The sequence below is a fragment of the Mesorhizobium sp. Root102 genome (genome assembly GCF_001425625.1).
Lineage (GTDB): Bacteria > Pseudomonadota > Alphaproteobacteria > Rhizobiales > Rhizobiaceae > Mesorhizobium.
On record NZ_LMCP01000012.1, the window covers coordinates 556287 to 646848 of the forward strand.

General features: G+C 63.2%; 96 protein-coding genes, 1 tRNA gene and 3 pseudogenes (1 of these 100 running past the window's edge). 42 read left to right on the forward strand and 58 right to left on the reverse strand.

The window, feature by feature from the left end:
* Nucleotides 1–860, reverse strand: partial view of an RNA polymerase factor sigma-32 gene (locus ASD12_RS13875; RefSeq protein WP_056586546.1) — the 5' portion only. The gene continues 4 nt to the left of window position 1, outside the view; the window shows 860 of its 864 coding nt (coding positions 1–860); it begins with the start codon at nucleotides 858–860; its stop codon lies beyond the left edge, outside the window.
* A gap of 327 nt (nucleotides 861–1187) precedes the next feature.
* On the opposite strand from ASD12_RS13875, the gene ASD12_RS13880 reads away from it, so the two are divergent.
* The 3 genes from ASD12_RS13880 (at nucleotide 1188) to ASD12_RS13890 (ending at nucleotide 3549) form a co-directional block, all read left to right on the forward strand.
* Nucleotides 1188–1961, forward strand: a complete 774-nt coding sequence (locus ASD12_RS13880) for an amino acid ABC transporter substrate-binding protein (protein ID WP_056586549.1) — start codon at nucleotides 1188–1190, stop codon at nucleotides 1959–1961.
* Between the two features lie 137 nt (nucleotides 1962–2098).
* Nucleotides 2099–2779, forward strand: a complete 681-nt coding sequence (locus ASD12_RS13885; RefSeq protein WP_056586552.1) for an amino acid ABC transporter permease — start codon at nucleotides 2099–2101, stop codon at nucleotides 2777–2779.
* A complete protein-coding gene (locus ASD12_RS13890; protein ID WP_056586555.1) occupies nucleotides 2776–3549 on the forward strand; it encodes an amino acid ABC transporter ATP-binding protein in 774 nt (257 codons plus the stop codon). The genes ASD12_RS13885 and ASD12_RS13890 overlap by 4 nt, the downstream gene beginning before the upstream one ends.
* Before the next feature lie 86 nt (nucleotides 3550–3635).
* Here ASD12_RS13890 and ASD12_RS13895 read toward each other — a convergent pair whose 3' ends face one another.
* From ASD12_RS13895 to ASD12_RS13920, 6 genes are all read right to left on the reverse strand, one after another.
* The gene (locus ASD12_RS13895; protein WP_013529179.1) at nucleotides 3636–4217 is read right to left on the reverse strand and encodes a CarD family transcriptional regulator; all 582 of its coding nucleotides are present in this window, start codon (nucleotides 4215–4217) and stop codon (nucleotides 3636–3638) included.
* Between the two features lie 367 nt (nucleotides 4218–4584).
* Nucleotides 4585–4923: a ferredoxin FdxA gene (gene fdxA, locus ASD12_RS13900; RefSeq protein ID WP_023699302.1), complete on the reverse strand. Its 339-nt coding sequence runs from the start codon at nucleotides 4921–4923 to the stop codon at nucleotides 4585–4587.
* Between the two features lie 234 nt (nucleotides 4924–5157).
* Nucleotides 5158–5544 (reverse strand): RNA-binding S4 domain-containing protein, encoded by a 387-nt coding sequence (locus ASD12_RS13905; protein ID WP_056586558.1) that lies wholly within the window; start codon nucleotides 5542–5544, stop codon nucleotides 5158–5160.
* A 126-nt stretch (nucleotides 5545–5670) separates the two neighbouring features.
* Nucleotides 5671–9087, reverse strand: coding sequence for a helicase-related protein (locus ASD12_RS13910; protein WP_056586563.1), 3417 nt, complete (start codon nucleotides 9085–9087; stop codon nucleotides 5671–5673).
* Between the two features lie 714 nt (nucleotides 9088–9801).
* On the reverse strand, nucleotides 9802–10527 hold the full coding sequence (phbB, locus tag ASD12_RS13915) for an acetoacetyl-CoA reductase (protein WP_056586565.1): 726 nt from the start codon (nucleotides 10525–10527) through the stop codon (nucleotides 9802–9804).
* 120 nt (nucleotides 10528–10647) lie between these two features.
* On the reverse strand, nucleotides 10648–11826 hold the full coding sequence (locus tag ASD12_RS13920) for an acetyl-CoA C-acetyltransferase (RefSeq protein WP_056586568.1): 1179 nt from the start codon (nucleotides 11824–11826) through the stop codon (nucleotides 10648–10650).
* 299 nt (nucleotides 11827–12125) lie between these two features.
* Here ASD12_RS13920 and phaR point away from each other — a divergent pair, with 299 nt between their 5' ends.
* Nucleotides 12126–12737: a polyhydroxyalkanoate synthesis repressor PhaR gene (gene phaR, locus ASD12_RS13925; protein ID WP_056586571.1), complete on the forward strand. Its 612-nt coding sequence runs from the start codon at nucleotides 12126–12128 to the stop codon at nucleotides 12735–12737.
* Between the two features lie 21 nt (nucleotides 12738–12758).
* On the opposite strand, the gene ASD12_RS13930 is transcribed toward phaR, so the two are convergent.
* Nucleotides 12759–13898: a citrate synthase gene (locus ASD12_RS13930; RefSeq protein ID WP_056586575.1), complete on the reverse strand. Its 1140-nt coding sequence runs from the start codon at nucleotides 13896–13898 to the stop codon at nucleotides 12759–12761.
* Between the two features lie 93 nt (nucleotides 13899–13991).
* Between ASD12_RS13930 and ASD12_RS13935 the strand changes: the two genes are divergently transcribed.
* From ASD12_RS13935 to ASD12_RS13945, 3 genes are all read left to right on the forward strand, one after another.
* Nucleotides 13992–15080: a citrate synthase/methylcitrate synthase gene (locus ASD12_RS13935; RefSeq protein ID WP_056586578.1), complete on the forward strand. Its 1089-nt coding sequence runs from the start codon at nucleotides 13992–13994 to the stop codon at nucleotides 15078–15080.
* A gap of 153 nt (nucleotides 15081–15233) precedes the next feature.
* Entirely contained in the window at nucleotides 15234–16025 is a 792-nt protein-coding gene (locus ASD12_RS13940; protein WP_162252250.1) for a 3-hydroxybutyrate dehydrogenase, read from the forward strand.
* Nucleotides 16026–16074: 49 nt separating this feature from the next.
* The gene (locus ASD12_RS13945) at nucleotides 16075–17205 is read left to right on the forward strand and encodes a patatin-like phospholipase family protein (protein WP_056586886.1); all 1131 of its coding nucleotides are present in this window, start codon (nucleotides 16075–16077) and stop codon (nucleotides 17203–17205) included.
* Between the two features lie 23 nt (nucleotides 17206–17228).
* Here the strand turns inward: ASD12_RS13945 and ASD12_RS13950 are convergent, their stop codons facing one another.
* The gene (locus ASD12_RS13950; protein WP_056586584.1) at nucleotides 17229–17828 is read right to left on the reverse strand and encodes a TetR/AcrR family transcriptional regulator; all 600 of its coding nucleotides are present in this window, start codon (nucleotides 17826–17828) and stop codon (nucleotides 17229–17231) included.
* Between the two features lie 126 nt (nucleotides 17829–17954).
* Between ASD12_RS13950 and ASD12_RS13955 the strand changes: the two genes are divergently transcribed.
* From ASD12_RS13955 to ASD12_RS33120, 6 genes are all read left to right on the forward strand, one after another.
* On the forward strand, nucleotides 17955–18416 hold the full coding sequence (locus ASD12_RS13955) for a (2Fe-2S)-binding protein (protein ID WP_056586586.1): 462 nt from the start codon (nucleotides 17955–17957) through the stop codon (nucleotides 18414–18416).
* A 2-nt stretch (nucleotides 18417–18418) separates the two neighbouring features.
* Entirely contained in the window at nucleotides 18419–20692 is a 2274-nt protein-coding gene (locus ASD12_RS13960) for a xanthine dehydrogenase family protein molybdopterin-binding subunit (protein ID WP_056586589.1), read from the forward strand.
* Nucleotides 20689–21297 carry a hypothetical protein gene (locus ASD12_RS13965; protein WP_056586592.1) on the forward strand — a complete coding sequence of 203 codons (609 nt, stop codon included), beginning with the start codon at nucleotides 20689–20691 and terminating at the stop codon, nucleotides 21295–21297. The genes ASD12_RS13960 and ASD12_RS13965 overlap by 4 nt, the downstream gene beginning before the upstream one ends.
* A gap of 154 nt (nucleotides 21298–21451) precedes the next feature.
* Entirely contained in the window at nucleotides 21452–22627 is a 1176-nt protein-coding gene (locus ASD12_RS13970) for an efflux RND transporter periplasmic adaptor subunit (protein WP_082525417.1), read from the forward strand.
* An 81-nt stretch (nucleotides 22628–22708) separates the two neighbouring features.
* Complete coding sequence (locus ASD12_RS13975) at nucleotides 22709–25888, forward strand: efflux RND transporter permease subunit (protein ID WP_056586595.1); 3180 nt, start codon at nucleotides 22709–22711, stop codon at nucleotides 25886–25888.
* A gap of 118 nt (nucleotides 25889–26006) precedes the next feature.
* Nucleotides 26007–26165, forward strand: coding sequence for a DUF3309 family protein (locus ASD12_RS33120; protein WP_082525418.1), 159 nt, complete (start codon nucleotides 26007–26009; stop codon nucleotides 26163–26165).
* Between the two features lie 83 nt (nucleotides 26166–26248).
* On the opposite strand, the gene ASD12_RS13980 is transcribed toward ASD12_RS33120, so the two are convergent.
* Together ASD12_RS13980 and ASD12_RS33125 are read right to left on the reverse strand one after the other, a co-directional pair.
* Nucleotides 26249–27208, reverse strand: a complete 960-nt coding sequence (locus ASD12_RS13980; protein ID WP_056586598.1) for an SDR family oxidoreductase — start codon at nucleotides 27206–27208, stop codon at nucleotides 26249–26251.
* 69 nt (nucleotides 27209–27277) lie between these two features.
* The gene (locus ASD12_RS33125) at nucleotides 27278–27553 is read right to left on the reverse strand and encodes a DUF680 domain-containing protein (protein ID WP_348271717.1); all 276 of its coding nucleotides are present in this window, start codon (nucleotides 27551–27553) and stop codon (nucleotides 27278–27280) included.
* A 34-nt stretch (nucleotides 27554–27587) separates the two neighbouring features.
* Here ASD12_RS33125 and ASD12_RS13985 point away from each other — a divergent pair, with 34 nt between their 5' ends.
* Nucleotides 27588–28496 carry a LysR family transcriptional regulator gene (locus tag ASD12_RS13985; RefSeq protein WP_056586600.1) on the forward strand — a complete coding sequence of 303 codons (909 nt, stop codon included), beginning with the start codon at nucleotides 27588–27590 and terminating at the stop codon, nucleotides 28494–28496.
* Here ASD12_RS13985 and ASD12_RS13990 read toward each other — a convergent pair.
* The 3 genes from ASD12_RS13990 to ASD12_RS14000 form a co-directional block, all read right to left on the reverse strand.
* Nucleotides 28460–29635: an MFS transporter gene (locus ASD12_RS13990; protein WP_056586603.1), complete on the reverse strand. Its 1176-nt coding sequence runs from the start codon at nucleotides 29633–29635 to the stop codon at nucleotides 28460–28462. The genes ASD12_RS13985 and ASD12_RS13990 overlap by 37 nt on opposite strands.
* 122 nt (nucleotides 29636–29757) lie before the next feature.
* The gene (locus ASD12_RS13995; protein ID WP_056586606.1) at nucleotides 29758–30066 is read right to left on the reverse strand and encodes a DUF1244 domain-containing protein; all 309 of its coding nucleotides are present in this window, start codon (nucleotides 30064–30066) and stop codon (nucleotides 29758–29760) included.
* A gap of 14 nt (nucleotides 30067–30080) precedes the next feature.
* Nucleotides 30081–30878, reverse strand: a complete 798-nt coding sequence (locus ASD12_RS14000; RefSeq protein WP_056586609.1) for an N-formylglutamate amidohydrolase — start codon at nucleotides 30876–30878, stop codon at nucleotides 30081–30083.
* Nucleotides 30879–31147: 269 nt separating this feature from the next.
* On the opposite strand from ASD12_RS14000, the gene ASD12_RS14005 reads away from it, so the two are divergent.
* Nucleotides 31148–31612 (forward strand): DUF1036 domain-containing protein, encoded by a 465-nt coding sequence (locus tag ASD12_RS14005; protein ID WP_200951047.1) that lies wholly within the window; start codon nucleotides 31148–31150, stop codon nucleotides 31610–31612.
* The gene (gene pyk / locus ASD12_RS14010) at nucleotides 31609–33045 is read left to right on the forward strand and encodes a pyruvate kinase (protein WP_056586612.1); all 1437 of its coding nucleotides are present in this window, start codon (nucleotides 31609–31611) and stop codon (nucleotides 33043–33045) included. Before ASD12_RS14005 ends, pyk begins: the two co-directional genes overlap by 4 nt.
* 3 nt (nucleotides 33046–33048) lie before the next feature.
* Here pyk and ASD12_RS14015 read toward each other — a convergent pair whose 3' ends face one another.
* The 3 genes from ASD12_RS14015 to ykgO form a co-directional block, all read right to left on the reverse strand.
* Nucleotides 33049–34116, reverse strand: coding sequence for an alpha/beta hydrolase (locus ASD12_RS14015; RefSeq protein WP_056586614.1), 1068 nt, complete (start codon nucleotides 34114–34116; stop codon nucleotides 33049–33051).
* 98 nt (nucleotides 34117–34214) lie between these two features.
* Entirely contained in the window at nucleotides 34215–34820 is a 606-nt protein-coding gene (locus tag ASD12_RS14020; protein ID WP_056586616.1) for a hypothetical protein, read from the reverse strand.
* Nucleotides 34821–34934: 114 nt separating this feature from the next.
* On the reverse strand, nucleotides 34935–35060 hold the full coding sequence (gene ykgO / locus ASD12_RS14025; protein WP_006327841.1) for a type B 50S ribosomal protein L36: 126 nt from the start codon (nucleotides 35058–35060) through the stop codon (nucleotides 34935–34937).
* Nucleotides 35061–35299: 239 nt separating this feature from the next.
* Here ykgO and ASD12_RS14030 point away from each other — a divergent pair, with 239 nt between their 5' ends.
* Nucleotides 35300–35722: a lysozyme inhibitor LprI family protein gene (locus ASD12_RS14030; RefSeq protein WP_056586894.1), complete on the forward strand. Its 423-nt coding sequence runs from the start codon at nucleotides 35300–35302 to the stop codon at nucleotides 35720–35722.
* Between the two features lie 131 nt (nucleotides 35723–35853).
* Here the strand turns inward: ASD12_RS14030 and ASD12_RS14035 are convergent, their stop codons facing one another.
* From ASD12_RS14035 to ASD12_RS14105, 15 genes are all read right to left on the reverse strand, one after another.
* Nucleotides 35854–36939, reverse strand: coding sequence for a 5-(carboxyamino)imidazole ribonucleotide synthase (locus ASD12_RS14035; RefSeq protein ID WP_056586619.1), 1086 nt, complete (start codon nucleotides 36937–36939; stop codon nucleotides 35854–35856).
* The gene (gene purE / locus ASD12_RS14040) at nucleotides 36936–37433 is read right to left on the reverse strand and encodes a 5-(carboxyamino)imidazole ribonucleotide mutase (protein WP_056586623.1); all 498 of its coding nucleotides are present in this window, start codon (nucleotides 37431–37433) and stop codon (nucleotides 36936–36938) included. The genes ASD12_RS14035 and purE overlap by 4 nt, the downstream gene beginning before the upstream one ends.
* A 102-nt stretch (nucleotides 37434–37535) precedes the next feature.
* Entirely contained in the window at nucleotides 37536–38429 is an 894-nt protein-coding gene (locus tag ASD12_RS14045) for a ribokinase (RefSeq protein ID WP_056586626.1), read from the reverse strand.
* A complete protein-coding gene (locus ASD12_RS14050; protein WP_056586629.1) occupies nucleotides 38426–39301 on the reverse strand; it encodes a MurR/RpiR family transcriptional regulator in 876 nt (291 codons plus the stop codon). Before ASD12_RS14050 ends, ASD12_RS14045 begins: the two co-directional genes overlap by 4 nt.
* A 13-nt stretch (nucleotides 39302–39314) precedes the next feature.
* On the reverse strand, nucleotides 39315–40304 hold the full coding sequence (locus ASD12_RS14055) for a sugar phosphate isomerase/epimerase family protein (RefSeq protein ID WP_056586632.1): 990 nt from the start codon (nucleotides 40302–40304) through the stop codon (nucleotides 39315–39317).
* A gap of 204 nt (nucleotides 40305–40508) precedes the next feature.
* Complete coding sequence (locus tag ASD12_RS14060) at nucleotides 40509–41441, reverse strand: anti-sigma factor (RefSeq protein ID WP_056586635.1); 933 nt, start codon at nucleotides 41439–41441, stop codon at nucleotides 40509–40511.
* Nucleotides 41438–41977: a sigma-70 family RNA polymerase sigma factor gene (locus ASD12_RS14065; protein WP_056586638.1), complete on the reverse strand. Its 540-nt coding sequence runs from the start codon at nucleotides 41975–41977 to the stop codon at nucleotides 41438–41440. The genes ASD12_RS14060 and ASD12_RS14065 overlap by 4 nt, the downstream gene beginning before the upstream one ends.
* A 46-nt stretch (nucleotides 41978–42023) precedes the next feature.
* Entirely contained in the window at nucleotides 42024–42338 is a 315-nt protein-coding gene (locus ASD12_RS14070) for a cupredoxin family copper-binding protein (protein WP_056586897.1), read from the reverse strand.
* Nucleotides 42339–42392: 54 nt separating this feature from the next.
* Nucleotides 42393–43340 carry a metallophosphoesterase gene (locus tag ASD12_RS14075; RefSeq protein ID WP_056586640.1) on the reverse strand — a complete coding sequence of 316 codons (948 nt, stop codon included), beginning with the start codon at nucleotides 43338–43340 and terminating at the stop codon, nucleotides 42393–42395.
* 149 nt (nucleotides 43341–43489) lie between these two features.
* Nucleotides 43490–44695: an aminotransferase class V-fold PLP-dependent enzyme gene (locus ASD12_RS14080; protein WP_056586643.1), complete on the reverse strand. Its 1206-nt coding sequence runs from the start codon at nucleotides 44693–44695 to the stop codon at nucleotides 43490–43492.
* A 27-nt stretch (nucleotides 44696–44722) separates the two neighbouring features.
* Nucleotides 44723–45184 carry a RidA family protein gene (locus ASD12_RS14085; RefSeq protein ID WP_056586649.1) on the reverse strand — a complete coding sequence of 154 codons (462 nt, stop codon included), beginning with the start codon at nucleotides 45182–45184 and terminating at the stop codon, nucleotides 44723–44725.
* A gap of 38 nt (nucleotides 45185–45222) precedes the next feature.
* Entirely contained in the window at nucleotides 45223–46017 is a 795-nt protein-coding gene (locus tag ASD12_RS14090; protein WP_056586652.1) for an amino acid ABC transporter ATP-binding protein, read from the reverse strand.
* 4 nt (nucleotides 46018–46021) lie between these two features.
* Entirely contained in the window at nucleotides 46022–46672 is a 651-nt protein-coding gene (locus ASD12_RS14095; RefSeq protein ID WP_056586654.1) for an amino acid ABC transporter permease, read from the reverse strand.
* Nucleotide 46673: 1 nt separating this feature from the next.
* The gene (locus tag ASD12_RS14100) at nucleotides 46674–47339 is read right to left on the reverse strand and encodes an amino acid ABC transporter permease (RefSeq protein ID WP_056586659.1); all 666 of its coding nucleotides are present in this window, start codon (nucleotides 47337–47339) and stop codon (nucleotides 46674–46676) included.
* Nucleotides 47340–47512: 173 nt separating this feature from the next.
* Nucleotides 47513–48385, reverse strand: a complete 873-nt coding sequence (locus ASD12_RS14105; protein ID WP_056586661.1) for a transporter substrate-binding domain-containing protein — start codon at nucleotides 48383–48385, stop codon at nucleotides 47513–47515.
* A gap of 121 nt (nucleotides 48386–48506) precedes the next feature.
* Here ASD12_RS14105 and ASD12_RS14110 point away from each other — a divergent pair, with 121 nt between their 5' ends.
* Nucleotides 48507–49295: an IclR family transcriptional regulator gene (locus ASD12_RS14110; protein ID WP_056586664.1), complete on the forward strand. Its 789-nt coding sequence runs from the start codon at nucleotides 48507–48509 to the stop codon at nucleotides 49293–49295.
* A 24-nt stretch (nucleotides 49296–49319) separates the two neighbouring features.
* Here ASD12_RS14110 and ASD12_RS14115 read toward each other — a convergent pair whose 3' ends face one another.
* Entirely contained in the window at nucleotides 49320–49523 is a 204-nt protein-coding gene (locus tag ASD12_RS14115) for a YdcH family protein (protein ID WP_056586665.1), read from the reverse strand.
* A 241-nt stretch (nucleotides 49524–49764) separates the two neighbouring features.
* Here ASD12_RS14115 and ASD12_RS14120 point away from each other — a divergent pair, with 241 nt between their 5' ends.
* From ASD12_RS14120 to ASD12_RS14140, 5 genes are all read left to right on the forward strand, one after another.
* Nucleotides 49765–49944 carry a YdcH family protein gene (locus ASD12_RS14120; protein WP_056586668.1) on the forward strand — a complete coding sequence of 60 codons (180 nt, stop codon included), beginning with the start codon at nucleotides 49765–49767 and terminating at the stop codon, nucleotides 49942–49944.
* A gap of 332 nt (nucleotides 49945–50276) precedes the next feature.
* Nucleotides 50277–51527 (forward strand): flavodoxin-dependent (E)-4-hydroxy-3-methylbut-2-enyl-diphosphate synthase, encoded by a 1251-nt coding sequence (ispG, locus tag ASD12_RS14125; RefSeq protein ID WP_056586899.1) that lies wholly within the window; start codon nucleotides 50277–50279, stop codon nucleotides 51525–51527.
* Between the two features lie 5 nt (nucleotides 51528–51532).
* Nucleotides 51533–52387, forward strand: coding sequence for a lytic transglycosylase domain-containing protein (locus tag ASD12_RS14130; protein ID WP_056586671.1), 855 nt, complete (start codon nucleotides 51533–51535; stop codon nucleotides 52385–52387).
* A gap of 47 nt (nucleotides 52388–52434) precedes the next feature.
* Nucleotides 52435–52986: a chloramphenicol phosphotransferase gene (locus ASD12_RS14135; RefSeq protein WP_056586673.1), complete on the forward strand. Its 552-nt coding sequence runs from the start codon at nucleotides 52435–52437 to the stop codon at nucleotides 52984–52986.
* A 48-nt stretch (nucleotides 52987–53034) separates the two neighbouring features.
* A complete protein-coding gene (locus ASD12_RS14140; RefSeq protein ID WP_082525420.1) occupies nucleotides 53035–53799 on the forward strand; it encodes a Stf0 family sulfotransferase in 765 nt (254 codons plus the stop codon).
* Between the two features lie 18 nt (nucleotides 53800–53817).
* Here ASD12_RS14140 and ASD12_RS14145 read toward each other — a convergent pair whose 3' ends face one another.
* The 3 genes from ASD12_RS14145 to ASD12_RS14155 all read right to left on the reverse strand — a co-directional run bounded on the left by ASD12_RS14145 (nucleotide 53818) and on the right by ASD12_RS14155 (nucleotide 58276).
* Complete coding sequence (locus ASD12_RS14145) at nucleotides 53818–56157, reverse strand: response regulator (protein ID WP_056586905.1); 2340 nt, start codon at nucleotides 56155–56157, stop codon at nucleotides 53818–53820.
* A gap of 234 nt (nucleotides 56158–56391) precedes the next feature.
* On the reverse strand, nucleotides 56392–57198 hold the full coding sequence (locus ASD12_RS14150) for a class I SAM-dependent methyltransferase (protein ID WP_056586676.1): 807 nt from the start codon (nucleotides 57196–57198) through the stop codon (nucleotides 56392–56394).
* 160 nt (nucleotides 57199–57358) lie between these two features.
* Nucleotides 57359–58276 carry a polyprenyl synthetase family protein gene (locus tag ASD12_RS14155; protein WP_056586678.1) on the reverse strand — a complete coding sequence of 306 codons (918 nt, stop codon included), beginning with the start codon at nucleotides 58274–58276 and terminating at the stop codon, nucleotides 57359–57361.
* A gap of 222 nt (nucleotides 58277–58498) precedes the next feature.
* Between ASD12_RS14155 and ASD12_RS14160 the strand changes: the two genes are divergently transcribed.
* The 3 genes from ASD12_RS14160 (at nucleotide 58499) to ASD12_RS14170 (ending at nucleotide 60231) form a co-directional block, all read left to right on the forward strand.
* Nucleotides 58499–59260 (forward strand): transglycosylase domain-containing protein, encoded by a 762-nt coding sequence (locus ASD12_RS14160; protein ID WP_056586680.1) that lies wholly within the window; start codon nucleotides 58499–58501, stop codon nucleotides 59258–59260.
* 141 nt (nucleotides 59261–59401) lie between these two features.
* Complete coding sequence (rpmF, locus tag ASD12_RS14165; RefSeq protein ID WP_008834724.1) at nucleotides 59402–59584, forward strand: 50S ribosomal protein L32; 183 nt, start codon at nucleotides 59402–59404, stop codon at nucleotides 59582–59584.
* A 245-nt stretch (nucleotides 59585–59829) separates the two neighbouring features.
* Nucleotides 59830–60231 carry a hypothetical protein gene (locus ASD12_RS14170; RefSeq protein WP_013529226.1) on the forward strand — a complete coding sequence of 134 codons (402 nt, stop codon included), beginning with the start codon at nucleotides 59830–59832 and terminating at the stop codon, nucleotides 60229–60231.
* Nucleotides 60232–60396: 165 nt separating this feature from the next.
* On the opposite strand, the gene ASD12_RS14175 is transcribed toward ASD12_RS14170, so the two are convergent.
* The 3 genes from ASD12_RS14175 to ASD12_RS14185 form a co-directional block, all read right to left on the reverse strand.
* A complete protein-coding gene (locus tag ASD12_RS14175) occupies nucleotides 60397–60828 on the reverse strand; it encodes a heme-binding protein (RefSeq protein WP_056586908.1) in 432 nt (143 codons plus the stop codon).
* A gap of 173 nt (nucleotides 60829–61001) precedes the next feature.
* Entirely contained in the window at nucleotides 61002–61235 is a 234-nt protein-coding gene (locus ASD12_RS14180; protein WP_023810948.1) for a hypothetical protein, read from the reverse strand.
* A 77-nt stretch (nucleotides 61236–61312) separates the two neighbouring features.
* Nucleotides 61313–61834 carry a helix-turn-helix domain-containing protein gene (locus tag ASD12_RS14185; RefSeq protein ID WP_056586683.1) on the reverse strand — a complete coding sequence of 174 codons (522 nt, stop codon included), beginning with the start codon at nucleotides 61832–61834 and terminating at the stop codon, nucleotides 61313–61315.
* A gap of 98 nt (nucleotides 61835–61932) precedes the next feature.
* Between ASD12_RS14185 and ASD12_RS14190 the strand changes: the two genes are divergently transcribed.
* Both ASD12_RS14190 and ASD12_RS14195 read left to right on the forward strand, forming a co-directional pair.
* A complete protein-coding gene (locus tag ASD12_RS14190) occupies nucleotides 61933–62769 on the forward strand; it encodes an alpha/beta hydrolase (RefSeq protein WP_056586685.1) in 837 nt (278 codons plus the stop codon).
* Between the two features lie 94 nt (nucleotides 62770–62863).
* Nucleotides 62864–63520: a glutathione S-transferase family protein gene (locus ASD12_RS14195; protein ID WP_056586688.1), complete on the forward strand. Its 657-nt coding sequence runs from the start codon at nucleotides 62864–62866 to the stop codon at nucleotides 63518–63520.
* 6 nt (nucleotides 63521–63526) lie between these two features.
* On the opposite strand, the gene ASD12_RS14200 is transcribed toward ASD12_RS14195, so the two are convergent.
* The 3 genes and pseudogenes from ASD12_RS14200 to ASD12_RS14210 form a co-directional block, all read right to left on the reverse strand.
* Nucleotides 63527–63790, reverse strand: coding sequence for a metalloregulator ArsR/SmtB family transcription factor (locus ASD12_RS14200; RefSeq protein ID WP_056586690.1), 264 nt, complete (start codon nucleotides 63788–63790; stop codon nucleotides 63527–63529).
* Between the two features lie 32 nt (nucleotides 63791–63822).
* Nucleotides 63823–65088, reverse strand: a pseudogene (locus tag ASD12_RS14205) (MFS transporter); the annotation flags it as partial.
* A 73-nt stretch (nucleotides 65089–65161) separates the two neighbouring features.
* Entirely contained in the window at nucleotides 65162–65356 is a 195-nt protein-coding gene (locus tag ASD12_RS14210; protein ID WP_032932003.1) for a DUF1192 domain-containing protein, read from the reverse strand.
* Between the two features lie 123 nt (nucleotides 65357–65479).
* Between ASD12_RS14210 and ASD12_RS14215 the strand changes: the two genes are divergently transcribed.
* The 3 genes from ASD12_RS14215 (at nucleotide 65480) to ASD12_RS14220 (ending at nucleotide 68019) form a co-directional block, all read left to right on the forward strand.
* Nucleotides 65480–66490 carry an NAD(P)H-quinone oxidoreductase gene (locus ASD12_RS14215; protein WP_056586698.1) on the forward strand — a complete coding sequence of 337 codons (1011 nt, stop codon included), beginning with the start codon at nucleotides 65480–65482 and terminating at the stop codon, nucleotides 66488–66490.
* A 193-nt stretch (nucleotides 66491–66683) separates the two neighbouring features.
* Nucleotides 66684–66824 (forward strand): DUF1127 domain-containing protein, encoded by a 141-nt coding sequence (locus tag ASD12_RS33130; protein WP_082525421.1) that lies wholly within the window; start codon nucleotides 66684–66686, stop codon nucleotides 66822–66824.
* 499 nt (nucleotides 66825–67323) lie between these two features.
* Nucleotides 67324–68019, forward strand: coding sequence for a DUF1013 domain-containing protein (locus ASD12_RS14220; protein ID WP_056586700.1), 696 nt, complete (start codon nucleotides 67324–67326; stop codon nucleotides 68017–68019).
* 65 nt (nucleotides 68020–68084) lie between these two features.
* On the opposite strand, the gene ASD12_RS14225 is transcribed toward ASD12_RS14220, so the two are convergent.
* The 4 genes from ASD12_RS14225 to ASD12_RS34850 form a co-directional block, all read right to left on the reverse strand.
* Nucleotides 68085–68804 carry a YafY family protein gene (locus ASD12_RS14225; protein WP_027166621.1) on the reverse strand — a complete coding sequence of 240 codons (720 nt, stop codon included), beginning with the start codon at nucleotides 68802–68804 and terminating at the stop codon, nucleotides 68085–68087.
* 128 nt (nucleotides 68805–68932) lie between these two features.
* A complete protein-coding gene (locus tag ASD12_RS14230) occupies nucleotides 68933–69340 on the reverse strand; it encodes a hypothetical protein (protein WP_056586703.1) in 408 nt (135 codons plus the stop codon).
* Nucleotides 69341–69414: 74 nt separating this feature from the next.
* Nucleotides 69415–70005 (reverse strand): DJ-1/PfpI family protein, encoded by a 591-nt coding sequence (locus tag ASD12_RS14235; protein ID WP_056586707.1) that lies wholly within the window; start codon nucleotides 70003–70005, stop codon nucleotides 69415–69417.
* Nucleotides 70006–70089: 84 nt separating this feature from the next.
* Nucleotides 70090–70257 carry a hypothetical protein gene (locus ASD12_RS34850; RefSeq protein ID WP_082525422.1) on the reverse strand — a complete coding sequence of 56 codons (168 nt, stop codon included), beginning with the start codon at nucleotides 70255–70257 and terminating at the stop codon, nucleotides 70090–70092.
* Nucleotides 70258–70564: 307 nt separating this feature from the next.
* On the opposite strand from ASD12_RS34850, the gene ASD12_RS14240 reads away from it, so the two are divergent.
* Nucleotides 70565–71512: a ring-cleaving dioxygenase gene (locus tag ASD12_RS14240; protein ID WP_056586710.1), complete on the forward strand. Its 948-nt coding sequence runs from the start codon at nucleotides 70565–70567 to the stop codon at nucleotides 71510–71512.
* Nucleotides 71513–71644: 132 nt separating this feature from the next.
* On the forward strand, nucleotides 71645–71806 hold the full coding sequence (locus ASD12_RS34855; RefSeq protein ID WP_082525434.1) for a hypothetical protein: 162 nt from the start codon (nucleotides 71645–71647) through the stop codon (nucleotides 71804–71806).
* Nucleotides 71807–71840: 34 nt separating this feature from the next.
* On the opposite strand, the gene ASD12_RS14250 is transcribed toward ASD12_RS34855, so the two are convergent.
* The 7 genes from ASD12_RS14250 to tkt all read right to left on the reverse strand — a co-directional run bounded on the left by ASD12_RS14250 (nucleotide 71841) and on the right by tkt (nucleotide 81370).
* Entirely contained in the window at nucleotides 71841–72557 is a 717-nt protein-coding gene (locus tag ASD12_RS14250) for an SGNH/GDSL hydrolase family protein (RefSeq protein WP_056586715.1), read from the reverse strand.
* Nucleotides 72558–72694: 137 nt separating this feature from the next.
* Nucleotides 72695–73435 carry a thioredoxin family protein gene (locus ASD12_RS14255; RefSeq protein ID WP_056586718.1) on the reverse strand — a complete coding sequence of 247 codons (741 nt, stop codon included), beginning with the start codon at nucleotides 73433–73435 and terminating at the stop codon, nucleotides 72695–72697.
* A gap of 176 nt (nucleotides 73436–73611) precedes the next feature.
* Nucleotides 73612–74637 (reverse strand): class I fructose-bisphosphate aldolase, encoded by a 1026-nt coding sequence (locus ASD12_RS14260; RefSeq protein ID WP_056586720.1) that lies wholly within the window; start codon nucleotides 74635–74637, stop codon nucleotides 73612–73614.
* 124 nt (nucleotides 74638–74761) lie between these two features.
* A complete protein-coding gene (locus tag ASD12_RS14265; RefSeq protein WP_056586910.1) occupies nucleotides 74762–75958 on the reverse strand; it encodes a phosphoglycerate kinase in 1197 nt (398 codons plus the stop codon).
* A gap of 147 nt (nucleotides 75959–76105) precedes the next feature.
* Nucleotides 76106–77995 carry a potassium/proton antiporter gene (locus ASD12_RS14270; protein WP_056586723.1) on the reverse strand — a complete coding sequence of 630 codons (1890 nt, stop codon included), beginning with the start codon at nucleotides 77993–77995 and terminating at the stop codon, nucleotides 76106–76108.
* 218 nt (nucleotides 77996–78213) lie between these two features.
* On the reverse strand, nucleotides 78214–79224 hold the full coding sequence (gene gap / locus ASD12_RS14275) for a type I glyceraldehyde-3-phosphate dehydrogenase (RefSeq protein ID WP_056586726.1): 1011 nt from the start codon (nucleotides 79222–79224) through the stop codon (nucleotides 78214–78216).
* Nucleotides 79225–79378: 154 nt separating this feature from the next.
* Complete coding sequence (gene tkt / locus ASD12_RS14280) at nucleotides 79379–81370, reverse strand: transketolase (RefSeq protein WP_056586729.1); 1992 nt, start codon at nucleotides 81368–81370, stop codon at nucleotides 79379–79381.
* Between the two features lie 262 nt (nucleotides 81371–81632).
* Between tkt and ASD12_RS14285 the strand changes: the two genes are divergently transcribed.
* The 4 genes from ASD12_RS14285 (at nucleotide 81633) to ASD12_RS14300 (ending at nucleotide 84172) form a co-directional block, all read left to right on the forward strand.
* Nucleotides 81633–81905, forward strand: a complete 273-nt coding sequence (locus ASD12_RS14285; RefSeq protein WP_013529251.1) for a DUF4164 domain-containing protein — start codon at nucleotides 81633–81635, stop codon at nucleotides 81903–81905.
* A gap of 4 nt (nucleotides 81906–81909) precedes the next feature.
* Nucleotides 81910–82275, forward strand: a complete 366-nt coding sequence (locus ASD12_RS14290; protein WP_056586732.1) for a cell division protein ZapA — start codon at nucleotides 81910–81912, stop codon at nucleotides 82273–82275.
* A gap of 214 nt (nucleotides 82276–82489) precedes the next feature.
* Nucleotides 82490–83149, forward strand: a complete 660-nt coding sequence (locus tag ASD12_RS14295) for a peroxiredoxin (RefSeq protein WP_056586735.1) — start codon at nucleotides 82490–82492, stop codon at nucleotides 83147–83149.
* A 150-nt stretch (nucleotides 83150–83299) separates the two neighbouring features.
* Nucleotides 83300–84172 carry an MBL fold metallo-hydrolase gene (locus ASD12_RS14300; protein WP_056586738.1) on the forward strand — a complete coding sequence of 291 codons (873 nt, stop codon included), beginning with the start codon at nucleotides 83300–83302 and terminating at the stop codon, nucleotides 84170–84172.
* Between the two features lie 148 nt (nucleotides 84173–84320).
* Here the strand turns inward: ASD12_RS14300 and rpoH are convergent, their stop codons facing one another.
* Nucleotides 84321–85232, reverse strand: coding sequence for an RNA polymerase sigma factor RpoH (gene rpoH / locus ASD12_RS14305; RefSeq protein WP_013529255.1), 912 nt, complete (start codon nucleotides 85230–85232; stop codon nucleotides 84321–84323).
* Nucleotides 85233–85422: 190 nt separating this feature from the next.
* Nucleotides 85423–86472, reverse strand: coding sequence for an RluA family pseudouridine synthase (locus ASD12_RS14310; protein ID WP_056586742.1), 1050 nt, complete (start codon nucleotides 86470–86472; stop codon nucleotides 85423–85425).
* Nucleotides 86473–86498: 26 nt separating this feature from the next.
* Between ASD12_RS14310 and ASD12_RS14315 the strand changes: the two genes are divergently transcribed.
* The 3 genes from ASD12_RS14315 (at nucleotide 86499) to ASD12_RS14325 (ending at nucleotide 87511) form a co-directional block, all read left to right on the forward strand.
* Nucleotides 86499–86882, forward strand: coding sequence for a hypothetical protein (locus tag ASD12_RS14315; protein WP_056586745.1), 384 nt, complete (start codon nucleotides 86499–86501; stop codon nucleotides 86880–86882).
* 56 nt (nucleotides 86883–86938) lie between these two features.
* Nucleotides 86939–87346 carry a VOC family protein gene (locus ASD12_RS14320; RefSeq protein ID WP_056586749.1) on the forward strand — a complete coding sequence of 136 codons (408 nt, stop codon included), beginning with the start codon at nucleotides 86939–86941 and terminating at the stop codon, nucleotides 87344–87346.
* A gap of 90 nt (nucleotides 87347–87436) precedes the next feature.
* A tRNA-Glu gene (locus ASD12_RS14325) sits at nucleotides 87437–87511 on the forward strand.
* 233 nt (nucleotides 87512–87744) lie between these two features.
* On the opposite strand, the pseudogene ASD12_RS35295 reads toward ASD12_RS14325, so the two are convergent.
* Both ASD12_RS35295 and ASD12_RS14335 read right to left on the reverse strand, forming a co-directional pair.
* Nucleotides 87745–87957 (reverse strand): annotated as a pseudogene (locus ASD12_RS35295) (CatB-related O-acetyltransferase); the annotation flags it as partial.
* Nucleotides 87958–88311: 354 nt separating this feature from the next.
* Nucleotides 88312–89082 carry a glycosyltransferase family 25 protein gene (locus ASD12_RS14335; RefSeq protein WP_244482840.1) on the reverse strand — a complete coding sequence of 257 codons (771 nt, stop codon included), beginning with the start codon at nucleotides 89080–89082 and terminating at the stop codon, nucleotides 88312–88314.
* Between the two features lie 76 nt (nucleotides 89083–89158).
* On the opposite strand from ASD12_RS14335, the gene ASD12_RS14340 reads away from it, so the two are divergent.
* Nucleotides 89159–89491 (forward strand): hypothetical protein, encoded by a 333-nt coding sequence (locus ASD12_RS14340; protein ID WP_244482841.1) that lies wholly within the window; start codon nucleotides 89159–89161, stop codon nucleotides 89489–89491.
* Nucleotides 89492–89585: 94 nt separating this feature from the next.
* Here the strand turns inward: ASD12_RS14340 and ASD12_RS33140 are convergent.
* Nucleotides 89586–89690 (reverse strand): annotated as a pseudogene (locus ASD12_RS33140) (ATP-binding protein); the annotation flags it as partial.
* A gap of 118 nt (nucleotides 89691–89808) precedes the next feature.
* Between ASD12_RS33140 and ASD12_RS35300 the strand changes: the two are divergent.
* On the forward strand, nucleotides 89809–90562 hold a 754-nt coding region (locus ASD12_RS35300), incomplete at its 3' end, for a hypothetical protein (protein ID WP_244482842.1).

The following is a 90562-nucleotide window of genomic DNA, read 5'->3' on the forward strand; positions in this document are numbered from 1 at the left end:
GCGGCGGTCGCCATGAACTCCGGGTTCTGCTTCAACAACGCGACCTTTAGCTTTTCCATGGCGCGGGCTTCGATCTGGCGGACACGTTCCTTGGAAATGCCGAGCGTCTCGCCGAGCGCTTCGAGTGTCGCGCCCTCGTCGTTCAACCGGCGTTCCTCGATGATCCTCAGCTCACGCGCGTTGAGCGCGCGAAGCGCCTCCCTCAGCCAGAGCGAGCGGCGCGCGACATCGATCTTGTCGCCGACGATCTCGTCGGGCAGCGGATCATCCGAGACCAGGAAATCCATGCGCTCGGTCGAACCCGCATCGTCGGCTATCGGCATGTTGAGGGAGGAGTCGGGCGCCGACAGCCGCGAATCCATCATCGCCACATCGGCTTCGGAGACGCCGAGCGCCTCCGACACTTCGCGATAGAGCGTTGCGTTGGACAGCGGCTCGGCGCCATTCGCCAGCCGCGCGCGAAGGCGTCGCAGGTTGAAGAACAGCGCCTTCTGCGCCGAGCTGGTGCCGCCGCGCACGATCGACCAGTTGCGCAGGATGTAGTCCTGCATCGAGGCGCGAATCCACCACGTCGCATAGGTAGAGAACCGCACCTCGCGCTCCGGCTCGAAGCGGGCGGCGGCCTCAAGCAGGCCGACATGACCCTCCTGGATCAGATCGCCGAGCGGCAGGCCGTAGTGGCGGAATTTCGAAGCCATGGAAATGACCAGCCGCATATGGGCGACGGTGATGCTGTGCAGAGCGTTCTGGTCGTTGTCCTCTTTCCAGAGCAATGCCAGCCTATGCTCCTCGTCACGTTCGAGGTAAGGGGCCCTCATTGCCGCGCGGACCATGATCCGTCCTGCCGTGTCTTCCATCATGAGGCGCTCCCTGGTTCAGGCGATGCGGATGACGTTGCAAACATGGCTGGCGCCCGGGTTGAAATGGCGGCGTCGTGCCCTAGAACAGCCAGAACGTGCCATGCACGGGAATGGTTCCCTGGCCGGCGTCGCGCCTGACACGCTGTCCAGACGGCTTCCGGGATAGTCTGGAATAGCGCCGACTCTCGTTGAAAACGGAATTTTGAGCATCTGATTTCAAGAACGGATTGTCTTTGAAATTTCATTCCTTATTTTCCTGCCTCGCATCTGCCAGTTTCCAGCGCTCAAACATGCCGGATATCCGGCCAAGGACGGGATCACAGAAAAATGAAATGGCTCAAGTCGCTCATCATCGCCGGAACGCTGCAGGCTCTGGCTGTCACCGCAGGCCATGCCGGCGCCAATCTCGACCAGATCAAGCAGGCCGGGATCATCAAGGTCGGCACGGAAGGCACCTATGCGCCATTCACCTATCATGACACTTCCGGCGCGCTGGTCGGCTTCGACGTCGAAATAGCCAAGGCGATCGCCGACAAGCTCGGCGTCAAGGCCGAGTTCCTCGAAGGCAAGTGGGATGGGCTGATCGCCGGTCTCGACGCCAATCGCTATGACGCCGTCATCAACGAAGTCGGCATCACTGACGCCCGCAAGGCCAAGTACGATTTCTCCGATCCTTACATTGCCTCCAAGGCAGTGCTGATCGTGCGCGGCGACAACACCGACATCAAGAGTTTCGCCGATCTCAAGGGCAAGAAGTCGGCACAGTCGCTGACCTCGAATTTCGGCAAGCTGGCCGAGACGAATGGCGCCGAGCTGGTCGGCACCGATGGCTTCGACCAGTCGATCCAGCTGCTTTTGACAGGCCGCGCCGACGCCACCATCAATGACAGCCTGTCATTCCTCGACTTCAAGAAGCACAAGCCCGACGCCAATGTGAAGATCGCCGCGCAAGAGGAAAACGCCGACTATTCCGGCGTCATCGTGCGCAAGGGCGATCCGGAACTGGTCGCGGCGATCAACAAGGCGCTGGCCGACATCAAGGCCGACGGCACCTACAAGAAGATCGCCGACACCTATTTCGGGCAGGACGTTTCGAAGTAATCTGGTGAGTGGGCCGGTCTCCGGCCCATGAGACTATCGAGCGGCGAGCCGTCTTTGACGGCCCGCCGCTCTTACCGTGATATGGCTGACGCATTCGCGCCTTGACGAAGCCACCTCGACCACTTGGAGGGTCTTACGTGCCGCACTGGCTGCAACTGATGCTGGAGTCGCTGCCTTCGCTCCTGTGGGCGGCGCTGATCTTCACCGTGCCGCTGACGCTGTTGTCCTTTGTTCTTGGCTTGTCGGTCGGCCTGGGTGCCGCGCTCGCCCGGCTGTTCGGGGCGAAGCCGCTGGTTGCGTTTGTGCGCTTCTACGTCTGGATCTTCCGCGGCACGCCGCTCCTAGTGCAGTTGTTCCTGATCTTCTACGGCCTGCCGTCGGTCGGCATCCTGCTAGACGCCTTCACGGCGGCGTTGATCGGCTTCACGCTCAACATCGGCGCCTACACCTCGGAAATCATCCGCGCCGCCATAGGTTCGGTGCCGAAAGGCCAGTGGGAAGCCGCCTATTCGATCGGCATGACCTGGAGCCAGGCGATGCGGCGCACGATCCTGCCGCAGGCCGGCCGGGTCGCGGTGCCGCCGCTCTCCAACACCTTCATCTCGCTGGTCAAGGACACCTCGCTGGCCGCCGCCATCACCGTGCCGGAGATGTTCCAGGCGGCGCAGCGCATCGTCGCCACCACTTACGAGCCGCTGATCCTCTATGTCGAGGCAGCGATCCTCTATCTGGCGCTGAGTTCGGTGCTGTCGGCCTTGCAGAGGCGGCTGGAAACCCGCCTCAACCGCTATGGCGGCTTCCTGGAGGCACGCTCATGATCGGCCTCGGCAACATCGAAAAGCGCTTCGGCGACAATCTCGTGCTGAAGGGCGTGACAGTCGCCATTGCCAAAGGCAGCGTCACGGCGCTGGTCGGCCCGTCAGGCGGGGGAAAAAGCACCCTTCTGCGCTGCATCAACCTCTTGGAGATCCCGACCTCGGGCACGGTGCGGATCGGCGATGAGACGCTCGAATTCCACCCGGGCGGCCGGGTTCCGGCCAGGGATATCCAGCGCTTGCGGCTGCAGACCGGCATGGTGTTCCAGAACTTCCAGCTGTTTCCGCATCGCACTGCGATCGAGAATGTCATGGAGGGGCTGGTGACGGTGCTGAAATGGCCGCCTGAGCGGGCGCGGGAGCGGGCGCTGGCTTTGCTGGAGAAGGTGGGCATGGCGCACAAGGCCGATGCCTGGCCGGCGACGCTGTCCGGCGGCCAGCAGCAGCGCGTGGCGATCGCCCGCGCCCTGGCGCCGTCGCCGAAAGTGCTGCTTTGCGACGAACCGACCTCGGCGCTCGACCCGGAACTGGCGCAAGAGGTGGTCGACGTGCTCGGCAAGCTCGCCAGCGAAGGCACGACCATGGTGATGGCGACGCATGATCTGCGCCTCGCCTCCAAGATCGCCCAGGAAGTGGTGTTCCTCGATGCCGGCGTTATCGTCGAGAAGGGGCCGGCCGCAGTGCTGTTCGGCAATCCTGAGCAGCAGCGGACCAAGCGCTTCATTGCGACGCTGAAGCAGGAGGCGATGAAGGAAGGCGGCGGCGAGGTGTAAGCGCTGCCTTCGGTTCAGCGCCACTTCCAGAAAGCAAAAAACCCGGCGCAAGGCCGGGTTTTCCATGAATTCAGAGGTGACGAAGGTCAGGCAGCTTCTTCCTGCTCGGCTTCTTCATTGTCGGCCTTGGCGCCACGCTTAGGGCCCTTGTTGAGGTTGACCTCGATCAGGCGCACGGCTTCGGTTTCCGACATGCGGTTGACGGCAGCGATCTCGCGGGCCATGCGATCGAGCGCCGCCTCGTAGAGCTGACGCTCGGAATAGGACTGCTCCGGCTGGTTGTCGGCGCGGTAGAGATCGCGCACAACTTCCGAAATCGAGATCAGGTCGCCGGAATTGATCTTCGCATCATATTCCTGGGCGCGGCGCGACCACATGGTGCGCTTGACGCGGGCGCGGCCCTGCACGACCTTCAGCGCGCGCTCGACATAATCCTCTTCCGACAGCTTGCGCATGCCGATGGAGGTCGCCTTGGCGACCGGCACCTTCAGGCGCATCTTGTCCTTCGAGAAGTCGATCACGAACAGTTCCAGCTTGTGTCCAGCAACTTCCTGCTCGTCGATCGAGACGATCTGGCCGACGCCATGCGCCGGATAGACGATGTATTCGCCGGTCTTGAAACCGTGACGCGCAGCGGTGGACTTCTTCTGCGGGGTGATCGTTGCCATTACGCCCTGAACTCCTTGTTGTGGTACCGGCGTCCTGCCGGCCCGAACTCGCTCGATCGGGGAAACCGATCGTTAGCCGCACAACAGATGACCCATCGGAAAAGCCGGGCCGGCAAACGCAACATTGCGGCCGCCTGGCCCCAGATCGCTCTGGTCCGGAATGGGATTTTCACCTTTCAGTGATTTTGGGCGTCTGCGCCATAAATCGACGTTGTGTCACCGGCATGTTTTGTTAATGTAACACAAAAAGTCGGAAGAATCAAGGTTTTGCTGCATACGCGAAGGCCACAACCCGGCGCCGGCTGTCAAGCCGGTTAATGTGACATGCCTCTTACCTAGCGTAATACCGGCCTTTGCGGCCGTGTTGTCAATCGCCTTCGCCGGGCTCTGCCGAGAAGTACTTCTCGAACTTGCCAGCCTCGCCGTCGAAGGATTTGGCGTCTGCCGGAGGCTCCTTCTTGGCGGTGATGTTGGGCCATTTATCGGCGTATTCGGTATTGACCTGCAGCCATTTGTCGAGGCCGGGCTCGGTGTCGGGCTTGATCGCGTCGGCCGGGCATTCCGGCTCGCAGACGCCGCAGTCGATGCACTCGTCGGGATGGATGACGAGCATGTTCTCGCCTTCGTAGAAACAGTCGACCGGACAGACCTCGATGCAGTCCATGTATTTGCATTTGATGCAATTGTCGGTCACGACATAGGTCATCGGTCGGCTCCGGGACGTCCCATTTTTGTTGGGCTTTTTCCGTCAGGTAACGCCTTTATCGGCCGCTTGCAAGGGTAGCCATTGCGGGAGGTGCCGGTGTTTCCGGAATGGAATTCCAGACGACAGGCCCGGCGGAAGTCAGTCATGTTCCGCGCGGCGTCTTTTGCGGGGGTCAGTCTTTGCCTCAGGCGTGTCGCTATCCCAGAACCGCTGCGTGATTTTGGACGCCAGGCATCAATCTTCGCCGAGCAATCGGTCGGTCTGGCGGCGTTCCTTCTTGGTCGGGCGGCCGCTGCCGGCCTCGCGCAGCCCCGGAATTGCATCGGGAGGGGCTTCGCCCTTCGGCGCGGGCGGTGGCGACATATCCTCGTAGAGCGTGCGGGCCTCCTCGGCCGGACCGCGTCGCGTACCGGCGCCGAGTACCTTCCAGATGAAGATGCGCCGCTCAAGCGTGATGGTCAGCACGTCGCCTGACTTGACCTGATCGGAGGCCTGCGCTGCTTTGTCGCGATTGATGCGAACCCGGCCGGACACGACCAGCTTTGCCGCCAGCGAGCGCGATTTCACGGCGCGCGAGAAGAACAGCCATTTGTCGATACGCTGGCGGCCTTCAGCAACCATCGAAGCGCCTAGAGCATGATGCCGAAAAGTGCGAAGCGGCTTTCGGACGACATCATGCTCTATCTCTTAAGTTTAGAGCGGATTCAGATTTCAGGTCGATTCGACCCGAAATCATCCGGCTCTGGCCTACTTCTTCAGCTGGTCGCGCAGAGCAGCGAGCTTGGCGAAGGGCGAGTCCGGATCGAAGCGCACCGGGCGCTCCTCGCGCGGCTTCGGCTGGAAGGCGGGCTTGCCGCCTTGCGGACCACCCTTGCCATCCGGCCTGCCGCCCTTCCAGTCGGGACGGCCTTCGCGGCGGTCGGGACGCTCGCCTTGCGGCCGGCCGTCACGCCGCTGTTCGCCTTCGGTCTGCGGCTTGGGTTTGAACTTCGAGCGGTCGAAGCGCGCCTTGCCGGCTCCATCGCGCCGTCCTTCCTGGGCCGGACGCTCTCCGGATGCAGTTGCGGCCGCTGCGCCGGCGGCATCCGCAGGCGCATCGCTTCGGCCGCGCGCTTGTCCGTTGCGTGCACGATTGTTCTTGCGATTGTCGTCGCGGTTGCGCGGGCGCTGTTCGAAACGACCCTGGCGCCACAACAGGATGGGTTTTGGCGTTTCGGCTTCCGGAGCGGGTTCGCCGGCAGCTGCTTCAGCCACCGCTGCAGGCTCTTCCGGCGCGGCGTCCGTTGCGGGCGCGGCATCCGACACCAGCTCGGCCGGTGCGGCTTCCTCTGCCGCCGCGGCTTCAGCCTCTGCCTGCGGTTCAACCAGTGCCGGTTCTGCGGCTTCGGCCGCAGCCTCGGCTACCGGCGCTTCGTCCTGAGCGGTTTCGATCGGAGCGTCCGCCTGTTCGACTGCAGGCACAGCAGGTTCCGCCGCGGCGTCCGCGATGATTTCGGCGGGGATTTCGGCGACGGTTTCCGAAAGGGCCACTGTGTCCGACGCCGGCTCCGCCCCTTCGATTGCTGCCTCTGCCGCGGCATCCGTTGCCGCGGCTTCGGCCGCCTTGGCCTGCTCGGCTCGTGCAGCCTCTTCCGCCGCAAACTTCGCCATCGCCGCTTCGCGCGCGGCATTGTCCTGCGCTTCGAGCCGCGCCTTGACCTCGACGGCCGGCTTCGGCTCGGCACGATAGCCCAAGCCTTTCAGGATTTCTTCCATGTCGTCGGCGGTGGCGCCGAGGATCGACATCATCGGCGGCGTCACCATGAAGGATTGGCCGTCATAGGCGCCGTCCGGGCGCTGGCCGAGGCCGGGCTTCCAGTTGGTCGCCGGACGGATCAGATCGGCCAGCCGTTCCAGAATGTCGATGCGCACGGCGCGACGGCCGAGATTGCGGTAGCCGGCAAGCTTGTAGAAGGTCTTGTCGAAAGCCGGATCGATGACCACAGAGGTGCGTCCGGAGGCGAGAGCATGGACCACGTCGCCAAAGCCGGGCTTGTCCTTGCCATCGTTCTTCAGCGCCCACAGCAGCGTCACCAGTCCGGCAGGCGCCGGCTTGATCAGCGCCGGCACGAAGACATGGTAAGCGCCGAAGCGCACGCCAAGCCGGCGAAGAGCGGCGCGGCCTTCCTGGTCGAGCGACTTCATCTCCTCGGCGATGTCGCGTCGGTTGATGAGGCCGAAATTCTCGACCAGCTGGAAGGCGATGCCACGGCCGATGCCGGAAATCTGATCGGCGTTCTTCAGGTCGATCAGCGGCTTCAGCAGCGACTCGATCTGGAAATTGACGAAACGTTCGGCACGCGCGGCGACCTTGTCGCGCGCTGGGCCGGTCAGCTGTTCGTCGGCCAGCAGCACCAGGCGCGGCTTCAGCGCGTCTTCGCCTGATACCAGCGTGCCGATCGGCGCGCCGATCCAGCGCAGCGTGCCGTCCGAGCCAAGCGCGATGTCGCCATTGGCCGAGGCACCGAAGCGTTCGGCGCGCGCCTCGAACTCGGCGGCCAGCGCCTTCTGCGCGGCGGTGCGCACAGCCTTGGCGTCTTCGCCGCCGGCGGTCTGGTCTGCGGTGAAGCGGAACCCTTGCAACTCGCCGACATGGTGGCCTTCGACAAGGACGGTTCCGGTAGGACTAATTTCGGCTTCAGGCATGGTATTTTCTCTAAGGCGCCGCATGAGGACGGAAGTCCTGCGGTCTACGAAGCGTTTCGTCAACCGCTCATGCAGCGCATCCGACAATCTGTCTTCGATTTCGCGCGTCTTTTCCTGCCAGTGTGCCTGATCGGCCAGCCAGCCGGGCCGGTTCGACACGAATGTCCAGGTGCGGATCTGGGCAATGCGATGCGACAGCGTGTCGATATCGCCCTCGGTGGTGTCGGCGCGGCGCACCTGCTCGGCCATGTAATTCTCGTCGACATGGCCGTGGCGTGCGAGGTCCGTGTAGATCGAGGCAATGAGGTCGGCATGCTGGGCCGGCGCGATCTTGCGGTAGTCGGGCAGCGCGCAGGCTTCCCACAACAGCGCCACGCGCTTGGCATTGGTGGCGAGTGCACGGATGTCCTCGTCGCGCGACAGATGCTCGAGCGCCTGTGCGTCGACGGCAGGCAATGCCCGCGTCAGTCCCTCGACCGGGGCGTTGGTCTCGATCGAGCGCTTCAGCGCGTCGAGGCTGGCAAAGTCGAAATGCGCGGTGCGCCACTGCAGCACCTTCACCGGATCGAAATCATGGCCTTCGATCTTCTTGATCAGCTCCTCGTCCAGCGGGTCGACCTGGCCGGTGACGCCAAAGGTGCCGTCGCGCAGATGCCGGCCGGCGCGGCCGGCGATCTGGCCAAGCTCGGCCGCCGTCAGGTTGCGGTACTGGAAGCCATCGAACTTGCGGTTCTGGGCGAAGGCGACGTGGTCGAGATCGAGGTTGAGGCCCATGCCGATGGCGTCGGTGGCGATGAGATAGTCGACATCGCCGGACTGGAACAGTGCCACCTGGGCGTTGCGGGTGCGCGGCGAGAGCGCGCCGAGCACGACGGCGGCACCGCCTTGCTGGCGGCGGATGAGCTCGGCGATGGCGTAGACCTCGTCGGCGGAGAAGGCGACGATTGCCGTGCGCCGCGGCAGGCGGGTCAGCTTCTTGGAGCCGGCATAGGCAAGATGCGACAGCCTCGGCCGCGTCACCACCGAGACCCCCCTCAGCAGGCGCTGCAGGATGCCGTGCATGGTGGCCGCACCCAGCAGCAACGTTTCCTGGCGGCCGCGCAGATGCAGGATGCGGTCGGTGAAGATGTGGCCGCGCTCGAGGTCGCCGGCGAGCTGCACCTCGTCGATGGCGACGAAGGCGGCGTCGGTCTCGCGCGGCATGGCCTCGACCGTGCAGACCGAATATTTGGCGCCCGGTGGCTGGATCTTTTCTTCGCCGGTGATCAGCGCGACCTTGTGGGCGCCGACCTTTTCGCAGACACGGGCGTAGACCTCACGTGCCAGCAGCCTGAGCGGCAGGCCGATGATGCCGCTCTCATGCGCCACCATGCGTTCGATGGCGAGATGGGTCTTGCCGGTGTTGGTCGGCCCAAGCACGGCGGTCACGTCGCGGCCCGACAGGATCAGCGGCTCGGTGTGTTTGGGCTGGATGTTCATTGACCTAGAATAAGGCTTCTGGGACCTGGAAATAAGGCTTCTGGCCTCTGGTTGTCGGGAGCGTGCCTCAAAGTGGCGCGTATGACAGGCGACACATAGGGATTTCGGGCGCGAAGCGAAAGCGGAATGTTCCGCTGACGGCCAGAAGGTGGTTTTGTCAAGCTCTCAACCGGCTGCGAATTAACAGATAGAACGAGTCTGGAACGAATCAGCGACGAATCAGTGACTCCTGCAGATTCAGCTTTTGTTCACGGCTACATGTGGATTTTGCGACCGCGGTTCTCACCACATGCTGAATCGCTGAACTGGCCCGTTTCATGCTAAGAGGGCCTTGCCGTTAATCTTTGCCGATGAACGATCACAGTGGCTTGGCGTGCCTCAGCCAAGATTATGAAATTGTTGACCTTTCTTAACCCGCGTTAAGGAATTGGCAGGCGATTCCGGCTGTCGCCGTTAACGTTCCGCTCAAAGCCGGAACGAATCGGCGACGAATCAGCGATGTCAGAATTTTCTTGGTTTGTTCACCCAATATCTTGTGTTGTGAACAGCTTATCCACCGAGAATCCACAGGTTACGAAGTAGCTTTCGCACAGGGCAGCGGGTGGCTGTTAACCTCTGCGTGCCGGATTGGGTCACGTCGAAAAGACTGACCGGCAACGAAAGACGGGCCGGGTGTGCCGGCCCGTCGATCTCTCCGCCTACGCCGCCGCGTCGTCAGGCGAAGTATTGGCCGCCATTGGCTGTGATGGTCGAGCCGGTGATGAAGCCGGCATCTTCGGATGCGAGGAAGACGACGCAGCGCGCGATTTCTTCGGGTTCGCCGAGCCGGCCGACAGGGATCTGCGGAATGATGCGCTCGTTGAGCACCTTCTCGTCGATTGCCTTGACCATCTCGGTGGCGATGTAGCCGGGGCAGATGACGTTGACGGTGATGCCGGCGCGAGCCCCCTCCTGAGCGAGAGCTTTGCTGAAACCGATGTCGCCGGCCTTGGCGGCGGAATAGTTGACCTGGCCGGCCTGGCCTTTCTGGCCGTTGATCGAGGAGATGGTGATGACGCGGCCGAACTTGCGGTCGCGCATGCCGCTCCACAGCGGATGCGTCATGTTGAAGACGCCGGACAGGTTGGTGTCGATGACCTCTTTCCACTGCTCGCGGGTGATCTTGTGGAACATGGCGTCACGGGTGATGCCGGCATTGTTGACCAGCACCGAGACCGGGCCGAGATCGGCCTCGACTTGGCTGATGCCGGCGGCGCAGGCATCATAGTCGGCCACCGACCATTTGTAGACCGGAATGCCGGTCTCGGCGTTGAATTTCGCCGCCGCTTCGTCATTGCCGGCATAGTTCGCGGCAACCGAATAGCCGACGGTCTTCAATGCGATCGAGATCGCCGCGCCGATACCGCGCGATCCGCCTGTGACGATTGCTACCTTGGTCATATGCGCTCCTCCCTTTTTGGAGCGAATAGGGAGTAGCGAATAGCGAGTAGGGATTGATGTCCCGTTGCGCTGACGCCATTCTTCCCTATTCGCTACTCCCTATTCGCTATTCACTTCTCTTTAGAGCGCTTCCACGCACATGGCGACGCCCATGCCGCCGCCAATGCATAGGGTGGCCAGCCCCTTCTTGGCGCCGCGCCGGCGCATTTCGAAGACCAGCGTGTTGAAAATCCGGGCGCCTGAAGCGCCGATCGGGTGGCCGATGGCGATGGCGCCGCCATTGACGTTGACGATCGAGGGATCCCAGCCCATGTCCTTGTTGACGGCGCAGGCCTGGGCGGCAAAGGCCTCGTTGGCCTCGACCAGGTCGAGATCGCCGACCGACCAGCCGGCCTTTTCCAAGGCCTTGCGCGAGGCGGGAATAGGTCCGGTGCCCATGATCTGCGGATCGACGCCGGCGGTAGCCCAGGACACGATGCGCGCCAGCGGGGTGATGCCGCGCCTCACCGCTTCCGTTTCGCTCATCAGCAACGCGCCGGCGGCGCCGTCATTGATGCCGGAGGCGTTGGCGGCGGTCACCGTGCCGTCCTTGTCGAAGGCCGGCTTCAGCTTGGTCATGGCGTCGATCGTGGCGCCGTGGCGGATGTATTCGTCCTGGTCGACAATGGTGTCGCCCTTCTTGCCCTTGAGGGTGACGGCGACGATCTCGTCCTTGAACTTGCCGGCCTTCTGCGCGGCCTCGGCCTTGTTCTGCGAGGCCAACGCGAACTGGTCCTGATCGTCGCGGGTGATCTGGAACTGACGTGCGACGTTTTCGGCGGTGTTGCCCATGTGATAGCCGTTGAAGGCATCCCACAGCCCGTCCTTGATCATGGTGTCGATCAGCTTGAAGTCGCCCATCTTGACGCCGGCGCGCAGGTGCTGGGCATGCGTCGAAAGCGACATCGATTCCTGGCCGCCGGCGATGATCACCTTGGCATCGCCGGTGGCGATCTGCTGCATGCCGAGTGCAATGGCGCGCAGGCCCGAGCCGCAAACCTGATTGAGGCCCCAGGCGGTGGTCTCCTTGGGCAAGCCGGCATTGATCGATGCCTGGCGGGCCGGGTTCTGACCCTGAGCGGCGGTCAGCACCTGACCGAGGATGACCTCGTCGACCTCGCCTGGTTCGACACCGGCACGCGATAGCAATTCCCTGATGACGACGGCACCGAGCTCATGCGCGGGGGTGGCGGCGAAGGCGCCGTTGAAGGAGCCGACCGGCGTGCGCGCCGCACTGGCAATGACGATGGAAGCGGACATTTTCTTCTCCAGACTTCAAGGGTGTTGTTCTGTCGTTGAGGACTTTTCTTGCCCTTTCCCAACCCCAAGTCAAACCGGAAATGGGCATGGCGCCCATCCGCGGCAAGCAGGTCATGCCTTGCCATGGCGGCCATTCGTCCATTGCTGCGCAGCATATTTTGCCCGCTATGCAGCATTTAGTGATCCCGCACTGCACAAACTGCTTGGAATTGTGAGGCTTTTGCGCATATCCTCAAAAAAGGCACAATCGTTATCGGCGGCTTACTCAGAGGCGCGCCGGTGTCCCCGGGAGGATGTAGATGGCCGCTAAAGACGATCCGATCATCATCAAGAAATACGCCAATCGCCGCCTCTACAACACCGGCACCAGCACCTATGTGACGCTCGAAGACCTCGCAGAGATGGTCAAGAAGGGCGAGGAGTTCACCGTCCAGGACGCCAAGACCGGCGACGACATCACGCATCCGGTGCTGACACAGATCATCTTCGAACTGGAGAACAAGGACGGGCAGAACATGCTGCCGATCCCATTCCTGCGCCAGCTGATCGCCTATTATGGTGACCAGATGCAGATGATCGTGCCGAGCTTCCTCGAACAGTCGATGCTCGCCTTCTCCAAGGAGCAGGAACGCTTTCGCGAGCAGATGAAGGGGGCGATCGGCAAGTCGCCGCTCGACATGATGAAGATCACCACGCCGATCAAGGCGCTGGAGGAGCAGACACGCCGCAACATGGAAATGTTCCAGAATGCGATGCGACTGTTCACGCCGTTCCCGCCCGCTGGCTCCGCGCCAGCCGCCGCGCCAACGCCCGAGCCGGCCAGGAAGGAAACGCCAGAAAAACCCGACGACCTTCAGGAACTGAAGGATCAGATCGCGGCCATGCAGCGCAAGCTCGACACGATGTCGTGAGCGATTGGCGCTCTCTTGATCTTACGGCAGCACGCCCTCATAGCGGCCGCGCGGCCTGATTACACTTGCGCTCGTTATCTGTTCGACCGTGTGCGCGGCCCAGCCGACGCTGCGTGCGAGCGCGAACAGGCGGAACGGTGCATCGCGCGGCAAGCCAAGGCTGCGCGTCAGGGCGGCCAGCCCAAAATCGATGTTGGGAAGCGCGCCGGTCGCCGCAAGGGCAGCGTCGCGCAGCGACGACAGTGTGCCGTCAACCTCGATCACCGAGAGCAGCGCCGCCCCTCGGGGATCGCCGTCGGGATAGAGTGGATGGCCGAACCCCGGCAGCGGCCGGTCATGGCTGAGCCAGCGCCGGATCGTCGCATCGGCGCCATGTCGCGCCGCATCCTCGGCCAGTTGCATCACCGCCTCGCCGGCGCCGCCATGGCGCGGTCCCGATAGTGTCGCGAGCCCGGCGAGCAGGCAGGCGGCCAGCGGCGCGCCGGTCGAGGCCGCGACGCGCGCGGCGAAGGTCGACGCATTCAGCTCATGATCGGCAAGCAGGACAAGCGCGCGGCGGATCGCTTCCGCGCCGCCAGCATCCACCGACCAGTCCTGCGCCAGCCGCTGATGGACCGGATCCGGTCCTACCGGTGCGCCCAGCGCGCCGGCCAGCATGCCGATCGCGTGCGCGGCATCGGCATGCAGCGAGGCGGCGCTGCGCCCAAGCGATGGGCGCCCCTGGCCGGCAAGCACGGCAAGTTGCGCAAAGGCCGCGGCCCGGCCAGTCTGATGGGGCGCATCTGGCGACGGTGCTTCAAAAGCCACCGGTTCCGGCAAAGCCCAGAGCACTGCGGCCGTCTCTTCCAATGTGGCATATGCAGAAAGCGCTGCGGCGTCCTGCCCACGATAGATGAGCCGACCGTGCGAGACGGTCGAAATCGCCGTTGCGATCGAGGGCTCGCCCCAGGCAATGGCGCTTTCAGCGATGACTGACGGGCTGCGTCCGCGCGCCCTCCGCATTGCCAGCGCTTCTATGTCATCGGCGCGATACTGGCTGCGGCGCGGATCGGCGCGGTCGGGCCGCATGCCGATGCGCCCACGGCTGACATAGGCGTAGAGCGTCTGCGCCCGCACCTTGAGCCTTTCCAGCGCCTCTTCCCGTGACAACCACTCGGACATATCGGGCTCTGATATTGATTCTATTGATCAAGATTGATGCACATGTTGCCCAGCCTTATCTCCGATCTGAAAATGCTTCAAGGAGACAAGGCTATGGCAAATGGGCTCGATGACGTGGTGGCGGCGGAAACTGTGCTGTCCGACGTGGATGGTCTTGGCGGCCGTCTGACGATCCGAGGTCACTCGCTGCCGGAACTGGCCGGCCGCCGGAACTATGCCCAGGTGGTGCGCCTGCTGCTGAATGGCTTTTTCGACGACCTTCCCGACGATGCGGAACTGACGCGAGCGCTAGGCCAGGCACGCGAGGACGTGTTCGAACGGCTTTTGCCCTCACTGCCCTTGCCGGCATCGCTCGATATCTACAGCGCGATGCGCGCCGGCATGGCGCTGCTGCCGGACGGCGACACGCTGAGGGACGCCTTGCTGCTGATCGCGGCGCCCGCCGTGCTGACTCCAGCCCTGCTGCGCCTGAAGCGCGGCGAGGAGCCGATCGCGCCGGACCGCCGGGCCGATCATGCCGCCGACATGCTGAGGATGCTCAACGGCAGCGTCGCTTCACCGGGTCTGGCGAAAGCGCTCGACACCTATCTGGTGACCGTCTGCGACCATGGCCTCAACGCATCGACCTTCGCCACCCGCGTCGTCGCCTCGACACTGGCCGGCCTGACATCGTCCGTGCTGGCCGGACTTGGCGCGCTCAAGGGACCGCTGCATGGCGGCGCGCCAGGCCCGGTGGTCGAGATGCTGGATGCGATCGCGGAGCATGGCGATGCCGCTGGCTGGCTGCGCGACGAGGTCGCGCATGGTGAGCGCATCATGGGCTTCGGTCACCGCATCTACCGCGTGCGCGATCCGCGCGCCGATGTCCTGAAGGCGGTGGTGCGGCAACTCGGCGGCGGGGGCGAAACCGGCCGCCGGCTGGCCTTCGCGGAGACAGTGGAACAGGCCGCGCTCGACGTGCTTCGGGTCGCCAAGCCGCAGCGCTCGCTGCAGACCAATGTCGAGTTCTATACCGCGCTGCTGCTGGAGGCGGCGGGCTTTCCGCCGCAAGCTTTCAGCAATGTCTTTGCCGCCGGGCGTGTCGCCGGCTGGATTGCGCATGCGCGTGAACAGCAGACGACTGGACGGCTGATCCGGCCGCAGTCGCGCTATGTCGGGCCCGTGCCGGACTTGGTTGCCTGAAGCTTTTTTAGCTTTCGCTGGGGAGAGCGGCGGCTGTGCGGCCGCTCATGACGAAAATTTCATCTCGCCGCAAAATTCTGGCCGCTGTTATTGCGTCGCATTGAGTATATATGCTGCACTGCAACATAAGCTCGCTCTCGACGCAACCAGAGGATTCCGCCCTTGGCCACCAGGAAAACCGCAGTTATCACCGGCTCCACATCAGGCATTGGCCTGGCCATCGCTCAGGCGTTGGCGGCCAAAGGCCACAATGTCGTCGTCAACTCTTTCTCCGACACGGCCGCCGACCACGCCGTCGCCGATGCGATCGCCAGCCAGCACAAGGTGAACACTGCCTACATCAAGGCGGACATGTCGAAGCCGGCTGAATGCCGCGCGCTGATCGCCAAGGCGGCCGAGAAATTCGGGTCGGTCGATATCCTGGTCAACAATGCCGGCATCCAGCATGTCGCGCCGGTGGAAGAGTTCCCGATCGAGAAATGGGACGCCATCATTGCTATCAACCTGTCGTCGGCGTTCCATACCATCGCAGCCGCAATTCCGGTGATGAAAAACGCCGGTGGCGGCCGGATCGTCAACATCGCATCGGCGCACGGCCTGGTCGCGTCGCCATTCAAGTCGGCCTATGTCTCGGCCAAGCACGGCATCATGGGATTGACCAAGACCGTCGCGCTCGAACTGGCGCGTGAAAAGATCACCTGCAACGCCATCTGCCCGGGCTACGTGCTGACGCCGCTGGTCGAGGCGCAGATCCCCGACCAGATGAAAGCCCACAACATGGACCGCGAGACCGTCATCCGCGAGGTCATGCTGGACAAGCAGCCGACCAAGGAATTCGTCACGGTCGAGCAGATCGCGGCGGCGGCGGTGTTCCTGTGCTCGGACGCGGCAGCGCAGGTCAATGGCACGCATCTCTCGGTCGATGGCGGCTGGACCGCCGCGTGAGGCGCAAAATTTTCTCATCGACCCAAACAGACGGATCAAGGACGACGCCATGACCAAAAACGGCAAGGCGGAGGAGACGAAGAAGATCAACGTAGCGCTTCAGGGCGGCGGCTCGCACGGGGCGTTTTCCTGGGGTGTGCTCGACCGGCTGCTGGAGGACGGACGGCTGGAGATATCAGCAGTGTCCGGCACCAGCGCCGGCGCGATGAACTCGGTGGCGCTGGCTGACGGTTTTGTCCGTGGCGGTGTTGAAGGCGCGCGGCAAAAACTCGACGATTTCTGGCGCGCGGTGGCGGTCAAAGGTCGGTTCAGCCCGGTGCGACGCATGCCGTGGGATGTCGCCTGGGGCAACTGGTCGATCGAGAACACACCAGGCTATCTCTTCTTCGACACCATGTCGCGGGTGTTCTCGCCCTACGTCGCCAACCCGCTCGGCCTCAATCCGCTGCGCGACGTTGTGCAGCAGGAGATCGATTTCGAGAATGTTCGCGCCTGCAAGTCGATGGAACTGTTCATCTCGGCGACCAATGTCGAGACCGGACAGTTGCGCGTCTTTTCCGACGGCGAGATCGACCTCGACACGGTGATGGCCTCGGCCTGCCTGCCGCAGCTGTTCCGCGCCGTCGAGATCAAGGGCGTGCCCTATTGGGACGGCGGCTATGGCGGCAACCCGGCGCTTTATCCGTTCTTCAAGACGGCGGCGACCGAGGACGTGCTTCTGGTGCAGATCAATCCGGTGGTGCGGGAGGGAACACCAAGGAGCGCCAACGAGATCCAGAACCGCATCGACGAGATCACCTTCAACGCCGGGCTGTTGCGAGAATTCCGCTCGATCGCCTTCGTCAAGGAGCTGATCGCCGCCGGCCGTCTGCCGCATGGCGAGTATCGCGACATCCGCATGCACCGCATCGATGCCGACGAGGCGTTCAAGGACCTGTCGGCGTCATCGAAGGTCAATGCCGAATGGGCGTTCCTGACCTATCTGCGTGATCTCGGCCGCACCGCAGCCAGCGACTGGCTGGAAGAGAATTACGACGCCGTCGGCAAACGTCCGACGCTCGATCTTTCTGGGGAACTGGACGACGGCTTCAAGCCGGTACGCGGTCCGGCACCTGGCCGGCGGGTCAAGGAATTCCTCGCTGTGCGCAAGAAACCCGAAGTGGTTCGCCGTCGGGCCTGAGCTGAAACCCGGCACAGCTGGTTTCATCGAGCCTTCAAGGTCAGGTCGATCACCCTGATCAGGGCGGCGGCGGCCTGCCGCTGCCCCTCCGGATCGCTGATCCGCGTCTTCATGCCTTCCAGCCCGTCGAGCAGCATGTCGGCAAGCAGTTGCGTCGACAGGCCCCGGGCCGCCAGATCGACGCCGTTCCTGGCTGCTTCGCCCTCGATCGCGGCGGCGATATGTTTGCCAAGTCCGCCGCGCCAGCAGCCCACCAGATCGCCAAGGCTCGACTTCATGTCCAGCAATTCGGCGCCGTGCGGCGAGGCAACGACGGCGCCCATCATCGAGATGAATGCCTCGTCGATGGCGCGCATCATGCGTTCGGTGAAGGCGCCGTCACCGGCCAGAGCCATTTGTGCCGCCTCGACCGAGCGCGACAGGATCATCATGGCGATGGCGCGGAAAATGTCGGTCTTGTTCTTGAACAGGAGATAGAGCGCCGGTCGCGACATGTCGGCGGCGCGGGCGATGTCGTCCATGGTGGTGCGGGAGAAGCCATAGGCCAAAAACACCTTCAGCGCCCCATCCAGGATACGGACGCGTTTGGGGTCGGCGGCGGCGATGTCCTCGATCTGATTCATGAAGCAATTCTACTCTGCAAAATCTTAATTGACAAAATGACGTAATTTGTCAATCTGTTTAAGGGCGGAGCGACCCAAGGAGGACGTTTCGTCCTTGGGCAGTGGACGACAACAAAGGGTATCCCCATGCGCCTCACCGTCGACGGTCAGTCATTCGATATCGATGCCGTTCCAGACATGCCGCTGCTGTGGGCGCTGCGCGATCTCATTGGCAAGACAGGGCCGAAGTTCGGCTGCGGCATCGCCGCCTGCGGCGCCTGCACGGTTCATGTCGACGGTCAGCCGGTGCGTTCCTGCTCGCTTCCGGTCGGCAAGGTCAGCGGCGCCGTCACCACAATCGAAGGCATCGGCACGGCGGGCAGACTGCATCCGGTGCAGCAGGCATGGCTGGAGGAACAGGTCGCGCAATGCGGCTACTGCCAGGCCGGCCAGATCATGAGCGCGGTGGCGCTGCTCGACGAGGTGGCAGACCCGAGCGACGCCGATATCGACAACGCCATGGGCGGCAATCTCTGCCGCTGCGGCACCTATCCCAGGATTCGCTCGGCCATCAAGAAGGCCGCGGCGCTCAAGACGGCGGGGCTCTGACCATGGCCAGTGTCGGAAAGATCGCCCGCCGCACGTTTCTGATTGGCGCTGCCGCTGTCGCGGGCGGCGTCGCCGTCGGCTATTACTATTACCGCAAGCCTTTCCCCAATCCACTTGAAGGAGATCTGGCCCAGGGCGAGGTGACGTTCAATCCCTATGTGAAGATCGGCGCCGACAACACCATCACCATCGTCGCGCCGCGCGCCGAGATGGGGCAAGGCATTTCGACGACACTCGCCGTCATGGTTGCCGAAGAGCTCGATGTCGGCCTCGATCGGGTCAAGGTCGAGCACGGACCGGCCTCCCATGCCTATTACAACGCGGTGATTCTCGAAGAGGGCGGTCCGTTCGCCTTCTTCGACGAGAGCATGACCGCGCAGGCGGTGCGCTCCGGCCTGGGTGTTGTGGGCAAGTTCCTTGCCCTGCAGGGCACTGGTGGTTCGACTTCGACACGCGATGGTTTTGACAAGATGCGGCAAGCGGGCGCAGCCGCCCGGCAGATGCTGATCGCGGCGGCGGCGCAGAAACTGGGCGTTGCCGCGGCCGATCTGGAAACGGCTGATGGTTCGATCCTGCATAAAGCGTCGGGCAAGTCGCTGACCTATGGCGCGGTCGCGGCGGCCGCTGCCGCGATGGCGCCGCCGGCCGAAGTCAGGCTCAAGGATCGGACCGACTGGAAACTGCTGGGAAAGCCGCAAAAGCGCATCGACATGCTGGCCAAGGTCACCGGGGCGCCGATCTTCGGCATCGATGTCCGGCTGCCGGACATGCTCTACGGCACGGTCAAGATGAGCCCGCGCTTCTGGTCGAGGCCGGTCAAGGCGGACCTCTCCAAGGCCGAGAAAATGCCCGGCGTGATCAAGATCGTGCCGCTCGAGACGAATTACGGCCATGGCTTCGGCATCATCGCCGAAAACACATGGGCAGCGTTCAATGCGGCCCAGGCGATCGACGCCCAGTGGTCCGATCCCGAGTATCCGCCCAGCAGTGCTGCCATTTCCGATGTGCTGAAGCAGGCGCTTGGCACCAAGGGCTCGGTGATGCGCGACAATGGCGATGTCGACACCGCCTTCGCCGACGCGCCGCGCGAAAGGATCGTCGAGGCCGACTATGGGGTGCCCTATCTGGCGCATGCGACGATGGAGCCGATGAACGCCACGGCGCAGCTCAGGGGCGGCGCGCTCGACATCTGGTGCGGCAACCAGGCGCCGACCCTGGTGCGGCAGCTCTGCGCCAACGCGGTCGGCATCGAGCAGGACAAGATCACCGTGCACACCACCTTCATGGGCGGCGGTTTCGGCCGGCGCGTCGAGATGGATTACGCGCTGTGCGCCGCGCTGATGGCCAAGGAGACAGGCGGGCGTCCGGTCAAGGTGACCTGGACGCGTGAAGAAGATATGCGCCACGACGCCTATCGACCGGCCGCTATCGGCAAGTTCCAGGCGCGGCTCGGCGACGATGGCATGCCGGTCGCCGTCGACATGAAGATGGCCGCGCCATCGATAACTGCCGGTATGCTGCGCCGGCTGTTCCCCTCTATATCGCCGCTCGGTCCCGACAAGACCATTGTCGATGGCGCCTATGACCAGCCCTACACCATCCCGAACTACCGGGTCAGTGGTGTCGCGGCGCCGGTCTCGATCCCTGTCGGCTCCTGGCGTTCGGTCGGCAGTTCGGTCAACGGCTTCTTCCATGAGGGCTTCATGGATGAGATCGCCGTCGCCGGCAAAATCGATCCGGTCGAGATGCGCAAGAGACTGATGGCCGCCTATCCCTCGGCGGTGAAGGTGGTGGAGAAAGTCGCCGCGATGGCGAAATGGGGCGAGGCGCTGCCCGCAGGCAAGGCCAAGGGCATGGCCTTTACGCTGTCCTTCGGCAGCTGGGTCGGCGAGATTGTCCAGGTGGCGGACACGCCGGCCGGTATCCGTATCGAGAAGGTGTGGATCGCCGCCGATGTCGGCACCGCGCTCGATCCCGGCATCATCGAGGCGCAGTTGGTTTCCGCCGCCATCTTCGGCCTGTCGGCGGCGATGGGTCAGGAAATCACCTTCGCCGACGGCATGGTCGAACAGTCGAACTTCCACGACTTCGATGCCATGCGCATCTTCCAGTGCCCGGTCTTCGAAGTGGCCATCCTGGAGAACTTCCACAAGATGGGCGGCGTCGGCGAGGTCGGTACGCCGCCGGCGGCTCCGGCGCTTGCCAACGCCATCTTCGCGCTCACCGGCAAGCGCATCCGCACGCTGCCGCTGTCGAAAACGGTGGCCTTCGTATGAAGAAGCTCCTCATCATGCTGACGCCTGCTGCCATGCTTGTCCTGGCAGTGCCGTTCGCGATCGCGCAAGAGAGCCAGACGCCGGCGCCGGTGACGCTCGACGCGGCAAAAGGCCTCTCCGAATGGGACAAGATCTATGCGGTGTTCTCGCATCCGCGCTGCGCCGACTGTCATGTCGCGGACGACCGGCCGCGCTGGTCCGGCGCGCATTATGGCGGCACCCGCGTTCACGCCTTCAATGTCCAGCGCGGTGCTGACGGTTCGGGCTTCGGCAATCCGGGCCTGCGCTGCACGACCTGCCATTTCTCAAGCAATTCCAATGCATTGTACGGGCCGCCCGGAGCCGAGAACTGGCATCTGGCGCCAGCCGAAATGGCCTGGTTCGGCAAATCCTCGGCGGAAATCTGCGCCCAGATCAAGGATCCCCTGCGCAATGGCAACCGCAGCTTGAAGGACATCGCGCTGCATGTTAGCGACGACAAATTGGTCGCCTGGGGCTGGGCGCCGGGGTCGGATCGTGAGCCGGCTCCGGGCTCCGCCGAAGCAACCTATCAAGCGATCGAAAACTGGGTTGCGGCGGGCGCTTCTTGTCCGGTGGCGCAATGAACTTGCAACTTTCGCACTATATTGCGGTGCAACTTTGATGTAGAAGCGCGCTTCGCCGATCACGGCAAATTGAACACGGCCCTGCGCGCACCCATATCGGCGACGCGCCCGCGTCATGAGGACGCTGGCCGAACCCGCAGTGGAAAAAACGACGATGCCGAGAATCAGGTTTCACAAGCTTGCAGCCATTGTTGTGCTCATTGGTTTCGCGGCCTGGATGGCGACTGGCGAGTTTTCGTCGGTCGGCAGCGTAGCCGCCAACAAGGCCAAGGCAGCCGAAGTCGAGCAGGCCAAGGCGCCGGACGCGGCCAAGCCCAAGACGGCGGAAGCCGAGCCGAAGGCACCGCTGCGCACCGTCGCGGTGGTGACGCCGCCGCGCAAGACCTATGCACGCGCCATCCGCGTTTCCGGATTGACCGAAGCCGATAAACGAGCGGTGCTGGGGGCGCGCGTTGCCGGTGTCATCGACAAGCTGCCGGTCAAGCAGGGCCAGCACGTCAAGACCGGCGATCTGGTGCTGATGCTTGCGGCGGAAGAAAAGATCTCCATGGTCGACAACGCCAAGCAGCTTGTGGTGCAGCGCCAGGCCGAGCTGGACGCCGCCCTGCGACTGATGAAAACCGGCAACCTGCCCAAGCTGCAGCTCGACACCGCGCGCTCGAACCTGACCTCGGCGCAGTCGCTGCTGGAAACGGCACAGGCCCTACTCGAGCGCAACGAGGTGAGGGCGCCTTTCGACGGCGTGATCGACCGGGTGCCGGTGGAACTTGGCAGTTCCATCAGGGAGGGCGGCGAGGTGGCAACCATCCTCAAGCTTGATCCGGTGATTGCCCGCGGCGAAGTCAGCGAGCGCGACCTCGGCTACCTCAAGCTGGGCGACAAGGCCAATGTCCGGCTGGTCAGCGGCCAGACGGTCGAGGGCACAGTGCGCTACATCAGCCGCGACGCGTCGTCGGCGACCCGCACCTTCCGCGTCGAGGTGGCGATCCCCAATGGCGATGGCTCCGTGCCGGCCGGCATGACGGCGGAAATCGCGCTCTACGCGCAACCGACCGACGCGGTCCTGCTGCCGCGCTCGGTGGTGACGCTCGGCGACAAGGGCGACCTCGGCATCCGTGCCGTGGGCAAGGACAACAAGGTGGCGTTCTTCCCGATCGATCTCGTCGACGACACGCCGACCGGACTCGTGCTTGGCGGCATCCCGGCCGATGCGCGCATCATCGTCGCCGGCCAGGAACTGGTGAAGGAAGGCGATCTGGTCAATCCGGTCGAGGCCGACCAGGCGACCATCAAGAAGCTGCTCGGCGAGGCGACTGCCGGCACGCAGTAGCAAGAGGTCGCGGCGGACTAGCCCTGGGCGGGGACAATCGGCTGCGACGCAGCTCCTGAAATTCAAGAACAGGCGTTAGCCATGGATATCGTCAGACTCGCAATCAACAATGCCCGCCTGACCATCTCGGTCCTGGTCTTCCTCATCCTAGCCGGCGCGGTCGCCTACCAGTCGACGCCGAAGGAAGCGGAGCCCGATGTTCCGATTCCGATGATGTATATCAGCCTGATCTATCAGGGTATTTCGCCCGAGGATTCGGAACGGCTGCTGTTGCGGCCGATGGAAAGCAAGCTGAAGAGCCTGAAGGGCCTCAAGGAAATGCGTTCGGCCGCCTTCCAGGGCGGCGGCTACGTGCTGGTCGAATTCCAGCCGCAGACGAACCTTGCCACCGCGCTGCAGGACACGCGCAGCAAGGTGCAGGACGCCAAGGCCGACCTGCCGCAAGCGGCCGAGGAACCGACGGTCAACGAAGTCAACATTTCCGAGTTTCCGGTGCTCGTCGTCACGCTGTCGGGTGAATTGCCCGAACGCGTGCTGACCGCCGCCGCGCGCGAACTGCGCGACCGCATCGAAGAGGTGCCCGGCGTTCTCGAAGGCTCGCTGCAGGGTGCGCGCGACGACCTCGTCGAGGTCGTCATCGATCCGATGAAGCTGTCTTCCTATGGTTTGCAGCTCGATCAACTGATCGGTGCGGTCGGCAACTCCAACAGCCTGGTCGCCGCCGGCAACATCGAAGGCTCGGAAGGCAAATACGCGGTCAAGGTGCCGTCGCTGATCGAAACGCCGGAGGATGTCGCGGCGCTGCCGGTGGTCTCCGGCCCCAATGCCGTGGTGCAGGCCAAGGATATCGCGACGATCCGCTCGACCTTCAAGGATGCCGAGACGGTGACCCGCCTCAACGGCAAGCCGGCCATCGCCATCGAAGTCAAGAAGCGCATCGGCTCCAACCTGATCGACACCATCGCCAAGGTGCGGACGGTGTCCGACGAGTTCGTCAAGTCCATGCCCGAGGGCATGAATGTCACCTACACGCAGGACAAGTCGGTCTTCGTCAACCAGCTGCTGGGCGATCTGCAGAACCACGTCATGATCGCCGTCATCCTGGTGTTCATCGTCATTCTCTACGCGCTGTCCGGCCGCGCCTCGCTGCTCATTGGCCTGGCCATTCCATCGTCCTTCCTGATCGGCATCCTGCTGCTGGCGATGATGGGCTACACGATCAACATGATCGTGCTGTTCAGCCTGATCCTGGCCGTCGGCATGCTGGTCGACGATGCCATCATCGTCACCGAGTTCGCCGAGCGACGGATGAGCGAAGGCATGCCCAAGGAGGAAGCCTTCGCGCTTGCCGCCAAGCGCATGGCTGGTCCGGTCATCGCCGCGACGATGACGCGTATCGCCGCCTTCTCACCGCTGCTCTTCTGGCCGGGCATCATTGGCGATTTCATGAAATACATGCCGATCACGCTGATCGTAACACTCTCGGCCTCGATGCTCTACGCGCTGGTCTTTGCACCGACGCTGGGTGCGATCTTCGCCAAGGCGCCGCCGCATCACGAGGGTGACAATCGCGACGGCTGGTACATGGCAATCGTCAAGCAGGCGGTGCGCTTCCCCGTCACCGTGCTGGTGCTGACCGTCGCGCTGCTGTTCGGCGTCGGCTTTGCCTATTCGAAATATGGCGCCGGCGTCGAGTTCTTCCCGAATGTCGAGCCGGATTACGGCCTGCTCTACGTGCATGCGCGCGGCAATCTCTCGCTGGCCGAAATGGATACCGCAACCAAGATCGCGGAAAACAGGCTGCTCGGCTGGCCGGGCGTGAAGTCGGTTTACACCCGCGTCGGCAAGACGCAAGGCGGCGGCCAGGATGTTCCCGAAGACGTTGTTGGCGTCATCCAGTATGAGTTCATCGACTGGCGCGAGCGCAAGTCGGCGAACCACATCCTGGACGATTTGCGCGGCGTCATGGCCGGCATTCCCGGCGTCGATGTCGAGGTGCGCGTGCCGGAGGCCGGTCCACCGACCGGCAAGCCGATCCAGATCAGGCTTTCGGCCATCGACCCCAAGGGGCTCGACGACAAGGCTCGGGCCGTCGCGGCGCGCATCGGCAAGGTGCCTGGCGTCATCGACATTTCCGACGGTCTGCCGCCCCCCGGCGTCGACTGGGCGCTCGAGGTCGACCGCGCCAAGGCGGCGCAGTATGGCATCAGCCCGACCTCGGTCGGCACCGTGGTGCAACTGGTGACCAACGGGTTGAAGCTCTCGGAATATCGACCGGCCGGAGCCGATGACGCCGTCGACATCCGTCTGCGCCTGCCCGAGGACCGGCGCACGTTGTCGACGCTCGACGAGCTGCGGGTACAGACCTCGCAAGGCTCGGTGCCGATCTCGAACTTCGTCGTGCGCAAGCCCGAACCGACAGTCGGCATCCTCAACCGCATCGACGGCGCGCGTACGGTGGTCGTCCAGGCCAATGTCGCCGCCGGCGCGCAGGTCGCGGTCGTGCAGGAGCAGGTCACCAAAGCCGTCTCCGATATGGATCTGGGCAGCGGCATCCGCTGGAAGCTGGCCGGCTCGAACGAGGACAGCGCCGAAGCCAGCGCCTTCCTCAGCAAGGCATTCGGAGCGGCGATTTTCCTGATCTTCCTGGTGCTGCTCGCGCAGTTCAACAAGTTCACCAGCGTCTGGCTGGTGCTGTCCTGCGTGGTCATGGCGACGATCGGCGTGTTCCTCGGCCTGCTGATAACAGGCGAGACGTTCGGTATCGTCATGTCGGGCATCGGCGTCATCGCGCTGGCAGGCGTGGTGGTGAACAACAACATCGTGCTGATCGACACCTATGACCGGCTGCGCGAAGAGGGCTGGGACAAGGTAGAAGCGGTGCTGCAGACCTGCAGGGAACGTGCCCGCCCGGTGGTGCTGACCGCGGTGTCGGCCATTCTCGGCGTGCTGCCGATCGCCTTCGGCCTCGGCCTCGAAATCTTCCATCACGAGACGACGATCAACGCGCCGTCGACGCAGTGGTGGATTTCGCTGTCCTCGGCGATCGTCTTCGGCCTGTCCTTCGCCACCGTGCTGACGCTGGTGGTGACGCCGTCGATGCTGATGGTGTTCACCCGCGCAAAGGTCAAGCCGGGTGCACGGCGCGGCTGGTTCAGCCGGCTGTTCCGCCGCGGCAAGGGCGAGATTTCGTCGACCGATGAGCCGGGGCAGGATGTCGGAGCCGAGCCGGAGATCGCCTTTCCGAAAGCCGCAGAATAGACCATTGCCGATTTGACCGGCAAAGGCCGCCCGGAACAACCGGGCGGCCTTTTGCATTGTCCCCCCAAGGGCGATGCGAAAGCATTGTCCCGTGGCAACGTCAAAGCGCGGGGTTCCTATGCCGATCACCACCATTCTCATTATCGTCCTTATCCTTGTCCTCATCGGCGCGGTGCCGGCCTGGCCGCATTCGCGCTCCTGGGGGTATGGGCCGTCGGGCATTGTCGGCGTGGTGCTGGTGGTGCTTCTGGTGTTGCTGCTGATGGGGCGGCTCTGAGCCGCCCTTTCGGTCCGTAGAGAGACTTTTCAGTCTGAAGGGACGGGGGCGGCAGGCTCGTAGCCGTGCGCCCGCCTTGCCTGTCAGGCAGCCTTCGCAGCGCGATTCACGGTGGCGATGCCGATATCCTTGAGCGCCTCGGTGACCGCCTGATCCAGCGGCGTATGCGGGATCGCACCGATGATGCCTTCCAGCCTTGCCGAAACCAGTTGGTGCGGCTCGAAGCGCAGGTAGGACATCGAGACGATCTCGCGCCACATCGCCACGAACGGGCTGCCGGCGCGCAGCACCCACCAGGCCATCGAGGTCATCTTGAGCGGGCGACCAAGCGCCTTTTCTGCTGCTGCCTTGATCTCCAGGTCGGTGACGGCATGGCCCGGAAAGTTCAACGCTTCGAAGGAGCCGAGCTTGTCCAGGTTTTGCACCAGCCCGACGAAAGCCTTGGCCAGATCCGGCAGGTAGGCCCATTCATGCACCAGATCGACCGGGCCGGGCGCGGTATAGATGCCCTTGTTCATCTTGGCGGCCACGACCAGATCGAACCACGAGCCGCTGCCGGTGCCGCCGAAGAAGTCGCCGGCCCGCAGAAGAATGGTGCGGACGCGCCCGGCGTCGGCCTCGCGGCGAAACAGGTCTTCCATGGCGACGCGGATGCGACCCTTTTCGGTCGTCGGGTGGAAGGGCGTGTCTTCTGATATCACCGCCGGAATCGGCGAACCGAAATTGTAGACGTTGCCCGGAGCAAGGTGCAAAGCGCCGTTCGCCCGGCAGGCAGCCATGACATTCTCGGCCATCGGCATGCACTTGACCCATTCGGTGTAGATCGGGTTTAGGCCGTTGAAGATTATGTCAACACCTTCCGTGGCGCGGATAAGCGCATCGCGGTCGAGCCCGTCACCGGCAACGGCCGTGGCACCCTTGAGTCCGGCCGGCACCTTACCGCTGCGGGTGACGGCGCGGACCTCGTAGCCGGCGTCGATGAAGGCCTTGGCGGCCACGCGGCCGAGCCGGCCATTGGCACCGAGAATTGCGATCTTGGTCATTGGAAGTACTCCTGGGTTCGGATTTGCGTGGTCGGTTGGAGGCGCGATCAGCGACAAGCACGATCGGGATCAGCGATTGCCGAAGAGGTTGCGGTTGCTGCCCTGCGGGACCGGCTTGTGGACGGCCGCATCCGGCTTGCGGATCGAGGTGGTGATCGTGCTGTCGGCGCTGATGACGGGGGCAGCCGGCTGGCTGGCGTTGTTCGAGCCAAACCTGTCGCTGCCGGCATAAGCGGTGGCCGTAGCGATGAGGATGGCGGCGGCGTGAGAGCGATCTTTTTCATTTCTGGTCTCCTTGTTGGTGTTTGCAGCCCGAATATGATGGCCTCTCAGGTGAATTGAAATTGACTATGAATGGGGTTTTGATATTCAGAAATGAATGGCTGAAATCGACTGGAACCTGATCAAGAGCTTTGTTACCGTGGCGGAAACCGGCAGCCTGTCGGCTGCCGCGCGAAAGCTCTCGGCAAGCCAGCCGACGCTTGGCCGTCACATCGGCGAGCTCGAACAGGCGCTCGGCGTCGCGCTGTTCCGGCGTGGACGGCGCGGCTATGAACTGACGGAGGCCGGCAGCACGCTGTTCGAACGCGGCAAGGCGGTCAGCGAGCAGGCAAGCGCCTTCTCACTGCTGGCGCTGGGTTCGGTCGAGGCCATCGAAGGTACGGTGCGCATCGCCGCCAGCGAGGTGGTGGCGGCCTATGTGCTGCCCGAGATGACGATGCGATTGGGGATCGAGGAACCCGGCATCGAGGTCGAGATCGTTGCTTCAAACCAGGTCGAGAACCTGTTGCGCAGGGATGCCGACATCGCCATCCGCATGGTCAAGCCGGCGCAGAATGAGCTGACGGCGCGCAAGATCTGCGATATTCCGCTCTGCGCCTGCGCCGCCAGATCCTATCTCGACCGGCGCGGCCATCCGCTGAATCCCGTCGACCTTGTCGACCACGATTTGGTCGGCTTCGACCGCAGCGACGACATCATCAGAGGCTTTACCCAGAATGGCATCCCGGTCACCCGCGGCAGTTTTCGCTTCCGGGCCGACAACCAGATCGTTTTGTGGGAAGCGGTGCGGGCGGGAAACGGCATCGGTCTCGGCCAGGAGCCGCTGGTGGATCGCGACCCATTGGTGGAGAAGCTGCTGCCTGATCTGCCACTGCCCGTTCTGCCGGTGTGGCTGGCCATGCATCGCGACGTCCGTACCAGCGTGCGCATCCGCCGGGTAGTGGATTTCCTCTACGAGGAACTGAAACGCTATTCGGCGGGCGCTGCCGCGAATTCGGCGCGCTGAGCGAGTCCGGCCATCAGCAACACGACGATCAGCAGCCCTGACATAGCGACGAAGATCGGGCCGAAGCTGGAGTGCTCGGCAACGAAGCCGATCGCTGATGGCGCCACCAGGATGCCTGAGTACCCCATGGTGGTGACGACGCTCATGCCGGTGCCCGACGACATGCCTTCCTGGTTGCCGCCGGCCGAGAAGATGATCGGCACCATGTTGGCGATGCCGAAGCCGCACAAGGCAAAGGCGGCGATCGCAAGCCAGGGCGAGGGCGACAGTCCGGCGATCAGCATGCCGGCGGCCGCGACAACCGCCGAGCCGCGCAGCGTCGCCACCGCGCCGAAGCGGTTGCGCACGCCGTCGCCGAAGAAGCGCATGATTGCCATGACACCGGAAAAGGCCGCGTATGCGAGGCCGGCGATGGCAAGGTCGGCGCCGAGTTCCTGCCTGAGATACAGCGCTGCCCAGTCGAGCACCGCGCCCTCGGAGATCATCGTCAGCAGGGCCATCAGGCCAACCAGATAGACCAGCGGGTTTGCCGGCAGCGTAAATTTGTGATGCCCCGCCGCCTGCGGCCTGCCCTCGCCGACCAGATGGCGAACCGCCACCGCGATTACCGCCAAGGCGAGTGCGGTGACCACCGCCGCATGAGCGAGATGGCCGAAAGTCTGGATGGCGAATCCGCCGAGGCCGCCGCCGGCGAATCCGCCGAGGCTCCAGAAGCCGTGCGACGACGACATGATGGCGCGGGAGAGCCGTCGTTCGACCACCACGGCATTGGCGTTCATGGCGACGTCCATGCCGCCGATCGAGCCACCAAAGATGAACATGGCGATGGCTGCCAGCGGCACGTTGGGTGCCAATGCCACGACCAGCAGGCCGAGGCTGCCGCAAAGGCCGAACCAGCGCAGCACGGTGCGCGAACCATGTCTGGAGATCAAATGACCGCACCAGGTCATGGCGGCGACGGCGCCCGCGCCGAACAGCAGGATCAGCAGGCCGAGCGTGAACTTCGAGATGTCGAGCCGGGCCAGGAACACCGGGATCTGCGGCGCCCAGCTGCCGGTCAGGAAGCCGTTGGCGAGGAAAATGGCCGCCACGGCCCATCGTCCACGAATGGCAGTCTGCATGGCGTTCGAAGCGTTCATAAGGCGAATCCGGTCAGAAAATGGCTTCGCGCGGCAAATTAGATCGATTCAATTTTCAGTCAAGCACTGTTTCGGGAAAGCATTTGGACCAAACGAGGCGATCGAGAGTGTCGACGGTTGACCTAGTGGTCCTTGGGTCGCCTTGCCTCGAATTCGGCCTTCTTGGCGTCCGAGGCCTCGGTCTGGTTGAGCGCCTGCCATTGCGCGTAAGGCATGCCGTAGACGATCTCGCGCGACTGGTCCTTGGTGAGATCGATGCCGTCGGCATTGGCCGCCTCGCGATACCAGTTCGACAGGCAGTTGCGGCAGAAGCCGGCGAGGTTCATCAGGTCGATGTTCTGCACGTCGTTGCGCTCGCGCAGATGCTCGACCAGCCGGCGAAAGGCGGCAGCCTCGAAATCGCGTTGCTGCTCGTCACTGAGTTCGGTCATGGTCACAGCCTCCGTCATAGCGGCCCGGTGCGGGAGCCGAATTGCTTGACCACATGTATATCGGGACGGCGGTCGATGGCGTCAACGATCGGCGCCAGGCGTTCGGCCCAGGCGAGCGCGCCCTTCTGGTCAGCGATCAGGTCCTGGCGGATCTCGATCAGCGCATGGGCGAAACCGTTGACGATGGCATGCTTGTACATGGTGTCGCCACGCAGCGCGCCGTCATAGGGCTCGTTGTCGCCGACGACGAGGTTTTTATCCTCTGCCAGCATGTCGATCAGCGGCCGTGCCACGCGGTCGTCGAGGTCCCACAGGATGCCGACATGCCAGGGACGCTGGATTCCTTGCATGGTTGGGGTGAAGGAATGCACGGAGAAGATGAAGGGCGCCTGGGCAGAGGCCTGCGCGACCGAGGCGATCATGGCGCCGACGGCGTCGTGATAGGGCCGGTAGAAGCGGTCGAGCCGTCTTTCGCGCTGCTCTGGAGCGATGGGGTAATTCCCGGGCACGACGGTGCCGTCATAGAGCTGGCGAATGAGCGTCGGATCGTCCTCGCCACGATTGGGATCGATCAGCAGCCGCGAAAAATTGGCGAGCACCGCCGGCACACCAAGCAGAGCGGCCAGTTCGCGCGTCACCGCCTCGACGCCGATGTCATAGGCTATGTGGCGGTCGAACTCCGCCAAGGGGAGGCCGAGGCTGCCATAGTCGTCGGGCAGGTCGCGGCGGGCATGATCGCCCAGGAGCACGATGCCTCGCTTGCGGTCGCCTTCGACAACATCGAAAGGCGCGAAAACTGTGGATCGGGTCATTGGTGGGAAATGGTCTGTTCGCTGGCTTCCGGGGAGGGTGCTATCGTCATTTCACGAAGACGACGCTTGCGCAATGCCGTTGTTTGGCCAAGGTTTCCCGGGAAATCTGGCAGGAGTCGGCGAATTGTGCGCCGGAGCCTTTCTAAATCGATTGGAATTGAACAAAACGGTGCGTTGACATGCGCCCGGACTTTTCCGAAAAGGGGCGCAGAGAGATGCTGATGTGGTTCTTGAGGGGTTTTCGGATGAGTTCCGCCGGCAGGCAGCGCATGCGCTCTGCCTTTGCCATGCCGCTCCTGAGCCTTGCCGTGGGCCTGTCGGCGGTGGCCATGGCCTCGCCGGCGCGCGCCGATTTCCGCGTCTGCAACGCCACGCAGAACCTGGTCGGCGTCGGTATCGGCTATCGCGCCAAGGCCGGCTGGATCACCGAGGGCTGGTGGCACATCGAGGGATCGAGCTGCAAGACGCTGATCGAAGGGCCGCTGTCATCAAGGTTTTACTATCTTTATGCAGAAGACGCCGAGCGCGGTGGACGCTGGGACGGCCCGATCAACATGTGCGTGGCTGAAAAAGAGTTCAAGATCGCCGGCGTAACCGACTGCGTCGCACGGGGCTTCCAGCGCGCCGGATTCCAGGAATATGACACGGGCGAACAGGCAAGCTGGATGGTCCAGCTGACCGATGAGTCCACAACGGGGGGCGCTCCAGCCGCCCCGGGAACAAACAGTCAATGAGACGTAGCCGCAAGGTCAAGATCCTAGCCACCATCGGTCCGGCCTCCTCGTCGGAGGAGATGCTGAAGAAACTGTTCGAAGCGGGCGCCGATGTGTTCCGCATCAATATGAGCCATACCGATCACGAACTGATGCGCACGCTGGTCGCGCGCATCCGCGCTGTCGAGGAAGCAGTCGGTCGGCCGATCGGCATCCTGGCCGATCTGCAGGGTCCCAAGCTGCGCGTCGGCAAGTTCGCCAATGGCAGGGAAGTGCTGACCGTCGGCCAGACCTTCACGCTCGACGACAATCCCGAGCCCGGCACGTCGACCAGGGTCTATCTGCCGCATCCGGAAATCCTGACCTCGGTCGAAGCCGGCCATCGCCTGCTGATCGACGACGGCAAGCTCGAGCTGAAGGCGGTGAGAAGCGACGGCAAGTCGATCGTCTGCACCGTCGTCGCCGGCACCACGATCTCCGACAAGAAAGGCGTCAGCCTGCCCGACACCGACCTGCCGGTCGGTGCGCTGACCGAAAAGGACCGCAAGGATCTCGATGCCGTGCTGGCGACAGGCGTCGACTGGGTCGCGCTGTCCTTCGTGCAGCGGCCGGAGGATCTGGCCGAGGCGCGCAAGATCGCACGCGGCCGGGCGCTGATCATGGCCAAGATCGAAAAGCCGCAGGCCGTAGCGCGGCTGGCCGAGATCATCGAACTGTCCGACGCGCTGATGGTCGCCCGCGGCGATCTCGGCGTCGAGATGCCGCTCGAGGCGGTGCCCGGCATCCAGAAGCAGATCACGCGCGCCGCACGCCGCGCCGGCAAGCCGGTGGTGGTTGCAACGCAGATGCTGGAATCGATGATCACTGCACCGGTGCCGACCCGCGCCGAGGTGTCCGATGTTTCGATCGCCGTCTTCGAAGGCGCCGATGCCATCATGCTGTCGGCGGAATCAGCAGCCGGCGCCTATCCGGTCGAGGCGGTGGCGATGATGAACCGTATCGCCACCAAGGTCGAAACCGATCCGACCTATGCCGGCATCATCAATGCCCAGCGCTCCGAGCCGGAAGCGACCGGCGCCGACGCCATTTCGCTGGCCGCGCGCGAGATCGCCGAAACGCTGAAGCTGTCGGCGATCATCACCTACACGGCATCCGGCACCACCGGCCTGCGCGCCGCCCGTGAGCGGCCGCAGGTGCCGATCATCGCCCTGTCGCCGATCCTCAACACGGCGCGACGGCTGTCGCTTTTGTGGGGCACGCATTGCGTCGTCTCACCCGATGCAATCGATCTTGACGACATGGTCGACCGCGCCTGCCGCATCGCCTTCGACGAAGGCTTCGGCAAGCCCGGCGACCGCGTCATCATCACCGCGGGTGTGCCGCTGAGGACGCCGGGCTCGACCAACATGCTGCGCATCGCTTATATCGGGTCGGACACGCAAGCCAGCCGCTAACCGTTAGGTCGGCGCCAGTTCGGCGTCCGGCACCTTGATGTCGGCGCATTTGCCGGCACCGAAGGCGTCGTTGGCAAGCCGTGCTTCCACCGCCTTCGTCATCGCCTGCAGGTCGATATCCTTGCCGGCAATTTTTCCGATCGCGCCGACGACGAGATCGGATGCGATCCAGTCCGGCTTGTGGCCAAGATTGTGCACCCAGACCAGTTCGGCACGGGGGATATCGCGCACGAGGCCGACCGAATGGATCGTGGCATAGACCACCTTGTCGCGGTCACCGGAGATGACAATTGTCGGCGCCTTGATCTCGCGGTAGTGCGGCGAGGCGTCGACCGCATAGCGGTAAAGCCCCGCGACATCGGTGGCGTTGGCGCGAAAGGCATTGGGCCTGAGCACCAGCGGAATCGAAACCTCGCCGGCATAGTTGTCCGGCACCTTGTTTGGCGCGAAGACGCAGATGGTGGCCTCTGCCATCTGCAGCGTTCCGGCCGGGTAGGTCAGCGTTTCGGAAAACAACCGGCCGACTACCGGCATGGTGGTCAGATTGTAATACCAAGAGGTTGCGCCGCCCGGCCAAGGATGGGTCGCCGGCGCGAGAAAGACCAGCCCGAGTGTCTTGTCTGGATGCTCGCGGCCGAAGGCCGATGTCACCACACCGCCGAAGGAATGGCCGACGATGACGGCTTTTTTCATGCCGAGACGGTCCATCAGCGCGGCAATGGTGTTGGCCTGCGTCGACGGGTCCTCGTTGTTGCCGGGGCCGCGCCCCGACCAGCCGTGGCCTGGCCGATCGAAGAACAGCATTTCGGCACGCCCTTCCAACAGCGGGCGCAGCGGCAGCATCTGGTCCCTGAGATTGGCGCTGGCGCCGTGGATGAAGACGATCGGCGGCAGGTCGGGATTGGCGGGCGCGGGAACATGGACATAGTGGATGGGGGCGCCGTTGATTTCGGCGAATTCGCCGATCGGCGGATTGCGGCGCTCGATCAGCCATGAGCCGACGCGGGTGACGCCGACAAGGCTGAAGACAAGCGCCATCAGGAAGGCGAGGACGGCGTAGATCAGGTTCATGGGAAGATATACGGGCGTGGAGGGGGATAAGTTCTGGAATAGGCAGTGTGTTCCGCACGCGATCTGCGCCTACTGCCTAATCCCTACTGTCTATTCCCTTAAATCCCTTCGCCGGCAAGCTCTTCCGAAATCGTGCCGACCTGATCCTGGGCGCTGCGCATCATCGGATAGATGGCCAGCACCTTCTGCCAGGCCTCGAGTGCCGATTGCTTGTGGCCGGTCAGCGCCATGATCTGCGCCAGACCGGACAGCGCACCGAAATGGCGCGGCTCGAGCTGCAGCGTATGGTCGATGTCGGACATCGACTTACCGTAGTTCTTCATCATGAAATGCACCGTGGCGCGCCGGTTCCAGCCTTCGGCATAGGTCGGCTGCAAGATCACCACCTGGTCGAGGAAATCGAGCGCGACGTCAAATTTCTGGCCTTCTACGGCCTTTTGCGACCATTGCATCATCAGATCGATCGAGGCGCTGCCGGATTGCGACCACTCATTCCAGATGTTGCCGGCAATGCGCTCGGCCGCCTTTTCGTTGCGCTCGCGTTTCAGGTCGCTGAACAACTGGTCGAGACGGGCTTGTTTTGTCGTTGCCACCGGCGGCGCGTCCTGGATGGCCGGCGGCACGACAGCATCATCCGCCCATGCCGCGCCACAAATGACGCCGGAAACGAGCAGAGATGTCAAAAATGCAAAAAGAACCCGCATCGCCGGACTCTAGTCCCGGGGGGCGGAACGTCAAACTGAATTTGGCGTGAAAAGGCCGGCAGACCGGCAACAAGCATCAATTGGGCGGAGGCAACGCGCCTCCGGCCCGAAAACTCAGCCCTGGCGTGCCTTGTAGCGCGGGGCGGTCTTGTTGATGATGTAGACGCGGCCCTTGCGGCGAACCAGCTGGTTGTCGCGGTGACGCGCCTTCAGCGCCTTGAGCGAATTCTTGATCTTCATGGTCTTGCCTGTCGGTGTGGACCCGCTTCGGGTCGAAATTTTAAGGCGCGCCAGAAGACGCGCCTTTGAACTGTGGGAGGCTCATAAACGAGGAGCCTTGTCCGTGTCAACCGCAAGCGCTCCATAGCGGATGTGAATCATCCCTATCATCAAATATCCGCCATGTCGGCCCTGCGGCATTGCGCGGCCTCGGACCGGCTGGGATGATGCGGCCGCCATGAAGTGATTTGGGGATGAATATGCGCCGAATGTTCCTGTTTGCCTGCCTTGCCCTGTCGGCGGGAGGCTCGGTTGCCCGCGCGCAGGAGTGCGACCGCAGCGACGACAGCCAGCAGATGATGAACATCTGCGCCGGCGAGGATTACCAGGCGGCCGACGCCAGGCTCAACAAGGCCTACCAGGACCTCATCAGCTCAGATGATGCCGACGGCAAGAGATTGCTGCAGGTGGCGCAACGCGCCTGGATCACTTTTCGCGATGCCGAGTGCGCGCATTCCACCGCTGCCAGTGAAGGCGGATCGATACATCCGATGGAAGTTTCGCAATGCCTGACCAGATTGACCAATGATCGCGTCAAGCAGCTCGCTGCCTCGGCCAATTGCGAGGAAGGCGATGCGAGTTGCGCCAGTCCCGACGAAGACGAGAGCGACGACATACAGTGAAGCGCGTTTCTCAGGTCAGCTGCGACGGCTAGAGCAGCTCATCGTTTCACGGAAACGCTGAACCGCTCTATCTCTTTGTTTGACGCAATTCCCCAGGGAAAGCGCTACGCGCTTTTCCCGGGAAAACCGCTTCACACTTTTCCTGGAATTGCTTTAATCCGAGTGAAATGACCCATCTTGCGGCCGGGGCGTGCCTCGGCCTTGCCGTAGAGATGCAGCATCAGATCGGGCTCGGCGAGAAGCTCCGGAACACGCAGCACATCGTCGCCGATCAGGTTCTCCATCACGCAATCGGAATGGCGGTCCGGGTGGCCGAGCGGCAGGCCGGCGACGGCGCGGATGTGCTGCTCGAACTGCGAAACGATGCAGGCTGCTTCCGTCCAATGGCCGGAATTGTGGACGCGCGGTGCGATTTCGTTGGCCAGCGGGGAGCCGTCGGCCAGCACGAAGAACTCGACGCCGATGACACCGACATAGTTCAGCGCCGACAAGATCTTCGATGTGGCCGTTCGCGCCGCTTGCGCCGTCTCGGGCATAATGGCGGCCGGCAGGATCGATGTGTGGAGAATGCCGTTGCGGTGGACATTCTCGGCCGGATCGTAGGCGACGACCGCGCCGTCCAGCCCACGCGCCGCGATCACCGAAATCTCGCGCTCGAACGGCACGAAGGACTCCAGGATCAACGGCACATTGCCCATCGCCTCGCAGGTGCCGGCAAAACCGCCGGCTTCCAAGTTGCGGAAGACGCGCTGGCCTTTGCCGTCATAGCCCATGCGGCGCGTCTTCAGGATGCCGCTGCCTTCGAACGCCTTCAGCGCCGCCGTCAGCTGGTCATCATCGTCGACGGCGTGGAAATCCGCGGTTGCAATGCCGATGCCGTTGAGGAATGTTTTTTCGCTCACCCGGTCTTGCGCCACTTCCAGCGCTCGCGCCGGCGGATAGATCGGGACCTTGGCGGCCAGCGCACTGGCCGCCGTGACTGGCACGTTCTCGAACTCGTAGGTGACGACGGAACTCGACGCTGCCAGTTCGGCAAGGGCCGCCGGGTCGTCATAGGCGGCCGTTATCTGCCGGTTGGCGACCTGTGCCGCCGGGCAGTCCGGCTGCGGCTCCAGCACCACCGTGCGATAGCCGAGGCGGGCGGCTGATATCGCCAGCATGCGGCCGAGCTGGCCGCCCCCAATGATGCCGATGGTCGATCCGGCGGGCAGGCTCACGGCGTATCCGTCGGTTCGGTCGCGACCTTGGCGGTCTGCGCGGCGCGCCAGGCATCCAGACGGACGGCAAGCTTGTCATCGTTCAGCGCCAGCACGGCAGCGGCCAGAAGGGCTGCGTTGGTCGCACCGGCCTTGCCGATGGCCAGCGTTCCCACGGGAATACCGGCCGGCATCTGGACGATGGACAGCAGCGAATCCTGCCCGGAAAGCGCCTTCGATTCGACCGGCACGCCGAACACCGGCAACGGCGTCATCGCTGCGGTCATGCCGGGCAGGTGCGCGGCGCCGCCGGCCCCGGCGATGATCACCTTGTAGCCGGCCGCCTTGGCGCCCTTGGCGAAATCATAGAGCCGGTCCGGTGTGCGATGCGCGGAGACGATCAGCCGCTTGTGCGGTATGCCGAGTGCTTCCAGCGTTTCGGCCGCATGGCGCATCGTCGCCCAGTCGGACTGGCTGCCCATGATGATGGCGACGTCGGCGCGTTGATCGTCCAAGTCTGTGTTCCCCGGCGACAAAGGCGCGCCTTAGCGGAATTCGCGCGAAGCCGCAAGGATAGGCGGCCGCCGCAGCGGTTTGGCAAGACGCAAACCAGCCAGTCAGATGCCGTCGCGCTCGGCCTCTGGCGTCGAGACCAGCAAGGCCGAAGCCGCGTTGGCGGCGGTGATGGCCGCCCGCACGGTCTCCCCACGGGCAAGCCCCGCGGCCAGCGCGCCGACGAATTCATCGCCTGCGCCATGCGTGCTGACGACCTTGATCGGGATGGCCGGCAGCGCAAAGGCATCGCCAGTCCGATCGCAACAGGCAACGCCCTCACCGCCAGCCGTGACGATCGCCACCCGATAGAGATCGGCCAGCAGCCGTGCGGCTTGCGCGGCCCCGTCAAGCGTTTCGACCACCGCCATGCCGGCCAGGAACTCCGCCTCGACGGCGTTGACGACGAGGATGTCGACCAGCGCGGTCAACTCGCCGGAGAGCTTGCGCGCGGGGGCTGCGTTGAGCACGACGCGCCCGCCCTGCGCCTTCACCGCGCGTGCGGCGGTAATGTTGGCGGCTTCCGGCACTTCGTTCTGCAACAAGAGCACCGCCGTTTGTGCCACCACTGCTGAAGCCGAGGCAATGTCGGCATCGTACAGCGTCAGATTACTGCCCGAGACGATCACCGCGCCATAGTCGCCGCCTGCGTCGAAGATCGCCACGCTAATGCCAGAGCCGACGCCGGGCGCCACCCGCACGAAGCGGCGGTCGACGCCAGCGCGATCGAGGTTGGCCAGCAGCGCCCGCCCGAAATCATCGTCGCCGACCGCGCCGATCATCGCCGCGCGGACGCCGGCCCGTGCCGCCGAGACGGCCTGGTTGCCCCCCTTGCCGCCGCATTTGGGATGCCAGGCATGGCCGGTCACCGTCTCGCCCTTGCGCGGGCGGTCTGGGGCATCGACCATGATGTCGTAATGCAGGCTGCCGAACACGGTGACCAGCGGCGATGTCCTCATGAGCCCCGGTCTTTTCGTTTCGATGTCACCGCCGACATGGTGCGGCCGAGATTGCGCTCCGCCGCCTGGTAGTCGCGCTGCGCCACCGCCACGAACAACGCGTCGAGGATGTTGAGCTGGGCAATGCGCGCCGCCGCATTCTCGCCCATCAGTGGCGAGCCCTGCGCGGTCGAGCACAACACGATGTCGGCGACCGCGGCCAGCGGTGAGTTGTCGTAGTTGGTGATGGCCAGCGTGCGGGCACCGTTCTTACGGGCCAGCTGGATGGCGTCAACGACGGCCGACGTGTTGCCCGAATGCGAGAAGCCGACGGCGATGTCGTCGCCGCCAAGCAGCGAGGCCGACATCAGCATCATGTGCGAATCGTCATAGACGGATGCGCGGATGCCGATGCGCAGGAATTTGTGCGAGACGTCGCGGGCGATCTGTGCCGAGCCGCCGACGCCATAGAAATCCCGGTTCTTCGCACGGTAGAGAAGATCGGCGGCGCGGTCGAAATCCTCGATGTCGAGGATCGCCAGTGTCTCCTCCAGTGCCTGGATGGAGGTGCGGAAAACCTTCTGTACGATCTCGGCGGAACTGTCGTCCGACGACAGCTCCTGATGCATCTCGGCGGTCGGCAGGCGGCTGTATTCATAGACAGCGGTGCGGAAGTCGCGATAGCCGGAGAAGCCTAGTTTCTTGGCGATCTTGACCACCATCGCCTCAGACACCCCAGCCTCCTGGGCGATCTGCTTCAGCGGAATGCTCTCGTCGAAGCCGCGCCGGCCGAAGACGGTTTCCACCACCTTCGCCTCCAGCGGGGTGAGATGCGGCATCATCATGCGGATGCGCGGTCCTACCGCTTTCAGGTCCAGCCCGCTCAAGGTCATCCACGCCCCCTCGTCACACGTCCGGCCCAAGCATGATTTCCTGGATGATGGCCTGCGACGTCACCGCATCCTGGCTGTCCATGGCGGCGGACAGGCGGTTGTCCTGCTCCAGCCGGTCGACGACGCGTAGCATGCGCTTGACGGTGGCGATGTTGACTTCGCACTCACGCACCGGATCGAGCCCGGTCATGTCCGGGAACGTGTCGAAATAGATGGCGCCGGCGTAGCCGTCCCGGCGGATCTGCTTGAGCAGCTCGATGGTCTGCAACGTATGCACCGCGCCGACCATCAGGCCGTCGTCGCGCCTGGCGTAGCCGTCGTTGAGGTGCACGCCGAGCAGCTTGCTGTGGCGCGCCACCAGGGCAGCGGCAAAGGCCGGCTGTTCGTCGGCATAGAGCACATGAGCGAAATCGAGCGTGACACCGAGATTGGCCAAGCCGACATCGCGGATCGCCAGCAACGTCGTCGCCGCATCCGGCATCAGGCTGTAGGAGCGCGGTTCGTTTGGTTTGTATTCAAGGCTGATCTGGCAATCCGGATCATGAGCTGCAACTTCACGAATCCCATCGATTTCGTGTTGCCAAAGCGTCGCGTAGTCGGCCTGGAAGGCGTAATCGAAGCCATCCTGGCCGAGCCACAGCGTCATCAGGCTGGCGCCTGCCTCGCGCGCGGCATCGATGCCGGCCTTGGTCAGGTCGATGGCTTCACGGCGCACCGCCGGATCCGGATTGGTGAAGGCGCCAAGCTTGAAGGCCGGATTGGAGTAGTAGCGCATGGCGAAGCCATTGATGGAAAGGCCAAGGTCGTTGAGCTTGCGGGCGATCTCGGCAGGCTTTTCACCGACATGGTCGGGGAAATTCAGATCAAGGTCGGTCAGCCCGGCAACCCTGGCGGCGCGCGCCGCCATCTGCAGCAGCGAGGGCTTGCCGACAAGGTCCGGCCATTCGGCCTGCGGCCGCGAGGCAAAGGAATTCAGGCGCGTGGCGAAACGATGGGCAGGCATGATCGATCCTTCAATAGTTATAACTTTACATCAGTACGAATGTTTGTAAAGTTATTGTTTTGAGAGGACGACGAGTCGCTGCCGGCTGCGGCGGCCGGGCAGAGCCGTGCAAAGGCGCGCTAAGAACCGGCGATTTCCTGGCTGACGTTGCAGGTTGGAGAAGCCTGTCAGCGCGGTGGGATCAGGAACGAGGCAGGGCAGTCTTCACACCGCCGCCTTGCGGAAGCGGGCGACGAAGTCGTCCAGTTCGGGCCGCTCCATGTCGGAGATCGCCCAGTAGGAGAAGGCGCCGTCGCTCCATTGTACCAGCGAGAAGCCGCTCGACGAGAGATCCTCGGGCTCAGTGGTGGTCCCGCCCTGTTGAGGTTCGGCGACCAGCGTGATCAGGTGCTCGCGATGGCGGTAGACCAGCGCCGGGACCGGTCGGCCTGATATCACCTCTACCCGGCCGCCGATGAGCGCGAAACCGTCCTGCGCAAGGTCGGGCGCCGGCGGCGACACGCCGATCCGGGCGTCGAGCCACGGCTTCACCGTATGGCGATCGGATGAGACGATATCGATTGGGCTCGCCGCAAGCAGGCTGCGGCGGTGGCCGCTGGCGACTCCAGCTGCGAAACTGTCGGACGTGTTGTCGACCATCACCCACTGCGTGGCTCCGCTGGCCAGTACCGCGCTGATCACGATGGACGCGGCAAGAGCGCGCCAGTCGAACGAGCCGAAGCGGCGCGCCCTTGGCAGGATCCGCGTCTGCGACGGACGTGTCTCTGTGGCTCGTCTCGAGGTTCCGTGAAGCTGGCCTACACCTATTTGATCCGGTTGCGGCGACAGCGTCCCCCGCTGCGGCCCGGCCGCTTCGTCCTGCGTCGGCACGTCTTGCGCCGGATGTGGCGTGGCTGTCGCACCAAGTGCCGCGATGCGTGCCTGAAAGACATCGCTGACATGGGGGCGTGGCAAGCGGCTGAGCGCACCCTGCAAGGCAATGATGCGGGCGTGTTCGGCGGCAAGCTGTGGGTCGGCGGCGATGCGCCGCTCCACCGCAAGTGCAGCCGCCGCGTCGAGTTCGCCATCAATGAGGGCATGGATCATCAGGCTAATGCCCTCGGGATCGTTGGGCAGTCCGTCGTCATGGTTGGTCATGGCGCTCTCCCCAGTTTGGACACAAGCAGGCTGCGGGCGCGGGCTAGCCGCGACATTACCGTGCCCATCGGTACCCCCAGCATGGCCGCTATCTCGCGGTAGCTGAGGCCGTTGATGTCGCGCAGCACCAGCGTCTCGCGAAACGGCTGCGGCAGTGCTGCGATCGCCACTTCGAGTGCCGCCGTATCGGCCCTGGCGATCAGGCTCGCTTCCGGTCCGTCTTCGTCGGGCAGGCTGGTGCCGTGCGCTGCCGCCATCTGGTCGAGATCGCCGAGGTCACCGACGGCGAGCATGCCGCGCGGCCGGTTGCGCGACATCCAGGTGTAGGCGGTGTTGCGCACGATGGTCAGCAGCCAGGCGCGGGCATTGCCACCGGCATAGCCTGATATGCCGGCATGCGCCTTCACGCAGGCCTCCTGCACCACATCCTCGGCGTCGGCGGCGTTGCCGGTCAGCCAGCGAGCCAGCGTAAGCGCATCACCGAGATGGGGCAGCACCACCTCGCCGAAGCGCTCGGCCAGGGCCTTCTCGCTCAAGTCAGCACCATGATCCAGCACTCCGGGCAGGGTCTGCCACGCTCCTTCAGGGGGCGACGGTGATTTTGCCCTGCATATGCGGGTGAAGCCCGCAGAAATAGGCAAAGTCGCCTGCTTTGGTGAAGGTGAATTCATAAGTGTCACCGGTGTCAAGCGCCTTGGAACGGAAGGAGGAATCGTTGGCAACGACCTGATGCGGGATGTCGTCGTCGTTTCTGAAGATCACGGTGGTGCCGGGCTTGACCCTCAGTTCGGGCGGGGTGAAGGCGAAGTTCTCGATTTTGACCATCGGCGCATCTGCCGCGCGCAGCGGCTGGCAGGTCGCCGTGGTCAAGGTGAAGGCGGTGAGGATCGCGGCCATGTGCCGGGCCGGAAGGCGTATGCAGAGCATGGTGATTTCCCTTGCTGTTCAGGCTCAAGCCAGCGTTGAATCGATGATGGCGAGATCCTGCCCGCCTTGCTTCACGGTGACGCTGCTGGTGCCGAGCAGGCCGCGCAGCTGTCCGGCCGGCACCGTCATCGGTCCTGGCGAGGCGGCGGTGCCCGGCGCCGGCTGCGGGAAGGCGGTCGAGCGCGCGGTGTGGAAGGTGACGTTACCTTCCACTTTCTGCATGATCTGGTGGATGTGGCCATTGAGCACCGTGACCGAGCCGAAACGCTTGAGCAGGCCGAGCGCCTGGGCCGCGTCGTCGGTGCCCCAGCCCCATTCGGGATAGACGGCCCATAGCGGGATGTGGGCGAAGACGACGATCGGCGTCGAGGCGCTGAGCGCTTTCAGATCGTCGGCCAGCCACGCCAGCTGTTCGGCGCCGAGATTGCCGAGCCCGCCGGCTTTGAGGTTAACGACATTGACCAGCGCCACGAAATGTACGCCGTTCTGGTCGAACGAATACCAGCCGGCGCCCCTGGTGCCCTTGCCGTAGCGGTCGAGATAGGCCTTGCCGTTGCCGTCGTCGATCAGATCGTGCTCGCCTGGCACATAATGCACGTCGAAGCCGGCGCCGCCGATGATCTCAGCGGCATTGTCGAACTGTGCGGGCTTGGACAGATGGGTGATGTCGCCGGTGTGGATCATGAAGGCCGGCTTTTGCGGCAGCGCCTGGATCTTTCCCATCGCTTCCTTCAGCGTGTCGATGGCGTGCGGGTTAGCCGCCTTGTCGAAGCCGATATGGCTGTCGGATATCTGCAGGAAGGTGAAGCCCGTGGCCATGGCTTCGGCAGCTTGTGCGGCGCCGAGCAGGTTGAGCGACACCGGTATGCCGCCTGAAATCGTCCACAGCACGCCGGTGCCGGCCCAGATCATGCACTCCAGCGCATGGCGGCGGCTGATGTGCCCGTTGTCGTCGTCGTGATGATGGGTCATGTCGATCTCCTCAACGCCAGGAGTGGCGTATGCTGAGGAGACCCGGGGCGGCGGCGGTTTATTCCCGGCTGGCGCGGATTCAGCCGTTCACGGTCGCGTGATGGCGTGTGCCGATCGTGACCGGCGCATTTTCAGGCAAGCCCGGTGTTTCAATCCGGCCAGCGCAAGGCGCCAGACGATTCCTTGCGGACTGGCTTCATGGCATCGGCGGGACGGTCCTTCGCGGTCAGTATGGAGCGCAGCCGTTCGGCGACGATCTCGGCCTCGCCGGGATGAAGATTGCAGGGGTCGAGGAAGAAATGCCCGCGCTCCGCCTCGTGGTTGCGCACGATGATCGGCGGCGAGCCGGCGGCGAGCTCCGAGGTGAGACCGGCTGCCGTGAACCGGCTTTCGGGCAATACAAAAATCTGCAACCGGTCCAGAGGATTGGCGGTCGGGTCGGGGATGATCTGCGCGACAATGCCCGGCAGGCCCTGCAATGTGTCCTTCCACAGGGTGAGTGCCGTCTCTTCGCGGCGGCGGATGCCGGCATGGTCGCGCTTTTCCCAGGCTTCCAGTGCGGCCATGGTGCCGGCAATGCTTTCCTTGCCGACCTTCATGGCGCGGGCGACGCCGCGGTTCTGCAGATAGGCGGCTCGAACCAGATCCTTGCGCCCGGTGACGATGCCGCTGGTCGGCCCGCTCAGGAATTTGTGGCCGCTGTAGATGACAATATCGGCGCCGCGCGCGAGGAAGCCGCGCAGGTCATATTCGGAAGCCGCGTCGACAATCACCGGGACGCCCCTGGCGTGGCAGATCTCGCAGAATTCCTCCAGCGACAGCATGCCATACTGCACGGTGTGGTGGGCGACGACATAGAGGCCCGCCGCCGTGCGGTCACGGATTGCGTCGCGCACGTGATAGTCCTGCGTCACGCTGACCGTGCCGGCCGGCACGACCTTGGCGCCCGCCAGCCGGACCGACTGGTCGATCGGGGCGCCATAGTTGACGATGTGGCCGAGCTGGACGATCACCTCCGACTTGAGGTCCTCGGTGTTGTCAGGCAGGCGTTCGATGGCGAGCAGGTTGGTTCCCGTCATCGCGCCAGCGATCGCCATGGTGATGCCGCTGGCGCAGCAAGCGGTGATGAAACCGGCCTCGCCGCCGGTGAGGCGTGCGACGATCGTGCTTGCGGCTCGCTGCAGATCGTCCATCTCCACCCATTGCGAGGCCATTTCCGCCATCGCGCTGATCGCTTCCGGGACGATGATCGATGCGCCGAGCGCCGTCATCGTGCCGGAGACATTGATGATCGGGCGAAGGCCGAGCCGTTCACGGATCGTGGTGTTGGAGCCGTTGGCGGAATAGGTTTTCATCTCTGCGATATCCCATTTTCTAAAAGGTCAGGCGGCGATCTCGACGACCGCCTCGATTTCGACGGTGATGTTTCCGGGCAAGGAACCGACGCCGATCGCCGAGCGGGCATGGCCGCCGATACTGTCGAACACATCGGCGAACAGGTCGGAACAGCCATTGACCACCTTCGGGTGGTCGCTGAAGGTCGGTGTCGCATTGACGAAGCCGAGCAGCTTGACGATGCGCACGATACGGCCAAGGTCGCCAGTGGCTGCGTGCATGACGGCGAGCAGATTGAGGCCGGTGAGGCGGGCATGGCCATAGGCCTCTTCGACGGTGACGTCGTCTCCCACCTTGCCGGTGAACAGCGTGCCGTCGGTCCGCAGCGGCCCCTGGCCGGACAGGAAGATCAACCGGCCGCTTTCGGCATGGGTGACGAAGTTGGCGATCGGGGTCGGCGGCTCGGGCAGCGTCAAGCCCAACTCGGCGAGCCGGATATAAGGCGTCATCAAAAAAGGCTCCTTGCGACAGCGTTCGCTGTCCCGTTCTAGAAATGCGAGGCGCGGAAGCGTGCCAGGAAGGTGCGCAGGCGCTCGTTGTCGGTGTCCGCCGCCAGGATTTCGGCGGGTGGACCCGCCGCGCTGACGCCGCCATCGGCCATGAAGATGATGCGGCTCGATGCATCGCGGGCAAAGGCCATTTCGTGCGTGACCATCACCATCGTCATGCCGTCCTCGGCCAGGCTGCGCACAACCTCGAGCACCTCGCCGACCAGTTCCGGGTCGAGCGCGGAGGTTATCTCGTCGAGAAGCAGGATCTTGGGCCCCATGGCCACGGCACGGGCAATGCCGACACGCTGCTGCTGGCCGCCGGACAGCTCGGCGGGCAGGCTGTCGGCCTTGTGGGCGAGACCGACCCGGCCGAGCCAGTGCTCGGCGATGGTGCGGGCCTCCGCACGGCTCTTGCCGCGCACCTTGGTGAGACCAAGCATGATGTTGCCGGCGGCTGTCAGGTGCGGAAAGAGGTTGAAGCTCTGGAACACCATGCCGGTTTCGGCGCGCATCGCGGCGAGGTCGCGTTCGCTACGGCGCTGGCGGGCTCCGGTTTCGCGAAAGCCGACCTCCTTGCCGTCGATGCGGATCGAGCCGCTGTCGTAGCTTTCGAGGAAGTTGACGCAACGCAGCAGCGTGGTCTTGCCGCTGCCGGAGGGGCCGATGACCGTCACCACTTCACCACGCGCCACCTGCAGGCTGACCGAACGCAGGACCTGGACGGTTCCAAAGGATTTGGAAACATCGGTGACATCGAGAAGGGCCGGGACGGTGGTCGAGCTGGTGGACATCTTGCTATTCCCGGATAAAGGAGAAACGCCGCTCGAGCCGCCGGCTGGCCAGCGAAAGCGCGTAGTTGACCGCGAAGTAGATGAGCGCGCCGAGAACATAGAGCGGCATGGCTTCGTAGGTGCGGCCGATGACCTGGTTGATGGCCTGCATCAGATCGGTGATGCCGAGCAGCGACACCAGCGCGCTGCCCTTGACCGCGTCGGTGACACCGTTGATCCAGGGCGGCAGGAAGCGCCTGAACGCTTGCGGGAAGATGACGTAGGCGAGCCGCTGGCGAAAGGTCAGTCCGATCGCCATTGCCGCCTCGGATTGCCCCCTCGGGATGGAGCCGACCGCACCCCTGAGGTATTCGACGACCTGCGCCGTCTTGAACAGGGTGAGCGCCAGCACGGCTGCCCAGAAGGATGGCAGATGAAGCCCGACGGCCGGCAGGCCGTAATAGACAAAGAAGATGAGCACCAGGATAGGGATGCCGCGGATGGTGTCGCTGAAGATGCGCACGGCCCATTGCAACGGTACAGGGCCATAGACGAGGCCGACGCCCATGATCACGCCGGCAATCAGGGAAAACACCACGACCAGCAGGGATACCCACAGTGTCAGGGCAAAGCCCTGGGCGAGGAAAGGCAAGGCATAGGCGATCTGGATGAGCATGTCAGCGCGCCGCCCTGAACCGGCGCTCGACAAGCCGAAGCGCAAAAAGCATGATGTAGCCGGTCACCAGATACATCGCGGTGACCACGAGATAGACCTCGACGATGCGGAAGGTGTTGAAGTTGATCCACTGGGCGCCGTAGGTCAGTTCCGGCACCGAGATGACCGACGCGACGGACGTATCCTTGAACAGCGATATGAAGGTATTGGACAGTGCCGGCAGCGTGATGCGCAGCATGGTCGGCAGGCGCACATTGAGCAGCCTTTGCCATGGAGTCAGGCCGATTGCCTTGCCGGCATCCAGCTGTCCGCGCGGGACGGCTTCGAGCCCGGAGCGGAACACCTCGACCAGATAGGCGCCGCTGTAGAGCGACAGCGTGACGACAAACGAGGTCGGCGCGCTGTAGGCGATATCGACCACCGTCGGCAGGCCGTAGAAGACGAGGTAGACGAGCAGGATCAGCGGCACGTTGCGGATGAATTCGACATAGGCGGCGATGATGGTGCGCACGATGCGCCCGGCAGACACGTACCAGACCGCCAGAACCAGGCCGATGACGATGCCGATGGCGATCGATATGACGGCGAGCTCGAGACTGAGCAGCAGGCCGCCCCACAGCTTGTCGAAGTGCCGCCAGATCAGGTTGAAATTGAGGGCATAGCCCATGCGTCCGCCTCAGTGCCGCAGGCTTTAGAGCAGTTCACCGTTTCACGGAAACGGCAAACCGCTCTAACTCTTTGTTTTGACGCAATTCCGGACGGAAAACCGTTTCACACTTTTCCTGGAATTGCTCTAGGGAGGCGGAAGGGCGCTGGATACGCCCTTCCCCCCGATGCAGATCAAATGGTCGGGAAGCCGGGATGGCGCGCCGGCGGCTCCTGTCCGAAATAGTCCTTGAAGGCGGCATCGTAGAGTGCGTTTTCGTGACCGAACATGGCGATGGTGAAGGTCGCGTTGACGAAGGCCAGCCAGTCGAGGTCACCTTGCCGCAGTGCCGCGCCATAAAGCATGCTCAGCCAGCTCTTGCCGGCGTCGAAATATTTGTCCGGATTGCGCGAGGCGAGCCAACGCACCGTGGACAGATCGACGGCAGCGGCATCGACGCGTTTCGATTCCAGCGCCTGCAGCACGTTGGCCTGGGTATCAATCTGCATGACCTGGCACTCGGGCAGGACCGAATGCACCTGCGCCTCGGCATCGACATTCTGCAGGATGGAGATACGTGTCGCCGCGCCACCGGCAAGCAGCTTGTCGAAGGTCTTGTTCTCGGCGGTCGGAAGGCTCAGCAGGGCGACGCCCTCGACATAGTAAGGCCGGGAAAAATTGACCAGCTGCGAGCGCTGGGCGCTCATCGTCATGAACTGGATGGTGATGTCGACCTTGTTGGTGGTCACGTTGGGAATGCGCTGAGCCGGATCCTGCATGACGAATTCGACCTTGGTCGGATCGTCGAAAAGGCCCTTGGCGAGAATGCGTCCCATGGTGATGTCCATGCCGACGAGTTCGCCGGCATCGTTCTCGAAGTGCCAGGGCGCGTTGGTGCTGCCGGTGCCGACGATCAGCTTGCCGCGATCGAGCACGGTGCGCAGCAGGCTGTCGGGTGCTGCCTGGGCAGCGGCCTTCTGGGCATCGATGGTTGCCAGCACGCCAGCCGTGGCCAGCCCTGCCATTCCCAATTTCAGAAAATCACGTCTTCCGGATGTGTCGTTCACGGCGACCTCCTTTCGTGTTGTGTTCCCCTTGTGCACAGGCAGGACACGCGTCGGTGATTTTGTCTCTTACAAGAGACGAGTGTATCCTGTACAAGACAGATATTAACACCGGGAATCGACAATGCAAGATGGCAATGCCTCGGCAGTTTCAGCCGGCGAGAAGATTTCGGGCTCCCGTGAAAAAGGGCTCAACCGGGTGCTCGAGATTCTGGAGTTTCTTCACACGACCCAGCGGGCGATCGGCATTGGCGACCTTGCCAAGGGCGTGAACGCGCCCCGCTCGACGACCTACACGCTGGTGCGGTCGCTGGTCGATGCGGGACTGCTGGAAATGGAAAGCGACGGCAATCGCGTCTATTTCGGCAAGAAACTCTATCTCTATGGAATGGACTATGTGCGAGGCAACGACCTCTTGAGGCGGGGGCGTCAGGAGGTCGACAATCTGTCGCGCGAGACCGGCGAGACTTCCGAACTGTGCATGCTGCAAAGCGGGCGCTATACGATCGTCCACGCGAGTCCCGGCACCAGGCCGTTCCGCATCAGTTCCGCCACCGGCTTGCAGATACCGCTGCCCTGGACGGCCTCGGGGCGGCTGCTTCTGGCGGGGCTGGAGAAGGCTGAGATCGAAGGCATGGTGTCGGACGACGATCTGGTGCTGCCCGACGGGCGCAAACTGCGGCTCGACGATTTCGTCGCCGACATCGCAAAAGCGCAGGTCACCGGCTATTGCGTCACCTCGGGCCTTGTCGATGCCTATACGAAATGCCTTGCCGCGCCGGTCCTTTCAGCGCCGGGCAAGGTCGAAGCGACGATGTGCCTGGTGGTTCCCATCGATACGTCCGAGGAGCGGACCGGCGAACTCATCGGCCTGCTGCGTGATCGTGCCGCGAGGCTTTCGATCGCGGCCTAGGCGCGCCAACGATCGAATGCTGGTTCAGGCAATGATGTCGGGAATGATCTTGTCTTCCAGCGCCATCAGCCGGTCCTTGAGGAACAGCTTTTTCTTCTTCATGCGCTGGATCTGCAGCGGATCGCAGCCCATGGCGATCATCGCGTTGATGGCCGCATCGAAATCCGCGTGCTCCTGCTTCAGCCGGGAATATTCGAGGCGGATATCAGCCTGTTCCTGATCGGACATTATCTACCGTCTGCACGTCTGCGGCGCCCAAAAATGGGCCTGATTGGGCGGGGCCGGCGGGATTTTGCAACCGGCGCGCAGCCCATATCACATTTCACATTGTCGTGGAATGCTACCACGGATCATTCGACATCGTTGCCGGAAGGTGGCACACTGTCACCGTGCCGTCACAGAAAGCGAACCTGCGGTGGACGCGCCGTGACGGCTGCAATCGAGGAAACCATGAAAGGGAGAACCAATCATGTCTCTTGCATCCCATCTTGATGAGTTGCAGCGGAAACACGGCGACATCGAACGTGAAATCGATGACGCGATGAACCATCCATCGGTCGACGACCTCGAAATCGTGAATCTCAAGCGACGCAAGCTGGCACTCAAGGATGCGATTGAAAAACTAAGAGGGAAACCGACCACGCATTGATGCCCTGCTGACCTAGCCGCTTGCGATCCGCGGCCTCTTTTCCCGGCGGTGCCTGCCGCCGGCATGGTGGTTTTTGATTTCCAGCATCGGGCATCAGCCTAAGCTGGACTCCCACAGGGCTAATTTCAGCTTCGGCCGTCGCCCGTTTTCGCCAGATCATCGATTGTTTCTGGCCTCTGGCGGCGGGCCGATTCCGGCCAGTGGCGACCTGTCGCCATTGACAAGCCATCTTTGCTCCTCCACCTCATGCCCGGACTTTAGCGCATCGGCCCGGAGCGCACTTTGTGCGTTCAAGTGGACGCATGGCGCTCCAGAGACAAAAGGCTGCCGGCATGACCGGATATTTTTCCTCTCCTTTTCCCCGCCGCACCTCGGTTGGCGTCGATGTCGGCGGCGTGGTCGTCGGCGGCGGCGCGCCCGTTGTCGTGCAGTCGATGACCAACACCGACACGGCCGATGTCGACCAGACTGTTGCGCAAGTCGCAGCACTCCACCGGGCCGGCTCCGAGATCGTGCGCATCACCGTCGATCGCGACGAGAGTGCCGCCGCCGTGCCACGCATTCATGAGCGGCTTCAGCGGCTTGGCATCAACGTACCGCTGGTCGGCGATTTCCACTATATCGGCCACAAGCTTTTGGCCGATCATCCGGCCTGTGCCGAGGCGCTGGCCAAATATCGCATCAATCCGGGCAATGTCGGCTTCAAGGACAAGAAAGACCGGCAGTTCGCCGCGATCGTCGAGATGGCGATCAAACACGACAAGCCGGTGCGCATCGGCGTCAACTGGGGCTCGCTCGACCAGGAGCTTTTGACCCGGTTGATGGACGACAACCAGGACAAGGGTTTTCCGCTGACCGCGCAAGAGGTGACGCGCGAGGCGATCGTGCAGTCGGCGATCCTGTCGGCCGAGATGGCGGAAGAGATCGGGCTTGGCCGCGAGAAAATCATCCTGTCGGCCAAAGTCAGCGGCGTGCAGGATCTGATCGCCGTCTATACCGAGCTTGCCACCCGCTCCAACCATGCGCTGCATCTTGGCCTCACCGAGGCCGGCATGGGCTCGAAAGGCATCGTTGCTTCTTCGGCTGCCATGGGCATCCTGCTACAGCAAGGGATTGGCGACACCATTCGCATCTCGCTGACGCCGGAGCCGAATGGCGACCGCACACGTGAGGTGCAGGTGTCGCAGGAATTGCTGCAGACCATGGGGTTCAGGCAGTTCGTGCCGATCGTCGCCGCCTGTCCCGGCTGCGGCCGCACCACCTCCACCGTCTTCCAGGAGCTGGCCCAGAACATCCAGGCCGATCTCAGGAAGAACATGCCGGTGTGGCGCGAAAAATATCCCGGCGTCGAGAACCTCAAGGTCGCGGTGATGGGTTGCATCGTCAACGGCCCGGGCGAGTCCAAGCATGCCGACATCGGCATTTCGCTGCCCGGCACCGGCGAGACGCCGACGGCGCCTGTCTTCGTCGACGGCAAGAAGGCGGCGACTCTGCGCGGGCCGTCGATCGCGGCGGATTTCGAGAAAATGGTCGCCGACTATATCGAGCAACGGTTTGGTCGCGGCAAGGCCGCGGCGGAGTAGGCGCGATGCAGCGTTTCCTCAGGGCGACGCTCGTTTTGCTTTGCGCCCTGGTCTGCTCGACAGCTGTTCAAGCCGATCCGCCGCAATCCGCCAAACAGCGGCTGATTGACAAGGTTTGCGCCCTGATCAAGGCCCATGCCGACCAGAACGGCCTGCCCAGGGATTTCTTCGCCCGGCTGATCTGGAAGGAGAGCCGTTTCGATCCCAACGCTGTTAGTCCGGTCGGCGCCGAAGGCATCGCCCAGTTCATGCCGGGCACCGCCAAGATGCGCGGGCTCACCAATTCCTTCGACATCAACCAGGCGATCCCGGCGTCGGCAAAGTATCTCGCCGAAATGAAAACCGGCTATGGCAATCTCGGCCTGGCGGCGGCGGCCTACAATGCTGGTGAGAGCCGGGTGTCGCGCTGGCTCAGCTCCGGCGGCTTCCTGCCGATGGAAACCGAAAGCTATGTCTTCGACATCATGGGCGAGCCGGCCGACAAGTTCACCGACCGGGCCTATGCCGGAAAGATCGAGCCGCTCGACGTAAAGACGGATTTTGCCGTCGCCTGCCGCAGGCTGCCGGTGATCATGTCGCGGACCGTGGCGATGGCCTCGATCAACATAAAGCCGTGGGGCATCCAGGTGGCCGGCAATTTTCGCCGCAGTGCCGCGATCAACCAGTGGCTCAGGGTAAGGAGCCGGTTCCCGGCCCTGCTCAACGGGCACGATCCGGTGGTCAGCCGGGTGCGCACGCCAATCGGCCGGCGCGGCATCTACGCGGTCAGAATCGGGGTCGACGACCGTGCCGCCGCCAATGTCATCTGCCAGAAATTGCAAAGCATCGGCGGGGCGTGCGTGGTGGTGCGCAACCGGTAATTTGACCCCTGCCGGCACGATGTTTTGTCTGAGAGAGGCGTCTGAAGGTGAAAGCCAGGATCATTTTGCTCAACGGTGTCGGCAGTGCCGGCAAGAGCTCGATCGCCAAGGCGTTGCAGACAATCACCGCCGAGCCCTTCCTGCATGTCCAGATGGACACTTTCATCGCGATGCTGCCCGACGCCATGCAGGACCATGCGGATGGTTTTTCCTATGAAACCATCCAACGGGACGGCAAGCCTTCGGTCGTGATCAGGACCGGACCGGTTGGGGCGCGAACCCTGCGCGCCATGCGCCACGCCATCGCCGCGATGGCCGGGCACGGCAACAACCTCATCGTCGACGACGTGCTTTGCAATGGCGAACTGCCGGACTATCTCGAACTGCTATCGGCCTTCGATCTCCATGTCGTTGGTGTCCGGGCGCCGCTGGAAGTGTTGGAAGCGCGTGAGGCCCTGCGGGGCGACCGAATGCCAGGGCTGGCGCGCTGGCAATATGAACGCGTGCACGAGAACATGGACTACGACCTCGAAGTCGACACCAGCGTCCTCACGCCACTCGAATGCGCCTGTCGCATCCAGCAAAGATTTCAGCTATAGCGGCGGCCATCTTTACCAGGGGCGACAGCGCTGCCTTTGACGAGCAGCATGGGCCGCGACATGTTCGATGGATACATTGTCTGCGGCACGCCGCGGACCGGAAGCACTTTGCTGTGCAAGCTTCTGGAGTCCACGAAGACGGCCGGCACGCCCCACTCATTCTATCGGCGGCAGGACGTGTCGGAGTGGGCCGAAGAGTGGAAGCTGCCTGATCGCGACACGATGAGCGAGCTCGACTTCAATGTCGCCTATCTCAACGCGGCGATCGCTGCCGGCAAGGGTGGGACCGGCCTCTTCGGCCTTCGCTTGATGCGCGAAAATCTGGATGAGCTCTCGGCAATCCTCGACCAGATTTTCCCAGAACTGCCATCCGACAGAGCGCGTCTTGAAAAGGCCTTTGGCCGTATTGTCTACATACATCTCTCCCGGGAGGACAAGCTTGCGCAGGCTGTCTCTTTGATCAAAGCCGAGCAGACCGGTCTTTGGCATATCGCTCCCGACGGCACCGAGATCGAAAGGGCCGCGCCGCCGAAAGCGCCCCAATATGATTTTAAGCGGATCAGGCGTGAGGTGACGGAACTCGAGACCTATGATGCAGCCTGGAACATTTGGTTCACTGAGCAAGGCATATCCCCGCTGCGGGTCGGCTATGAGCGTCTTGCCGCGAACCCGGCCGCGACGTTGCTAGGCATCTGCGAAGCCCTGGGGGTCCGAGCACCTGACGCCGGGGATGTAAGCCCCGGCGTTGCAAAGCTCTCCGACGACACGAGCCTCGACTGGATGCGCCGCTATCTTCTGGACGCATCCGTCTGACGCATCCGCGGATGCAGGCTAGGCGGTCTTGGCCACCACCGTCTCGCTGAGCCAAGTGCCGATCTTGGTGCCGAGGCGGTCGGGCGAAACGGGCTTCGGCAGATAGTCGTCCATGCCCGATTCGATGCACTTGTCGCGATCGCCCTTCAGCGCATGCGCGGTGACGCCGATGATCGGTATGTGCGCGCCCGTCGAGGTCTCCATGGCCCGGATCGCGCGGGTCGCTTCGTAGCCATTCATCTCCGGCATCGAGACATCCATCAGGATCAGCTTGGGGCGCAGCGCCCGATACATCTCGACCGCCGTGCGGCCATTGCCGGCGATGCGATAGCTGAGTCCCAGCCCATTGAGGATCTGACCGAACACCAGTTGGTTCACGTCATTGTCCTCGGCAATGAGGATGTCGATCGGTCCGTTCGGCGTGGTTGCCGATTCCGGCACTGTCGTGGCCGGCATCGCCGGGCCGCGGATGACGGTAAAGGCAGGTGGTGCTGCCGGGGGAGCCTGCACGATCGGCTCGCGGACGAACTGCGCCTTGCCGACCTGCGAACGGGCTTTCTGCACAACCGAAATGACGGTGCCGAGCAGGACGGCGGAGCGCGCCGGCTTGGTCAGGTGCGCGGCAATGCCGAAGTCGATGATCATCTTACCGAAATCGACCTGGTCGACGGAGGTCAGCAACACCACCGGGATGGAGGACAGCCGGCTGTCGGAAGCAATAGCTCTGGCGACGTCGGCGCCGTTCATGCCCGGCATCTGGTAGTCGAGGATGATGCAGTCGACGGCGGCGCCCAGCTGAAAGGCGCGGTCGAGGAAGGCCAGGCCCACGGCGCCGCTTTCGGCGGCGGCACAATCGAAGCTCCAGCTCCTGAGCTGCTCGAGCAGGATTTCGCGGTTGACCGGATTGTCGTCGATGACCAGCACGCGCGCGCCGGTGACGTCGACCGGCACGATCTCGTCACGCGCCGCGGCATGATGCGCGGGCAGCGGCACGGCGAACCAGAACACGGAACCGCGGCCGATCTCGCTTTCGACGCCGATCTTGCCTGCCATGAGGTCGACGAGACGCGCGGCGATGGCGAGGCCCAGCCCCGTGCCCTCATGGCGGCGGGTGGACGAGCCGTCGACCTGCGCGAATTTCTCGAACACGTTCTGCAGTTTCTCGGCCGGTATGCCGATGCCGGTGTCTTCGACGCGAACCTTGAGCTGGACCACGTCGTTGACGATCTCGCCGCCGACATCGATCAGCACATGACCCTTTTCGGTGAACTTCACCGCGTTGCCGAGGAGGTTGGTGATGATCTGCCGGAACCGGCCGGCGTCGCCGACGACATGGGCCGGCAGGCGCGGGTCGACGCGCACGATCAGTTCGAGGTTCTTTTCGGCGACGCGCGCCGAGACCAGCGTCGCCACATCCTCGACCGCCTCGGAAAGGCGGAAGGGAGCGGGGTCGAGGGTGAGCTGGCCGGCATTGATCTTCGAGAAATCGAGGATGTCGTTGATGATGGTGAGCAGCGCATTGCCGGATTTGACGATGACGTCGGTGAAGGTCTTCTGGCGCGCCGTCAAATCGGTCTTGGCCAGCAGTTCGGCCATGCCGAGCACGCCATTCATCGGCGTACGGATTTCGTGGCTCATATTGGCCAGGAATTCCGATTTGGCGCGGTCGGCGGCCTCGGCCTTGAACAGGGATTCGGCGGATTCGGCAAAGGCGCGGCGGATCGCCACTTCCATCGGGCGGAAGATCCAGAAGGCGACGATGGCAAGGGCTGCGAACAGGATGCCGCTCGCCCACAACAACAGCCTGTCGCTGGAGGCATCGGCCAGGTGACGCTCATCGTCCATGGCGGTGCGGACGCGGACCAGCATGGGTTGGGCAAACAGGTCGTTCTGGTTGCGGATCTCGCGATAGCTCCATTCGTCGACCTTCTGCGCCATCGACATCAGGTTGAAGTTGCGCACCATGTCGCGCGGCGACCAGAACAGGTCGCCGTTGACGGAAGCGGATTGGAGCTCGTTGACGGTCTTGGTCGACAGGCGCGGCTTGATCGCCGCAAGCTGGGCGGTCAGCGTCTCGATCTCGCCGGTCAGGCGTTCCGAATGGCCGCGCGCCGATGTGGTCAGCGCATCGCGTGTCTCCGCCCGCCAGGCTGTGCCGGTCGTCTCGGCAAAGCTGGTCGCGTTGCGCAGATCGCGGGTGAAGACGACGAGGTTGCTGCTCAGCGCATCGATGTCACGGCGAAAGGAATTGACACGATCGAGCGCAATCACGATGCCTGCGGAAGCCAACGCGAAGATCAGCAAACCTGAAATATAGCGAATCCGGACTGACCGGATGAAGGACGAATATTCCGGCATGCGCAACCCCAACACATACGCATCATTTTAATGGTCGGGATTACGCTTCATTTACATTAAAATTTCGTGTGGATAGGCCAACCATACGAATCTCTGGATGGATGACAGCTTTTTGACCCTGACAATCCTTTCGCAAGGAAAGCGTGGCGTCTGAACGAATTCAGACGACCCGCTTTAGTCTCTGTTCCCAAGGCCGCCATTCTCCCCAAACCGAGGTCACTCTGGCGACATGCATCAGGCCGCCGCCACGACGAGGGCGCGGATGCGGCCACTCACCGGGCCTTCCCCGAACCGCTTCCCCATGGCATTCGCCACGTATCGCGTCGCCTCTTCCAGCGAGCCGCCGCGCGCCTCGATCTCGGCACGCAGGGGTGTGCCCTGGCAATAGGCCGCGGCCGCATCATAAGGCGACGGAGCGGCACTCACGGCATCCAGAGGCTCTATGGCGACGTCGTGGAATCCGGCCGCACGCAGGTCGGCGCGGATGGCGTCGGCATTGTGGTAGCCGTGCGGTGTCCTCGCCATGAAGCGCGGTGGATCGGCGGGAAAGAAATGGCCGAGCGCCCGCGTCGCTTCCTCGGCGAACTCGTTCTCTTCGATGGCACTCCAGACGTTGAACAGGAAATGCCCGCCCGGCCGCATCACCCGCCGGGCTTGCCAGTAGGCTCCCACCCGATCGGGGAAGAACATCGCGCCAAATTGGCAGACCACGGCATCAAACCGTGCGTCCTCGAAGGGCAGCGCCTGGGCGTCGGCCTGCTGCCAGACGATACGAGGATCGTCCGTCATCCGCGTGCGCGCGTGGTCGAGCATGGGCTGGTTGAGGTCGGTAGCCACGATGCGTGTTTGCGCCGGCAGCCTCGCTGCGAGCGCACGTGTCACCACACCGGTGCCCGCCGCCACTTCGAGCACCGACTGCGGCCCGAGCTTCGACACCCGCTCCGCCAGGTCCCGCGCATATGGCTCGAAGATCAGCGGCACCATCGCCCGGTCGTAGACCTCGGCAATGGAACCGCTGAACAGCTTGTCGGTGGTCGACATGGCATCCCTCCAACTCTGTCCGCACCGCGTGGTTGCCGTGCGGATGGCAAAGCGATGTCGATCCTCTGCTTCGGCAGGCTTCCGTTCAAGTTCAATCTCTGAACCGGCCGCCGAGGACGAGCGAGCTTTGATCAACTCGATGTCTTGGTTGGCCCCAACCTCAGCTGTTACGCGCCGCCACGAATGTCGCCGCGTCCTTCAGCAACTGGGCGTCGTCGCCATAGGGCTCGAGCAGTGCATGCGCCTGTTCGACGAGGCCGTGCAGCTGGCTGCGCGCCCAATTCGCGCCATGCAGCGCGACCAGCGTCGCCTTGCCCGCGGCAGCGTCCTTGCCCGTCGCCTTGCCCATCTGGCTGGCATCGGCGGTCAGGTCGAGCAGGTCGTCGGCAAGCTGGAAGGCAAGGCCGATCGCGGAACCGAATTCGGCCAGCCGCTCGCGATCCTCAGCGGCAGCGCCGGCGATAAGGGCGCCGGCCTCGCAAGCGAAACGGATGAGCGCGCCGGTCTTCATCGCCTGCAGCCGGATGATGCCGGCCTCGTCCGGTGGCGCCTGTTCGGCTTCGAGGTCGAGCTTCTGGCCGCCGACCATGCCGCCCGCCCCGGCCGCGCGGGCAAGCGCCAGCACCAATGCTGCCCGCCGCTCTGCCGGCAGGGTGGTCGCCTCGCCGGCGATGATGTCGAAGGCAAGCGTCAGCAAGGCATCGCCGGCCAGGATGGCGGTCGCCACGTCGAAGGCCTTGTGCACGGTCGGCTGGCCACGGCGCAGATCATCGTCGTCCATGGCCGGCAGATCGTCGTGGATCAGCGAATAGCAATGCACACATTCAAGCGCTGCCGCGACGCGCAGCGCCGCCTCGCCGTCGGCGGAAAAAAGTGCGGCACTTTCCATGACCAGGAAGGGGCGCAGGCGCTTGCCGCCGTTCAAGACGCCGTGGCGCATCGCCGCCATCAGCCGACCGGGCCGGGCGATCTCGCCCGAAAGCGCGCGGTCGTCGAGCAGCCGGCGCAGCAGCACCTCGACGGCGGCAGCGCGTCGGATGAGCGCCATTTCGAACGCCATTTCGTCGTCATTCGTCATGGCCGGGACCGGTAGCCGACACTCAGACGTTGCGCAAGAAGGCAAGCGCCATTATGCCGGAGCAGTAAGAGCCCGTTTGGAAACTCTACTCCTGCGGTCATCTGAAGGCGTTTTCTGCGCTTCCGGTGCTCACGTACTCGAATGTACGCTCCGCTCCGGTTCTCGAAAACACCGTCATATGACTCACAGGAGCGAGTTTCAAAACGAGCTCTCTGGCACGGGTTGGGCGGCTTGGCGGAACCGATCGTCGATCATGAAACCGAAAAGCTGGACATGGCGACGAGATCGCGAGGCGTAAACCGCCGTGGTCTCAAGCGCTGGGTCCGGCGCGGCATCGTCGTGGCCGCGGTGCTGGCTTTGATTCCGGTCGTGCTGACGTTCCTCTATCTGCCATCCTTCGTGCATCCGGTCTCGACGCTTATGCTGAAGGACCTGGCGACGTTCTCCGGTTATGACCGCCGCTGGGTGTCGATTGACGACGTGTCGCCGGTGCTGGCCAATTCCGTCATCATGTCGGAGGACGGGCAGTTCTGCTTCCACCGTGGCGTCGATCTCGGCGAATTGCGGGGCGTCGTCGACGACGCGTTGGCCGGTGAAGCAACGCGTGGCGCCTCGACCATCACCATGCAGACGGTGAAGAACCTGTTTCTCTGGTCACGGCCGCTGGGTTCGGTGCGCAAGGTGGTCGAACTGCCGCTGGCCGTCTATTTCGATGCGGTGATGTCGAAACGGCGCATCATGGAGATCTATCTCAACATCGCCGAGTGGGGGCCGGGCATCTACGGTGTCGAGGCCGCGGCACAGCACCATTTCGGCGTTTCGGCAAAACAGTTGTCGCGACGACAGGCCGCCCTGCTTGCCGTCTCCTTGCCAAATCCCATCGCCCGCAATCCGGCCAAACCCGGACCGGGCCTGAGACGGCTGGCCAATCTGATCGAGCGGCGCGCCGGCCGCTCCGGCGCCTATGTCGGCTGTCTCCGCTAGCCGACTCAAAAAAATTCGCGCCAGTGCTGGCCAAAACGGCGCAGGGCGTGTATAGGCACCCGACTTTCTCAGATTCCGGCCCCGACACGGCCCTTTCACGAGGGCGGGCGGGGCTTTTTGACCATGTAATGGAGCATATCCATGGCCGTTCCGAAACGAAAAACCTCTCCGTCCAAGCGCGGCATGCGCCGCTCGGCCGACGCTCTCAAGGCCCCGACTTATGTCGAGGACAAGAATTCCGGCGAAATGCGCCGCCCGCATCATATCGACCTGAAGACCGGCATGTATCGCGGTCGCCAGGTGTTGACGCCCAAGGAAAGCTGAGACCAGCTTTTCCAAAGGTTTGAATTACAAAAGGACCGGCCAGTGGCCGGTTTTTTTGCGTTTGGGGGCGGGGTGGCGCGCATCTCGAAGCGCGGGCGGCAATCGTTGCAGTTCTCCAACTGGGCAACGGGCTGACATGGTTGTTGCGCGCGGTCTTCGACCGTGTTCAGCGCGGCCACCGAAACATCTTGACGGCGTGCCTGTGGCGCATTCTACAAAGGATTGCCCCCAAATGGAGACGCCAGATGTTCGGTGCCATTCCGCTGCTGATCGTGCCTTTCGTGCTCTACAATCTCGGATTGCTGGGAATATTCGGCAGCGGTGACGATCCGTGGGCGAGCGAAGTCTTCTCCTTCAGCATGATGTCGGGCGGCGTGTTCTCGATGACGCTTGGCGATCTGATGGTGCTGATCGGGCTGATCTTCCTGTTCCTCGAAATGGCGAAATCGGTGCGCACCACCAATGCCTCGATCATGGACCACCTTCTGTCGACGCTGGTCTTCGTGGCGTTCCTGGTCGAGTTCCTGCTGGTAAAGGGCGCCGCCCACTCCGTCTTCTTCACGCTGATGGTCATCGCGCTGTTCGATGTGCTGGCCGGATTCGCGGTGTCGATGCGGTCGGCGAGCCGGGACATCAATCTCAACTAAGGCTGCATTGATATTCAGGTGATGCCGGCCTGCAAATGGCGGCCTCCTGCGCTTCCGGTGCTCACGTACCCAAAAGTACGCTCCGCTCCGGTTCTCGGAGGCCACCATTTTCGACTCGGCCTGACCTGAATCTCAACGCAGCCTCGCCTCAATGTCGAAGGATGCTCAGCCCGGATCGGCGGTGAAACCGGTGGCCTCGATGCCGGCGATTGCCGCGGCTTCGTCATTGTCCGACGTGTCGCCTGAAATGCCGACGGCGCCGATGATGGCGCCGGCCTTGTCGCGGATCAGCACGCCGCCGACGACCGGCAGCACGCGTCCGCCCGATACGTCCGAGATGCCGGCGACGAGATGCGGGCGCTCCTTGGCGAAGGCCTCGACTTTGCGCGAGCCCATGCCGATGGCGAGCGCGCCATAGGCCTTGCCGGCCGACATTTGCGGACGCAGGAACGAGGCGCCGTCCTGGCGCTGGAAGGCGACCAGATGTCCGCCGGCATCAAGCACCGAGACGCCGAGCGGCTTGAGCTTGAGATCGGCGCCCTTGGCAAAGGCGGCATCGATGATTTGCCTGGCTTTTTCGAGCGGCAGTGCGGTCATGGCAGTCTCCTGTTTGAAAACGCGTCGATCATTGACGGTCGGCGGGCGAGATAACATCCCGGTTTCGGTTGAAAGTGCTTCGCGTGAAGAGGCGGGATGGAAATCGGCGTTCGCCGACACCATCCGGGTACGGCGTTGCCGTTTGTATGGCGCCAGACGTGCCCGGGGGATGGCTATTTCTTCTTGGCGCGGGCCGGCTTCTTGGCGGGTGCCGCCGGCGCGTTGGCGAGATCTTCCGCTTCCTTGGCGAGACGCAGTGCCCGCAGCTTGTTGGTCTTGGCCTGACGGGCGTCACTCTCCGCGACGTATTCGGCCATTGCCTTCTGGCGGACGGTTGCCGCCTCTTCCTGCTTCTTGAAACGCAGGTCGGCGCGCGCGCGGGCAGCATCCCGAGAGTTCTCAACCAAGACCTTATCCAATCCCGTGAATTATGGCTTTCCGCCTCTTCTAGCAGAGCCGACCCCCAAACGGGAAAATAAGTTGGTTACGCGGCCGGGCTGGCGGCGAGGGCCTTGCTGGCAACCACCGCCTCATAGGCGGCCTGCAAGGTCGCGTGGACAGAAGGGCCAGACATTGTATCGAGCGGCATGCCGAGGTGCTCGTGGCGCAACTCGTCCATGAATTTGTCCCACATCGGCTGTCCGCCCTTTTCCAGAAGTTCGGCGCGGATCGACAGTTCGTCGCTGACCGGCAGCCAGACGCGGCCCCAGGCGCCGAGATGGGCCAGGATCGGCACCAGCGTGATCGCCATCTCGGTCAGGCTGTAGATCGCCTTCTGCTTGTGCGAGGGATCGTCGGCCTTGGTCAGCATGCCCAATTCCATCAGCCGCTTCAGCCGGTCGGCGAGAATGTTGGAGGCGATGCCTTCGATCGATCCGTTGAGCATCTCGCGAAAATGGCGCCTGCCGCCGAAGATCATGTCGCGAAGGATGATCAGGCTCCAACGGTCGCCGAACACTTCCAGCGACAGGTTGATCGGGCACCCGGACCGGCGATCGATGCTCATGAGATTTCTCCAACAAACCGGTTGCATTATCGTATCAGTTTTATTATCGTGCAACCGATTGCAAAATGCAATCAGTATTGCAGAGAAGAGACCGCGCAATGACGGCGATCGAACGCCCCGAAATCATATCCGAAGCCTTTGGCGACCCGGGGAACCCGCCACTGTTGCTAATCATGGGAGCGATGGCCTCCATGCTCTGGTGGCCGCAGGCGCTGTGCCGGAAACTGGCCGATGCCGGCCTGTTCGTGATCCGTTATGACAATCGCGATACCGGCCGGTCGACCAAATATGGACCGGGAGAGCCGCCTTACACATTCGACGACATGGCCGGCGATGCGATGCATGTTCTCGACGAGCACAACGTCGTCAAGGCACATGTCGCCGGCATGTCGATGGGCGGCATGATCGCACAGCTTGTGGCGCTCAAGCACCCATCCCGCGTCGCATCGCTGACCGTCATCAGCAGCTCGCCCGTGGGAACCGACACCTCGCATCTGCCGCAAACCAGCGATGCTTATATCAAGCATTCGGCCGAGGGCGCCAAAGTCGACTGGTCGGACCGTGGCCAGGTGGTCGATTTCATCGTCAGGGATGCGCGGGCGATCGCCAGCATCGCGCACCCATTCGACGAAACCCGGATGCGGGCTTTCATCGAGCAGGATTACGACCGCTCCGGCGGCTTGCTGAGCGCGACCAACCATTTCATGCTCAAGGGCGGCGACGCGTGGAAGGGCCGCCTGCATGAGATGGCGGCGCCGCTGCTGGTCATCCATGGTACGGCGGATCCGATCTTTCCGATCGAGCATGGCGAGGCGCAGGCCGAGGCGGCCACTGGCGCGAGAATTGTCCGCATCGAAGGCGGCGGCCATGAGCTGCATCCCGACGATTGGACCGAGATATCCGCAGCAATCGTCGCGCATGTCCAAGCCGGTTGAGGCAGCATAGGCTGGCTTTGACGAATAAGGCCAACCGCAATAGGCATGCCGCACGGAGCGGCCACCGACAATCCACGAAACAAACGAGCGAAAAATGTCCCTGACGCTTCATTTCCACCCGCTGGCCTCCTTCTGTTGGAAGCCGCTGATCGCGCTCTATGAAAACGGCATCCCGTTCACGCCTCATATCGTCGATCTCGGCAATGCCGAGTCGCGCGAGGTCTTCCTGAAGATTTCGCCGATCGGCAAGATGCCGGCGCTGCGCGACGATGCGCGCGACCGCACGGTGCTGGAATCGACCATCGTCGTCGAATATCTGGCCGCGCATTATCCGGGGCCGGTCGACCTCGTTCCCGCCGACATTGACATGGCGCTGGCAGTTCGCCAGGCCGACCGCTTCTATGATTTCTATGTGCAGGAGCCGATGCAGAAGATCGTCGGCGACCGGTTGCGGCCACAGGACAAGACCGATCCGTTCGGCGTCGAGCAGGCGCGCGCCCAGCTGCGCGGCTCCTATGCCATCATCGAGCAGGACATGGGCTCGAAGACCTGGGCGATGGGCGACAGCTTCACCTTGGCCGATTGCGCGGCGTCCCCCGCGCTGTTCTATGCCAACAAGGTCGAGCCGTTCGGCGACAAATATCCGGCCGTGAAGCGCTATCACGATCGCCTGCTGCAGCGGCCTTCCTTCGCCCGCGTGATCGAGGAGGCGGAGCCCTACTTCAAGTTCTTCCCTTACAACAACGGCTGATCGGGGTCAGGCTTCCCAGAACTGATCGAGCCAGATGTTGAGTTTGAGGAAGCCGGTGTTGCTCACCGTATAGACGCGCCTTGTTCCTTCCGGCTTGGCGTGGACCAGCCCGGCGTCGAGCAGGACTTTAAGATGTTGCGAAACGGCCGGGCGCGATACGGGCAAACCTGCGGCCAACTCGTTGACGGTTTTCGGGCCGCGGCGAAGTTCTTCCAGAAGATGGCGCCGGTTGGGATCGGCAATTGCCATGAAGGCGTCGGAAAACATCATGTCTGTATTAGTGAGGCAAAGCCTTTCGAATCTCAACCGTCTGCTTCTGCTTTTCTTCTGGGATCAAGCCGCAATGCTTCGGGAGTGACCGAGCGGTCGGCCGGCTGCGTCTTGAAGGCGTCACGGTCGCCGATCGGCACCGGCGCGCGGCGGCTGATGCGCAGCAGCGTGTAGCCGGCCAGACAAAGATGCGCGAAGGCGGTCGCCAGGAACAGGCCTTCCGGGCGCATCCAGCCCATCAGGGCTGCGGCCAGCAAGGGTCCGATCATCGTGCCGAAGCCGTAGAGCAGCAACAGGCCGCCCGACACCTTGACGAAATCCTCCGAGCGCGCGTGGTCGTTGGCATGCGCTACGGCGATCGAATAGAGCGTGTAGGCGAAGGCGCCATAGGCTGCGGTGAAGACGATGATGAAGACGCCGGAGCGTGGCTCGAACAGGAAGATCAAGAGCGCGAACAGAGCCGCGCCGAAAGCTGCCCCCGCCAGCACGAAACGCCGGTCGGTCTTGTCGGACAGGCGCCCGGCCGGAAGCTGCATGGCGGCGCCGGCAACAACCACAAGGCTCATCATCAGGGCGATCTCTGCCGTGGAAATGCCGATGCGAGCACCGTAGACCGCGCCAAGCGTGCCCCAGGCGCCGTTGGCGATGCCGATCAACACGCAAGCGACCGCCGACACCGGCGAGTTGGCATAAAGGCCTTTGACGTCGAGCGTGACGTCCTGCAACGGCTTGGGGTGGGAGGCACTCGAAACCGCGGTCGGAATGAGCGACAGGCAAAACAGGATACCGGTGATCATGAACAGCGAGGCCGACTTCACGTCGCCGCCGGCGACGATCATCTGCCCGCCCATGATCGAGGCATAGGTGACCATCATGTAGAGGCCAAAGACGGTGCCGCGGTTCTCGTTGCTGGCCTTCTCGTTCAGCCAGCTTTCGATGACCATGAAGGCGCCGGCCATGGTGAAGCCGGTGAAGGCGCGCAGCAGGATCCAGACATATTCGTCGATGATCAGCCCGGTGAGCAGCGCCACGATGGCACCGGATGCGGCAAAGGCGCCGAAGGCGCGCACATGGCCGGCGCGGCGCACGATGCGCGGCGCGAAGAAGCAGCCGGTGACGAAGCCGCCGGCCCAGGCCGTGCCCATCAGGCCGAGCGATGCGGTCGAGAAGCCTTCCAACTGGCCGCGCAGGGGCAAGAGCAGCCCGTGCAATCCGGACGCCGCGAGCAGGAAGGCGGTGCCGCGAAGCAGCGAGAGGATCGGTCGGTAGGTTGCGAACATTGTTTGATCCGGCTCGTGTTTGACAGGGGCGCTGGGTCTGAAGACAGTCGCATTCGGGCTTTTCGGCGGCGGGCTCTTTGCGCCCGCGCACCTATCCGCGACGGAACAGTGCTTCGGCCGCCGATTTGGTGCTGTCCTTGGCCTTGAGCTCGGCCTCCAGCCTGGCGATCTCGTCGCGCAGGATGCCGATGCGTTCCGACAGCTCGCCAACGGAAAGCAAGGACAGATCCTGCCCGATCTCGTGCGGGCGTGCCTTCTTCTTGGGTTCGTCGTCGAAGATCGCCATCGTCGCTCCTCCTCCGCCAAGACCAGATTGGCCATTTGCCTGATTTGGCAATCAGCATACATAGGGCAGGGGCGTCGATGCAAACAGCCGGTCGGATAACGGCGAGAAAAGACGGGAAATCTCATGGCGAGCGGACAGAAAATTCCGGCAAGAATGACGGCCATCGCGATCTCGGAGCCGGGTGGCCCACGGGTGCTGAAACCGGAAACGCGCGACGTGCCGCTGCCCGGTCCCGGCGAGATACTGATCAAGGTGCATGCCGCCGGCGTCAACCGGCCCGATATCCAGCAGCGCAAGGGCGCCTATCCGCCGCCGCCCGGCGCGTCGGACCTGCCGGGCCTCGAGGCGTCGGGCGAAGTGGCGGCCGTTGGCGACGACATATCGCGCTGGCGCATCGGCGACCGCGTTTGCGCGCTGACGCCCGGCGGCGGCTACGCCGAATACGTCAAGGTTCATGCCGGCAGTGTGCTGCCGCTGCCGGCCGGCTTTACCCACACGGAAGCTGCGGCCGTGCCGGAAAACTATTTTACCGTCTGGCACAATGTGTTCGAGCGCGGCGGCCTGAAGCGTGGCGAGACGCTGCTCGTCCATGGCGGCTCGTCCGGCATCGGCACGACGGCGATCCAGCTTGCCTCGGCTTTCGGCGCCTATGTCATCACCACCGCCGGAAGCAAGGAGAAATGCGATGCCTGCCTGAAGCTCGGCGCCGACCGCGCCATCAATTATCGCGAGGCGGATTTCGTCGCGGCGGTGAAGGAGGCAACGGGTGGCAAGGGCGCCAATGTCATCCTCGACATGGTCGGCGGTGACTATGTGGCGCGCAATTACGAGGCCGCGGCGGTTGAGGGCCGTATCGTCCAGATTGCCGTGCAGGCCGGTTCTGTCGCAAGCGCGGACTTTTCGAAGATCATGGTGAAGCGGCTTACCCACACCGGTTCGACTCTGAGGCCGCGAACCGTCGAGTTCAAGGCGGCGATAGCTGCGGCGCTGGAAGCGCAGGTGTGGCCGCTGCTCGGCACCCGCAAAGTGGCACCGGTGATGGACATGATCTTCCCGCTCAGCGAAGCCTGGCGGGCGCATGAGCGCATGGAAGACGGCGAGCATATCGGCAAGATCGTGCTCGACGTCGGCTGACAGCGGCATTGCCTCGCTCGGCCTGCAGGCCGAGCGAGCGAGGTCCGTACCGGCGGCTGCCTACAAGATGAACAGAAGCTTAATGCTGCAATGCAGCATTTGCATTATTGCTATGCAAAATCAGCCATTCAAGTCCTCATCGATGACGCCTATTTGAGCACCATCGAAACGAACATCATTCTGGAGGACTGCCATGAACCCGATCCGCGCTTACCGTAACTGGCGTATGTACACCGAGACCGTCCGCGAACTGAACCGTCTCAACGCACGTCAGCTCAGCGATCTCGGCATCAACCGCGCCGACATCGAAAAGATCGCCCGCAGGGCCATCTGAAGTCAGGTCTGGTCCGCTCCGGCGGACCAGACCGTGGAAGCCAGAGCCGCATCAGACGACTTTCGTCGCGGTTCCGAGCCCGCTGGACCCAGTCCGGCGGGTTTTGTCGTTTTAGGGCCGGGATGATCGACGACCGTCTCAACCGATGCCAGTCATCGAGCAGGATTGACCTCAGTTTTCGGCATGGCATCTTGCCTCGGCGCTCTCACATGGGCGAATCCTGTTGGATGCGGTGGCAGGCTCCAACATCACCGTCGAGACCGGGCGCCATTGTCTCGAACGGATTATTGCCAAGACCGGAACCCGCCAGCAAAGCCAGCTTGTCGTTCTGCTCAAGAGCGCGGAACCGTTTCGGTAAGGCCCCACGGCTTCCGGCGATTGCTTCCAAAAGCGTTGCGAAACGGCAAGAGAGCGGTTATACAGACCGCGAATTTCCCATTTTTTGGTGGCCTAAACCACCGCCCGCGCGGGAACGCGGGCGAACGAGAAGGATTTTTAAATGGCCAATACGCTGCTGATGCCCAAGGCGACCGCCGTCTGGCTGGTCGACAATACCGCGCTTTCTTTCGAGCAGATTGCGCAATTCTGCGGGCTGCATCCGCTCGAGGTCAAGGCGATCGCCGACGGCGAATCGGCGCAAGGCATCAAGGGCATGGACCCGATCATGACCGGCCAGCTTACCCGCGACGAGATCGCGCGCGCCGAGAAGGATTCGAACCAGCGCCTGAAGCTTTCGGACCCCAAGGTGCGGGTGCCTGAATCCAAGCGCAAGGGGCCGCGCTACACTCCGCTGTCGAAGCGTCAGGACCGGCCGAATGCCATTCTCTGGCTGGTGCGCAACCATCCCGAACTCAAGGATGCGCAGATCTCGCGCCTCGTCGGCACCACCAAGTCGACGATCGAGCAGATCCGCGAACGCAAGCACTGGAACTCGGCCAATTTGCAGCCGATGGACCCGGTGACGTTGGGCCTTTCCTCGCAGATCGACCTCGACATGGAAGTCAACCGCGCCTCGCGCGGTCGCGAACAGGCGCAGCCGGTCGGTGACACGCTGCTGCCGGCGGCCCTGACCGAGCGGTTGGTGCCTGCTCCCGAGAAGCCGAAGGACGAGGATGCCGAACTCGATGCCAACGCCGTGTTCGCCAAGCTCTCGGCCTTGAAGTCGAAGAACACGGACAACGACGACGACGAGTGAGATTGTCCGACATTCCAATAAAAAAGCCCGCTTCGAGCGGGTTTTTTTATGGGGTGCGTCAGGTATCAGGTCCGCGCGGCGCGATCCGGCGCCATGCCATAATCTTCGCTGCGCTCCACCGCCCGGTAGAAGTCGGCAAGCTGCTTGCCACGCTCCGGTTTGAAGATACGGCCTGCGATGACCACGGAGGCGATGCGATCGATGCGGAACGCGCGAAAATCATCGCGCATCTCGCACCAGGCGACCAGCGTCCACACCTTGCCCCAGAACCACAGGCCAAGCGGACGGATATCGCGGGCGGTGCCGCGCCCGGCCTCGTCGGAGTAGTCGATGGTCAGCACCTGACGCTTTTCGACAGCGCGCTCGATCAGGTCGATCGCCTCGCGCGCGGCGTCGCTGACCACCCACATCGGCGTGTGTATCTCGGTGCGCGCGATGCGGTCTTTTTCGGTATCGGGCAGGACGGCGCCGATCTTGACCAGCGCCTCGTCGGCGGCACGCGCCATGGCGGCACCGCCAAAGGCGCGCACCATGCGCGCGCCGGCTACCAGCGCGACGATCTCGTCACGCGTGAACATCAGCGGCGGAAGGTCGAAACCCTCCCTCATCATGTAGCCAACACCAGCCTCGCCGTCGATCGGCACCCCGGTCGACTGCAGGTCGGCAATGTCGCGGTAGATGGTTCGCTCGGAAACCTCGAGCCATGTGCCGAGCTTCTGGGCGGTGACCAAACGGCCACCGCGCAGATGCTGCACGATCTGGAAGAGCCTGTCGGCGCGGCGCATCATATGGTCCCTCGGCGTTGTCTCTATGCATGTCGCCCAAAACCGGTGTCCACCTTTGGGCGGTGCGCATCGTGTTTTTTGCGCATGCCGTTATCCCAAAACCGCAGAACGCTTTTGGGTGGCATACATCATGGTTTCAGCCCTTCGCGCTTGCGCTGCGCGGCGACGAACTCCGCGCCGAAGGACAGTTTCTTCGTCGTCGGCGTTTTCGCATCGAGCACGCGCCAAAACGGTGCCACGTCGCTCAATGTCATGCCGCGCTCCAAATCCTCTTTGGCGGCTTCGGCAACGGTGCGCAGATGGTAGCCTGTTGTGACCGGGCATGTCACTTCGGCGCCGTGCTCGATGGCAAGCGCGGTGCGCAGCGCACGCACGTCCATCTCGACGCCTTCGGGAATCGAGCGGATGAAATCATCGACCTGACGCGCTGTCGGCACCAGCATCGGCTGACCCTCGATGACATCGGCCACAGTGCGCGGCGTCGGCTTCACGCCGTTGATGCCTGGTGTGTTCAATCGGTCGTTCCAACTCTTCATCGATCGTCCTTTCGACCGCCGATGCGTAGTGTCCGAGGCTCGCACCATTGCATGCCCCTCCTGACAGCGTACTGTCAGGAAGCTTCAGCATATTCCTTGGCGAACAGTGTCCGCATCTGCGCGAGATCATTGCCTCTTTCGGGATAAAGCGTCTTCAGAAAAGCAAGCGCGAAGGTGCCTGGTCCCGAACCGGGCGCGGAAACAATCTTGCCGTCAGCCACGGCATGCGGCACATCCTGATAATTGCTGTCGCCGGCATAACCGGCTTCATGACCATTGATCCAGTCACGGCCATTGCTGGTGTGTCTGGCTTTCTCGAACAGGCCGACGCGGGCCAGCGCCAGCGTTCCGGCGCAGATACCGCCGACCACGCCGCCGCGCGACGCGACGGCATTGAGCAGGCCGGCGACATCCGGCGGCGCCTTGCCGACCCACTCGTCGGAGCCGATGACGGCGATGGCGTCGAGATCGTTGTTCTCATCCGCCTCGGCCGAACGGTCAGGCGTCAGCCGGAAACCACTGATCCCGGTCACCGGCTTGCCGTCAGGCGCCAGCGATACGGCGCGGGCGCCGAACCATTCGACCGCCGAGGCCGCCAGCAGCCCATATTCCCAGTCGGCAAAGCCTTCGATGAAAAGAAAGCCGATTGTCTTCTGTTCGGGCATAAGCTCGCTCCATCCCTCGCGCGCCGGAGTTCTTATCTGGGCGTTGGGGCGCCCACATCCAACCGCTGTGTCGAAAGATTCGTCTCAATTGCCATGGAAGCGACGTTCCGCATACATGTCCGGCCAGCCGACATCCTTGCGAATGTCCGCCGGCAGCGAGTTCATGAACCGCTGGGTGCGGATCTCATTGCGCATCGTGCGGATCTTGCCGACATAGTGCTGCACGCCGCGCAGAATGATGGAACCGTTCATAGCTAGTCTCCTCTCTCTGATGGAGACACTATCGCACACCCCTCCTGACAGCAGTCTGTCAGGAGGATGGCGGGACGGCGACGATAATTCCGACCGGTGCATTTGCCAGGAAGGGAACCTTGCTTTCGCGACATCAAACCGTGATTGTCACAGGCTTGCTCATGCCGACTGTTCACCGCAACGACCCGGGTCAGGCGCCGCTGTTCAGCTTCCGGCGACGGACTGTCGGAATACGCGGCCTTCAGCGACGTGGCCGCAGTTCTGATATGGAAGGAGAAAATTCTTCCCCAAAACCAGGGAGACGACCATGAGCCTGCAACTGACAGGAATCCACCATCTGACCGCCATCACTGCCAACGCGCCTGGCAATCTTCATTTCTATACGAGGGTGCTGGGCCTGCGGCTGGTCAAGAAGACAGTGAACCAGGACGATACCTCGGCCTACCACCTGTTCTATGCCGATGGCGAAGCCACACCGGGCACCGACCTTACTTTCTTCGACTGGCCGGTTGGCCGCGAGCGGCGTGGTACGCACAGCATCGTGCGGACCAGCCTCAGGGTCGGCAGCAAGGAGAGCCTTGCCTGGTGGAAGCAGCACCTGACCGACGAAAACATCGTGACGGGAGAGATCGCCGACATCGGCGGCTATCCCTGCCTGGATTTCGAAGACCCCGAGGGCCAGCGTCTGCGCCTGGTCAGCGATGGCGGTAAAGGCGGCAGCCATCCCTGGGCGCAAAGCCCGGTGCCGGCCGAGCACCAGATCCGCGGGCTTGGGCCGATCGTCATCAGCGTTCCCGACATCACCAACACCGAGGCGGTGGTGACCAAGGTGATGAACATGCGCAAGGCCCGCGACCATGCCTCGCCGGATGGCCAGGTCCACGTCTTCGAAATGGGCGAGGGCGGGCCGGCGGCGGAATTGCATGTCCTGGTGCAGCCGGGACTGGCGCCGGCACACCAAGGTGCGGGTGCGGTTCACCATGTCGCCTTCAGAGCGCCGGACCAGGAGACGCTGCATCAATGGACGGCGCGGCTGGCCGAGTTCAGGCTGCCGTCGAGCGGCGAGGTCGAACGCTATTACTTCCGCTCGCTCTATTTCCGCGAGCCGAATGGCATTTTGTTCGAGATCGCCACCGACGGGCCGGGGTTCACAGCCGACGAGCCGCTGGAAACGCTGGGTGAAAGCCTGGCCTTGCCTCCGTTCCTCGAACCGAAGCGCGCTTCGATCGAGGCCGGACTCAAGCCGCTGAAGTAGATCGCGCGCCGGTCAAAGGCGGGTGCCGTTCCGGTTCGGGATCGCGGCGCCCATTCTCTCTCAGGCAGCGAACTCTCTCAGGCAACGAAGGACGTGCTTTGACAGCAGGCCACGTTGCTGGTCAAAGGCGGCATGTCGAAACTTCTCGCGCTCGTCATTGTTGGCATCATGGTCATCCAGCTGATCAAGCCGCTCGGCTGGCCGGGGCTGAAACGGCGCAGCGACTTCTGGAAGCTGGCGCTGCTGGCGATGGCGGCGATTTCGATAACAGCCGTGCTTGGGCATTGGACATAGACCAGGACCTGGCAAGCTGGCCCGTGCCGGCCATTTAGCTGGCGAGCACCAGGTCGACGAGATGTTCCGCCCAGGCTCGATAACCCGCTTCCGAGGCATGAAAGCCGTCGGAGGCGAAGCCGACCTCGGGATTGGTGATCGGCAGGCGCGGCGCCGGCACCGCGCCGCGCTCCAGGCAAAGGCGTTCTCCCATCCGGTTCATTTCGGTGGCGCGGATTTCAAGGATTTTTCCGAGCAGCGGCGGCATGGCCGGCGCCCGCGTGAACTCCAGCACCGGCGACCACACCACGCGCGCTTCCGGCCATTTGGCGCGTAGGCCGTAGAGCAGCCCGCCGAACTCCTTCTTGAAGCGCGGCACCGAGTGAAAATTCTTGGTGTCGTTGGTGCCGATGGCCAGCACGATATGCGTCCATGGATCGGCCGACAGATTGGGCAGGACATGGTCGCGGATCTGGCCCGAGGTCGCCGAATTGAAGCCGGCGGCCCGCCAGCGCACGGCGCGGCCGGTATTCTGCGCAATCAGCACGGCGAGCTGCGCGGCAAGCCCATCTTCCGAATTGCCGATGCCGACCGAAGCGGCGGAGGAATCACCCAGCACCAGAAGCGAGATCGCCGGCGCCTTGCCTGATATTTCGTGCATGACCGGCCCCTGCGCCGGCAGCATGCGCGTGGTGCGGCGTCGCACGCCGAGGCCCTGCCAGATATAGACCGGGAAGGCGAGCCAGGTGAGGAGGGCGAGAAGGCGCTGCATGCGCACCCTTTAGCGCATGTTGCGCCCGACGTGAACGATCGGTTGTCGTGCTGCCTTCTTGTTTTGACGCAATTCCCAAGGGAAAGCGCTATGCGCTTTTCCCGGGAAAACCGCTTCACACTTTTCCTGGAATTGCTCTAGTCGCAACAAGTCTCCTGTGCTCCAGATCTGTCGCCGTATTCATCGTGCAGGCGCACCCAGTCCATCAGGCCGTGATAGGGGCCGGTTTCGTTGCGGCCCTTCGGCGTCATGTCGAGATAGTCATACGTGCCGATCAGTGCCTCGCCGCCACGGGCGCGGGACATGAAGGTGAGGAAGAGGTCGCCGGTCTCGTCCCTGTAGAAAACACTGCTGCCGGGAAGCTCCTTCGACGTCCGGGGACGGGTCTCGAAATTGTACGTGGTGTCACCAGCGGCGATCTGCCTGTCGGTGAAGGAGACCTGCATGTCGAAGTTGAAATCCGAGGCATAGGACGACACCCAGTCGAACTTCCAGCCCATGCGCTGCTTGTAGGGCAGAAGTTCCGCCAGCGGCGCACGCGAAACCACGATCAGCGACACGTCGTGATGCCGCAGATGCTGATTGGCGCCGTCGATATGGTCGGCAAGGAATGAGCAGCCCTCGCAATGATTGACGCAGCCCGGCCCGAACATGAAGTGATAGACGATCAACTGGCTGTTGTCGGCGAACAGGTCGGTCAGTTTCTTTGGCCCGTGCTCGGTCTCGAAGACATAGTCCTTCCTGATCTTCAGCCAGGGCAGTTCACGCCGTTCAGCAGCGATCCGCTCGCGAAGCCGCGTCAGTTCCTTCTCACGGGCCAGATGCGCCTTGTGCGCCTGGAACCAGTCCTCACGCGAAACAATCTTGTTGCGATGCATGAACCTCTCCCTGAATGTCATCCCAAGGACGTTTGGGATGAGCCCAACCCGACATTGCTGCCGGATTTTGCCGAAGGGGAATAAGGACGCGGACACTCCGTCCCAAGCCCGGCACGTCACAAACAAAAAACCCGGGCGCATCGGCCCGGGTTCGAAGGAGGAAGAAAGAACAGTGATCAGGCGGCCTGTTCCAGGCTCGCCTTCCATTTTCCAAGCGCCGCCAGATGGTTCATATGGGCGCGATGGGTGAAGGCGGCCTGGCCGGCGGCGACGTTCGAGGCCTTGCCGCTCCAGGCTTTCTGCGGCGCGGCCTGCAGCGCGCGGCCGTAGGAGAAGGTCAGCTTCCACGGGTGCGGCCCGATGGCGTTGATGGCGTTGAGGTTGGCTGTCGCTTCCTCGTCCTCCTGACCGCCGGAGAGGAAGGCGATGCCCGGCACCGCTGCCGGCACGGTTTCGCGGAACAGTTTTATGGTCTTTTCCGCGACCTCTTCCGGGCTGCTCACCTTGCCCGATTTCCTGCCGGCCAGCACCATGTTGGGCTTCAGGATGGTGCCCTCCAGCACGACGCGCGCCGCATGGAGCTCGTCATAGAGCTTGATCAGCGTTGCCTTCGAGATATCGTAGCAGGTGTCGATGTCGTGGGCGCCGTCCATCAGCACTTCCGGCTCGACGATAGGCACGATGCCGGCCTCCTGGCAAAGGGCGGCATAGCGGGCAAGTGCATGGGCGTTCGAGGCGATCGAATTGGCCGAGGGCACGCCCTTGGCCTGGTCGATGTCGATCACCGCGCGCCATTTGGCGAAGCGGGCGCCAAGCTTGTAATAGTCGGCAAGGCGCTCGCGCAGGCCGTCGAGGCCCTCGGTGATGGTGTCACCGGGAAAGCCGGCCAGCGGCTTGGCGCCGGCATCGACCTTGATGCCGGGGATGGCGCCCGCCGCCTTGATGATGTCGACCAGCGGCGTGCCGTCGGCGGCCTTCTGGCGGATCGTCTCGTCGTAGAGGATGACGCCGGAAATGAAGCGGGTCATCGCTTCCCTGGCGCGAAACATCATCTCGCGGTAGTCGCGGCGGCTGTCGGCTGTCGATTCAACGCCAATGACGTCGAAGCGCTTCTTGATGGTGCCGGAACTTTCGTCAGCGGCCAGCAGGCCCTTGCCATCGGCGACGATCGCGGCGGCAATGTCTTCGAGACGTTCGCTCATTCTGCTTCTCCTGAAGGGGTTCGTTCCGCGCTTAACGGAAGTCTACCGCCAAAGGAATGGCATCGGAAAGCTCGAATCGATTGAAACTTCCCAGCGCCCTTTTGGCACCACCAATCCCGTCAAGTTACCTCTTCAACACATCGACGCCGGGCAGCGGCTTGCCTTCCATCCATTCCAGGAAAGCGCCGCCGGCGGTCGAGACATAGGTGAAGTCATCGGCAACTCCGGCATGGTTGAGTGCCGCCACCGTATCGCCGCCACCGGCGACCGAGACCAGCTTGCCGGCCTTGGTGCGCGCCGCCGCGTGCTTGGCCGCTGCCACCGTCGCATGGTCGAAGGGCGCGATCTCGAAGGCGCCGAGCGGGCCGTTCCAAACCAGCGTCGCGGCGCGGTCGATCCATTCGCCGATGGTCGTCACGGTTTTGGCGCCGACATCGAGGATCATGCCGTCGGCCGGAACATCCGAGATGGCGACGGTCTCGCAGGCCGCGCCCGCCTTGAACTCCCTCGCGACGACGCCGTCGACCGGCAGGATGATGGCGCAGCCGGCTTCGGCCGCCTCGATCATGATCTGCTTGGCGGTCGTGGCGAGATCATGCTCGCACAGCGATTTGCCGACATCGGTGCCGCGCGCGGCAAGGAAGGTGTTGGCCATGCCGCCGCCGATGACGAGTGCATCGACCTTCTTCACCAGGTTCATCAGCAGGTCGATCTTGGTCGAGACCTTGGCGCCGCCGACAATGGCGACGACCGGACGGACCGGTTTTCCCAGACCCTTCTCGAGCGCTTCGAGTTCGGCCTGCATGGTGCGGCCGGCAAAAGCCGGCAACAGATGCGCCAGCCCCTCGGTCGAAGAATGGGCGCGGTGCGCGGCGGAAAAGGCGTCGTTGACGAAGATGTCGCCATTGGCGGCGAGCTTTTCGGTGAAGACCGGATCGTTCTTCTCCTCGGCCTTGTAGAAACGGGTGTTTTCGAGAAGCACTACGTCGCCCTTGTTCATGGCGGCGATGGCGCTTCCCGCTATGTCGCCGACGCAATCGCTGGCGAAGCCGACGGGGCGGCCGAGCACCTCCGCCGTCGCCCTGGCGATCGGCTCCAGCGAGAATTCGGCCGACGGGCCATCCTTGGGTCGGCCGAAATGGGCAAGCAGGATGACCTTGGCGCCCTTGCCCGACAGTTCGGCGATGGTCGGCGCGATGCGTTCGATGCGGGTGGCGTCGGTGACCTTGCCGTCCGCAACGGGCACGTTGAGGTCGACGCGTACCAGCACGCGCTTGCCGCTGATGTTGCCGATATCGTCGAGGGTCTTGAAGGCGGCCATGCGGGTTCCCTTTCGCGAAAAATCGCCGGGAACATACCCCGCGCCGACGACGATGCAAGGCTTAGGCCGGATTCGAAACGAAATTTTGAAGTTGGCACGATTCTGTGCCGGCGGGCGGATGAAGGGCAGCACCCACAATCGAAGTTGTCAGCTCTCGATCGTTGCCTTCTCCTCTGTCGGCTCGGAGGCTGGCTTCTCGTCCGCCCGCGCCTCTGCCATCTGCGTCTCGGTCGGCTTGCGCCAGTTGCGGATGAAGGCGGAGACACGATCGCTGATTTCGCCGGCGCTCAGGAAAACCGGCACCCGCGCCACCGGAGCGGTCGGCTCGAAGGAAAGGCCGAGGCCCGTGATCTTGCCCTTGTCATCGACGTCGCGAACGATCAGCTCGATCGGACCGAGCAGCACGCGGTCGGCATATTCGGCATGGCCGCCGAGCCGCGTGGTGACCAGTGCGCCGACGGTGAGCTTTTGCTCTGCTTCGGTCAGTCCTGGCGTATAGGCCGCTTCCAGTTCAGCGGCGGAGCGCGCCGGGTCGACAGCGAAGGCGCCGAAGAAATCGGCATCCTCGGGATCGACCACGGCGCGGCTGGCGAACAGCTTGTCGAGCAGGCGCGGATAGCGGTCCGGCACGAAGATGTAGACCTGGTCGCCGGCAGCGAGCCGGCCCATGTCCTGGAAGCGCATCGAGCGGCCGTCGCGCAGCACCAGCGAGGGCCGTGCCCAGCGTGGGATGCGCTCGCCGCGGGCCACCGGGCTGCCGTGTGCGACGCGATAGGCGAGAAGTTCGTGATGGGCCGAGCCCGGCAATTCCAGCTCGACCTTGTCCAGCGGCCCAAGCCGCGCCGGCACTATCAGGCCGAGGCGGCGCGCCAGCGGTCCAACCGTCCAGCCCTGGATGACCAGCGACACCAGCACGATGATGAAGGCGGTGTTGAAGATGACACGGCCGTTTTCCAGCCCGCCGAGCAGCGGGGTGATGGCGAGCAGGATCGACACCGCGCCGCGCAGGCCGACCCAGGAGACGAAAGCGACTTCGGGGCGTGGCAGACGGAATGGGATCAGGCAGAGCCAGACCGCGATCGGGCGGGCGATGAACATCAGGAACAGGCCGAGCGCTACCGCCGGCGCCATGATTGCCGGAAACTGCGACGGCGTCGCGAAGAGACCGAGGATGAGGAACATGATGATCTGCGCCAGCCACGACATGCCGTCCTGGAAACGCTTGAGGATGGTGACGGCGCGGATATCGGAATTGCCGGCAATGAGGCCGGCGATGTAGACCGCCAGGAAGCCCGAGCCGCCAATGGCGCCAGCGGCGGCAAAGACCATCAGCGACAAGGTCAGCACGAAGATCGGCAGCAGGCCGTGATCGAGATTGAGCCGGTCGACGAGGCGCACGATGGCGAGGCCACCGAGCACGCCGACAACCGCGCCGAGGCCCATGTTGAGGAGGAAGCCGAGGAACAGGCTGGTGACCAGGACATTGGTCTCCGGGTTGGCGTGGGCGGCGATGATCTCGACCAGCGTGATGGTCAGAAAGATGGCGATCGGGTCGTTGGTGCCGGATTCCACCTCAAGCGTCGAGCGCACGCGTTCGCGCAGGTTGATCTCGCCGGCGCGCAGCAGGAAGAATACGGCCGCGGCATCGGTGGAGGCGACGGCTGCGCCGAGCAGGAAGGATTCCAGCCAGGTGAGGTCGAGCAGATAGTGTGCGGCGGCGCCGAACAGGCCGGTGGTTACAAGCACGCCGAAGGTCGCCAGCGATAGAGCCGGGCCCGCAGCCTGCCGCAAGGCATTGAGCGGCGTGCCGAAACCGGAATCGAACAGGATGACGGCCAGCGCCAGTGAGCCGGCAAAATAAGCGATGCGGGCGTTGTCGAACTGGATGCCGAGGCCGTCGGTGCCGCTGGCGAGGCCAATACAGAGAAACAGGAGCAGAAGAGGGGCGCCGAAGCGGAAGGCGATCAGGCTCGAAAACGCGGCGGCGACGACAAGAGCTGTGCCGACCAGCGTGACGAGATAGATCGCATGCTCCATCCTGAAATCAGCCCCTCAAATTCGTCTGTCTCCTGCTTTGCGAGAGAGTGGGGCGAAGACGTGACCAGTGCAAGGCGGCGGGGTGGCTTTTTGGCTTATGCCGCTGATTTTCGGATGTTTTGGCGCTCAGGACACAAATCGGGAAGGCGCAAGCCGCCCGCATGAAAAACGCCCGGACAAAGCCGGGCGTTTCAGGTCTCGAAAAGAGAGCTTTGCGATCAGGCGATGGTCTTGCCGAAGGCGACCGCGGTGTCGCCCATGCGATTGGAAAAACCCCATTCATTGTCGTACCAGGACAGCACCGAAACGAAATTGCCGTCCATCACCTTGGTCTGGTCGAGCGCCATGATCGAGGAACGCGGATCATGGTTGAAATCGATCGACACATTCGGATGATGGGTGACGCCGAGGATGCCCTTGAGCTTGCCGTTGGAGGCGGCGATCACCGCGTCGTTGATCTCCTGCACCGTGGTCGACCGCTTGGCGATGAACTTGAAGTCGACGACCGAGACGTTCGGGGTCGGCACACGGATCGAGATGCCGTCGAGCTTGCCCTTGAGGTCGGGCAGCACCAGGCCGATCGCCTTGGCGGCACCGGTCGAGGTCGGGATCTGCGACAGGGCCGCGGCGCGGCTGCGGTAGAGATCCTTGTGCATGGTGTCCAGCGTCGGCTGGTCGCCGGTGTAGGAATGGATCGTCGTCATCATTCCCTTTTCGATGCCGACCGTCTCGTGCAGCACGGCTGCCAGCGGCGCCAGGCAGTTGGTGGTGCAGGAGGCATTCGAGATGACGATGTGGTCCTTGGTCAACTGGTCGTGGTTGATGCCGTAGACGACGGTGAGGTCGGCGCCTTCGGCCGGGGCCGAGACGATGACGCGCTTGGCGCCGGCGGTCAGATGCGCGGCAGCCTTGTCGCGGGCGGTGAAGATGCCGGTGCATTCGAGCGCGATGTCGATGCCGAGTTCCTTCCACGGCAACTGCGTGGGATCCTTGATCGCGGTGACCTTGAACGTCTCCTTGCCAACGGTGATCTGGTCGCCGGAAACCGACACCTCGTGCGGGAAGCGGCCGTGCACGCTGTCGTAGCGCAAGAGGTGCGCGTTGGTCTCGACCGGGCCGAGGTCGTTGACGGCGACGACCTCGATGTCCCTGCGGCCGGATTCGTGGATGGCGCGCAGGATGTTGCGGCCGATGCGGCCGAATCCGTTGATGGCAACTCTGACGGTCATTATTCTCTCCCTGGGAGTTGGAGGGCAGACGATGGGTCCGCAGTTTCATAGCGGCGGAAGCGGAAAGAATCCAGCCGCAGCGACGTGGATTTAAATCGATTAGGTTAGGCCAGTCCGGCGAAACCGCTTCGCGCGGTTTCGCCGGACTTTGAACCTACTTGGCATGCAGGCGGGTTTCCGCCGCCTTGGCCGCGGCTTCGGCGGTGATGCCGAAATGCGGATAGAGCTGCTCGATCGTGCCCGAGGCGCCAAAGCCGGTCATGCCGATGAAGATGCCGTCGGAGCCGATCAGATGATCCCAGCCCTGGCGGATGCCGGCTTCGATCGCCATCTTGATCGGCGCGTTGCCGATCGTTTTCTTGCGGTAGTCGTCACTCTGCTGGTCGAACAGCTCGAAGCAAGGCACCGAGACGACGCGGGTCGGGTGGCCATGCTTTTCCAGCAGGTCGCGCGCGCCGAGCGCGATCTCGACCTCCGAACCGGTGGCGAAGATCGTCACCGCTGCCTCGCCGCTGGCGGCAACCAGCTCATAGGCACCCTGGCTGCTCAGGTTCTTGGCAACGAATTCGTTGCGCACCGTCGGCAGGTTCTGGCGGGTCAGCGCCAAGGTCGACGGCGTCTTTTCCGACTCGAGGGCCAACTGCCAGCATTCGGCGGTTTCCACGGCGTCGGCCGGGCGGAAGACATTGTGGTTGGGAATGGCGCGTAGTGCGGCCAGATGCTCGACCGGCTGGTGGGTCGGGCCGTCTTCGCCCAGACCGATGGAATCATGGGTCATGACGAAGATAGAGCGGATGCCCATCAGCGAGGCCAGCCGCATCGACGGACGGGCGTAGTCGGAGAAGCACATGAAGGTGCCGCCATAGGCGATGAGGCCGCCATGCAGCGTCAGGCCGTTGATGGCGGCGGCCATGCCGTGCTCGCGGATGCCGTAGTGGACATAGCGCTGGCCATAGTCGTCCGACGTGATGTTCTTGGTCTGGCTGGTCTTGGTGTTGTTGGAGCCGGTCAGGTCGGCAGAGCCGCCGATAGTCTCGGGCACGGCGCCGTTGATGACTTCCAGCGCCATCTCGGATGATTTGCGGGTGGCGACCTTCGGCTTGTCGGCCGAGAGCTTCTTCTTGTAGTCGGCAATGACGGCATCGAAATTGGACGGCAGCTTGCCACTGAGGCGGCGCTCGAACTCGGCCTTAAGCTTGGCGTCGGCCTTGGCCAGGCGGCCCTCCCAGTCGGTGCGCGCCTTGACGCCGGCCTTGCCGGCGGTGCGCCAGGCGTCGAGGATGTCGGACGGAATCTCGAAGGGCGGCGAATCCCAGTTGAAGAACTTGCGTGCGCCGGCGATCTCGTCGGCGCCGAGCGGCGAACCGTGTGCCTTGTTGGTGCCGGCCTTGGTCGGCGCGCCGAAGCCGATGGTCGTCTTGCAGGCGATCATGGTCGGCTTGTCGGAATGGCGGGCGGCTTCGATGGCATAGGCGATGGCTTCCGGATCGGTGCCGTCGATGTGGCTGGCGTTCCAGCCGGAGGCCTGGAAGCGAGCGACCTGATCGGTGTTGTCGGACAGCGAGACCGGACCGTCGATCGAAATGTCGTTGTTGTCCCAGAACACGATCAGCTTGTTCAGCTTGAGATGTCCGGCAAGCGCGATGGCTTCCTGGGACACCCCTTCCATCAGGCAGCCGTCGCCGGCAAGCACATAGGTGTAGTGGTCGACGAGGTCATTGCCGAAGGCGGCGTTCATGATGCGCTCGCCGAGCGCGAAGCCAACCGAATTTGCGAGCCCCTGGCCAAGCGGGCCGGTCGTCGTCTCGATGCCGGTGGCGTGCCCGTATTCCGGGTGACCGGCGGTCTTCGAGCCCAACTGGCGGAAGTGCTTGATCTGGTCGATGGTCATGTCTTCGTAGCCGGTCAGATGCAGCAGCGAATAAAGCAACATCGAACCATGGCCGGCAGACAGGATGAAACGGTCGCGGTCGGCCCAGTGCGGTGCCTTGGGATCATATTTCAGGAAGCGTGTGAACAACACCGTGGCGATGTCGGCGCAGCCCATGGGCAGGCCGGGATGGCCGGAATTCGCCTTCTCGACGGCATCCATGGAGAGAAAGCGGATCGCATTGGCCATCCGGTCATGTTGTTCACGCGACGTCATGGTTCCTCCAGAAGTGGGGGTTTGGGGGCTTGGGAGAGCCCTTGAAAAGGGTGCGCGACACATAGCAGGCGCGCGCCTTTAGTCAACAAATCGGGTGCACATTTGCCGGCCTTGTGATGCCGGCGGCGGGTCTACATTAGCGTTAGCAGGGGACAGTCGCGAGAGCTTTGTTGACGTTGCCTTCACCCGGTGCCTAATGTTTCGCGGATAACGCGTTCTGAACGCGAACGATTCGGTGATGGGCAGGGCACAGGACGAAGCCATGACCGGGGAAGCCACACTCAAGGAAGTCATCGCCAGGCTGGGCAAGGCCATCGAGGGGCTGGAAAACGCGGTCGCGGCCAAGCTCGAGCATGAACGCGATTACTCGGAAGCCGAGGCCGAAGTGCAGCGGATGAATGCCGATCGCTCCAGGCTGGCGCAGGAACTCGACAATTCCGAAGCGCGCGCCGAACGTCTGGAAGACGCCAACAAGGAAGTGTCGCGACGGCTGGTGACCGCCATGGAAACCATCCGCGCTGTGTTGGACAGGTAGGCTCATGGCTCAAGTCACGGTTTCCATCGACGGCAAACAGTATCGGATGGCCTGCGACGAAGGTCAGGAAGAGCATCTGATCGACCTTGCCGAACGTTTCGACCGCTATGTCTCGCATCTGAAGGACTCTTTTGGCGAGATCGGCGACCAGCGGCTGACCGTGATGGCCGGCATCATGGTGATGGACGAACTCTCGGAGTTGCAGAAACGCGTCAAGGGCATGGAAAGCGAAGTGCTGACCTTGCGCAAGACGCGCGACGATGCGCTGATCAAGGCCGACAAGAACGACAGCGTGCTGACCAACGCGCTTGGCGCGCTGGCACAGCGCATGGAAGACCTGACGGCGACGCTCGCGGTCAACAAGACCTGAAGCTGCGCGGCCCTCCGCTCAGCCAAAGGCTCCTGCGCTTTTGGCTCGACGGCAGCGTAAAAATGCTCGCTTCGCCGCCGAAAAGAGTTTCATATTATCTCGCGGTCGCGATTTTTGCGCTAAGATGCAGCGACCGGAGCGTGGATGCCTTGATGGCGGCATGATTTGCCGCGGCCCTTGCTCCTGGCGGAATCTGTTGCAGGGGAGATGTGCCATGAGCCTTCGTATCAACGACATTGCGCCGGACTTCAGTGCCGAGACCACGCAAGGGACAATCAAATTCCATGAATGGATCGGTGACGGCTGGGCGATCCTGTTCAGCCACCCGAAGAACTTCACGCCGGTCTGCACGACCGAGCTTGGCACGATGGCCGGGCTGGAAGGCGAATTCAAGAAGCGCAACGTCAAGATCATCGGTATTTCCGTCGATCCGGTCGCGAGCCATGACAAGTGGCAGGCCGACATCAAGACGGCGACCGGCCACACGGTGAACTACCCGCTGATCGGCGACAAGGACCTCAAGGTCGCCAAGCTCTACGACATGCTGCCAGGCGGTGCCGGCGAGACATCGGAGGGCCGCACGCCCGCCGACAACGCCACGGTGCGCTCGGTCTACGTCATCGGACCGGACAAGAAGATCAAGCTGGTGCTGACCTACCCGATGACCACGGGCCGCAACTTCGACGAGATCCTGCGCGCGGTCGATTCCATGCAGCTGACCGCCAAGCACCAGGTGGCGACGCCGGCGAACTGGAAGCAGGGCGAGGACGTCATCATCACTGCCGCCGTCTCCAACGAGGATGCGATCAAGCGCTTCGGCGCCTACGAGACCATCCTGCCGTATCTCAGGAAGACCAAGCAGCCATCCGCCTGACCCCAGGCGCTTCGGAACGGTTTTTGCCTTTCTCGCCGCTGCGAGCCAAGTGATGCTTGACGGAGGCGTCCGAGTGGAGAAACATGCTCCTCTCGGATGCCGTCAGAGAAAATCATTCCTGCCGGCTAAGCGGTGGTGGGGAGGCCGGAATTGGACGTAGCTTTGGCCAAGCCGCAGGTCAGCGGCTTCTATGACAAGGCGACCGGGGCCATCCAGTATGTCGTCGCCGACCAGGGGACGAAGCGCTGTGCCATCATCGATCCGATCTTCGATTTCGACGAGAAATCCGGCGCCACGGCGACGACGAATGCCGATGTCCTGCTCGATTTCATCCGGGAAAACGCGCTGGAGTTGGAGTGGATCCTCGACACCCATCCGCATGCCGACCATTTCTCGGCGGCGCATTACCTGAGAGAGAAGACCGGCGCGCCGACAGCGATCGGCGACAGGGTCGTCGACGTCCAGAAACTATGGAAGGCGATCTACAACTGGCCGGATTTTCCCGCCGACGGTTCGCAGTGGGACAGGCTGTTCGCGGAAGGCGAAACCTTCCAGGTGGGCACACTTCCGGTCAAGGTGCTGTTCTCGCCCGGACACACGCTGGCCTCGATCACCTATGTGGTCGGCGATGCCGCCTTCGTCCACGATACGCTGTTCATGCCCGACAGCGGCACGGCTAGGACGGACTTTCCCGGCGGCAGTGCCGCTCGGCTCTGGCGCTCGATCCAGGACATCCTGGCATTGCCGGACGAGACGCGCGTCTTCGTCGGCCATGACTATCAGGCCGGTGGCCGCGAGCCCTTGTGGGAAAGCACGGTGGCAGTGCAGAGGGCCACCAACATCCATCTTGCCGCCGCCCGCAGCGAGGCCGAGTTCGTCGCCTTGCGCGAGGCACGCGACAGGACGCTGCCGATGCCGCGGCTGATCTTGCATGCGTTGCAGGTCAACATGAATGGCGGGAGGCTGCCGGAACCCGAGGCGAATGGCCGGCGGTACCTGAAGTTTCCGCTGGATGGGCTTTGAGGTGCTTTGCTCGCCCCGGCGCCTTTCAGAACCTGGGTTCCTCTCCCCCGCTTTGAGGGAGCGAGGAAGCGCCAATCGCAAAGGCAGACCTGCCAAAGAAAAAAGGCGGCGTCAGTTTCCTGACGCCGCCTTGATGTTGATGCCGGCTTTACGCCGCGGGCTGGGCCTCGATGGTGCGCAGCGCCTGGGTCTGGCGCTTGGCGGCGGCCTTGACCGCATCCTGCACCTTCTCGAAGGCACGCACCTCGATCTGACGCACGCGCTCGCGGCTGATGTCGAACTCGGACGACAGCTCTTCCAGCGTCAGCGGCTCCTCGGCGAGGCGACGGGCCTCGAAGATGCGCCGCTCGCGCTCATTGAGCACGGCAAGAGCGCCCGACAGCATGCCGCGCCGGTTTTCCAGCTCGTCCTGCTCGATCAGCATCTCTTCCTGGCTTTCGTGGTCGTCGACCAGCCAGTCCTGCCATTCGCCGGATTCGCCTTCGCTCGCCCGGATCGGAGCGTTGAGCGAGGCGTCGCCGGACAGGCGGCGGTTCATCGATACCACTTCGGCTTCGGAAACGTTCAGCCTGGTGGCGATCTCGGCGATCTGGTCGGGCTTCAAGTCGCCGTCGTCCAGCGCCTGGATCTTGCCCTTCACCTTGCGCAGGTTGAAGAACAGCCGCTTCTGGTTGGCGGTCGTGCCCATCTTGACCAGGCTCCACGAGCGCAGGATGTACTCCTGGATCGAGGCCTTGATCCACCACATGGCGTAGGTCGCGAGGCGGAAGCCGCGCTCGGGTTCGAATTTCTTGACGGCCTGCATCAGGCCGACATTGCCTTCCGAGATCACTTCGCCGATCGGCAGGCCATAGCCGCGATAGCCCATGGCGATCTTGGCGACGAGCCTGAGGTGGCTGGTGACGAGCTTGTGCGCGGCGGAGGTGTCTTCATGCTCGGCGTAACGCTTGGCGAGCATGTACTCTTCCTGCGGCTGCAGCATGGGAAAGCGGCGGATTTCTTCCAGGTAGCGGCTGAGGCCGCCTTCGCCGGAAACGATACTGGGTAATGACTGGGCCATGATAGCGCCCCCTCTCTATTGGAGTGATGCCCCCGAAACGCGGCGGGCATGTGACGCGAGCACCAAAAGGCTCGCCCGCGACATCGGATCTTATACAGGAACAAAACCAGAAAAGACAGGCATTTGTTCAACACGAAACAGTGTGTCACGCTGAAGTGAACAATGCCGCTCAGGTTTTTCTGTGGCAGGTTCAGAGCTTACGAAAGCCGCCGACGAGTTCCTCCATATCCCCCGGCAACGGCGCCTCGAACCTCATCGTTAAATGGGTAACCGGGTGGCGAAATGCAAGTAGCCAAGCATGCAAAGCTTGTCGGGGAAATGCCTTGACCTGACTTTTCAGCGGTTCGGGCAGCCGGTTGGCCTTGGTGCGGAAGGCCTGGCCGTAGTCGGGGTCGCCGATCACCGGATGGCCGATATGCGCCATGTGGACACGGATCTGATGGGTGCGGCCGGTTTCCAGCCGGCATTCGATCAGGCTGGCGGTGGCGAACTCCTGTTGGTTCTCGCCGAAGCGCTCCTGCACGGCGAAATGCGTGATCGCATGGCGGGCGTCGTCGCGTCCTTCCGGCACCACGGCACGGCGCACACGGTCGGCGGCGCGGCCAAGCGGCGCGTCGACCCTTCCGGTAGGCCTCTGCGGTATGCCCCAGACCAGCGCCAGATAGGCGCGTTCGAGATCGCCGGTCAGGCCGTGATCGGCAAAGGCTTCGGACAGCGACTTGTGGGCGCGGTCGGTCTTGGCGACGACCATGACGCCGCTGGTCTCCTTGTCTAGGCGGTGCACGATGCCCGGCCGGCGCACGCCGCCGATGCCTGAAAGACTGTCGCCGCAATGATGGATCAGCGCGTTGACCAGCGTGCCGGTCCAGTTGCCGGCGCCGGGGTGAACGACAAGCCCCGCCGGCTTGTTGATGACGATCAGCTCGGCGTCCTCATAGAGCACATCGAGCGCGATGTTTTCGCCCTGTGGTGCCGCCGGCTCGGGCTCCGGCATGACAACCGACACGCTTTCGCCTGGCCTCATCTTGCGCTTGGTCTCATCGACCGGCTCGCCGTTGACGCTGACCGCGCCCTGCCTGATCAGCATCTGCACGCGGCTGCGCGACATGTCCGGGCCGAGGCTGGCCGCCAGCCATTGGTCGAGGCGCTGACCGGCCGCATCCGCGCCCGCCACCAGCATGGTGGGCTCCATGAACTGGTGCTCTATCAATTCAGGGGCCTCTTCGCTATGAGCGCTCATTGAAAAACCGTTCCGGATTATTTGCCATGGCCAGCCCAATTGCCGAGGAAGACCAGGAAAAGCCGCTCGACCCCGAGGTCGAAAAGGTGCGCAGGAAACTCGTCCGCTTCGTCGGGATCAATCTCGGCCTGCTGTTCCTCGCCCTTATGGTGGTGATCGGCGCCCTTGTCTACAAAGCGCGCAACGCACCGCCGGCGAACCCGCAACTGGCAGGCGATATCCAGACACCCGCCGGCGAACCGGTCAGCGGCGATATCGTGCTGCCGGTCGGCGCCAAGGTGGTCAGCCAGTCGCTGTCCGGCAATCGCCTCTCCATCGATGCCGAGCTTGCCGACGGCAGCCGCACGATCTTCGTCTACGATATCGCCGAGCGCCGCCTGATCGGCCGTTTTGCGATCCGCAACAAATGAGCAGTCGGCAACAATGCAACAAACAAGTTTGTCGCAGAAATGAACAAGCCTGAGGCATGACCGGGTTCGCCGAACACCGCCGTGTCGCGACCGTGGCCCTGGTCGTCGCCAGCTATGACGAGGCGATTGCCTGGTATGTCGAGCGGCTGGGTTTCCTGCTCGTCGAGGATGTCGATCTCGGCGGCGGCAAGCGCTGGGTCACCGTCGCGCCGGCCGACGGCCAAGGCGCCAGGCTGCTGCTGGCCGAGGCTTCCGACGAGGCACAGGGCAAAAGCATCGGCAACCAGACCGGCGGCCGGGTGTTTCTGTTCCTCGAGACTGACGACTTTGCCCGCGACCATGCGGCAATGCTGGAAAAGGGCGTCGAATTCCGTGAAGCACCGCGCTTCGAGCCCTATGGCACGGTGGCGGTTTTCGCCGATCTGCATGGCAATCTCTGGGACCTGATCGAGCCGAAACGGTAGGCCTGCGGCCGGCTTTTCCCCGACAAGGGAAAGCGGCCGAACCCCAGTTGCTTTTTCCCAGCCGTCAGCCTATATCGCCGGTTCTTGAACGCGCCCATCGTCTAGCGGTCAGGACACCGCCCTCTCACGGCGGGAACAGGGGTTCGATTCCCCTTGGGCGTACCAAGGATTTCAACGACTTAGTCGCACAGATCCAAAAACTATCGACTAAAGGTCAAATAAGCCGCCGCTGGGAGCGGTTAATAGCCGATGGCGACTTGCCCTCCCTAGGCCCGCGAAGTTCATTTCGCTCCCGACTTGTTCAGCGTGGGAGCAAGTTAGGCCGCCTGGCTGAAACGGCTAACGAATTGCTCGGCGGGTAGGTCGAAAGCGGCCTCTTCATGTTTGATCCGTTCGATCGGCCATTCCCACCAACGAATTTTCAGCATGGCCGCGATAGTATCTTCGGAAAAACGATGTTTGATAACCCGCGCAGGGTTGCCGGCGACTATCGCGTAGGGCGGCACGTCCTTCGTGACCACACTGCATGCCGCAACCACGGCGCCATCACCAATAGTGACGCCCGACATGATCGTCGCTCGTGCCCCTATCCAGACATCGTTTCCGAGAACAATCGGACCCTTGGTCCGCAGGTATTCCATCGTCTTCTTTGTCTTGAGTATCTGGTCCTGCAAGCCAAAGTTTGACGCTGTCTCGGTTGGATGGTCGGCATGGCATATGAACAGAACCTCCGCCGCGATGGCGCAGAATGCGCCTATATTCACGGGGGATTTGTCGGAGAGGAAGAGGAAAGACCCGCTATGGACTCCATGCGAGTATCGGCCCAGCGTTACAAATGGAGGCAGCGGGACTTTCGGCCCTAGAATCCCTTTTCCCCGAAGCCATATGGCTAATCTCGACATACAAACCCCCACATTCAGCTCTTAAAGTAGCCACTTCCAGGCTCGCCGGGTCGCAGCGAGTCTCTAGATATGGCCAACCAGCTGCCGGCGATATTTCTTATAGAGCCACTCCAAGCGCTTATACCAAAGCGGTCTCTGCTTGTCGGGGTTGATGGACGTTAGGAAGGCTCCCGTGTGGGTGCCCTGCTCGACAAAGGGTCTTTCGAACCAAAGCACTTCAACGCCTAGAGCCGCGTCGGCGCGGTCGATCTCGTGGCCGATAGGACCAGTCATCTTGCGGGCGTCAAACCATGCACATCTTGCCTCTGCCACGGAGCGGGTGATGATATAGGAATCGGTGGCTTTGCCGTGAGGGGCCGGATAGAGATGCTTTCCGCGTTTCAACCTGAACGCCGAAATATAGTAGGTGCCAGCGTTGCCGATATAGATGGCGGCTTTGCGATTTGGATCGCCGAGCTCTGCCAGAGCCGCGTTGAATTTTGTATTGAAATTGGTCGCCAGGAACACGTCGTCCTCTAAGACCAGACAGTAGGGCTTGTCGGTCTTCAGAAAATCACGCCAGATCCCAATGTGTTTCAAGGAGCAGGACAGTTCCGCCATCTTGAGAGCACCTGGCGTGGTAAGCTTTTCGACGTCTTCATCAGTAATATCCGAAATATCCCAGTTAAGATACCAAGTGGCGGGGATGCCATGGCGATCGACCTGCTTCGCGATGTGCTGTTCTCGGTCCTCATAGCCCTTCTTGACGTGGCAAACGCGCACATAGACTTGGTCGGCGGGAAATCTCGGCATATGACCCATATAGCCACTGGCGTTTTGGAAGTCTACGCGCACTGATCGTCCGCAATCACAAGGCGTATTTCGGCCTGCAGTGCTTGCGCCGCACGGCATGTTGCAGCAAGTTGGCTGCATGAAGCAACTGGCCTTGGCCCTCCTCGTCTCCGTGTCTCTGATTGCCCAGTGTGGTCCGTCCTTCTCCAAGGACAGGAAGATCACGGGCACAATCCGTGGCTTCGAATGCGGCGACAATTGCTACCTTACCATCGTCGACCGCAAGAAGGCCGAGCAAGTGGGCCTGTGTGCCGCGCCCGAGTGCGAAAGCTGGAACGAGCAAACCGTGATGCCGTCCCGCTACAAGGGAAAAAGCGTGACGGTTACAGTCGGGCAGGGACAGCAGATCGATGACAGCGGCAACGTCATGGGAGAGATGATGGCCTTCAAGAAAATCAAATTTCTCGACTAGGCCGTGTGGACGAATTTGATCAAGCATAGGCCTGCGGCGAAGCTTACGATTGAGCGGAAGTTTCGTGCGGTCTTTTCGCATCGCAGGGCGACGCGTGATGGGTTAGTCGGTCGAGGAGCGCCGTTGTCATCTTGGCATCGCCGAAGACACTGGCCCACTCACTGAAGCTGAGGTTTGTGGTGATGATGACGCTAGGCCGTGTGGACGAATTTGATCAAGCATAGGCCTGCGGCGAAGCTTACGATTGAGCGGAAGTTTCGTGCGGTCTTTTCGCATCGCAGGGCGACGCGTTTGAAGCGCTTGAGCCGCCCGAAGCCTTGTTCGATACGGGCGCGCGCCTTGTAGAGCGTCTTGGCGAAGAAGGCTGGCCTGTTTTTCTCGTTGGCCTTGTGAGGGATCACCGGGGCGATGCCGCGTGTCCTCGCGGCGGCGCGATTGGCCTTGCTGGAATAGCCTTTGTCGCCCAGCGCGGCGCGTGGGGTGATGTCCGGCCCTATGTCGAGCAGGGTCTCGAAGCGGGTTGTGTCGGCAACCTGGCCACCGGTCAGATCGAACGCGATGATGTCGCCCGAATTGTCCGCTTTGGCGTGGATTTTCGTTGTGAACCCGCCGCGCGAGCGGCCGAGCGCCTGGCCTTGTTGCCCCCCTTTGCGCCCGCTGCTGAGACATGGGCGCGCACAATGGTGGAATCGAACATCTGGATCAGATGGGCCGATGCGCTCATCTCGGCCAACGTGTCGAAGAAGGCTTCGAACACGCCGGCCTTGCTCAGCCGGTCAAAGCGCTTCCATACTGAGTTCCAGTGGCCGAAGCGTCCCGGCAGCGCACGCCAGCGCACATTCTCCACCGTGAAGAAGTGCATGGCTTCYAGAAACAGCCGGTCGTCCGCAGCCTTGCGGCCTCGCCGTGGCAGGCAAGCGCGGAAAACCTCCAGCGTGTTCGCCCAATCCGTTTCCGTCATCCTCGTGGACATCGCCGACCTCCAAATCAGTCGACAATCCATGAATCAGACTGGATTCGTCAGCGGAACCCCAAAACCTATGCCTGAGTCAATTCGTCCACACGGCCTAG

Bases quoted from the DNA above. Each gene is read 5' to 3' on its own strand.
- ASD12_RS13880 (WP_056586549.1), top strand. From the start codon at position 1,188: ATGAAATGGCTCAAGTCGCTCATCATCGCCGGAACGCTGCAGGCTCTG.
- ASD12_RS13890 (WP_056586555.1), top strand. From the start codon at position 2,776: ATGATCGGCCTCGGCAACATCGAAAAGCGCTTCGGCGACAATCTCGTG.
- ASD12_RS13895 (WP_013529179.1), bottom strand. From the start codon at position 4,217: ATGGCAACGATCACCCCGCAGAAGAAGTCCACCGCTGCGCGTCACGGT.
- fdxA (WP_023699302.1), bottom strand. From the start codon at position 4,923: ATGACCTATGTCGTGACCGACAATTGCATCAAATGCAAATACATGGAC.
- ASD12_RS13905 (WP_056586558.1), bottom strand. From the start codon at position 5,544: ATGGTTGCTGAAGGCCGCCAGCGTATCGACAAATGGCTGTTCTTCTCG.
- ASD12_RS13910 (WP_056586563.1), bottom strand. From the start codon at position 9,087: ATGAACATCCAGCCCAAACACACCGAGCCGCTGATCCTGTCGGGCCGC.
- phbB (WP_056586565.1), bottom strand. From the start codon at position 10,527: ATGACCAAGGTAGCAATCGTCACAGGCGGATCGCGCGGTATCGGCGCG.
- ASD12_RS13920 (WP_056586568.1), bottom strand. From the start codon at position 11,826: ATGTCCGCTTCCATCGTCATTGCCAGTGCGGCGCGCACGCCGGTCGGC.
- phaR (WP_056586571.1), top strand. From the start codon at position 12,126: ATGGCCGCTAAAGACGATCCGATCATCATCAAGAAATACGCCAATCGC.
- ASD12_RS13930 (WP_056586575.1), bottom strand. From the start codon at position 13,898: ATGTCCGAGTGGTTGTCACGGGAAGAGGCGCTGGAAAGGCTCAAGGTG.
- ASD12_RS13935 (WP_056586578.1), top strand. From the start codon at position 13,992: ATGGCAAATGGGCTCGATGACGTGGTGGCGGCGGAAACTGTGCTGTCC.
- ASD12_RS13945 (WP_056586886.1), top strand. From the start codon at position 16,075: ATGACCAAAAACGGCAAGGCGGAGGAGACGAAGAAGATCAACGTAGCG.
- ASD12_RS13950 (WP_056586584.1), bottom strand. From the start codon at position 17,828: ATGAATCAGATCGAGGACATCGCCGCCGCCGACCCCAAACGCGTCCGT.
- ASD12_RS13955 (WP_056586586.1), top strand. From the start codon at position 17,955: ATGCGCCTCACCGTCGACGGTCAGTCATTCGATATCGATGCCGTTCCA.
- ASD12_RS13960 (WP_056586589.1), top strand. From the start codon at position 18,419: ATGGCCAGTGTCGGAAAGATCGCCCGCCGCACGTTTCTGATTGGCGCT.
- ASD12_RS13965 (WP_056586592.1), top strand. From the start codon at position 20,689: ATGAAGAAGCTCCTCATCATGCTGACGCCTGCTGCCATGCTTGTCCTG.
- ASD12_RS13970 (WP_082525417.1), top strand. From the start codon at position 21,452: ATGCCGAGAATCAGGTTTCACAAGCTTGCAGCCATTGTTGTGCTCATT.
- ASD12_RS13975 (WP_056586595.1), top strand. From the start codon at position 22,709: ATGGATATCGTCAGACTCGCAATCAACAATGCCCGCCTGACCATCTCG.
- ASD12_RS33120 (WP_082525418.1), top strand. From the start codon at position 26,007: ATGCCGATCACCACCATTCTCATTATCGTCCTTATCCTTGTCCTCATC.
- ASD12_RS13980 (WP_056586598.1), bottom strand. From the start codon at position 27,208: ATGACCAAGATCGCAATTCTCGGTGCCAATGGCCGGCTCGGCCGCGTG.
- ASD12_RS13985 (WP_056586600.1), top strand. From the start codon at position 27,588: ATGGCTGAAATCGACTGGAACCTGATCAAGAGCTTTGTTACCGTGGCG.
- ASD12_RS13990 (WP_056586603.1), bottom strand. From the start codon at position 29,635: ATGAACGCTTCGAACGCCATGCAGACTGCCATTCGTGGACGATGGGCC.
- ASD12_RS13995 (WP_056586606.1), bottom strand. From the start codon at position 30,066: ATGACCGAACTCAGTGACGAGCAGCAACGCGATTTCGAGGCTGCCGCC.
- ASD12_RS14000 (WP_056586609.1), bottom strand. From the start codon at position 30,878: ATGACCCGATCCACAGTTTTCGCGCCTTTCGATGTTGTCGAAGGCGAC.
- ASD12_RS14005 (WP_200951047.1), top strand. From the start codon at position 31,148: ATGCGCTCTGCCTTTGCCATGCCGCTCCTGAGCCTTGCCGTGGGCCTG.
- pyk (WP_056586612.1), top strand. From the start codon at position 31,609: ATGAGACGTAGCCGCAAGGTCAAGATCCTAGCCACCATCGGTCCGGCC.
- ASD12_RS14015 (WP_056586614.1), bottom strand. From the start codon at position 34,116: ATGAACCTGATCTACGCCGTCCTCGCCTTCCTGATGGCGCTTGTCTTC.
- ASD12_RS14020 (WP_056586616.1), bottom strand. From the start codon at position 34,820: ATGCGGGTTCTTTTTGCATTTTTGACATCTCTGCTCGTTTCCGGCGTC.
- ykgO (WP_006327841.1), bottom strand. From the start codon at position 35,060: ATGAAGATCAAGAATTCGCTCAAGGCGCTGAAGGCGCGTCACCGCGAC.
- ASD12_RS14030 (WP_056586894.1), top strand. From the start codon at position 35,300: ATGCGCCGAATGTTCCTGTTTGCCTGCCTTGCCCTGTCGGCGGGAGGC.
- ASD12_RS14045 (WP_056586626.1), bottom strand. From the start codon at position 38,429: ATGAGGACATCGCCGCTGGTCACCGTGTTCGGCAGCCTGCATTACGAC.
- ASD12_RS14050 (WP_056586629.1), bottom strand. From the start codon at position 39,301: ATGACCTTGAGCGGGCTGGACCTGAAAGCGGTAGGACCGCGCATCCGC.
- ASD12_RS14055 (WP_056586632.1), bottom strand. From the start codon at position 40,304: ATGCCTGCCCATCGTTTCGCCACGCGCCTGAATTCCTTTGCCTCGCGG.
- ASD12_RS14060 (WP_056586635.1), bottom strand. From the start codon at position 41,441: ATGACCAACCATGACGACGGACTGCCCAACGATCCCGAGGGCATTAGC.
- ASD12_RS14070 (WP_056586897.1), bottom strand. From the start codon at position 42,338: ATGGCCGCGATCCTCACCGCCTTCACCTTGACCACGGCGACCTGCCAG.
- ASD12_RS14075 (WP_056586640.1), bottom strand. From the start codon at position 43,340: ATGACCCATCATCACGACGACGACAACGGGCACATCAGCCGCCGCCAT.
- ASD12_RS14080 (WP_056586643.1), bottom strand. From the start codon at position 44,695: ATGAAAACCTATTCCGCCAACGGCTCCAACACCACGATCCGTGAACGG.
- ASD12_RS14085 (WP_056586649.1), bottom strand. From the start codon at position 45,184: ATGACGCCTTATATCCGGCTCGCCGAGTTGGGCTTGACGCTGCCCGAG.
- ASD12_RS14090 (WP_056586652.1), bottom strand. From the start codon at position 46,017: ATGTCCACCAGCTCGACCACCGTCCCGGCCCTTCTCGATGTCACCGAT.
- ASD12_RS14095 (WP_056586654.1), bottom strand. From the start codon at position 46,672: ATGCTCATCCAGATCGCCTATGCCTTGCCTTTCCTCGCCCAGGGCTTT.
- ASD12_RS14100 (WP_056586659.1), bottom strand. From the start codon at position 47,339: ATGGGCTATGCCCTCAATTTCAACCTGATCTGGCGGCACTTCGACAAG.
- ASD12_RS14110 (WP_056586664.1), top strand. From the start codon at position 48,507: ATGCAAGATGGCAATGCCTCGGCAGTTTCAGCCGGCGAGAAGATTTCG.
- ASD12_RS14115 (WP_056586665.1), bottom strand. From the start codon at position 49,523: ATGTCCGATCAGGAACAGGCTGATATCCGCCTCGAATATTCCCGGCTG.
- ASD12_RS14120 (WP_056586668.1), top strand. From the start codon at position 49,765: ATGTCTCTTGCATCCCATCTTGATGAGTTGCAGCGGAAACACGGCGAC.
- ispG (WP_056586899.1), top strand. From the start codon at position 50,277: ATGACCGGATATTTTTCCTCTCCTTTTCCCCGCCGCACCTCGGTTGGC.
- ASD12_RS14130 (WP_056586671.1), top strand. From the start codon at position 51,533: ATGCAGCGTTTCCTCAGGGCGACGCTCGTTTTGCTTTGCGCCCTGGTC.
- ASD12_RS14140 (WP_082525420.1), top strand. From the start codon at position 53,035: ATGGGCCGCGACATGTTCGATGGATACATTGTCTGCGGCACGCCGCGG.
- ASD12_RS14145 (WP_056586905.1), bottom strand. From the start codon at position 56,157: ATGCCGGAATATTCGTCCTTCATCCGGTCAGTCCGGATTCGCTATATT.
- ASD12_RS14150 (WP_056586676.1), bottom strand. From the start codon at position 57,198: ATGTCGACCACCGACAAGCTGTTCAGCGGTTCCATTGCCGAGGTCTAC.
- ASD12_RS14155 (WP_056586678.1), bottom strand. From the start codon at position 58,276: ATGACGAATGACGACGAAATGGCGTTCGAAATGGCGCTCATCCGACGC.
- rpmF (WP_008834724.1), top strand. From the start codon at position 59,402: ATGGCCGTTCCGAAACGAAAAACCTCTCCGTCCAAGCGCGGCATGCGC.
- ASD12_RS14170 (WP_013529226.1), top strand. From the start codon at position 59,830: ATGTTCGGTGCCATTCCGCTGCTGATCGTGCCTTTCGTGCTCTACAAT.
- ASD12_RS14175 (WP_056586908.1), bottom strand. From the start codon at position 60,828: ATGACCGCACTGCCGCTCGAAAAAGCCAGGCAAATCATCGATGCCGCC.
- ASD12_RS14185 (WP_056586683.1), bottom strand. From the start codon at position 61,834: ATGAGCATCGATCGCCGGTCCGGGTGCCCGATCAACCTGTCGCTGGAA.
- ASD12_RS14190 (WP_056586685.1), top strand. From the start codon at position 61,933: ATGACGGCGATCGAACGCCCCGAAATCATATCCGAAGCCTTTGGCGAC.
- ASD12_RS14195 (WP_056586688.1), top strand. From the start codon at position 62,864: ATGTCCCTGACGCTTCATTTCCACCCGCTGGCCTCCTTCTGTTGGAAG.
- ASD12_RS14200 (WP_056586690.1), bottom strand. From the start codon at position 63,790: ATGATGTTTTCCGACGCCTTCATGGCAATTGCCGATCCCAACCGGCGC.
- ASD12_RS14210 (WP_032932003.1), bottom strand. From the start codon at position 65,356: ATGGCGATCTTCGACGACGAACCCAAGAAGAAGGCACGCCCGCACGAG.
- ASD12_RS14215 (WP_056586698.1), top strand. From the start codon at position 65,480: ATGGCGAGCGGACAGAAAATTCCGGCAAGAATGACGGCCATCGCGATC.
- ASD12_RS33130 (WP_082525421.1), top strand. From the start codon at position 66,684: ATGAACCCGATCCGCGCTTACCGTAACTGGCGTATGTACACCGAGACC.
- ASD12_RS14220 (WP_056586700.1), top strand. From the start codon at position 67,324: ATGGCCAATACGCTGCTGATGCCCAAGGCGACCGCCGTCTGGCTGGTC.
- ASD12_RS14225 (WP_027166621.1), bottom strand. From the start codon at position 68,804: ATGCGCCGCGCCGACAGGCTCTTCCAGATCGTGCAGCATCTGCGCGGT.
- ASD12_RS14230 (WP_056586703.1), bottom strand. From the start codon at position 69,340: ATGAAGAGTTGGAACGACCGATTGAACACACCAGGCATCAACGGCGTG.
- ASD12_RS14235 (WP_056586707.1), bottom strand. From the start codon at position 70,005: ATGCCCGAACAGAAGACAATCGGCTTTCTTTTCATCGAAGGCTTTGCC.
- ASD12_RS34850 (WP_082525422.1), bottom strand. From the start codon at position 70,257: ATGAACGGTTCCATCATTCTGCGCGGCGTGCAGCACTATGTCGGCAAG.
- ASD12_RS14240 (WP_056586710.1), top strand. From the start codon at position 70,565: ATGAGCCTGCAACTGACAGGAATCCACCATCTGACCGCCATCACTGCC.
- ASD12_RS34855 (WP_082525434.1), top strand. From the start codon at position 71,645: ATGTCGAAACTTCTCGCGCTCGTCATTGTTGGCATCATGGTCATCCAG.
- ASD12_RS14250 (WP_056586715.1), bottom strand. From the start codon at position 72,557: ATGCAGCGCCTTCTCGCCCTCCTCACCTGGCTCGCCTTCCCGGTCTAT.
- ASD12_RS14255 (WP_056586718.1), bottom strand. From the start codon at position 73,435: ATGCATCGCAACAAGATTGTTTCGCGTGAGGACTGGTTCCAGGCGCAC.
- ASD12_RS14260 (WP_056586720.1), bottom strand. From the start codon at position 74,637: ATGAGCGAACGTCTCGAAGACATTGCCGCCGCGATCGTCGCCGATGGC.
- ASD12_RS14265 (WP_056586910.1), bottom strand. From the start codon at position 75,958: ATGGCCGCCTTCAAGACCCTCGACGATATCGGCAACATCAGCGGCAAG.
- ASD12_RS14270 (WP_056586723.1), bottom strand. From the start codon at position 77,995: ATGGAGCATGCGATCTATCTCGTCACGCTGGTCGGCACAGCTCTTGTC.
- gap (WP_056586726.1), bottom strand. From the start codon at position 79,224: ATGACCGTCAGAGTTGCCATCAACGGATTCGGCCGCATCGGCCGCAAC.
- tkt (WP_056586729.1), bottom strand. From the start codon at position 81,370: ATGACGTCGCGTGAACAACATGACCGGATGGCCAATGCGATCCGCTTT.
- ASD12_RS14285 (WP_013529251.1), top strand. From the start codon at position 81,633: ATGACCGGGGAAGCCACACTCAAGGAAGTCATCGCCAGGCTGGGCAAG.
- ASD12_RS14290 (WP_056586732.1), top strand. From the start codon at position 81,910: ATGGCTCAAGTCACGGTTTCCATCGACGGCAAACAGTATCGGATGGCC.
- ASD12_RS14295 (WP_056586735.1), top strand. From the start codon at position 82,490: ATGAGCCTTCGTATCAACGACATTGCGCCGGACTTCAGTGCCGAGACC.
- rpoH (WP_013529255.1), bottom strand. From the start codon at position 85,232: ATGGCCCAGTCATTACCCAGTATCGTTTCCGGCGAAGGCGGCCTCAGC.
- ASD12_RS14310 (WP_056586742.1), bottom strand. From the start codon at position 86,472: ATGAGCGCTCATAGCGAAGAGGCCCCTGAATTGATAGAGCACCAGTTC.
- ASD12_RS14315 (WP_056586745.1), top strand. From the start codon at position 86,499: ATGGCCAGCCCAATTGCCGAGGAAGACCAGGAAAAGCCGCTCGACCCC.
- ASD12_RS14320 (WP_056586749.1), top strand. From the start codon at position 86,939: ATGACCGGGTTCGCCGAACACCGCCGTGTCGCGACCGTGGCCCTGGTC.
- ASD12_RS14340 (WP_244482841.1), top strand. From the start codon at position 89,159: ATGAAGCAACTGGCCTTGGCCCTCCTCGTCTCCGTGTCTCTGATTGCC.